91 protein-coding genes, 1 tRNA gene and 1 pseudogene (1 of these 93 only partly in view) are annotated in these 93059 nt (G+C 73.2%); 50 read left to right on the top strand and 43 right to left on the bottom strand.

The window, feature by feature from the left end; all coding sequences use genetic code 11:
- Positions 1–120: 120 nt before the first annotated feature.
- The gene (locus Pta02_RS02400; protein ID WP_239129342.1) at positions 121–660 is read right to left on the bottom strand and encodes a DUF1062 domain-containing protein; all 540 of its coding nucleotides are present in this window, start codon (positions 658–660) and stop codon (positions 121–123) included.
- Between the two features lie 416 nt (positions 661–1076).
- Here Pta02_RS02400 and Pta02_RS02395 point away from each other — a divergent pair, with 416 nt between their 5' ends.
- From Pta02_RS02395 to Pta02_RS02360, 8 genes are all read left to right on the top strand, one after another.
- Positions 1077–1550 carry a hypothetical protein gene (locus Pta02_RS02395; protein WP_203872966.1) on the top strand — a complete coding sequence of 158 codons (474 nt, stop codon included), beginning with the start codon at positions 1077–1079 and terminating at the stop codon, positions 1548–1550.
- 182 nt (positions 1551–1732) lie between these two features.
- Positions 1733–2647 (top strand): ABC transporter ATP-binding protein, encoded by a 915-nt coding sequence (locus Pta02_RS02390; RefSeq protein WP_203872965.1) that lies wholly within the window; start codon positions 1733–1735, stop codon positions 2645–2647.
- Between the two features lie 136 nt (positions 2648–2783).
- The gene (locus Pta02_RS02385) at positions 2784–3572 is read left to right on the top strand and encodes an ABC transporter permease (RefSeq protein ID WP_203872964.1); all 789 of its coding nucleotides are present in this window, start codon (positions 2784–2786) and stop codon (positions 3570–3572) included.
- 160 nt (positions 3573–3732) lie between these two features.
- Positions 3733–4704, top strand: coding sequence for a hypothetical protein (locus Pta02_RS02380; protein ID WP_203872963.1), 972 nt, complete (start codon positions 3733–3735; stop codon positions 4702–4704).
- Between the two features lie 131 nt (positions 4705–4835).
- Positions 4836–5216, top strand: a complete 381-nt coding sequence (locus Pta02_RS02375; protein ID WP_203872962.1) for an STAS domain-containing protein — start codon at positions 4836–4838, stop codon at positions 5214–5216.
- A gap of 140 nt (positions 5217–5356) precedes the next feature.
- A complete protein-coding gene (locus tag Pta02_RS02370; RefSeq protein ID WP_203872961.1) occupies positions 5357–7192 on the top strand; it encodes a serine hydrolase domain-containing protein in 1836 nt (611 codons plus the stop codon).
- Between the two features lie 18 nt (positions 7193–7210).
- Positions 7211–8347 carry a sensor histidine kinase gene (locus Pta02_RS02365; protein ID WP_239129341.1) on the top strand — a complete coding sequence of 379 codons (1137 nt, stop codon included), beginning with the start codon at positions 7211–7213 and terminating at the stop codon, positions 8345–8347.
- Positions 8344–9009, top strand: coding sequence for a response regulator (locus Pta02_RS02360; protein ID WP_203872959.1), 666 nt, complete (start codon positions 8344–8346; stop codon positions 9007–9009). The genes Pta02_RS02365 and Pta02_RS02360 overlap by 4 nt, the downstream gene beginning before the upstream one ends.
- A 46-nt stretch (positions 9010–9055) precedes the next feature.
- Here the strand turns inward: Pta02_RS02360 and Pta02_RS02355 are convergent, their stop codons facing one another.
- Both Pta02_RS02355 and Pta02_RS02350 read right to left on the bottom strand, forming a co-directional pair.
- Complete coding sequence (locus tag Pta02_RS02355; RefSeq protein WP_239129339.1) at positions 9056–9586, bottom strand: protein-tyrosine phosphatase family protein; 531 nt, start codon at positions 9584–9586, stop codon at positions 9056–9058.
- Between the two features lie 141 nt (positions 9587–9727).
- Positions 9728–10372 carry a response regulator gene (locus Pta02_RS02350; protein ID WP_203872958.1) on the bottom strand — a complete coding sequence of 215 codons (645 nt, stop codon included), beginning with the start codon at positions 10370–10372 and terminating at the stop codon, positions 9728–9730.
- 186 nt (positions 10373–10558) lie between these two features.
- Here Pta02_RS02350 and Pta02_RS02345 point away from each other — a divergent pair, with 186 nt between their 5' ends.
- The 3 genes from Pta02_RS02345 (at position 10559) to Pta02_RS02335 (ending at position 12594) form a co-directional block, all read left to right on the top strand.
- Entirely contained in the window at positions 10559–10960 is a 402-nt protein-coding gene (locus tag Pta02_RS02345) for a VOC family protein (protein ID WP_203872957.1), read from the top strand.
- Positions 10961–11026: 66 nt separating this feature from the next.
- Entirely contained in the window at positions 11027–11380 is a 354-nt protein-coding gene (locus tag Pta02_RS02340; protein ID WP_203872956.1) for a YciI family protein, read from the top strand.
- A gap of 2 nt (positions 11381–11382) precedes the next feature.
- A complete protein-coding gene (locus Pta02_RS02335) occupies positions 11383–12594 on the top strand; it encodes an RNA polymerase sigma factor (protein ID WP_203872955.1) in 1212 nt (403 codons plus the stop codon).
- A gap of 115 nt (positions 12595–12709) precedes the next feature.
- Here Pta02_RS02335 and Pta02_RS02330 read toward each other — a convergent pair whose 3' ends face one another.
- From Pta02_RS02330 to Pta02_RS02320, 3 genes are all read right to left on the bottom strand, one after another.
- Positions 12710–13906 (bottom strand): NAD(P)/FAD-dependent oxidoreductase, encoded by a 1197-nt coding sequence (locus Pta02_RS02330; protein ID WP_203872954.1) that lies wholly within the window; start codon positions 13904–13906, stop codon positions 12710–12712.
- A 106-nt stretch (positions 13907–14012) separates the two neighbouring features.
- A complete protein-coding gene (locus Pta02_RS02325; protein WP_203872953.1) occupies positions 14013–14957 on the bottom strand; it encodes an RNA polymerase sigma-70 factor in 945 nt (314 codons plus the stop codon).
- A 52-nt stretch (positions 14958–15009) separates the two neighbouring features.
- Positions 15010–15984 (bottom strand): NAD(P)-dependent alcohol dehydrogenase, encoded by a 975-nt coding sequence (locus Pta02_RS02320; RefSeq protein ID WP_203872952.1) that lies wholly within the window; start codon positions 15982–15984, stop codon positions 15010–15012.
- Positions 15985–16061: 77 nt separating this feature from the next.
- Between Pta02_RS02320 and Pta02_RS02315 the strand changes: the two genes are divergently transcribed.
- The 3 genes from Pta02_RS02315 to Pta02_RS02305 all read left to right on the top strand — a co-directional run bounded on the left by Pta02_RS02315 (position 16062) and on the right by Pta02_RS02305 (position 20151).
- Positions 16062–18434 carry a LuxR C-terminal-related transcriptional regulator gene (locus Pta02_RS02315; protein ID WP_203872951.1) on the top strand — a complete coding sequence of 791 codons (2373 nt, stop codon included), beginning with the start codon at positions 16062–16064 and terminating at the stop codon, positions 18432–18434.
- A 166-nt stretch (positions 18435–18600) separates the two neighbouring features.
- Positions 18601–19329 carry an alpha/beta hydrolase gene (locus Pta02_RS02310; RefSeq protein ID WP_203872950.1) on the top strand — a complete coding sequence of 243 codons (729 nt, stop codon included), beginning with the start codon at positions 18601–18603 and terminating at the stop codon, positions 19327–19329.
- A 111-nt stretch (positions 19330–19440) separates the two neighbouring features.
- Positions 19441–20151, top strand: a complete 711-nt coding sequence (locus Pta02_RS02305; RefSeq protein ID WP_203872949.1) for a helix-turn-helix domain-containing protein — start codon at positions 19441–19443, stop codon at positions 20149–20151.
- Here the strand turns inward: Pta02_RS02305 and Pta02_RS02300 are convergent.
- A complete protein-coding gene (locus tag Pta02_RS02300) occupies positions 20133–20711 on the bottom strand; it encodes a dihydrofolate reductase family protein (RefSeq protein ID WP_203872948.1) in 579 nt (192 codons plus the stop codon). The two genes, Pta02_RS02305 and Pta02_RS02300, sit on opposite strands and share 19 nt — an antisense overlap.
- A gap of 1319 nt (positions 20712–22030) precedes the next feature.
- Here Pta02_RS02300 and Pta02_RS02295 point away from each other — a divergent pair.
- The 3 genes from Pta02_RS02295 to Pta02_RS02285 all read left to right on the top strand — a co-directional run bounded on the left by Pta02_RS02295 (position 22031) and on the right by Pta02_RS02285 (position 25372).
- Positions 22031–23608, top strand: coding sequence for a pectate lyase family protein (locus Pta02_RS02295; protein ID WP_203872947.1), 1578 nt, complete (start codon positions 22031–22033; stop codon positions 23606–23608).
- 156 nt (positions 23609–23764) lie between these two features.
- Positions 23765–24100, top strand: a complete 336-nt coding sequence (locus Pta02_RS02290; RefSeq protein ID WP_203872946.1) for an ArsR/SmtB family transcription factor — start codon at positions 23765–23767, stop codon at positions 24098–24100.
- A 12-nt stretch (positions 24101–24112) separates the two neighbouring features.
- On the top strand, positions 24113–25372 hold the full coding sequence (locus tag Pta02_RS02285; protein WP_203872945.1) for a GNAT family N-acetyltransferase: 1260 nt from the start codon (positions 24113–24115) through the stop codon (positions 25370–25372).
- 38 nt (positions 25373–25410) lie between these two features.
- On the opposite strand, the gene Pta02_RS02280 is transcribed toward Pta02_RS02285, so the two are convergent.
- Complete coding sequence (locus tag Pta02_RS02280; RefSeq protein WP_203872944.1) at positions 25411–25926, bottom strand: ArsI/CadI family heavy metal resistance metalloenzyme; 516 nt, start codon at positions 25924–25926, stop codon at positions 25411–25413.
- Between the two features lie 197 nt (positions 25927–26123).
- Between Pta02_RS02280 and Pta02_RS02275 the strand changes: the two genes are divergently transcribed.
- The gene (locus Pta02_RS02275; RefSeq protein ID WP_203872943.1) at positions 26124–26510 is read left to right on the top strand and encodes a hypothetical protein; all 387 of its coding nucleotides are present in this window, start codon (positions 26124–26126) and stop codon (positions 26508–26510) included.
- A 97-nt stretch (positions 26511–26607) separates the two neighbouring features.
- Positions 26608–26955 (top strand): AbgT family transporter, encoded by a 348-nt coding sequence (locus Pta02_RS02270; RefSeq protein WP_203872942.1) that lies wholly within the window; start codon positions 26608–26610, stop codon positions 26953–26955.
- Between the two features lie 33 nt (positions 26956–26988).
- On the opposite strand, the gene Pta02_RS02265 is transcribed toward Pta02_RS02270, so the two are convergent.
- The 3 genes and pseudogenes from Pta02_RS02265 to Pta02_RS42245 all read right to left on the bottom strand — a co-directional run.
- Entirely contained in the window at positions 26989–27489 is a 501-nt protein-coding gene (locus tag Pta02_RS02265) for a hypothetical protein (RefSeq protein WP_203872941.1), read from the bottom strand.
- 66 nt (positions 27490–27555) lie between these two features.
- Positions 27556–28290, bottom strand: coding sequence for an alpha/beta-hydrolase family protein (locus Pta02_RS02260; RefSeq protein ID WP_275423549.1), 735 nt, complete (start codon positions 28288–28290; stop codon positions 27556–27558).
- A gap of 73 nt (positions 28291–28363) precedes the next feature.
- Positions 28364–29020: pseudogene (locus Pta02_RS42245) on the bottom strand (alpha/beta-hydrolase N-terminal domain-containing protein); the annotation flags it as partial.
- Between Pta02_RS42245 and Pta02_RS02250 the strand changes: the two are divergent.
- From Pta02_RS02250 to Pta02_RS02215, 8 genes are all read left to right on the top strand, one after another.
- The gene (locus Pta02_RS02250; RefSeq protein WP_307837438.1) at positions 29000–29650 is read left to right on the top strand and encodes an SLC13 family permease; all 651 of its coding nucleotides are present in this window, start codon (positions 29000–29002) and stop codon (positions 29648–29650) included. The pseudogene Pta02_RS42245 and the gene Pta02_RS02250 sit on opposite strands and share 21 nt — an antisense overlap.
- Positions 29651–29741: 91 nt before the next feature.
- The gene (locus Pta02_RS02245; protein ID WP_239129335.1) at positions 29742–30149 is read left to right on the top strand and encodes a four-helix bundle copper-binding protein; all 408 of its coding nucleotides are present in this window, start codon (positions 29742–29744) and stop codon (positions 30147–30149) included.
- Between the two features lie 261 nt (positions 30150–30410).
- Positions 30411–30881 (top strand): hypothetical protein, encoded by a 471-nt coding sequence (locus tag Pta02_RS02240; RefSeq protein ID WP_203872939.1) that lies wholly within the window; start codon positions 30411–30413, stop codon positions 30879–30881.
- A 65-nt stretch (positions 30882–30946) separates the two neighbouring features.
- Complete coding sequence (locus Pta02_RS02235; protein ID WP_203872938.1) at positions 30947–31657, top strand: GAF domain-containing protein; 711 nt, start codon at positions 30947–30949, stop codon at positions 31655–31657.
- A 118-nt stretch (positions 31658–31775) separates the two neighbouring features.
- A complete protein-coding gene (locus Pta02_RS02230; RefSeq protein ID WP_203872937.1) occupies positions 31776–32186 on the top strand; it encodes a TOBE domain-containing protein in 411 nt (136 codons plus the stop codon).
- A gap of 15 nt (positions 32187–32201) precedes the next feature.
- Positions 32202–32993, top strand: coding sequence for a molybdate ABC transporter substrate-binding protein (gene modA / locus Pta02_RS02225; RefSeq protein ID WP_203872936.1), 792 nt, complete (start codon positions 32202–32204; stop codon positions 32991–32993).
- A gap of 64 nt (positions 32994–33057) precedes the next feature.
- Positions 33058–33840 (top strand): ABC transporter permease, encoded by a 783-nt coding sequence (locus tag Pta02_RS02220; RefSeq protein WP_239129352.1) that lies wholly within the window; start codon positions 33058–33060, stop codon positions 33838–33840.
- Positions 33837–34901, top strand: coding sequence for an ABC transporter ATP-binding protein (locus Pta02_RS02215; protein WP_239129333.1), 1065 nt, complete (start codon positions 33837–33839; stop codon positions 34899–34901). Before Pta02_RS02220 ends, Pta02_RS02215 begins: the two co-directional genes overlap by 4 nt.
- 51 nt (positions 34902–34952) lie before the next feature.
- Here the strand turns inward: Pta02_RS02215 and Pta02_RS02210 are convergent, their stop codons facing one another.
- The 5 genes from Pta02_RS02210 to Pta02_RS02190 all read right to left on the bottom strand — a co-directional run bounded on the left by Pta02_RS02210 (position 34953) and on the right by Pta02_RS02190 (position 41624).
- Positions 34953–36518 (bottom strand): OmpA family protein, encoded by a 1566-nt coding sequence (locus tag Pta02_RS02210; RefSeq protein ID WP_203872934.1) that lies wholly within the window; start codon positions 36516–36518, stop codon positions 34953–34955.
- A 248-nt stretch (positions 36519–36766) separates the two neighbouring features.
- Positions 36767–38848: a bifunctional polysaccharide deacetylase/glycosyltransferase family 2 protein gene (locus Pta02_RS02205; RefSeq protein WP_203872933.1), complete on the bottom strand. Its 2082-nt coding sequence runs from the start codon at positions 38846–38848 to the stop codon at positions 36767–36769.
- Between the two features lie 242 nt (positions 38849–39090).
- Entirely contained in the window at positions 39091–39639 is a 549-nt protein-coding gene (locus Pta02_RS02200) for a hypothetical protein (RefSeq protein WP_203872932.1), read from the bottom strand.
- A gap of 70 nt (positions 39640–39709) precedes the next feature.
- Positions 39710–40462, bottom strand: coding sequence for an MBL fold metallo-hydrolase (locus tag Pta02_RS02195; protein ID WP_203872931.1), 753 nt, complete (start codon positions 40460–40462; stop codon positions 39710–39712).
- A gap of 157 nt (positions 40463–40619) precedes the next feature.
- Positions 40620–41624, bottom strand: coding sequence for a GlxA family transcriptional regulator (locus Pta02_RS02190; RefSeq protein WP_203872930.1), 1005 nt, complete (start codon positions 41622–41624; stop codon positions 40620–40622).
- 276 nt (positions 41625–41900) lie between these two features.
- On the opposite strand from Pta02_RS02190, the gene Pta02_RS02185 reads away from it, so the two are divergent.
- Complete coding sequence (locus tag Pta02_RS02185; RefSeq protein WP_203872929.1) at positions 41901–42617, top strand: expansin EXLX1 family cellulose-binding protein; 717 nt, start codon at positions 41901–41903, stop codon at positions 42615–42617.
- Between the two features lie 81 nt (positions 42618–42698).
- Here Pta02_RS02185 and tuf read toward each other — a convergent pair whose 3' ends face one another.
- Both tuf and Pta02_RS02175 read right to left on the bottom strand, forming a co-directional pair.
- Positions 42699–43865, bottom strand: a complete 1167-nt coding sequence (gene tuf / locus Pta02_RS02180; RefSeq protein WP_203872928.1) for an elongation factor Tu — start codon at positions 43863–43865, stop codon at positions 42699–42701.
- Between the two features lie 244 nt (positions 43866–44109).
- Positions 44110–44931, bottom strand: a complete 822-nt coding sequence (locus Pta02_RS02175; protein WP_203872927.1) for an acyl-CoA thioesterase — start codon at positions 44929–44931, stop codon at positions 44110–44112.
- 93 nt (positions 44932–45024) lie between these two features.
- Here Pta02_RS02175 and Pta02_RS02170 point away from each other — a divergent pair, with 93 nt between their 5' ends.
- Positions 45025–45651: a TetR/AcrR family transcriptional regulator gene (locus tag Pta02_RS02170; protein ID WP_203872926.1), complete on the top strand. Its 627-nt coding sequence runs from the start codon at positions 45025–45027 to the stop codon at positions 45649–45651.
- Between the two features lie 32 nt (positions 45652–45683).
- On the opposite strand, the gene Pta02_RS02165 is transcribed toward Pta02_RS02170, so the two are convergent.
- The 8 genes from Pta02_RS02165 to Pta02_RS02130 form a co-directional block, all read right to left on the bottom strand.
- The gene (locus tag Pta02_RS02165) at positions 45684–47330 is read right to left on the bottom strand and encodes an ABC transporter permease (RefSeq protein ID WP_203872925.1); all 1647 of its coding nucleotides are present in this window, start codon (positions 47328–47330) and stop codon (positions 45684–45686) included.
- Positions 47327–48232, bottom strand: coding sequence for an ABC transporter ATP-binding protein (locus Pta02_RS02160; protein WP_203872924.1), 906 nt, complete (start codon positions 48230–48232; stop codon positions 47327–47329). The genes Pta02_RS02165 and Pta02_RS02160 overlap by 4 nt, the downstream gene beginning before the upstream one ends.
- The gene (locus Pta02_RS02155) at positions 48229–48885 is read right to left on the bottom strand and encodes a TetR/AcrR family transcriptional regulator (protein ID WP_239129331.1); all 657 of its coding nucleotides are present in this window, start codon (positions 48883–48885) and stop codon (positions 48229–48231) included. The genes Pta02_RS02160 and Pta02_RS02155 overlap by 4 nt, the downstream gene beginning before the upstream one ends.
- Before the next feature lie 117 nt (positions 48886–49002).
- Positions 49003–50322, bottom strand: coding sequence for a Na+/H+ antiporter NhaA (gene nhaA, locus Pta02_RS02150; RefSeq protein WP_203872922.1), 1320 nt, complete (start codon positions 50320–50322; stop codon positions 49003–49005).
- Positions 50323–50463: 141 nt separating this feature from the next.
- Complete coding sequence (locus Pta02_RS02145) at positions 50464–51105, bottom strand: response regulator (RefSeq protein ID WP_203872974.1); 642 nt, start codon at positions 51103–51105, stop codon at positions 50464–50466.
- A gap of 1 nt (position 51106) precedes the next feature.
- Positions 51107–52282, bottom strand: coding sequence for a sensor histidine kinase (locus tag Pta02_RS02140; protein WP_203872921.1), 1176 nt, complete (start codon positions 52280–52282; stop codon positions 51107–51109).
- A 3-nt stretch (positions 52283–52285) separates the two neighbouring features.
- Positions 52286–52981: an ABC transporter permease gene (locus Pta02_RS02135; RefSeq protein WP_239129329.1), complete on the bottom strand. Its 696-nt coding sequence runs from the start codon at positions 52979–52981 to the stop codon at positions 52286–52288.
- Between the two features lie 12 nt (positions 52982–52993).
- Positions 52994–53896 (bottom strand): ABC transporter ATP-binding protein, encoded by a 903-nt coding sequence (locus tag Pta02_RS02130; RefSeq protein ID WP_203872920.1) that lies wholly within the window; start codon positions 53894–53896, stop codon positions 52994–52996.
- 193 nt (positions 53897–54089) lie between these two features.
- Here Pta02_RS02130 and Pta02_RS02125 point away from each other — a divergent pair, with 193 nt between their 5' ends.
- Positions 54090–58301 (top strand): DUF4132 domain-containing protein, encoded by a 4212-nt coding sequence (locus Pta02_RS02125; protein ID WP_203872919.1) that lies wholly within the window; start codon positions 54090–54092, stop codon positions 58299–58301.
- A gap of 96 nt (positions 58302–58397) precedes the next feature.
- Here the strand turns inward: Pta02_RS02125 and selD are convergent, their stop codons facing one another.
- The gene (gene selD, locus Pta02_RS02120) at positions 58398–59384 is read right to left on the bottom strand and encodes a selenide, water dikinase SelD (RefSeq protein WP_203872918.1); all 987 of its coding nucleotides are present in this window, start codon (positions 59382–59384) and stop codon (positions 58398–58400) included.
- A 399-nt stretch (positions 59385–59783) separates the two neighbouring features.
- Here selD and Pta02_RS02115 point away from each other — a divergent pair, with 399 nt between their 5' ends.
- The 8 genes from Pta02_RS02115 to Pta02_RS02080 all read left to right on the top strand — a co-directional run bounded on the left by Pta02_RS02115 (position 59784) and on the right by Pta02_RS02080 (position 64338).
- Complete coding sequence (locus Pta02_RS02115; RefSeq protein ID WP_203872917.1) at positions 59784–60509, top strand: hypothetical protein; 726 nt, start codon at positions 59784–59786, stop codon at positions 60507–60509.
- Between the two features lie 3 nt (positions 60510–60512).
- Positions 60513–61004 carry a peroxiredoxin family protein gene (locus Pta02_RS02110; RefSeq protein ID WP_203872916.1) on the top strand — a complete coding sequence of 164 codons (492 nt, stop codon included), beginning with the start codon at positions 60513–60515 and terminating at the stop codon, positions 61002–61004.
- A complete protein-coding gene (locus Pta02_RS02105) occupies positions 61001–61492 on the top strand; it encodes a twin-arginine translocation signal domain-containing protein (protein WP_203872915.1) in 492 nt (163 codons plus the stop codon). Before Pta02_RS02110 ends, Pta02_RS02105 begins: the two co-directional genes overlap by 4 nt.
- Before the next feature lie 3 nt (positions 61493–61495).
- On the top strand, positions 61496–61639 hold the full coding sequence (locus tag Pta02_RS02100; protein WP_203872914.1) for a hypothetical protein: 144 nt from the start codon (positions 61496–61498) through the stop codon (positions 61637–61639).
- An 18-nt stretch (positions 61640–61657) separates the two neighbouring features.
- Positions 61658–62203, top strand: a complete 546-nt coding sequence (locus tag Pta02_RS02095) for a hypothetical protein (RefSeq protein ID WP_203872913.1) — start codon at positions 61658–61660, stop codon at positions 62201–62203.
- The gene (locus Pta02_RS02090; RefSeq protein WP_203872912.1) at positions 62200–62583 is read left to right on the top strand and encodes a MauE/DoxX family redox-associated membrane protein; all 384 of its coding nucleotides are present in this window, start codon (positions 62200–62202) and stop codon (positions 62581–62583) included. Before Pta02_RS02095 ends, Pta02_RS02090 begins: the two co-directional genes overlap by 4 nt.
- A gap of 82 nt (positions 62584–62665) precedes the next feature.
- Positions 62666–63187, top strand: coding sequence for a SigE family RNA polymerase sigma factor (locus tag Pta02_RS02085; protein WP_203872911.1), 522 nt, complete (start codon positions 62666–62668; stop codon positions 63185–63187).
- A gap of 29 nt (positions 63188–63216) precedes the next feature.
- Entirely contained in the window at positions 63217–64338 is a 1122-nt protein-coding gene (locus Pta02_RS02080; protein WP_203872910.1) for a TolB-like translocation protein, read from the top strand.
- Between the two features lie 16 nt (positions 64339–64354).
- Here Pta02_RS02080 and Pta02_RS02075 read toward each other — a convergent pair.
- From Pta02_RS02075 to selA, 3 genes are all read right to left on the bottom strand, one after another.
- Positions 64355–64450: transfer RNA gene (locus Pta02_RS02075), tRNA-Sec, on the bottom strand.
- 62 nt (positions 64451–64512) lie between these two features.
- On the bottom strand, positions 64513–66300 hold the full coding sequence (locus Pta02_RS02070; protein WP_203872909.1) for a SelB domain-containing protein: 1788 nt from the start codon (positions 66298–66300) through the stop codon (positions 64513–64515).
- On the bottom strand, positions 66291–67619 hold the full coding sequence (gene selA, locus Pta02_RS02065) for an L-seryl-tRNA(Sec) selenium transferase (RefSeq protein ID WP_203872908.1): 1329 nt from the start codon (positions 67617–67619) through the stop codon (positions 66291–66293). The genes Pta02_RS02070 and selA overlap by 10 nt, the downstream gene beginning before the upstream one ends.
- A gap of 148 nt (positions 67620–67767) precedes the next feature.
- Here selA and Pta02_RS02060 point away from each other — a divergent pair, with 148 nt between their 5' ends.
- Positions 67768–68022: a hypothetical protein gene (locus tag Pta02_RS02060; RefSeq protein WP_203872907.1), complete on the top strand. Its 255-nt coding sequence runs from the start codon at positions 67768–67770 to the stop codon at positions 68020–68022.
- A gap of 6 nt (positions 68023–68028) precedes the next feature.
- Here the strand turns inward: Pta02_RS02060 and Pta02_RS02055 are convergent, their stop codons facing one another.
- Positions 68029–68673 carry a DUF2238 domain-containing protein gene (locus tag Pta02_RS02055; protein WP_203872906.1) on the bottom strand — a complete coding sequence of 215 codons (645 nt, stop codon included), beginning with the start codon at positions 68671–68673 and terminating at the stop codon, positions 68029–68031.
- 134 nt (positions 68674–68807) lie between these two features.
- On the opposite strand from Pta02_RS02055, the gene Pta02_RS02050 reads away from it, so the two are divergent.
- The 3 genes from Pta02_RS02050 (at position 68808) to Pta02_RS42160 (ending at position 70410) form a co-directional block, all read left to right on the top strand.
- The gene (locus Pta02_RS02050) at positions 68808–69200 is read left to right on the top strand and encodes a nuclear transport factor 2 family protein (RefSeq protein ID WP_203872905.1); all 393 of its coding nucleotides are present in this window, start codon (positions 68808–68810) and stop codon (positions 69198–69200) included.
- Between the two features lie 71 nt (positions 69201–69271).
- Positions 69272–70033, top strand: a complete 762-nt coding sequence (gene fabG / locus Pta02_RS02045) for a 3-oxoacyl-ACP reductase FabG (RefSeq protein ID WP_203872904.1) — start codon at positions 69272–69274, stop codon at positions 70031–70033.
- Entirely contained in the window at positions 70030–70410 is a 381-nt protein-coding gene (locus Pta02_RS42160; RefSeq protein ID WP_307837439.1) for an FAD-binding protein, read from the top strand. The genes fabG and Pta02_RS42160 overlap by 4 nt, the downstream gene beginning before the upstream one ends.
- A gap of 25 nt (positions 70411–70435) precedes the next feature.
- Here the strand turns inward: Pta02_RS42160 and Pta02_RS02035 are convergent, their stop codons facing one another.
- Entirely contained in the window at positions 70436–70993 is a 558-nt protein-coding gene (locus tag Pta02_RS02035; RefSeq protein WP_203872903.1) for a TetR/AcrR family transcriptional regulator, read from the bottom strand.
- Positions 70994–71070: 77 nt separating this feature from the next.
- On the opposite strand from Pta02_RS02035, the gene Pta02_RS02030 reads away from it, so the two are divergent.
- Positions 71071–71820 carry an SDR family NAD(P)-dependent oxidoreductase gene (locus tag Pta02_RS02030; RefSeq protein WP_203872902.1) on the top strand — a complete coding sequence of 250 codons (750 nt, stop codon included), beginning with the start codon at positions 71071–71073 and terminating at the stop codon, positions 71818–71820.
- A 99-nt stretch (positions 71821–71919) separates the two neighbouring features.
- Here the strand turns inward: Pta02_RS02030 and Pta02_RS02025 are convergent, their stop codons facing one another.
- The gene (locus tag Pta02_RS02025) at positions 71920–72816 is read right to left on the bottom strand and encodes a LysR family transcriptional regulator (protein ID WP_203872901.1); all 897 of its coding nucleotides are present in this window, start codon (positions 72814–72816) and stop codon (positions 71920–71922) included.
- Positions 72817–72935: 119 nt separating this feature from the next.
- Between Pta02_RS02025 and Pta02_RS02020 the strand changes: the two genes are divergently transcribed.
- Positions 72936–73421 (top strand): nuclear transport factor 2 family protein, encoded by a 486-nt coding sequence (locus Pta02_RS02020; protein WP_203872900.1) that lies wholly within the window; start codon positions 72936–72938, stop codon positions 73419–73421.
- Between the two features lie 48 nt (positions 73422–73469).
- Here the strand turns inward: Pta02_RS02020 and Pta02_RS02015 are convergent, their stop codons facing one another.
- Positions 73470–74225: a ZIP family metal transporter gene (locus Pta02_RS02015; RefSeq protein ID WP_203872899.1), complete on the bottom strand. Its 756-nt coding sequence runs from the start codon at positions 74223–74225 to the stop codon at positions 73470–73472.
- 119 nt (positions 74226–74344) lie between these two features.
- Positions 74345–75325 (bottom strand): aldo/keto reductase, encoded by a 981-nt coding sequence (locus Pta02_RS02010; RefSeq protein ID WP_203872898.1) that lies wholly within the window; start codon positions 75323–75325, stop codon positions 74345–74347.
- 62 nt (positions 75326–75387) lie between these two features.
- Here Pta02_RS02010 and Pta02_RS02005 point away from each other — a divergent pair, with 62 nt between their 5' ends.
- Positions 75388–76266, top strand: a complete 879-nt coding sequence (locus Pta02_RS02005) for a LysR family transcriptional regulator (RefSeq protein WP_275423546.1) — start codon at positions 75388–75390, stop codon at positions 76264–76266.
- Positions 76267–76366: 100 nt separating this feature from the next.
- Here the strand turns inward: Pta02_RS02005 and Pta02_RS02000 are convergent, their stop codons facing one another.
- The gene (locus Pta02_RS02000; protein ID WP_203872896.1) at positions 76367–77494 is read right to left on the bottom strand and encodes an AI-2E family transporter; all 1128 of its coding nucleotides are present in this window, start codon (positions 77492–77494) and stop codon (positions 76367–76369) included.
- 472 nt (positions 77495–77966) lie between these two features.
- Between Pta02_RS02000 and Pta02_RS01995 the strand changes: the two genes are divergently transcribed.
- Complete coding sequence (locus tag Pta02_RS01995) at positions 77967–80585, top strand: winged helix-turn-helix domain-containing protein (protein ID WP_239129347.1); 2619 nt, start codon at positions 77967–77969, stop codon at positions 80583–80585.
- 107 nt (positions 80586–80692) lie between these two features.
- On the opposite strand, the gene Pta02_RS01990 is transcribed toward Pta02_RS01995, so the two are convergent.
- On the bottom strand, positions 80693–80941 hold the full coding sequence (locus Pta02_RS01990; RefSeq protein ID WP_203872894.1) for a DUF8691 family protein: 249 nt from the start codon (positions 80939–80941) through the stop codon (positions 80693–80695).
- A gap of 204 nt (positions 80942–81145) precedes the next feature.
- Between Pta02_RS01990 and Pta02_RS01985 the strand changes: the two genes are divergently transcribed.
- From Pta02_RS01985 to Pta02_RS01975, 3 genes are all read left to right on the top strand, one after another.
- Entirely contained in the window at positions 81146–83440 is a 2295-nt protein-coding gene (locus Pta02_RS01985) for a winged helix-turn-helix domain-containing protein (RefSeq protein WP_203872893.1), read from the top strand.
- Between the two features lie 136 nt (positions 83441–83576).
- Complete coding sequence (locus Pta02_RS01980) at positions 83577–85187, top strand: hypothetical protein (protein ID WP_203872892.1); 1611 nt, start codon at positions 83577–83579, stop codon at positions 85185–85187.
- 97 nt (positions 85188–85284) lie between these two features.
- Positions 85285–85836, top strand: a complete 552-nt coding sequence (locus Pta02_RS01975) for a hypothetical protein (RefSeq protein WP_203872891.1) — start codon at positions 85285–85287, stop codon at positions 85834–85836.
- A gap of 267 nt (positions 85837–86103) precedes the next feature.
- Here the strand turns inward: Pta02_RS01975 and Pta02_RS01970 are convergent, their stop codons facing one another.
- The 3 genes from Pta02_RS01970 to Pta02_RS01960 all read right to left on the bottom strand — a co-directional run bounded on the left by Pta02_RS01970 (position 86104) and on the right by Pta02_RS01960 (position 87783).
- Positions 86104–86550 (bottom strand): DUF7144 family membrane protein, encoded by a 447-nt coding sequence (locus Pta02_RS01970; RefSeq protein WP_203872890.1) that lies wholly within the window; start codon positions 86548–86550, stop codon positions 86104–86106.
- A 102-nt stretch (positions 86551–86652) separates the two neighbouring features.
- On the bottom strand, positions 86653–87081 hold the full coding sequence (locus Pta02_RS01965) for a DUF7144 family membrane protein (protein ID WP_203872889.1): 429 nt from the start codon (positions 87079–87081) through the stop codon (positions 86653–86655).
- 198 nt (positions 87082–87279) lie between these two features.
- Positions 87280–87783 (bottom strand): DUF1269 domain-containing protein, encoded by a 504-nt coding sequence (locus Pta02_RS01960; RefSeq protein ID WP_203872888.1) that lies wholly within the window; start codon positions 87781–87783, stop codon positions 87280–87282.
- A gap of 412 nt (positions 87784–88195) precedes the next feature.
- On the opposite strand from Pta02_RS01960, the gene Pta02_RS01955 reads away from it, so the two are divergent.
- Positions 88196–89074: a YhjD/YihY/BrkB family envelope integrity protein gene (locus Pta02_RS01955; protein WP_203872887.1), complete on the top strand. Its 879-nt coding sequence runs from the start codon at positions 88196–88198 to the stop codon at positions 89072–89074.
- Here the strand turns inward: Pta02_RS01955 and Pta02_RS01950 are convergent.
- The 3 genes in view from Pta02_RS01950 to Pta02_RS01940 are tightly spaced (at most 50 nt apart) and all read right to left on the bottom strand, a layout consistent with a single transcriptional unit that may run on beyond the window.
- Positions 89067–89666 carry a DUF6069 family protein gene (locus tag Pta02_RS01950; protein WP_203872886.1) on the bottom strand — a complete coding sequence of 200 codons (600 nt, stop codon included), beginning with the start codon at positions 89664–89666 and terminating at the stop codon, positions 89067–89069. The two genes, Pta02_RS01955 and Pta02_RS01950, sit on opposite strands and share 8 nt — an antisense overlap.
- Before the next feature lie 50 nt (positions 89667–89716).
- Complete coding sequence (locus tag Pta02_RS01945) at positions 89717–91237, bottom strand: alpha-amylase family protein (protein ID WP_203872885.1); 1521 nt, start codon at positions 91235–91237, stop codon at positions 89717–89719.
- Positions 91234–93059: the 3' portion of an MGH1-like glycoside hydrolase domain-containing protein gene (locus Pta02_RS01940; protein WP_203872884.1), read on the bottom strand. The gene runs 964 nt beyond the window's last position; 1826 of the gene's 2790 nt are visible here — the last part of the coding sequence; its start codon lies beyond the right edge, outside the window; the stop codon is at positions 91234–91236. Before Pta02_RS01940 ends, Pta02_RS01945 begins: the two co-directional genes overlap by 4 nt.

Genomic DNA, 93059 nt, shown 5'->3' with positions numbered 1-93059 from the left:
GGAGGCAACGCTACGAGCCGCCGGGCGCCGGATCGATCCTGCCGGCAGGCTTGCCGGGGTAGGGCTGGCCCTACCCTCCCCGGTGCCCGAGCCGGAGCCGGGCTCGGGCACCGGGCGGGGTCAGTTCCCGGCCATCACGGTGAAGGCGAAGCCGGTGCTCGTCGGGCGGCTCAGCGGGATGTCGCACTTGATCCGGCGCAGCACCTCGTTCCTGCTGAGGCCGAGCCCCTGCGCGATGAGCCGGTCCGGGCGCACCGGCACCGGATCGGCGAAGACGACCTCCACCCGGACCGGCCACGCCTCGTCGAGCCGTGCCGGCGGGGTGTCCAGCCGCCAGGCTCCCGTCCAGTCCAGGGTGAAGCGGTTGCGCCGGGCGAGCAGCGGATCCAGCAGCCTGGAGGCCACCAGCTCCGGATCGTTGACGTGGTAGCCGTCGAGCTCGGCCGGATCGAAGGAGCCGACCGGTGCTCGCTCGTGCACGGTGAGCTTGCTCGTCCGATCGCAGGACACGCAGCGCACCAGCAGCCACACGTCCAGCAGCTTGCCGTTGGCGTTGACGCGGAACCTGCCCTCGCCGGCGGTGGCCGACTCCGACCGGCAGTCCACGCACCGCGACGACAGCAGGGGCAGCCCGGTCCGGCGGACGACCCAGGGCAGCACAGTATGAGGTTGTGAAGACATGATCTCTCTAGACCTGACACGAGGCCGATTGCGCGCGGCCTCAAACGCCGTGTGACCGGGCGCACGCGGGCAGCCCGGCGGAGCCGGCGGGAGGGCCGGCCTGGAGGTGGGCGGAAGAAGGTGTCAGATCTGAAGAGCAGGCGGGGTCACGCGGTTCTGTCCTCTGTCCTCACTGCGACGGGGCCGCAGGCAACCTACAAAAGCGCGCGGGGAGGGCTCAACCGGTTTTCCGGCGGTGGCCCCTCCGGCCCGGCGGCCACCCGGCCCCGGGCGGCGCAACCCAGAAAGGCATGGACGGAGCGTGCATTTGGTCACTGAGCCGTCCGCGCCGCCTGCCGCACCCTGGGGTGCCGGCGTTCCGGCATGGAGCGCGGGTCGACAGAGGGAGAAACGGCATGCGATCTCACAAGCTCCTCGCACTCGCGCTGACGGCGGGCCTGGCCGTCCCGGCGGTCGTGTCCACGGCCTCGCCCGCCGGCGCGGCGACCGCGGCCACCACGTGCCGGGTGGAGGTGAACTACGTCGACGCCTACGACACGGAGGAGAACAACGGCGACGAGGTCAAGATCAACCTCGCCGGGTACATGTACCCCAGCGGCAGCCAGTACGTCGCCATGAACAACGGTGACACCGCCTACTCCGGCAACTTCGGCAACCCGACCACCACCATCGGCGTCACCGCGTCGGCGAAGTTCAGCCTGCGCGAGGTCACTCCGCCCGTCATCGGCCAGGGCGACGAGCTCGGCTCGGTCACCGCGCAGGGCTCCACCTGCGCCATACTCTCCACCGGGCAGATCGCCTACGTCTCCAAGCACATCTTCGGCAACGGCTACTGGTACTACCTGAGCCTGGTGATGACCGGCCTGTAGCCCTCGGGCACGAAGATCCCTCGTTCACTCCTGCGGGGTGGCAATCCACCGATCGGCTGATCCTGCGTCCCCACCGTTCGGCAGTCAGGTCCCGTCCGCCGGTCGGTGCCGGGAAAAGCCCCGGTCCAGCAGGCTTGAGGCACGCCAGAACGCCGAAGGGCCTGCCTGAAGGGACCACGGACATGCCAGCAGTGATCGAGGTACGCAACCTCCACAAGCGTTACGCCGACAAGGTCGCGGTCGAGGATGTCTCTCTCACCGTGCAGGAGGGCGAGATCTTCGGGATCCTCGGCCCGAACGGCGCCGGCAAGACGACGAGTGTGGAGTGCATCGCGGGTCTGCGCACACCGGACCGGGGCGAGATCAAGGTGTGCGGGCTGAACCCCCTCCGGGATCGCGCCGAGCTGACCCGGCGGCTCGGCGTCCAGCTGCAGGCCGGTCAGCTGCCCGACCGGCTGCAGGTGGCCGAGGCGCTGGAGCTGTACGCCTCCTTCTACCCCGAGCCGGCTGACTGGCGGGCGCTGATGCACGGTCTGGGACTGGCGGACAAGGCCAGGACGGCCTACGCCAAGCTGTCGGGCGGGCAGAAGCAGCGGCTGTCGATCGCGCTGGCCCTGGTCGGCAACCCGAAGGTGGCGATCCTGGACGAGCTCACCACCGGCCTGGACCCCCAGGCCCGGCGCGAGACCTGGGAGCTGATCGAGAACGTGCGCGCCGGCGGGGTGACGATCGTGCTGGTCACCCACTTCATGGAGGAGGCCGAGCGGCTGTGCGACCGGCTGGCGCTGATCGACGGCGGCCGCGTGGTCGCGGTGGACACCCCGGCCGGCCTGACCGAGCGGGCCCGCATCGAGCAGCGCATCCAGTTCCGCCCGTCCCGGCCGCTGGCCGACCACCTGCTCACCGGCCTGCCCGAGGTCTCCGGCCTGACCCGCCGGGGCGAGCTGGTCATCGTCAGCGGCAACGACAACGCGCTCAACGCGGTGACCGCCGTACTGGCCCGCAACCGGATCGTCGCCGAGCGGCTGCGGGTGGAGCAGGCGAGCCTGGAGGAGGCGTTCGTCCAGCTGACCGGCGGCCGCCTCGACTCCCGCTAGGCACCCGGTCCCGCAGCCCGGCCCCCGCCGAAAGTCCCCGCAGAGACCCCGCAGAGACCCCGCAGAGACCCCGCAGAGACCCCGCAGAGACCCCGCCAGAGACCCCGCGAAGAGACCGCAGAGAAAGGCCACCCCCGTGTCAGTCCTGAACACCGCCGCCCCCGCCGCCGCCCCCGCCGCATCCGGTTCCGCGACCTGGCGGCTGATCAAGGCCGAGAGCAGGCTGAGCATCCGGGACAAGGTCGGTCCTCTGTGGGGGGTCGGCTGCCCGCTGATCGTGTTGATCATCCTGGGTGTCGTGCCCGCCCTGCGCGAACCCGTGGAGGCCGCCGGCGGCCTGACGTACTTCGACCTGTACGTGCCCGTCCTGATCCTGTTCAACCTGGCCATCCTGGCGATGACCGCCCTGCCGACCACGCTGGCGGGCTATCGGGAGAACGGGGTGCTGCGGCGCATGCAGACCACTCCGATCGGCCCGGCCCGCGTGCTGAGCGCCCAGCTGGCGGCCAACTTCGCCATCGCGCTGGTGGCGACGGTCCTGTTCCTGGCCGTGGCCGGGCTCGGTTTCGGTGTCGACCTGCCGCGGCACCCCGTCGGCTTCATCCTGTCCTGGCTGCTGGCGAGCGCAGCGCTGCTGGCCGTCGGCCTGCTGATCACCGCGCTGTCCCCCGGGCGCGGCGCGGCCACGGCGATCGGCACGGTGCTGTTCTTCCCGATGATGTTCTTCGCCGGACTCTGGGTGCCGGTCGCCCAGATGCCCGAGATGCTGCAGACCATCAGCCACTACACCCCGCTCGGCGCCGGCATGCAGGCCTTCCAGGAGGCCTACCTGGGCCACTTCCCCTCCGCCGCTCCCCTGCTGACGCTGGCCGCCTACGCGGCCGGGTGCACGATCATCGCGATCCGCTGGTTCCGCTGGGAGTAGGGTCCTCCGGAAGCCGTCGGCGAGCAGACCGCCGATCTCGAATCACGAAGACGATGTCGCCACAGCCGGCAGGTGCGGGTCCCGGACCCGCACCTGCCGGCTTTCCGGTCCGCTTACCCGTCGCGAGGCCGGGCATACCATCAGCAGTGGTGTTGTCTCCGTGCCGGAAGTCTTGATGATGTTGGACGAGCAGGAGGCCCGGGCGGTCGCGACGTTGCTGGAAGCGATGGCCGGCCGACTGGAGGACGATCCGCTGGCCGCCGATGCCCGGCAGATGGTCGCGGTGATGCGCGAGCGCCTTGAACGGGCCCGCCACGGCGGCCGGGCGGGCTCACCGCGGGAGAGCACCCCGGCTCATGCGGAGGCGGCCTTCACCCGGGACGACGCCGCCGCGCAGCGCGATCTGGCAGCCCACCGGCGCGACGAGGCGGCGGCCCGCCGCGACGAGGCCGCCGTGACACGCCACCAGGAGCAGCAGCGGGCCCGGGACGCGACCGACGCCGCCGACCGCGCCTTCCACGATGTGCTGTGGGCGGCCGAACAGCGCGACCGGGCGGCCGAACAGGCTGACTGCTCCGCCGACGCCAGCACCGACGCCGACGCCGACGCCGACGCCGACGCCGACCCGCAGACGCGGACGCGGAGCCGGCAGAGGCAGGCCGTCGACCACGAGCACAACCAGCGGGACCGCGCCGCGCTGCGCGACGCCTGGACACAGGTGCGCGATGACCGGGCGGCGGCCCGGACGGACGTGGCCGCGGCCCGGCAGGATCGGTTGCAGGCGCAACGCGACCGTCAGGCGAGCGCGCACGATCGGACCGCCGCCCAGGCCGACCGGCAGGCGGCCCAGGCGGAGCGCGAACAGGCCATCGTCGAAAGCCAGCAGCGCTGGCCGCCATGGCTCGATGAGACCGAGCGGGACGACCTCACCACAGGCGCCCGGACCGGCCGGCCCGCCGCGGCGGTGCACGACACGCGGCAACAGGCCGAAGAGGCCGGCCAGGAAGCCGGACAGGCCGGCTGCGACGCCGTGACGACCCACCGCCGGGCCGAGCAGATAGCCCGGCGCCTGTCAGAGCTCCAAGCCCGCCGGGAGGGTACGGCCGGCGGCGACGGGCAGGCCACCTCGTGACCGCCCGGCGGACGACGGTCCGGGACCCCGTCCCCCGGCCCGGCTCACGGAACCTGTCATCCCGGCGTTAGAGAGCCGTGCATCGCGGGTAACTGGAAGGTTTGGCCCAGTCGAAACGTTGGGGGGCAGACATGCTCTTCGCCCCCGGGGATGCCCGGCTCACCCTCATCGCGGCTCTCCGCCACGACAGCGATGCGATCATCATCGAGCTGGGAGGGGAACTCGACGTCGACTCGGCGCCCACCTTGCGCGAGCACCTCGGCCGGGTCTGGGAGCTGTCCGGCGTGCCCGCCCTCGTCCTCGACCTCACCGACCTGGTCTTCTGCGACACGGCCGGGCTCGGCGAACTCGTCAGGGCCTTCAAACGCAGCCAGGCCCGGGGGGTCCGCCTGGTCCTCACCGGTGTCGCCGGCCCCATGAGGCGGGTCCTGGAGCTCACCGGCCTGCGCGAGGTCTTCGAGATCCGCCCCACCACGGCCGACGCGATGAGCGGTCTTTTGAGGCCCTTCTGACCTGCGGGTTCCGGGTCCGGGGAGTCCCGCGCGCCCTGACGCCGCGGCACACGGGCCCGCCTCACTCCCCCGCGCGGGGGACATCGGAATGGGCGGCGTCGGCGATGTGCCGGAAGGGGGGTCCGCAGGAATCTTGACGCATGTTCCTGAAGCTCATCACCGCCCTGGTCCTCGCAGCCACTCCGGCGCAGGCCGCCCCGCCGTCGGACCTTCCGGGAGTCGGCGCCCTCGTCGACGAGCACGTCTCCTCGGTCATGGCCGAGGAGAAGATCCCCGGTGTGACCGTCACGGTGGTGGCCGGCGGCCGTCAGGTGGTCGACAAGGGGTACGGCTGGGCCGACGTGGCGCGCCGTCTCCCGGTGGATCCCGGGCGCACGCGTTTCCTGATCGGGTCCGAGACCAAGCTGTTCACGGCCCAGGCGGCCCTGCAACTGGTCCACGCGGGCAAGCTGGACCTGGACGCCGACGTCAACGCCTACCTGACCACTTTCAAGATCCGTGACACCTATCCGGGCCGCCCGGTCACCCTGCGGCACCTGCTCACGCACACGGCCGGATTCGACGAGGACCACGTCCTGGGCAGCGGCTCGGACGTCCGGCCGCTGGGCGAGGCGCTGGCCGCCACCCAGCCCGCCCGGCTGCGCCCGCCCGGCACCGGCGTCTCCTACAACAACTACGGCGTCGCCCTGGCCGGATACCTGGTGGAGACGGTCTCGGGGATGCCGTTCGAGAAGTATGTCGAGCGGCACGTGTTCGCCCCCCTCGGCATGAAGGACTCGGTGATCGCCTGCGGCGGGCTGGGAGACACCAGGGCCTACCTGGCGGACGGCTCGACGACCACGGCCGACTGCGCGGACTTCTCCGCCTCCGGCGCGGGGCCCGCCTCGACCTCCTCGGACATGGCCGCCTACCTGCGGGCCCAGCTGGAGCTGGACCCCCGGCTCGGGGCCGGGGTGGCGGCCGAGATGCAGCGGCAGCAGTACACCGAGGACCCCCGGCTGCCCGGGATGGGCTTCATGTGGGAGGAGTCGCCGTACAAGGGGCACCGCCTGCTCTTCAAGGCCGGTGACATGCCCGGCATGCACACCTACATGTTCCTGCTGCCGGAGCAGGGCATCGGCATCCACGTCATGTCCAACGGCGACGGCGCCGGACGGCACGGGCTGGACGGGTTCGAGCTGGCCCACAAGATCATCGACCGCTATCTCCCGGACGCGCGCCCGCCGGCCGTCGAGGCCCTGCCCGGCGCCTCCGCGGAGCAGTACGAGGGCTCGTACCAGAGCAGCCGGACCAGCAGCGGCAGCATCCTGAAGGTGCAGGCGCTCACGGACTCGCCGATCCACGTCACCGCGACCGCCGACGGCGCCATCCTCACCACCGGACTCAAGGGACGCCAAGTGCGCTGGACCCAGTTCGCGCCCGGCGTCTTCCAGGAGGAGGGCGGCTGGGACCGGATCGCCTTCCCCGAGCCGGGACAGCTGGCGATCAGCCGCAGCACGGTCGTCTTCGACCGGATCGGCCCGCTGGACCACCCCTCCCTGCACCTGGCCCTGCTGGGCCTCGCACTCCCCGCCTCCCTGGCCGCCCTGCTGGGATTCCCCCTGGCGGCGGTGGTCCGGGCAGCTCGCCGGCGGTCGTCCGCGACCCCCGCCGGGCCCCGCCTCCCGCGCCTGCTCGCCTGGTTCGCCGGTGCCGTCGTGGTCGTCTTCACCGCCGGTTTCGGCAGCCTGCTCGCCGACGAGGGCCGGGCGCTGCCGCTGGTCCTGCAAGGGGCTCCCGTGCTGATCGCGCTGCTGGTGCTGGCGTCGCTGACGGTGCCGCTGGCCGCCGCCCTGCTGACCTGTACGGCGATGGCCTGGCGCAAGCGCTGGTGGAGGAGGCCGGGCAGGATCGCCTACACGCTGGTCGCCCTCGGTGTGACCGCGTTCGCCATCGTGGCGGTCACCTACAACCTCGCCGGCCTCTCGTACACCTGAGCTATGATCCACTCACTTATGCGCTCTTCTGTCCGTGTCGTCCGCCGGATCCCGCCACTCGCCGCGGACATCGCCATCACCCTGGCCGTCCTCGCCGCCCACTCGGCTCCCTTCCTGCTGACGACCCGGGCGGCCGACCCGGTGACGGGCTACACGATCGAGCAGTACCTTCCCGTGCTCGGCCAGGCGCTGCCGCTGCTCTGGCGGCGGCGCGCACCGCTGGCGGTCCTGGTCGCGGTGACGGCCGCGACCGGCGCGTACCTGCTCAACGATCCCGACACCGCGCCGCAGCCCGTCCCCTACGCGCTGCTGATCGCGTTCTACACGGTGGCCGTGCACGGCTCGCGGCGCGAGCGGACCTGGGGGATGGCCCTCCTCGCCGTCGGCGCCGCCGTCCAGCTCGCCGGGCTGGTCCTGCGCACGCCGAGTGCGGACACGACGGTGCGCGGGCTGGTGATGTACGTCGCGGCCTGGGCGATGGGACGGGCGACGGCCAACCGGCAGGCCCACGCCCGCCAGCTCGAACGCGAGAAGGAGATGGAGGCGCGCCGGGCCGTCGAGCGGGAGCGGGCGGCGATCTCCCGGGACATGCACGACATCCTCGGCCACGCGATCAGCCTGATGATCGTGCAGGCGGAGGCCGGGCCGCTGGCCGTACGGCCTGCTCCGGACCGCGCCGAAGCGGCCTTCGACGCCATCGCCGCGGCCGGGCGCGACGCGATGGACCAGCTGCGCCGCCTGCTGGGCCTGCTGGGGGAGGACTCGGCCGGGGCCACCCCGACGGTGGCCCGCATCGGGGAACTGGTCGAGAACGTGGACCGCGCCGGGCAGCCCGCCGCCCTGACCGTCAGCGGAACGCCGCGCCCGCTGCCGCCGGACGTGGAGGCCGCCGCCTACCGGGTGGTCCAGGAGGCGCTCACCAACGTGGTCAAGCACGCCCGCGCGAGCAAGGTCTCGGTCGAGCTCGGCTGGCGGGCGGACGCGCTCGTGATCGATGTGACGGATGACGGCCGCGGCCACACCGGCGGGATGGGGCACGGGCTGGTCGGCATCCGCGAGCGCGCGGCGGCCTGCGGCGGCTCGGTGTCCTTCGGCCACGGGCCGGACCGGCGCGGCTTCGCCGTCTCGGTGCGCCTGCCGGGAGCCGCCGCGTGACCATCCGCGTCGTGGTCGCCGACGATCAGGAGCTCGTGCGCAGCGGCTTCGCCCTGATCCTCGACACGCAACCGGACATCACGGTCGTCGCGGAGGCCGGCGACGGCGCCCAGGCCGTGGAGGCGGCCCGCCTGCACGCGCCCGACGTGGTCCTGCTCGACATCCACATGCCCGTCATGGACGGCATCGAGGCCGCCGGGAGGATCTGCGCCGAGACCGCCGCCAGGATCATCATCCTGACCACGTTCAACAACGACGAGTACGTCTACGCGGCCCTGCACGCGGGGGCCAGCGGCTTCCTGCTGAAAGACGTGCGACGGGACGACCTCGTCCACGCCGTCCGCGTCGTCGTGGCCGGGGAGTCGCTGCTCGCCCCCACCGTGACCCGCAAGCTCATCGACGACATCCTCCGGCGCGACACCCGCCCGCCGGTCGCGGTACCGGGCATGGACGCCCTGACCGGCCGCGAGCGGGAGACCCTGGCCCTCCTCGGCCGCGGCCTGTCCAACCCCGAGATCGCCGAGGCCATGGTGGTCAGCGAGCACACGGTGAAGACCCACGTCAGCAACGTGCTGTCCAAGCTCGGCCTGCGCGACCGGATCCAGGCGGTCATCTGCGCCTACGAGTCCGGCCTCGTCCAGCCGGGCCACTGGCGCCGCTGACACCCGCGACCGGCCCGCCGGCCGGGACGGGCATCGGCGGTACGGCTCAGCGCGACGCCCCGGGACCGGCATCCCGTTCACGCGGATCCGGCGGGGGGAAGCGCAGCACCCAGCGGCGTTGCCACGGGGTCTCGACGGCCCGGGGGTGGTGGTGCTCGCGCGTCCAGGCGACGGCGTCCGCCGGGTCGAGGCCGGCCAGGACGGCGAGGCAGGCGATGACCGTGCCGGTACGGCCGACGCCGCCCCCGCAGGCGACCTCCACCGCGGCACCCGCCCGCGCCCGCCCGTGCAGGGCCCGGATCCGCCGTACGGCCAGTTCGCGGTCACCGGGCAGGAGGAAGTCGGGCCACCGGATCCACTCGTGCGGCCACGGCAGCCCGCCCTCGTGGCGCTCGCGGAGCCGGTCGGAGCCGAGGTAGAGACCGAAGGCGGGCTCCGGCCCCTCCGGCAGCCGACGGCGCAGGCCGCGGCCCCGGACCCAGGAGCCGTCCGGCAGCCGGAGGGCTCCCACGAGCGGCGGCCCGCTCACCGGCCCGCCGGCCGGGCCGTGTGCCGTGCCGTCCACGGGGTCTTCCATCGGGGTTCTCCTTGTCTCTCTCGCCGCGGTCTCTCTCGCCGCGGTCTCTCTCGCCGCGGTCTCTCTCGCCGCGGTCTCTCTCGCCGCAGTCTCTCCCGCCGCAGTCTCTCCCGCCGAGGCCGGGGCGCCCGCCGTACGGCCTCAGGAACCGAGGTAACGCAGGACCGCCAGGACCCGGCGGCTGTAGCCTGCGGTGTGGGACAGCGAGAGCTTGTCGAACAGCGCGTTGACGTGCTTTTCCACCGCGCTCTGCGACACGTGCAGCGTCTGGGCGATCGAGGCGTTGGTCAGGCCCTGCGCCATCAGCTCCAGCACCTGGCGCTCCCGGCCGGTCAGCCGGGCCAGGGGGTCGGCGTGGCTGGTGCGGGCCAGGAGCTGGCGTACCACCTCCGGGTCGAAGGCCGTGCCCCCGGCGCCCACCCGCTCCAGCGCGTCCAGGAAGTCGCCGACCTGCGCCACCCGGTCCTTGAGCAGATAGCCGACGCCGTCGATGTCCCCGCTCATCAGCTCGGTGGCGTACTTCTTCTCCACGTACTGCGACAGCACCAGCACCTTCACCTGCGGCAGGCGGCGCCTGATCTCCAGAGCGGCGCGCAGTCCCTCGTCGGTGTGCGTGGGCGGCATCCGCACGTCCACGACGACCGCGTCGGGTTCCCGTTCCGCCACCGCCTCGACCAGCGCCCGGCCGTCGCCGACGGCGGCGAGCACCTCGTGGCCCTCCTCCTCCAGCAGCCGCACGAGGCCTTCGCGGAGCAGAGTGGAGTCCTCGGCCAGGATCACGCGCACGGCGGCCCCGCCGTGATCGTGGCGGGCCCGCCCGCTCCGTCGTCGTATGTGCGCACGACGATCATTGTGTCGTGTCCGCGGAGAACCGCGTGCGGAGGTGTCCAGAACGGCGGGGGGCGTTCGTCTTCTATATGAGGCCCTTCCCATGTGAGGGCTCCGTGGAGCAGGCGATACGGGAGGAGCACCATGAGCGAGCGGGATCAGGCGTATGTCACGGGGATCCGGACGGTGGGGGTGCCGGTCACCGACCAGGATCGGGCGGTCGGGTTCTACGTCGGCGTGCTCGGTCTGGAGAAGCGGCTGGACATGCCCGTGGAACAGCTCGGCGGGCGGTGGATCGAGGTGGCGCCGCCCGGGGCGGCGGTGTCGATCGCGCTGGTCCCGGCCCGTGAGGGCGTGCCCGCCGGGGTCGAGACGGGGATCCGGCTGACGACCGGCGACGCCGACGCGTTCCACGCCGCGCTGCGCGCCCGCGGCGCCGACGCCGACGACGTACTGCGCTGGGACGGTGTCCCGGCCATGTTCGCCCTCCGCGACCCCGACGGCAACGGCCTGGAGGTCGTCGAGGCGGGGAGCGCCGGTGACTAGGTTGGAGGTCCGGTCCACGCTGACCGCCGCACTGTCCGCACGGACCGCGCCGTCGAGGAGGGCCTGATGCCGCTGTACATCGCACTCACCTACACCACCGAGGTCGACTGGACCCGGCCGGAGTACGCCGAGGGCCTGCGGGAGTACACCGCATTCGAACAGGCGCACGCGGCGGTGCTGAGGGGCGGCCACGCGCTCTACCCCACGGCGACCGCGACGACCCTGCGCGTCCCCGGCGGCGGGGGCGGGGACCCGATCGTCAGCGACGGGCCGTACGCCGAGACGAAGGAGGCGCTGACGGGCTACTACCTGATGGAGTGCGCGGACCTCGACGAGGCGCTGGCCGTCGCCGCGGAGATCCCCGCGGTCCGGTACGGCACGATCGAGGTACGGCCCGTCCACCCCTCGCTCGACACCTGAGGATGGACTCCCGCAGCGCGGTGGAACGGCTGGCACGCGAGGAGGGGGCTCGCGTGCTGGCCACGCTGATCCGGGTGACCGGCGACATCGATCTGGCCCAGGACGTCGTCCAGGACGCCGTGGTGCGGGCGCTGGAACGCTGGCCCCGCGACGGCGTGCCCGACAGCCCGCGCGCGTGGATCACGGTGACGGCGCGGCGGCGGGCGATCGATCTCCTGCGCAGGGAGGCCGGGCGCGCGGGGAAGGAGGCCGAGGCGGTGTCGCTGCTCGACCCGCAGGACGAACCCGCCGAGACGATCCGCGACGACCTGCTGCGGCTGATGTTCACCTGCTGCCACCCGGCCCTGTCGGCCGATGCCCAGGTCGCGCTCGCCCTGCGGACCCTCGGCGGGCTGTCCACCGCGGAGGTCGCCCGCGCCCTGCTGGTACCGGAGCCGACCATGGCCAAGCGGCTCACCCGCGCCAAGCAGAAGATCACGCACGCCCGCATCCCGTTCCGCGTGCCGCCGGCGCAGGAGCTTCCCGGACGGCTGGCGGGCGTGGCCGCCACGATCTATCTGATCTTCAACGAGGGCTACGCCGCCGGGGCGGGCGCGGACCTGCTCAGGGCCGAGCTTTCGGCGCAGGCCGTACGGCTGGCCAGGCAGCTCGCCGGGCTGATGCCCGGCGAGCCGACCCCGCTCGGCCTGCTCGCGCTCCTGCTGCTGCACGAGGCCCGGCGTCCCGCCCGCCTGGACGACCGGGGGCACCCCGTGCTGCTCGCCGACCAGGACCGGTCGCGGTGGGACGCCGCGCGGATCAGGGAGGGCGTCGAACTGGTCGGCGCCGCGCTGCGGCACGCCCCCGGACGGCCCGACGCCTACGCCGTGCAGGCCGCCATCGCCGCCTGTCACGCGCTGGCCCCCTCCTACGCCGACACCGACTGGAACGCCGTCGTCTCCTGGTACGACGTGCTGCTCACGGTGCACGACACCCCGGTCGTACGGCTCAACCGCGCCGCCGCCGTGGCCGAACGGGACGGCCCGGCCGCGGCGCTCGCCCTGGTCGACCGGCTCGGCGGGCTGGACGGCTATCCGTGGTGGCACGCCGCCCGGGCCGAGCTGCTGCACCGCCTGGGCCGTACGGAACCGGCGCGATCCGCCTGCCTGCGGGCGGTGGAGACCGGCCTGAGCGAGCCGCTGGCCGAACGGCTGCGCCGCCGCCTGCACGCTTGAGGAACCCACCCCGCGCCCCGGCGGGTCTGCGCGGACGCCCGGGGCCCCGGTCCATCGAGACTCCTGGTCCGCCGAGGCTCTCTGGCTCACCGGGGCTCTCTGGCTCACCGGGGCTCTACGCCGTCGCCTTGGCGGCCGGACCCACCGCGGCCTGCTCCCGCGTGAGGTGGCGGCGCCGGACCGGCAGCCCGAGCGTCGGGTTGGCGGCACCCCAGGCGGCGACCTTGCAGACCAGTTCCTTGTAGACGGCGGCGGGCCGTCCGGTCAGGGCCGCCCGCACGGCGCGGTCGTCGGCGGTGACGTACTGGATCAAACCCTCCTTGCGGCCCAGCGAGATGCACTGGTTGAAGTAGCGCAGCGGAACGTACGGGAGCTTCCCGCCTGTCAGGCGCGCCGCGATCGCGCCGGCGGCCTGCCACGCGGTCAGGACTCCCGAGGCGCACGACATCCGCAGCGGCTTGTCCCCGGGGCCCGTCACCATGGCCGCGTCGCCGACGGCGTACACGTCCGGGTGCGAGACCGAGCGCATGGTCCCGTCGACCACGATCTGCCCGGTTCCGGTGACCTCCAGGCCGCTCGCCTCCGCGATCGGGTGGACCGCGAAGCCGGTGGTCCACACGGTGACCGCGGCCGGGACGACCCCGCCGTCGGCGGTGGCGACGCGGTCGGTTCCGACGCCGGTGACGGCGGTGTGCTCGTGCACGGTGATCCCGAGCCTGCCGAGGACCTTCCGCAGGTGCTCGCGTCCCCTGGGCGAGAGCCAGTCGCCGAGGCCGTCGCGGGCGGCGAGGGCGACGTCCAGGTCGGGGCGGGCCTCGGCGATCTCGGTCGCGGCCTCCAGGCCGGTGAGGCCGCCGCCGACGACGACCACACTCTGCCCGGCGCCGAGACGGGCCAGGCGCTCGCGCAACCGGAGTGCCCCGGGCCGGCTCGCGATCTCATAGGCGTGCTCGGCCGTCCCGGGGACGCCCTGGGTGTTCCAGCCGCTGCCGAGGGCGTAGACGAGCGTGTCGTAGGCGATCTCTCCGGTGCCGTCCGCGCCGGCGACGGCGACCGTCCTGCGGTCGGCGTCGACGCCGGTGACCTTCGCGATCCTCAGTTCGACGCCGGTTCCCGCGAACATCTCGCGCAGCGGCCGGGGCCGGAGATCCTGGCCGGTCGCCAGCTGGTGCATGCGGACGCGTTCGACGAAGTCGGGCTCGGCGTTGACGAGGGTGACGGCCGCGTCCTCGCGGCGGAGCCGCCTGGCGAGGCGGCCGGCGGCGATGGCTCCGGTGTATCCGGCTCCGAGGACGACGATGCGGTGCTGCATTTCCCTGCTCCTGTCCCAGTCGGGTGTCCTGCGTGGATTCACCCCTTGAACCAGACGGCCCGCCGTTGCCTGACAGGAATCCGATGTGAAGCACCTCACATCGGGATCAGAACGCCTCGAACAGCGGCTCCCCGTGGTCGACGGCCGCCCAGTGCGCACTCGCGCGTTCGAGCTTGTCGGGGTTGACCTGGTTGAGAACGGCGGCGATGCCCTCGGCGGTGACCTCCAGGCACATGACGCCGACGACCCGGCCGTCCACGACGGCCACCACGGCGGGGTCGCCGTTGGCGGTCCAGGCGTAGACCTCGACCGTGCCGCCGGCTATGGCGCGTTTGGCCTCGCCGGGTTTGAACAGGCCCCGCAGGAGCCTCGCGACCGCGACCGCGCCCTCGAACGCCTTGGCGCGGGCCGGGACCTTCCCGCCGCCGTCGCCGATCGAGACGGCGTCCTCGGTGAGCAGGCGCACGAGCGGCTCGATCCGGCCGTCGGTGGCGGCGGCCAGGAACTCCTCGACGATCCGCCGGGCGGCGGCCTCGTCGATCTCGGTGCGGGCCCTGCCGTCCGCGAGGTGCTTCCTGGCGCGGTGGAGGATCTGCTGGCTGGCGGCCTCGGTGATGTCGAGGATCTCGGCGACCTCCCGGTGCGGATAGTCGAAGGCCTCCCGCAGCACGTACACCGCCCGCTCGCCGGGAGACAGGCGCTCCATGAGCGTGAGGACCGCGTACGAGACCGATTCGCGCTGCTCGGCGGTCTCGGCCGGGCCGAGCATCGGGTCCCCGGCCAGCAGCGGCTCGGGAAGCCACTGGCCCACATAGGTCTCGCGGCGCGCCCGCGCGGAGGTGAGCTGGTTCAGGCACAGGTTGGTGAGGACCTTCGTCAGCCAGGCCTCGGGGACCTCGACGCGGCCGACGTCGGCGGCCTGCCAGCGCAGGAACGTCTCCTGCACGGCGTCCTCGGCCTCCCCGGCGGAGCCGAGAAGACGGTAGGCGACGGCCTCCAGGCGCGGCCTGGAGGCTTCGAACCGGTCGACGTCGTCCGCGGTCAGGGGCATGCCCCGATCCTAGATCGCGGAACGCGGACCGGTCGCTGCCGTCGCGAGGCGTTCACACGGTGACCACGACCTTGCCCCTCGCGTGTCCCCGTTCCAGATAGCGGACGGCCTCGGCGGTCTCCTCCAGCGGGTAGGTCCGGTCGATGACGGGGGTGACCTTCCCCGACTCGATGAGCCCGCTCACGACGGCGAGGTCGTCGGCGCTGGTGCGGGACAGGAAGAACCCCATCCGGGGCATCACCATGACCTTGACCATCCCGAGCACCGGCCCGATCCACCGCCCCTTCGACGGCGCGCACTCCACGAAGACGCCCTTGGGCGCGAGCACCCGCCGGTTCGCCAGGACGCCGCGGTTGGCGACCAGGTCGAACACCACGTCGTACCGCTTCCCGGCCCGCGTGTAGTCCTCCTTGGTGTAGTCGACGACGTGGTCGGCGCCGATCGAGCGGACCAGCTCCACATTGCCGGTGCCGCACACCCCGGTCACCTCGGCCCCCATCGCCTTGGCGATCTGCACCGCGAACGTCCCCACGCCCCCGGCGGCCCCGTTGACCAGCACCCGGTGCCCGCTCCGGATCCGGCCCCTGTCGCGCAGCCCCTGGAGTGCGGTGAGCGCCGCCACCGGGACGGCCGCGGCCTGCTCGAACGTCAGCCCGGCCGGCATCGTGCGCAGCATGCCGTCCTGCCGCAGCCGGGCGTACTCCGCCAGGCCCGTCGTGCCCGGCACGAGGTCCAGGCCGCAGCCGCCGTACACCTCGTCCCCCGGCCGGAAGGCGGTGACGCCGGAGCCCACCGACTCGACGACGCCCGCCAGGTCGGCGCCCAGCGCCGTGTGCCTGGGGCGGGTCAGGCCCATGTCCAGGCGGGCGAAGTACGGCGCGCCGCGCATGTTGTGCCAGTCCAGCGGGTTGACGGAAGCGGCGCGTACGCGGATCAGCACGTCGTCGGCCCCGACGGCGGGCATGTCCGCGTCCTCCAGTCGCAGTACCTCGGGCGGGCCGTAGGCGTAGTAGCGGATGGCTTTCACGGTTCCCAGGGTGCGGAAGCCGTCGGGCCCACGAAATCACGTGAATTCGTGATTGGGCGAGTAGTGTCCGAGTCACGATGGCCAGACCCCCGCGCCGCCCGGGCAACCTGCCCGCCGAGGCCACCAGTTTCATCGGCCGCCGTCGTGAGCTCGCCGCGGTCAGAAGGAGGCTCGCCGAGGCCCGCCTGGTCAGTCTCGTCGGGCCCGGCGGGGTCGGCAAGACGCGTCTGGCGCTGCGGGCGGCGGGTGATCTCGGACGCGCTTTCCCCGGGGGCGTGTGGCTGGTGGAACTGGCCGAGGTACGGGATCCCACGCTGGTCGGCGATGCCGTCATGGCGGCCCTGGACCTGCGGGCCCAGGCCACGGCCGAGCCGTCGGCGGTGCTGGCGGCGTACCTGCGGGACAAGAGGCTGCTGCTGGTGGTCGACAACTGCGAGCACCTGCTCGCGGCGACGGCCCGGCTGGTCGCGGAGGTGATGCGGGCGGCGCCGGGCGTACGGGTGATCGCGACCAGCCGGGAGCCGCTGTCGGCGCCCGGCGAGCACGTGGTACCCGTACCGCCGCTCGATGTGCCCGCACCGCACGGTGTACCTCCGCCGCACGGTGTACCTCCGCCGCACGGTGTGCCCGCACCGCTCGATGTGCCCGCACCGCACGCCCGCCCGCCGCTGGCGAGGCTGCGGCAGAACGAGGCGGTCATGCTGTTCACGGAGCGGGCCGCGGCGGCGTCGGGCGCGTTCGAGCTGACCGCGGCGAACCAGGCGGCGGTGGCCGGTCTGTGCCGCCGTCTCGACGGCCTGCCGCTGGCGATCGAGCTGGCGGCCGTACGGACGCGGGTGCTGTCCGCCGAGCAGATCCTTGACCGCCTCGACGACCGGTTCGGGCTGCTCACCGGCGGTGTGCGGGCGCTCCCGCGCCACCAGACGCTGCGCACCACCATCGACTGGAGCCACGACCTGCTGGATCCGGCGGAGCAGGTGCTGCTGCGGCGGCTGTGCGTCTTCGCCGGCTGGTTCACGCTGGAGGACGTCGAGGCGGTCTGCGCGCAGGAGGGCCTGCCCGCCCTGGACCCGCTGGCGTCGCTGGTCGGCAAGTCGCTGGTGATGAAGGAGGACGCCGGGGGCCTGGCCTGCTATCGCCTGCACGAGACGATGCGCGAGTACGCCGCGCTCAGGCTGCGCGAGGCCGGCGAGGAGGAGGCCGTCGGCCGTCGGTTCGCCGGCCACTACATCACGCGCTGCCTGCGGGCGGCGCCGCAGGCCCGGCGGCGACTGGCCGAGTGGCTCGACTGGATGGACCTGGAGATCGACAACGTACGCGCGGTGCTGCGGGGATGCGTGAGCGGCGCGGACGCGGCGCGCGGCATGAACCTGGTCTACGCCATCGGCTACTACTGGATCACCCGCGCGCTCAACGAGGGGGTCCGGTGGACCGAGGAGTTGCTCGCCTGCGAGGGCGCCGGGCCGGCCGAGCGGGCCAGGGCCGCCTTCACTCGCGGTTTCCTGGCGGTGCTGCAGTCGGACGCGGCGAGCGCCGGCCCCGCGCTGGAGGAGGCGGTGGCCGGAGCCGGAGAGGCGGGGCTGCCGTCCGTGCTGGCGCAGTCGCTGTCGCTGGCGTCGATGGCGGCGAGCATGTCGGGGGACCGCGCGGAGGCCGGGCGGCTGGGTGAGCGGGCCCGTGCCGCCGTGGAGGGGCTGGACGACGACGCGGCCGTGCTCATGTTCCTGCAGTCGCGCGCGCTGAACGGCCTCTTCGAGGGCGACCTCGGCACGGTCGCGGAGGCGGCGGCCGAGGGTGTGCGCCTCAGCCGGGAGATCGGTGACCTCTACAGCCTGGACATGATGCTGCTCAACCTGGGCTCCGCCAGGTTGATCGCGGGCGCGCCCGACGAGGCGGGACCGCTGCTGGCGGAGGCGCTGCGGGTCGCGTACCGGATCGACGACCGGGTGGGGCAGTACGTGCTGCTCGACGCGCTGGGCTGCGTCGCGGCCGGTTCCGGGCGGGCGCGGCAGGCGGCGCTGCTGATGGGGGCGGCCGAGACCGTGCGCGCGGAGGCCGGGGCGAGCGTCCTGCCCTTCCTCCCGCCGCTGCTGGCCCGGGCGGGGGAGGCGGCCGGGGCGGAACTGGGAGCGGCGGCTTTCGAGGAGGAGTACGCGGCCGGGAGGCGGCTGAGCAGGGACGCCGCGATCGGGCTGGCACTCGGCGGACCCGCACCGCCCGCCGAGGCGCAGCAGGGAACACCGCGCGAGAGACCGGACGAGACGCCGCTCGGCAGGCGGCAGGCGGAGGTGGCGCGGCTGATCGCCGAGGGGCTCAGCAACAGGCAGATCGGCGAGCGGCTGTTCATCTCGGAGCACACGGTGGACAGCCACGTGCGGGTGATCATGAACAAGCTGGGGTTCAACTCCCGGGCGCAGATCGCCGCCTGGACGGCCTCCCCCGACCCGTAGCCGCACGTCGCGGTGAGACTCCGCGTGGACGGTGATCCCGTAGCCCGCGGCCGATCGTGTCGCACGTCCGGAAGAGGCTGGAGCGATCGCCGAATCATGGCGCCGTACGCTCTTTCGTACGGCCGTGCGGGGGCATGGAGGGAGTGCCCCGGGAACAGACGACGCGGTGGAGGTGATCGCAGTGCCGGTGCCGGAAAGGGCCCTGCCGCACCCCGGGCCGGACGAGGGGGCGCGACACGGCCGGCTCACCGCCCGCCCCGCCGCCAATCCCGTGACCGTCGAACCCGGCACACACCGGCTGGACGGGCGGGTCCTGCTGTACGTGCCCCCGATCCCGCAGGACGGGCCGTCCCGGCTGGCCGTGGTGCTCCACGGCGCGGGCGGCACCGCCGAACAGGCCCTGGGCTGGCTGTCCCCGCACGCCGACGCCGCCGGATCGCTGCTGCTGGCGCCGCAGTCCGTCGCGCCCACCTGGGACGTGATCACGGGCGGGTACGGCCCCGACGTGGCCCGGCTCGACGCCGCACTGGAGGAGGTCTTCACGCGTACGGCGGTCGCCGCCGGCCACGTGGCCGTGGCCGGGTTCTCCGACGGAGGCTCCTACGCGCTCTCGCTGGGAGTGGCCAACGGCGACCTGTTCCGCGCCGTGCTGGCCTTCTCCCCGGGATTCATGGCGGCGATGGTGCACCACGGCCACCCGCGGTTCTTCGTCTCCCACGGCACCGGGGACCGCGTGCTGCCGATCGACCGGTGCAGCCGTCGCCTCGTCCCCGCGCTGCGGGAGAGCGGATATCCGGTGACCTACCAGGAGTTCGAAGGCGGCCACGAGGTGCCGCCGCAGGTGGTGAGCACGGCGGTGCGCTGGTGGACGGAGCCTGCGGCCATCGACGCCTGAGCCTCGTCCTGCGGCCCATCGAACAGGACCGCTCACAGAACAGGACCGCTCACAGAACAGGACCGCCGCCCAGGGCGGAAAACGCTCCCGGAGGGGGCGTATCCTGCGCCCGTGGGACTGCGGTTCGAGACGCGCCGGTCCGACTCGCCGTGGGTCGACACCGTGTGGACATGCACCAGCCGGCGGGTCACCGAGATGACGTCCGTCGCAGGGGTGCGGTGGGGCCTGGTGTTCTGGGAGCAGGCAGGCCGGGCGTACGCCGGCGTCACCGGCCCCGGGACCCGGACCGGCACGGTGCCGGTGCCGGAGGGCGCGACCTTCACCGGCATCGAGTTCGCCGTGGGCACCTCGTTGCGGGCCGTGCCCACGCCGGCGCTGGTCGACGGCGGCATCGAGCTCCCCGACACCACGCGCCGGACGTTCCGGCTGGAGGGCGCGCGCTGGGAGACGCCCGGCCCCGACGACGCCGAGGCCCTGGTGGGCAGTCTCGTCCGGGCCGGGATCGTGGTGCGCGACCCGCTCGTCGCCGAGGTGCTGCGGGGTGACCGCCCGGCCGTGTCGGGGCGTACCGTCGAACGCCGGTTCCGCGCCGCGACCGGACTGACGCGGGGCGTGGTCCGGCAGATCGAGCGGGCCCGCACGGCGGCGGAGCTGCTGGCCGCCGGCGACCCGGCCGCCGACGTCGTCGCCAAGCTCGGCTACTGCGACGAGCCGCACCTGGCCCGGGCACTGCGCTCCTACGTCGGACGCACCGCCGGGCAGCTGCGCCAGGGCACCGGCGGCGCGATCGCCCTCGACCTGGATCAGCGCCCGACGTCGTAGACCAGCTTCAGGATCCCGTTCGAGTAGCTCTCCGACTCCCGCAGCGTCAGCATGTGCTTGTCCCGGTCGGCCCTGCCGAACAGGCTCTTCCCGGCACCGAGCAGCACGGGGAAGACGAGCAGGTTGTACCGGTCGATCAGGCCCGCGTCCGACAGCCGCCGGGCCAGCTCCGCGCTCCCGTGGATGAAGATCGCCCCGCCCTCTCCCTCCTTGAGCGCGGCGACGTCCTCGGTCGAGCGCAGGATCGTCGTCGGCCCCCACCCGCCGACGAGGGCGTCCTCAGGCAGCGTGGCCGACACCACGTACTTGGGCAGCTCCTTGTAGTCGGCGTGGTCCTCCGAACCCGGCCAGACCGACGCGAACGCCTCGTAGCTGCGGCGGCCGAACATCAGCGCCGTCGTGTCGGCGAGCTCCTCGCCCTTCAGCGACCAGGCTTCCGGGACGAAATCGAGGTCCTTGAACACCCACCCGCCACTGCGGTGCTCCTCCCCCGGCCCGCCGCCGGGCGAGTCCACGACGCCGTCGAGTGACATGAAACCGGTGTAGACCAGGTCACGCATTGTGCTGTCTCCTCATGTTCGGGCGGACTGCCGGGTCCACGCTAGACCGTGCTCCCGGCGGCCGTCTTGGACGAAAACGACAGCGGCCCCGCATCCCGCCGCGACCTGCCCGCCGCCCAGGATGGGAAACGCCCCTCCTCAAGCCCTCGACACCTCTGATCGTTGAATTCCGAGAGCTTTCGGAGAAGCCTCCGGAGCCCACCGCTTGAATTCCATCCCCATATGAACAAACACGTTTTCCGTACGACCTTCCCATTCAAAACCGGCGGCACCGAAAATGGCGGCGCCACCCCCGGAAATCCCTCCGGCGGAAGCGGCGAATATTGCGGACACCAGGCCCGGCGGAGGCTCCGGACCGGCCTGTCACGCAAGGAGATCCTCGCCTGCCACGGCGAGGCCGCCATCGCCGGAGCCGACACAGAAAACGACGGCAGAGGTCGCCCTGCGCCTCGCAGAAGACACCGGAGAGGGTGGAGCCGTCACCGCGGAATCCGGCGATATCAGCGACAGCGACCGGGACCGGCGCTGCGCACGGATACCCGTGCGATCGCGTAACGGGGCGGATGTCCTCCAATTCGCATCGATCGGTCACCGACCCCCGATCCGGCCTTCCGACGGCATTATGATCACCCGCCGGGATCGAGTGATCACTGCGGGCGAGATCGGCACGGCCCGCACCACCCGGTCGGCGACGTCCGCCGACCGGGCGGACCGGTTCCGGACGAGAGGCTCGACGCCGTGAGCCTCCGGGCCGATCGGGCGATCGGGGTCCCGGACCGCGCCCTCGCGGCCCGGCGTCCATCGACATGATCATTCAAGCGGTGCCCGGGGGCACCGGCACGCCGTTTGACCTGGGCGGATGAATTTTCCGTATCCGCACTCTTGCCAATACGACAAGTACGAGCCTATTCTCCCGGAAGGGAAAGCGCTTTCCTAATTTACCAGGTTCGTTCCGGTGGAGGCGACATCGCGGCACCCACAGCGACTCCGCGCATGAGCCCTTACTCGGCCACTACGAGGGCTTGACCCATGATGTCGACACCCCACGGAACGAAGGGTGTGCGCCATGACAACGACGTATCGCGCCATCCATCGCGGTTTCAACGGCGACGGCTTCTTCTGACAGGCGGCCCTTCACGCCGCCGGCACCGATGCCCCCGAAAAGCCCGGGCCGTAGCAGAACCGCCGACCCGGTCCCATCGAGAAGAGCACCCCCATCCGGGCCGATCAGCGGCAGGCCGGCGGTCCCCACGACCTGCCGGAACGATCACGGCGCGGAGCAGCAGCACCCGGCATCCGACGAAAAAGGGAAGGCGAGAATGAGACGACCAGTCGCACCGCGGCTTTACGCGGCACTGGCCACGGCGACCATCGCGGCGGCGACCGGTGTGGTCCTGTCGAGCCCCGCGGCCTCGGCCGCGGCCGGCGGCGCCACCGGCTACGCGACCCAGAACGGCGGGACCACCGGCGGTGCGGGCGGGCAGACGGTACGGGCCACCACGGGTACCGCGATCCACGCGGCCCTGTGCAACCGGGCCAGCGCCAGCACCCCGATCACCATCCAGGTCGAGGGAACCATCAACCACGGCAACACCGCCAAGGTGTCGGGCGACAGCTGCAACACCGCCGCCGGAGTGATCGAGCTCAAGGGGATCAGCAACGTCACGATCGTCGGCGTCGGCGGCGGAGCCGTCTTCGACCAGGTGGGCATCCACATCCGCGACTCCAGCAACATCATCATCCAGAACGTGACGGTCAAGAACGTCAAGAAGTCGGGCTCGCCCACCTCCAACGGCGGTGACGCCATCGGCATGGAGAGCACGGTCCGCAACGTCTGGGTCGACCACACCACCCTGGAGGCGTCGGGCGGGGAGTCGGAGGGCTTCGACGGCCTCTTCGACATGAAGGGCAACACCCAGTACGTGACGCTGTCCTACAGCATCCTGCGCAACTCCGGCCGGGGCGGCCTCGTGGGCTCCAGCGAGAGCGACCTCTCCAACGGCTTCATCACCTACCACCACAACCTGTACGAGAACATCGACTCCCGTACACCCCTGCTGCGCGGCGGCATCGCGCACATCTACAACAACCACTACGTGAGCCTCAACGAGTCCGGCATCAACTCCCGCGCCGGGGCCCGCGCCAAGGTGGACAACAACTACTTCAAGAACTCCAAGGACGTCCTGGGCACCTTCTACACCGACGCGGCCGGTTACTGGCAGGTCAGCGGCAACATCTTCGACAACGTGACCTGGTCCAGCCCCGGCACCGACAACAAGCCCGCCGGGCCCAACCCGACGTCCAACACCACCGTCAGCATCCCCTACTCCTACAGCCTCGACGCGGCCGGCTGCGTGCCGGGCGTCGTGAGCCAGACGGCGGGCGCCGACAAGGGCCTGAAGGTGTCGGACGGCAGCTGCTCGCCGCAGACGCCGACCGCCACGCCGACCGCCACCCCCACCACCACTCCCACGTCGACGCCGACCGCGACGCCGACCGTCACCCCCACCTCCACGCCGACCCAGCCCAGCGGGACCAACCTCAGCATCGGGGCCGGCTCCGACGGCTCCAGCAAGGCCGGTGGGACGAGCTACGGCAACGTGCGGGACGGGAACCTGAGCACCTACTGGTCGCCGTCCGGCTCGACCGGTTCCATCTCGATCAAGTGGGACTCCGCCACCGCGGTGTCCAAGATCAACATCCGGGAGGCCTCGGGCTCCACGGGCGCCATCAGGACCTGGAGGGTCCTCAACGGTGACACCGGCGCCGTCCTGGCCTCCGGCAGCGGAGCGGGCGTCATCACCTTCGCCCGGACCTCACTGCGCAAGATCACCTTCGAGATCACCGGCTCGACCGGCACGCCGAAGGTCGCCGAGTACGAGACCTACGCCGGTTAACGGCACGGTCCCGCCGGACACCGGCACCGTGACCGCCATCCACTGCTGATCACCCGGACCGGGGGCCGTCGGAGCCGACGGCCCCCGGTTCCGCTGTGCCGGCGGCAGGAAGACGGCGTTGCCGGCTCGAACTCGATCGATTATCGTCGATTAACGATGAATGAGAACATGGATCCGCTGGACCGCGCCTCCGCCGAGGAGTACGCGAGCTGGTTCAGGGCGCTGGCCGACGCCACGCGCATCCAGATCGTCTCGCTGCTGGCGCGGCGCCGTACACCCATGACCGTCAGGCAGATCGTGCAGGCCTCCGGGGTCGGCCAGTCCACGGTCTCCCACCACTTGAAGATCCTGGCCGAGGTCCGGTTCGTCCTGGTGGAGCGGCGCGGCACCGCGAGCCTGTACCGGATCAACGAGGCGTGCGTGCGCTGCTTCCCCACCGCCGCCGACGTGGTGATGGGCAACCCGGTCCCGGCCGCCCCCGCCTGCGAGTGAAAGGAGCCGGCGATGGCCCACGAGGAGATCGTCGAGCGCTACTCCGGCCTGGCCCGCGCGGCCCTGGCCGGGGAGGACGTCGTGGACTGCGGAGCCGAGGCGTTCGCCCGAGGGTGTTTCGGCGCGGCCGGCTACGACGACACCTCCGGTCTGCCCGAGGGGGCGCTGCGGGCCAGCCTGGGCTGCGGCAATCCGGTCGCGATCGCCGAGCTGCGCACCGGGGAGACCGTGCTGGACCTGGGGTCGGGCGGCGGCCTCGACGTACTGCTGTCGGCCCGCCGGGTCGGCCCCACCGGCCGCGTCTACGGCCTGGACGCCGGCACCGAGATGCTGGAGCTGGCCCGGCGCAACGCCGAGCGGGCCGGTGCGGCCGACGTCGAGTTCCTGCACGGGGTGATCGAGGCGATCCCGCTGCCGGACCGCAGCGTCGACGTGGTCGTCTCCAACTGCGTGGTCAACCTCTCCGACGACAAGGCGGCCGTGCTGGCCGAGGCGTTCCGGGTGCTGCGGCCCGGCGGACGCCTGGGGATCAGCGACATGGTGACCGACGACGTGGTGACCGACGACGCGGTCGCCGATGACGGCGTCGACGCGGTACGGCGGGCCGCGGCCGAGGCCCGGGTGGGCTGCGCCGCCGGGGCCCTGGCCACAGGCGACTATCGCCGGCTGCTCGCGGCGGCCGGGTTCACCGGCGTGGACATCACCCTGACCGCCGATCACGGCGACGGCGTGCACTCGGCCGTCGTGCGCGCGGCCAAGCCCGCGATCGGGCCCGGCCTGGAGATCCGCCCGATGCGTGAGGCCGACGCCGCCCAGGTGCTGGCGATCTACCAGGCCGGGCTGGACACCGGTCAGGCCGGCTTCGAGACCACCGCCCCGTCCTGGGAGGACTTCACCTCCGGCAAGCTGGAGCACCTGCGCTATGCGGCCGCCGACGTCGTCACCGGTGAGGTCGCCGGCTGGATCACGGCCTCACCGGTCTCCTCAAGGTGCGTGTACGCCGGGGTGGTCGAGCACAGCGTCTACGTCCACCCGGACCACCACTCGCGCGGCGTCGGCCGCGCCCTGCTGGCGGCCTTCATCGCCGCCTCCGAGGACGCCGGGATCTGGACGATCCAGTCGGGCGTCTTCCCGGAGAACATCGCCAGCCTGCGCCTGCACGAGGCGCTCGGCTTCCGGGCGGTGGGCGTGCGCGAGCGCGTCGGCCGCCACCACGGGACCTGGCGGGATGTGGTGCTGCTGGAGCGGCGCAGCCCGGTCACAGGCCGGTGACCGGGCGGGCCCGTAGCGCGCGCAGGTGACCTCCGGGATCAACCGGCGCAGTCGCATCCGGCGGCGGCCTTGGCCTCGGCCGCGCTCCGGGCCGGATCGACGGCCTGCTCGGCGGGGGTGCAGCAGGCGACGGTGCCGCAGCAGGCGTCGCCGCCGGCGGTGATCGCGGCGCTCTTGCCGAGGGTGTCGGCGTCGGCCTTGACCACGTAGACCTCCCAGGGCTCGGCGCCGGGGCCGTGGACCCAGACCTTGTCCTGCACGGCGTAGCAGCAGGAGGTGTCGTTCTCCTCGAAGGTGGCCAGGCCGGCCTGCTTCAGGCGCTCGATCGCGGCGTCGACCTCCTCGGTGGAGGCGACCTCGACGCCGAGGTGGTCCAGGCGGGTGTCCTGGCCGGTCTCGCCTTCGATGAGCACCAGTTTGAGCGGCGGTTCGGCGATGGCGAAGTTGGCGTAGCCCTCGCGGCGCTCGGCCGGGGCGGCGCCGAAGAGCTTGGAGTAGAAGGCGATCGAGCCCTCCAGGTCGGCGACGCGCAGGGCGAGCTGGACACGGGACATGACGGCTCCTCAGTGCCGATTTGATGTCTGTCTATATAACGAGGCTGCCACCTTGAATAGATAATTGTCAATATAGAGATATGTCGAAGCAGCCCGTCGGGACTCCCGACGATCGATTCACCCGCGACAAGGGAGGCGGACCCGGTCCGGGCTTCGGTGTACTCCCGGGTGATCTCACGACACGGACGATGGAGGGTGTGCTGCTGGCTCGCTACGAGTTCACGGTGCTGCGGGCGAAGCCGGAGCGCAGCCCGGTCACCGGCCTCACACTCATGGCACCGGCCGGTCGCCGGGCGGACGCCGAGGCGGGCGCCCGGCGGGGGCTGACCCATGTCCGGGCCACGATGCTGGCGCGGGACCTGGCCAGCTCGCCGCCGTCGATGCTGACCGCCGCCGTACTCGCCGAGACCGCGCAGCGTCTGGCGGCCGAGTGCGGGCCGGACGTGGAGGTGTTCGAGGAGACCGCGCTGCGGGAGATGGGCTGCGGCGGGCTGCTGGGGGTCAACGCCGGCAGCGTCGGCCCGCCGCGGATGATCCGGATCCGCTACCGGCCGGACGGCGCCCCGGCCGACGCCGCGCGGTGAGACGGGCACCAACCCCCAGTACCGGATCGTCACCGAGACCACGGAGATCAGGAGCCTGCTGAGCGCCGACGGGATCCGGTTCATCTTCACCTCGCCGGTGTCGAACTTCAACGACCTCGGCGTGGTCACGGTGTGTCCGGGCTCGCCTACGGCAAGGGCGCCGGTGTTCGTGCCGCTGTTCCTGCGCCCGGACGTGGCCCCGCAGACCGTGCTCGCCGCCTGCCGGCTGGGCGACTCGCCGGTCAACGCGGTCACTCCGCTGATGGTGTATCTGCCGTTCATCGTCCTGCTGGCCCAGCGCTACCGGCGGGACGCCGGGATGGGCACGGTCGTGTCGCTGATGATCCCGTACACGCTGGTGGTGGCGGTGTCCTGGCTGCTGTTCTTCGTGGCGTGGTACCTGCTCGGCATTCCGCTCGGCCCCAACTCGCCCATCAAGGCCTGACCGCGTCCTCGCCCGCCAGGGCCTGACCGCGTCTCAGCGGTTGTCGCGCCGGGCCTGCCGCCGGGACCCGGTCGCCCGGGTCGAGGCGTGGCGTTTGGGGATGCCGGCGTGGTCGGGCTGCCGGTCCAGCCGCTGCGGCTCCAGCCGATCGGACGCCGGACGGTCGGGCGGCCCCGGCGGGACCCGGTCGCCCGTCCGCCGCGCCGCGGCCAGCCGCTCGGCCTGCAGCGCCGCGGCGCTGGCCCGGGCCGCGGAGGCCAGCTGCTCGCTCACCCGGGCCAGCGCGTCCTCGAACACCTCCGCCTTCGCCCGCGTGCGGCTGTTGCGCGCGTACGCCTTGCCACGGCCGCCGGCCTGCTCGACCTGCGCGGCGGCCTGACGGCGATAGACCTTCACGTGCTTGGTACGGGCCCGCCGGATCCGGAGATGCAGATCGAGCAGGGCGTCCTCGTCCAGCTCGGCCAGGCGCTCGGGCGCGGTCTCCCGTACGAGCAGGAGTTCCACCTCGGTCAGCGAGTTGAGCAGTGCGTCCATCTCAGCGTCCCTTTCTGTGGACCGTACGCCGGCTCCGGCTCCTGGTATCTCCCGCCTGTCTGGGGCTCACGGCTGCCGGGCGATCAGCTCGGTGAGGGCGGCCGTGCGCTCTGCGCTCCACCCGTCCGGCGGGGCGATCTGCGCCCACGCCGCGACCGGCGCGGCGCCGTAGTTGTGCCCGTGCCCGGCCGGCGCGCCCCCCGCGACCGCCATGTCCGCGGTGACCTGCCAGAAGGTGACGAACGGGTACCACCTCATCGCCGGCAGCACGTCGCCGCCCCGCGGCTCGTCGAGCCAGTCCGGCCTGCGCACCGCGAGCCGCGGCGACCACCAGGTGATCGGGTCGGAGGCGTGCTGCAGGTACACCACCCGGGGCCGGCCCCAGGCGGCCGGCGGGTTCGCGAGGTCGGCGGCCGGGTCCGCCGCGAACCGGATCGTCTCGCCCCCCTCGTAGCCGGGCAGCACCTCCCGGGTGCCGGGGTCCCGGTCCGCGGTGAACTCGCGCCACAGCGTGTTGCTGGACGGCGGGCCGACCAGCAGCATCCCGTCGACCCGGTTGCGCATGTCGCCGCTGCCGCTGAACGCGGTCTCCGCGCCGAACGAGCCCAGGCTCTCGCCGAACACCAGCAGCAGCGGGCGCTGATCGATCGGCAGCCGGGACCACACCCGGTACACCGCGTCGAAGAGCTCCCGGCCCGCCTCGCGCGCCCGCTCCGCGTCGACGAGGAACGATATCCAGCTCGGCAGGTAGGAGTACTGCATCGAGGCCAGCGCCGTGTCGCCGTTGTACAGGTACTCCAGCGGGTCGGCCCCGTTGGTTGCCCAGCGACGCCCACGACACCGGTGACCCCGGGCCGCCGGAGCGGTCCGGGCTGTCCGGCGCCGCCACGCCGGGCGAGGTCTCCCCGTTGACCGCGGCGAACGTGCGGTCGGCGGCGTTGAACAGCCCCTGCAGCACCACTCCGTTGCCCACCCCGATGACCAGGGCGACCACCACGATGACACCCAGCGCCCGCGCCGCCGGGGCCGCCATCCCCCGGCCGAGCAGACGGGACAGCGCCCGCGTGGCACGGCGCAGCAGCCGGGCCGCGCCCACCAGCGCCGCGAACAACAGTGCGGCCAGCAGTACGACCAGCACGTAGCCGCCGCGCGGTGGAGGGGCCAGCCCCATCAGCCGGTGGATGTCGTGTTGCCAGCCCGAGCCCAGCCAGCAGAAGACCACGATCAGCACCACGGCGGTCGCGGAGAGGACCCGCCGTGCGGTTCCGCCCGGTGCGGGCAGGGTCCGGCGGCCGGAGACCCATCGGGCCAGCCAGTTGATGAGCACGCCCAGGCCGTAGCCGGTCGCGGCCAGCAGCCCGCTGATCACCCCCTGGAACGCCCAGCCCCGCGGCAGCAGCGACGGAGTGACCGACGCGCAGAAGAACAGCGTCGCCCCCACCAGCCCGGACAAGGTGTAACGCCGGCGGCCGAGGAACCGCCGGACCCGTTGTGACCGGCCGCCCGGCGCGTGCTCGGGTTCGGTCACCATGGTCGCGTACTCCGGGGACTTCATGATCAACACGGCCTCGCTTCCGGGACCGGGCCCCGGCGAACAGGGCGGCCACCGTCGAGCCTCGTCCGGCACCCGTGTGACCGGCCTCATCCGCCGCGGGTGAACGCGGGCGAACCGGCGTACTCACCCCGTACGGGCGATGACCATCGCCGTCATCGCCGCGACGGTGGATCCCGTACGGACGGGGTTCACGGACGGCCGTACCTGCTCATGATCGCGCTGTTCGTGCTCACCTGCGCACTCGGGCAGATCATCAGCAACACGGCGACCGTGCTCATCGTCGTGCCGATCGCGGTCAGCGCGGCCCTGGAGATCGGGCTCTCCGTCGAGCCGATCGTCATGCTCATCGCGGCGGCCGGCGCCGCGTCGTTCCCCACGCCGATCGCCACCCCCGCCGACCTGATGGTGATGACCCCGGGCGGATACCGCTTCGGTGACCACTGGAGGCTCGGCCTGCCGCTCATGGTGCTGTGGCTGGCCGTCGTGGTCGGAGCCGACCTCGGGTGGCTGGAAGGCCTGATCACCCGCCGGGTGCCGCTGGAGCGCTTCACCGAGGCGCTGACCGCCCGGCCCGACGACATCAAGGTCGTCCTCACCCTGACCTGAGTCCCGCGCCGGCCCGGGTCTCGCACTGAATCAGAATTAGGGCTATCACGGAGGGTACGGCCACAGCCGGACATCCATCGAAGGAGGGAAGATGACCACCACGACGATGCCGATGCTGGAGACGTACCCGGCCGAGATCAACCTCGACCGCACCAAGCTCGCCGCCACCATCGACGCGCTGATCGCATGCAGCGAGGCCTGTACGGCGTGCGCCGACGCCTGCCTGAGCGAGGGCATGGTCGCCGAGCTGACCAAGTGCATCCGCACCAACATGGACTGCGCCGACATCTGCGCCACCACCGCCCGGGTGCTGTCGCGGCACACCGGCTACGACGCCAACATCAGCCGCACCCTGCTGGAGGCCTGCGCCATGGCCTGCAAGGCCTGCGGCGACGAGTGCGGCTCCCACGCCGGCATGCACGAGCACTGCCGCATCTGCGCGGAGGCCTGCCGTACCTGCGAACGGGCCTGCCGCGACCTGCTCGCCACGATGGGCTGATCACGGTCACCGGTCGCGCACCGGCCCGGTCCGCGGAGCCGGAGCGACCGCTTCGGCCGCCCCGCCCGATGAGGGAGCCACGGCGACCGTCACCGTGGTCTCCCCGTCGGGCTCCCGGGAGGAACGGCAGATCTCCCCGGACAGACTGCCCCGGACGGACTGTGCCGATCGGATGCACGGCCCGGTGAACGGACGGCTTTGCCGGTCGCAAGTCGGGGCATAACGGCAGCGGCGATGTTTCTCCCAGCGGGAGGTCCACAGATGCTGGACGAGCACGAGGCGCGGGCGGTCACGACACTGCTGGAGGCGCTGGCCGACCGGCTGGAGGACGACCCGCTCGGCACCGACGCCCGGAGGATGGCCACCGTGTTGCGCAGGCGCCTCGACGACGCCGCCGTCGCTCCCGGCCAGGCAGATCACCGGGCGGCGCAGGGCGACCGTGAACAGGGCGACCGCGAGCGGATCGTCGAAGGTGAACAGCGGCGACCACCGCAGGGACCGCCATGGCCGGACGGCGGCCTCGCCCGCAGCGAGAGCGACCGGGCCCGCCGGCTCATGGCGGACCTGCGCGACGCACGGGGCCGGACCGAGGACGTCGTCGGGCGGTCCGAACAGGCCCGCCAGAACGCGGTGGAAGCCCAGCGCCGGGCCGAGCAGCTGACCCGGCGCGTTCTGGAGCTCCAGGTTCGCCGACAGGACGAGGCCGACGGCAACGGGCGGCATATGCGATGACCGACCGGCCGCACAGCGGGCCGTCTCCTCGACACCTCCGGGACGGCCCGGCAGGACCCGACGGGGTGGACCCGGACATCGACGACCGCAGGAAAAAGTCCGAGCACCTGATCGCCCAAAGCCGGGCCGCGGTGCGGCGCGCCGAGCAACTGCAGGCCGACACCGAAGTGATCGGGCGGCGGCTGCAGGCCAGGCAGGCCGAGGCGTACGAGCGGCTGCGGGACCTCGACGGCGGGGACGCCGGTGCGCTGCGACGCTTCCTGCTGCCCTACGTCGAGTGCGCCGACCCCGGCAGCGTCCTCCTGTCCGGGCTGGAGGCCGCGCTCGAACTCACCGGCGCCGACATGGGCAACGTGCAACTGCTCAACGGCACCTCCGACGGGCTGCGGATCGCCGCCCACCACGGCTTCGACCAGCCTTTCCTGGACTTCTTCGCCCTCGTCGCCGACGACCGCTCGGTGTGCGGGCAGGCCATGGTCACGCGGGCGCCGGTGGCGGTGCGCGACGTCGATCGCGACCTGCTGCCGGCCCGGACCCCGGCCGCGCTGGCGCTGCGGGAGGCCGGGGTGCGCGCGGTGCAGTGCATGCCCCTGCTCGACCGGCACGGCGAACTGCGGGGCATGCTGTCGGTCCACTACCGCACCGTGCACGAGCTGACCGCGGCCGAACGCCGTCTGCTCCAGACACTCGGCCACCGCCTCAGCCGCCTGCTCCAGACGTCCCCCTCCGGGCTTCACCACCCATCGCGCACGGCGAAGCCGGCGGGTTCTCCGTAACGACGCGCCCCGCCGGCACCGATCTCGCGGATGCGAGTGCAGATCCCTCCTATCTGTTGCTGATGCACCGTCATTCCGGTGTTCAGGCTGGAATGTGCGGAGTGTATGGTGATGCCCTGTGACGACGTTTCGGATCAGTGAGGCCGCCGCGCTGCTGGGGGTCAGCTCCGACACCGTGCGCCGCTGGGTGGACGCCGGGCGGCTGAGCGCGCAGCGCGACGAGCACGGCCACCGGCGCGTCGACGGCGCCGATCTGGCCGCCTTCGCCCGCGACCGGATAGGGACCGAGGGGGGCGGCGGCTACTCCTCGGCGCGCAACCGCTTCCGCGGGATCGTGACCGAGGTGGTCCGGGACGCGGTGATGGCCCAGGTGGAGATCGCCGCCGGGCCGTTCCGGGTGGTGTCGCTGATGAGCCGCCAGGCCGCCGACGAGCTCGGCCTGGAACCGGGCGTGGTGGCCCTGGCCGTGGTCAAGTCCACCAACGTCGTCGTGGAGATCCCCGACCGTGAACACGTGGCCGGCAGCTGAGAAGGAGCACCGTTGGTGTCCAGAGATCTTTCCCGGTGGACCGCGGCTCTCGCGCTCACGCTGGCCGCGGTGTCCGGGTGCGGTTCCGGCGGGAACGCCGCCACCTCCACGCCGGCCCCGGCGGCCGGCGGGAACGCCCGGGAGCTGACGGTGTTCGCCGCCGCCTCGCTGACCGGTGCCTTCACCGAGCTCGGCGAGGCCTTCGAGGCCGCCCACCCGGGCGTGAGCGTGAAGTTCAACTTCGGCTCCAGCGCCACGCTGGCCCAGCAGATCATCCAGGGCGCCCCGGCCGACGTGTTCGCCGCGGCCAGCCCGGCCACCATGAAGACCGTCACCGACGCCTCCCTGGCCGCCGCCCCGACGGTTTTCGCGCGCAACAGGCTGCGGATCGCGGTGCCGGCCGACAACCCCGCAGGCGTCGACGAGCTTGAGGACCTGGCCGATCCCGAGGTCAAGGTCGCGCTGTGCGCCGCCCAGGTGCCCTGCGGGGCGGCGGCCGTCAAGGCCCTGGAGGCGGCCGGGCTCAAGGTCACCCCGGTGACGCTGGAGCAGGACGTCAAGGCCACCCTCACCAAGGTCGAGCTGGGTGAGGTCGACGCCGCCCTGGTGTACGCCACCGACGTGCTGGCCTCCGGCGGCGAGGTCAAGGGCATCGACTTCCCCGAGGCCGACAAGGCGATCAACGACTATCCCGTCGCCGCCCTGGCCAAGGCGCCCGCCGGGCCGCAGGCGCAGCGGTTCGTCGACCTGATCCTGTCGCAACAGGGCAAGGACGTGCTGACCGAGGCCGGATTCCAGACTCCCTGACGTGACGACCGCCACCCCGCCCGTCTCCGCTCCCGGCCGCACCTCCGGCCGGGAGCGGGGCGGCGTGCCCGGCCGCCTGCCCTGGCCGCTGGTGATACCGGCCCTGATCGGGCTCGCCTTCCTGGTGCTGCCGCTGGCCGGGCTGCTCGTGCGCGCCCCCTGGTCCACGTTGCCGCAGCGACTGGCCGAGCCGCAGGTCCTGCAGGCACTGCGGCTGTCGCTGGTCACCGCCACCGTCGCCACCGCCGTGTGCCTGCTGCTGGGGGTGCCGCTGGCGTGGCTGCTGGCCCGCACCGCCTTCCCCGGCCGCCGCCTGATCCGCGCCCTGGTCACCGTGCCGCTGGTGCTGCCCCCGGTGGTCGGCGGGGTGGCGCTGCTGCTGGTCCTCGGGCGGCGCGGCCTGATCGGCTCCTGGCTGGAGGCCGCCTTCGGCCTCTCACTGCCGTTCACCACCGCCGGGGTCGTCGTCGCCGAGGCGTTCGTGGCGATGCCGTTCCTGGTGATCAGCGTCGAGGGCGCGCTGCGCGCCGCCGACGCGCGCTTCGAGGAGGCCGCCGCCACGCTGGGCGCCTCCCGCTGGACCGTCTTCCGCCGGGTCACCCTGCCGATGATCGCCCCCGGCGTCGCCGCCGGGGCCGTGTTGTGCTGGGCCCGTGCGCTGGGCGAGTTCGGCGCCACCATCACCTTCGCCGGCAACTTCCCCGGCACCACCCAGACGATGCCGCTGGCCGTCTATCTGGCGCTGGAGACCGAGCCGGAGGCGGCCGTCGTGCTCAGCCTCGTGCTGCTGAGCGTCTCGGTGGTCATCCTGGCCGGACTGCGCGAGCGGTGGGTGAGCCGGATTTGAACCGCCCCGTCCAGGACCGCCCGCCGCACGGCGGCCTGCACGCCCGCCTGGTCGTCGAGCGGCCCGCCTTCCGCCTGGACGTCGAGCTGGAGGTGGCGGCCGGAGAGGTGGTCGCGCTGCTCGGGCCCAACGGGGCGGGCAAGACCACCGTGCTGCGCGCCCTGGCCGGGCTCACCGGCCTGACCGGCGGGAGCATCACCCTGGACGGCCGGCCCCTGCACACCCTGCCGACCGAGCATCGCCGGATCGGCATGGTCTTCCAGGACTATCTGCTCTTCCCCCACCTGTCGGCGCTGGACAACGTCGCCTTCGGCCCGCGCTCCGACGGCGCCTCCAAGGCCGAGGCCCGCCGTACGGCCGGGGAACTGCTGGAGCGGGTCGGCCTGGCGGAGTACGCCGCCGTCAGACCCGGGCGGCTGTCGGGCGGGCAGGCCCAGCGGGTGGCCCTGGCCCGGGCGCTGGCCGTACGGCCCCGCCTGCTGCTGCTGGACGAGCCGCTGGCCGCCCTCGACGCCCACACCCGCCTGGAGATCCGCGCGCAGCTCCGCCGCCACCTGGCCGACTTCGACGGTGCCACGGTCCTGGTCACCCACGACCCGCTGGAGGCCATGGTGCTGGCCGACCGGCTGATCGTCGTCGAGCACGGCTCCGTCGTCCAGCAGGGCACCTCCGCCGAGGTCGCCCGCCGCCCGCGCACCGACTACGTCGCCCGCCTCGTCGGGCTCAACCTGCACCGCGGCCACGGCGACGGAGCCCACGTCAAGGTCGGCGAGCTGCTGCTCAGCGCGTCCGACCACGTCGAGGGCCCGGCGTTCGTGGCCTTCGCCCCCGCCGCCGTGGCCCTGTACCGCTCCCGCCCGGACGGCAGCCCGCGCAACCTGTGGCGGGCCCGCATCGACGGCATCGAACGGCACGGCGACAACGTCCGCGTCCACCTGGACGGCCCGATCACCGCCTCCGCCGACGTCACCCCCGCCGCCGTCGCCGATCTCGACCTGAGCCCCGGGCAGGAGATCTGGGCGGCGGTCAAGGCCACCGAGACCCACGCCTATCCGGCGTGAGCACGCCGGGCACCGGCGGGCCGGACGTCCGGCCCGCCGGGCGGGTGGGGGTCAGAAGGTGATGTGGACGACGGCGCGGCGGTTCAGCTGGCGGCCGTGGGCGGTGGCGTTGGAGGCGACGGGCCGGTTCTCCCCCCGGGAGACCGAGCGGGTGTCCCAGCCGGTGCCGCGGGACAGGAACCGGCAGGCCGCCCGGGCGCGGGCCTTGCCGAGTCTCTTGTTGTAGGAGGCCGCGCCGGTGGAGTCGGTGTGCCCGACGCAGCGCAGTTCGTCGACCTCGGGCAGGCGATCCCGGAGCCGGGCCAGGTAGCGCCTGCCCTCGGGACGCAGCTTGGCCGAGTCCACATCGAACAGGATCTTGCCGTTGGCGGTGACGGTGTGCGGGCGCACCAGGCGGGTGGTGGCGACGTCGGCCAGCGCGGCGGTGGCGCCGACCGGCCAGATGGCCGCCTCCACCCGGGCCTTGACCCCGGCGGCGCGGGCGCTCAGCCGCCGTCCGGCGGCGTTGAGCTTCACCGGCACCCGCACACTGGCCGCGGCGGCGGTCCCGGTGAAGGTCTGCGAACCCTGTCCGATCACCACCCGGCGTCCGCCCGAGCGCGTGCTCAAGGTGACGTCACAGCGTCGGATCGTGCCCGACGACAGGGTGCAGCCGACCGGGACCCGGTTGCCGTGGGCCGTGGTGGTCACGGCCGGCGCCACCGTCACCGACGGCCGGGTACCGGTCGCGGCCATCGGGGAGAAGTCCCAGTCCAGGGACAGCGACACGCTCTGCGGGTCCGCCAGGCCGGGGTGGTTCCATTGCACGCCGATGCCGTTGTCGATCTCGGAGGGGGTCACCGTGTCGGGCAGGGCGGTGAGGCCGGGGTCGTTCCAGGAGGAGGCCGCGATTCCGGCCGCCCCCTCGTAGTAGTGCGTCCAGGCAGTGCGCTCCACCAGTGTCAGCGCGCTCCCGGCCCGGCCGATGCCGCTCAGCCGCCGCGCCCCGGGTGCACCGCTCAGCGCGCCGCGGCCGACGGTGCTGCCGTCCAGGGCCAGGTCGGCGGCGGCGATGACGCTGAAAGCGCCGAAGGTGGGCGCCTGGGCGGCCGCGGCGCTCCGGTTGGCCAGGCGCACCAGGAAGGTGTCGACCGTCCAGGTGGTGCGGTAGTCAATGCGGCCCCGGACGTGCTCGACGACCTGGGTGAGCCGGTAGGGGCCGAAACCGATGACCCAGCTGCTGGTCACCCGCCAGGGGTCGGCCGCGCTCCCGGTCCCGCTCAGCGTCGGGGGAGTGAGCTGGGTGTAGCCACCGGCCGTGGGAGAGTACAGGGTGCCCGCGCCCATGCGGAAGGAGACCTGCGAGGTGCCGGCGCCGAAGGCTCCGCAGCAGAACGCCCCGGTCTCCTCACCGGCCAGGCGGACGGTGATCGCTCCGGGGGCACCGGCGCCGCGCACCCCGATCTTCAGCTTCGAGCCGTCGATGACCACCCCGTCGGGGATCACGTCGGGCGGGGCCTGGGCCGGCGCGGCCGCCTGGGCCGGCGCGGCGGCCAGGGTCAGGCCCGCCACCAGCGAGCACATCGCCACGAGCGGGCGCAGAAGGCTGCGGCGTGATGGGTGAGCGCGCGTGCGCATGGTCCTCCCCGATGGGATCGGCCGCCTCCTGTGCGTGGGCGGCCTGCCGGTTGATCACGTGCCGCCGCGACGGCCGGTGCGGCCGGTCGGCACGGCGTGGCCGGTCGGCACGGCGTGGCCGGGGCGGGCGGCATCTCATTGGATCAATCACCGCGACCGGGGACGGGCATGCTGTTCCGCTGCCATAACGGACCTTGGCCATCGCCAGTCCCGGCGTTGGCCAAGGTCCGTCCCCGCCCGCGACGCGATCAGGCGGCGAAGACGCCCTCCCGGCGGATCGTCTGCCAGGGCAGGCGCGCCCCGAGCACGGCGGTCGCCACCGACTGGATGACCACCAGGTACATGAGCTGCCGGTAGAACAGCTGCTGCAGGGGCAGCACCCACAGCACCGAGGCCGGTTCGCGGTCCAGCCGCAGCGCGTACCAGCCGCCGAACGCCTGGAGCAGCCCGATGCCCGCCCAGACGGCGAGCGCCGGCAGCGGGTCGCCCGTCACCGCGCCGTAGACGGCCATGACGTCCACGACCGGCGCGAGCAGCGGCAGCGCCACGTGGAACAGGACCAGATAGCCCAGGCACCGGCGGCCGAACGGTCCCGGCTCCACGACCGCGCGACGGTGCTTCCACATCGACTGCAACGTGCCGTAGCACCACCGGTAGCGCTGACGCCACATCTGCCCGAGCGAGGCCGGCGCCTCGGTCCAGGCGATCGCGTCCTCGGCGTAGACCACCCGCCAGCCGCCCCGGCACAGGGCCATGGTCAGGTCGGTGTCCTCGGCCAGGGTGTCACCGCTCAGCCCTCCGGCCGCCCGCAGCGCCGAGCGCCGGAAGGCGCCGATCGCCCCCGGCACGGTCGGCATGCACGCCAGCAGGTCGAAGGCGCGGCGGTCGAGGTTGAAGCCGATGACGTACTCGATGTGCTGCCAGCGCCCGATCATGCCGCCCCGGTTGCCCACCTTGGTGTTGCCGCTGACCGCGCCCACGGCCGGGTCGGCCAGCGGCCGGACGAGGTTGCCGATGGTGGCGGGCTCGAAGACCGTGTCGCCGTCCACCATGACGATGATCTCGTACGAGGCGTGCGCGACACCGGTGTTCAGCGCCGCGGCCTTGCCGCCGTTGGGCCGCCGGATCATCCGCACCCCCGGCAGGCCGAGCGCGGAGACGACGGCCGCGGTGCCGTCGTCGGAGCCGTCGTCGACGACGATGACCTCCAGCGCGCCGGGATAGCCGGTGGCCACCAGCGAGCGCACGGTGGCCTCGATCCCGGCCTCCTCGTTGTAGGCGGGGACGATCACGGTGACGCCGGGCGGCACGGCGTGCGCCGGGCCCTGCCGGATCTCTCTCGCGCGGCCCCGCACACGGCGGGTGTGCACCCGGGCCAGGACGAGGAAGCCCACCAGACGCAGCAGGGTGAGCGCCGCGGCGACGGCCATGATCCACGACATCGCCGCGGCGAAGACGGCGGCCGAGCGCTGCAGGAGGATCAGCCCGGAGCCGACGAAACGGTCGGTGTGCCCGGCCGGAGTATGGGCCCCGGGCACGCCGAGCGCCGAGGTGAGCGTCGTCACCCGGTACCCGCGCCCGGCCAGCCGGGTGAGCAGCAGGTCCACCTCCTCGACCGTCCGCCCGGGGTCGTCTCCGGAACCGCGCATCATGACCACCGCGCTCCTGCGCGAGGAGGCCAGACGGGCGATCCGCCCGCTTCCCAGCTCGGCCGGGTCTGTGGCGTCCAGGTCGCCGAGCGCGAGGAGATAGCCCTGCGCGCTCACCGAGCGCAGCACCTCCAGCTCGGCGCCGGTGAGGGCGGGCGGGGCGGAGGAGTACGGCGGGCGCGCCAGGCGGGTGTGCACGCCCGCGGCGCCGGCCAGCGCCTTCTGGGTCAGCGACAGCTCCAGCCGGAGCCGCCAGGCGGACGCGGCGGCGAGGTCGGCGTGCACGTAGGTGTGGTTGCCGATCTCGTGCCCCTCGGCGACGATCCGCCGGGCCAGCTCGGGATGCTCGGCGATCCTGGCGCCGACGGCGAAGAAGGTCGCCTTGGCGCCGTGCTCGGCCAGGGCGTCGAGGATCCGCGGCGTCCACCGGGGGTCCGGGCCGTCCTCGAAGGTGAGCGCCACCGTACGGGCCGGGAGCCGGGCGCCGGTCCACGCGCGGCCGGCCGGGCCGAGCACGGGTCCGCCGCGCCGTACCCGCTCGAGTCCGGCGGCGGCTCCGTCCGACAACGGTTCGGCGGCGGGCCGGCCCGGCGGCGGCTGGGCGGCGAGCGCCCCGCCCGTCCCGCCCGTCACGTCGGCGACGTAGGCGTTGAGCAGCAGTGCCCCCGCAGTCAGGACCATGACGGCCGCGACCAGCAGCCAGTGCCCGCGCGGATCGACCTGCGACCGGCGCCGCCGCCGGACCGCGGACCTCCTCCCGGCGCCACCCCCGCGCCCCGCCGTACGACCTGACCCGGACGACGGGCCGTCACCGTCCCCACGCCCCGCCGCACGGCCAGGCCCGGGCGGCGGGACGGCGGCACGCCTCACCGTGCCGTCCGGACCCGGTGGCACCGTCCGTGCCCGCCGCCTTTCGCGCCGGGTCACCCTCCTGTCCCGACGTCCGTGCCGATGTCCTGGGCGTCCTGGCCGGGCATGGTCCCCTCCGGGGACCCGGCGAGTTCGGGGGCGGGCCCGTCCGTGCCGGTCTGCCCCTCCTCCCCCGGCTCCGGGGAGGGAGACTCCGGCTCCCCGGCCGGGGAGGTCCGTCCGGGCGACGGAGACGGCCGGTCGGAGCGCTCCCGCGAGGCCGTCGCCCCGGGCCGGGGGAAGGCCGGGGCCTGCGGGGTCCGGGAGACCGCCCGCGCCGGGCGTTCCCCGGTGGGCGTCTGCGCGGCGTCGGGGCGGGGGGTGCGCTGGGCCGTCCGCGTGGGCCCGCCCGGAGCGGGGTGGACGGCGGGCCGCGTGGAGGCACCCTCGGGCCAGTCGGCCTCCGGGAGCGGAGTCGGTGCGAACAACCCGGCCACCATGGTCACCACCAGGGCGAACCCCAGCGTGCCGACGACGCCTCCCGCCACTCTCAGAAGCCGCCTGCGCCGGCCGGTCCCGTCGACGAACACGGCGGCGCCGGTGGGCGGATACCTATCGTTCACGGGCGCCGAGCGTAGTGACGCGGGGTGACAATCCTCCTCGGAGGGTCCTGTCCCGGACGAGAGGGACGGCTCAGTCGAGGATCTCGGTGACGCCGGGGGTGAGCCAGTGGAGGCGCCCGGCGAGGCCCGCGGCGGCGAAGGACGCGGTGACCTGGTCGCGGTCCTCGGTGAAGTGCTCCCAGGAGGTGTAGTGGATCGGGCAGACCCTGCGGGCCCCCAGCGAGCGGGTGAGCGCCGCGCCCTGCGCGCCGTCCATGCAGATCAGCTCGCCGCCGCCGAAGTTCTGGATGCGCGGGGCCCCCAGGTGCAGCAGCGCGGTGCCGACGGTGAACCGGCGGCCGATCTCGTCGAGTTCGTCGAAGTAGACGGTGTCGCCGGAGATGTAGAGGGCTTCGTCGTTCCCGGGCTCTTCGACGACGAAGCCGGTGACGTCCCCGAAGGGGCCGTGCACGCCGGGGGTGCCGGTGACCCGCAGGGTCGTGCCGCCGACGGTCAGCTCGCGGGTGGCCCACGGCTCCAGGCCGACGGCGCCGCCGCCGAGGCGCCCGGCGCCGCTGACGGTGGTCAGCACCGGACGCCCGTCGAGCAGCGTGCGGCCGACGGTGTCCAGGTTGTCGTAGTGCTCGTCGTGGCTCAGCAGGACGGCGTCGACCGGCGGCAGGTCCCCGGCCTCGATCGCCGGGCCCTCGGTGCTGCGCAGGACGACGGGACCGTAGTCGAACTCGGCCGGAGCCGGGTCGAAGACGGGGTCGGTGAGCAGGCGCAGCCCGCCGATCTCCAGCAGGACGGTCGCGGTGCCGATGTGCGTGACGGTGACCTTCATGTCGCTCTCTTTCGCTTTCGTTCTTTTCGGGGCGCGCGTACCGTGCCGGGACGCGCGGGATCGACCGGCGCCGCGGACGCGGCCCGGTTGCGGGACGGGTGGGGTACGGCCGGGCACGCCGGTACGACCGGCGTGCGCCTGAGCGTGCGCCCGGGGATCAGCCGGGGACGGTGGTGCGGAACCTGCTGCGGTACTCGCCGGGCGTGGTGCCCAGCCGGTCGCGGAAGACCCGGTGCAGGGTCTCCACCGAACGGAACCCGCACGCCCTGGCGATGTCGGACGGCAGGCGGCCGGTGCGCTCCAGCAGCCGGCGCGCGGCCTCCAGCCGCATGCTCTCGACGAACGCGCCCGGCGTGCTGCCGGTCTCGGCGTGGAAGACCCGGGCGAAGGTCCGCTCGCTCATCGCCGTCCGGGCCGCCAGCGCGGGCACCGACAGGTCGGCGTCCAGGTGCTCGCCGATCCACAGCCGCAGGTCGCGGATGTCGTCGCGGCCGCCGGGGTGCTGCGCCAGCGGCACGCTGAACTGGCTCTGCCCGCCGGGCCGCTGCAGGTACATGACCATCGCGCGGGCGACGTCGAGGGCGACCTGGTCACCGTGGTCCTCGGCGACCAGCGCCAGGGCCAGGTCCATCGAGGAGGTGATGCCGGCGCTGGTCCACATCCGGCCCGAGCGGACGAAGATGGGATCGGACTCGACCCGGACCTCGGGATGGTCGGCGGCGAGCCGTCCGACGGTCGCCCAGTGCGTGGTGGCGCGGTGCCCGTCCAGCAGCCCGGCGGCCGCGGTGATGTGCGCGCCCGCGCACACCGACGCCACCCGGCCGGCTCCGGGGCCCACCTCGCGCAGCCAGGTCACCACGCCCGGGTCGACCTGCGGGACCGGCCCTCCCGGGCCGATCAGCATCCGCCCCGGCACCAGCAGCGTGTCGATCGCCCGGCGCTGCTCGGCGAACACCTCCTCCACGCAGAGCCGTACCCCCGAGAAGGTCGGCACCGGGCCGCGCCGCTCACCGGCCAGCCGCACCTCGTAACCGGCGCGCCGCCCGCCCAGGAACTGGCCGGCCATCGCGAAGACCTCGGCCGGGCCGGTCACGTCCAGCGTGTCGACTCCGGGGAACATCGCGATCACGACGACGTGGGGAGGGGTGGGGCAGGCGCTCATGTCTCAACTATCGGGCGGGAGCCGGCTGTCGGCAATGACAGGTTATTGCAAGATCCTGCCATGATCACCGACGTCGGTGCGGCCAGGTCCCGGGATCCCGCAACGACGAGCGCGCGAACGCCTTCGCGCAGTGCATGTACAGCTCCCGGACCTCGACGAGCACCGCCGGCCGCGGCCGTCTGCCCCGGACCGCACGTCCTGACATCTGGTGCGCTGTCCGGCTGAGGTAGATCAGCTCCGCTACTGTCGCATCCATCCCCCATGAGAGGACCCCCGATGCGACGCCTGCCCGCCGTTCTCGCAGCCGTGCTCGCCGCGAGCTCGCTCCTGCCCGCCCAGGCCCTGGCCCGGTCCGCCCGGGACGGACAGGACACCGCGGCGGTGAAGGCGGCCGGAGCCGGAGCGGTCAAGGGGAAGGCGACCTTCTACCGGCTGCGGTCCGGGAGCGGCAACTGCTCCTATCCCTCGAACCCGGCCGACGACCTCTACGTCGCGCTCTCCCCCCGCGAGTACGCCGCCGCGGGCGCCTGCGGCGGCTATCTGAACGTCACCGGGCCCAGGGGCGGCGTCCGGGTCAAGGTCGTCGACCGGTGCCCGGAGTGCCCGGCGGGACACATCGACCTGAGCCGTACGGCCTTCGCCCGCATCGCGGATCCCGGCAAGGGCACGGCGGGGGTCACCTACCGCCCGGTCCGCGACCCGCGGGTCGGCAGGCCGCTCTCCTTCCGCGTCAAGGAGGGGTCGTCGCGGTGGTGGCTGGCCCTGCTGGTCGCCGACCACGGCAACCCGCTCGCCTCGGTCGAGGTGAGGGCCGCCGGCGGCGCGTGGCGCAGGCTGGCCAGGGCCGACTACAACTACTGGATCGCCGAGTCCGGCATGGGCCGGGGCCCGTTCACCGTGCGGGTCACCGACATCCGCGGCCACCGGGCCACGGCCACGCGCGTCCGCCTGGCCGCCGGCGTCGTCCAGCGCACCACCGTGAAGATGTACTGACACCGCCAGGCCTGCCGCCGGGGACACCGGACGGCCGCGCGGGACGGGTGGGTCCGTCCCGCGCGGCCCGGCGGCGGGCGGTCAGCCGGCCACGGTGAGGACCGTGCCCGCGCCGACCGTGAGCCCGCCCTCGCGGATCGCGAAGCCGAGGCCCGGCTCGACCGCCACCGCCCTGCCCAGCTCCACCGAGACCTCCACGGTCTCGCCGGGCTGCGCGGGCGAGGGCAGGGTCAGCTCACCCGGCACGTCGGTGGTGCGCAGGTAGAACTGCGGCCGGTACCCGGAGGCGATCGGCCGCCGCCGTCCGCCCTCCCCGGCCGTGAGGAGGTACAGCCGGGCGGTGAACGACCGGTGGGCGCGCCGGCTCAGCGGGGCCGCCAGCACCATGCCGCGCCGTACCTGCTCCCGCTTGACCCCGCGCAGCAGGACGGCGGCGTTGTCGCCCGCCTCGCCCCGCTCCATCGTCTTGCCGAACGTCTCCACCCCGGTGACCACCGCGGTGAAGCCGTCGCCGAAGCCGACGACCTCCACCGTGTCGCCCACGCGCACGGCGCCCCGCTCGATCGCGCCGGTGACGACCGTGCCCCGGCCGGTCACCGTGAGCACGTTCTCCACCGGCATCAGGAAGGGCGCGTCCACGTACCTGACCGGCACGGGGATGTGCTCGTCGACGGTCCGGAGCAGCGCCTCGATCGACGCCGTCCACACCGGGTCGCCCTCCAGCGCCCGGAGCCCGGACACCCGCACCATCGGCACGTCGCGGTAGCCGTGCTCGGCCAGCAGGTCCGCCAGCTCCAGCTCGACCAGGTCGGTCAGCTCCGGGTCGGCGCCGTCGGCCTTGTTGACCGCGACGACCAGGTGCTCGACGCCCACCCTCCGGGCGAGCAGCACGTGCTCCCTGGTCTGCGGCATGATGCCGTCCTGCGCGGACACGACGAGGATCGCGCCGTCGAGCTGCGCCGCTCCCGTGATCATGTTCTTCACGTAGTCGGCGTGGCCGGGCATGTCCACGTGCGCGTAGTGGCGGGTGGCGGTCTCGTACTCGACGTGCGAGATGTTGATCGTGATGCCCCGCAGGTGCTCCTCCGGGGTGCGGTCGATCCGCTCGAACGGCGTGTAGGCGGCCTGGCCCCGCTCGGCGAGCACCTTGGTGATCGCGGCGGTCAGCGTGGTCTTGCCGTGGTCGACGTGGCCCATCGTGCCGATGTTGAGGTGCGGCTTGTTGCGCACATAGGCCTGCTTGGCCATGGGTTCTCTTCCTTGGTCTGCCTGGATCCGTCGTGACCCGTCTCGGGCCGACAACCTCTCCCCGCCGGGTCACATCGGGACGTACGGGAAGAGGTCAGCGCTCCAGGCCGTCGCGGACACGCTCGGACACACCCGCGGCGGCGGGTGTCACGAGGCGAGCGTGCCGGAACATGGTGACCATGGTGGCCCGCTCAGCACCGGCGGGCAACGGATTATTCCCGGCCCCGCGCCGGGCCGGGACCGGTCAGTCCTTGAAGTAGACCAGCTGGTGGCTGGAGGCCAGCAGGGTGCCGTCGCGGCCCCACAGGCGGGCGGTCTGGTCGAAGTAGCCGCGCGAGAAGCGGCCGGTGCGCGCGGTGCCCAGGACGTGGTCCCCGCCGTGGGCCGCGATCTCCCCGGCGTCGGCGTGGAAGTACACGGTCAGGGAGACGGTGCCGGCCGCCACGTACCGGCCGCGCCGCAGGAACACGCGGGGGTAGAACACGTCGCACATCGAGGCCAGGGCCGGGAAGTCCAGCGGGCGGGCCGGGGCGTCGCGCACCCACAGGGTCGTGGTCGAGTCGGGGTGCTCGCCGGCGTCCTGGCCGGGCACGGCGCCCTCGACGAAGCGCATCTCGTAGTTGCGGGCCCAGGCGATGAAGTCCGGGAACTCCTGCACGGGGACGGCGTCCGGCGGCGGCACCGGCGGCATGCCGGCCTCGGTGTCCGACCACGTGTCGCGGTGGACGCCGAACACCGCGGTGGCGGTGGTCTTGACGTCGCCGTCCTGCGACAGCTCCAGCGTCCAGTGCTGGTTGGTGCGGTTGCTGCGCACCACCCGCGCGGTGATGTCGAAGTCGCCGTCGGCGACGGGGGCGGCGTAGTTGACGGTCAGGGAGAGCGGATCGCCGAGCCGGTCGGGGTGCTGCTGGACGGCCTGTACGAGGGTGGCGGCGGTGATGCCGCCGAAGGGGCCGACCATGTTCGCGTACTCCGGCCTGGTCCGCGTCGTCGTACGGCCGTCGACCGCGGGGGGCAGGGCGATGGCCGCGTCGAACGGGTGCGGCGGAGCGTCGGTCTCGATCACGCTGTCTCCTCGGGGGCAGGACGGGGATTTCCAGTGCATACCGGATTTATGTATGACAACATACATAGAAGCCGAGGTACCGGGAGCAGCGGGATGACCAGACGACAGGATCCGGCCGGTCCCCGGGCGGCGATGATCCGCAGTGCGATCAAGCTGATCCGTCAGCGCGGCATCGCCGCGGTCTCGTTCGCCGACGTGCTGGCCGACAGCGGCGCGCCGCGCGGCTCGATCTACCATCACTTCCCGGACGGCAAGGCCCAGCTCGTCGAGGAGGCCACCCGCAGCGCCGCCGAGCACCTGAGCGCCGGGGTGACCCGGATCCTCGACGCCTCGGACACGCCCGGCGCCCTGCGCGCGCTGGCCGACCTGTGGCGCCGCGGCCTGGAGGCTGGCGACTACGCCGTCGGCTGCCCGATCGTCGCGGCGGCCCTGGGCACCGAACGCTCCGCCCGCGACGTCGCCGGGGCGACGTTCGAGGCCTGGTGCGACCTGATCGCCGGCAAGCTCGTCGCGGACGGGGCCGACCGGGTGCGGGCGCGGTCCGTGGCGGTGCTCGTCGTGGGCGGGCTGGAGGGCGCGCTCGTCCTCGCCCAGGCCCGGCGCAGCTCGGCCCCCCTCGACGCGGTGGTGGACGAGCTGAGCGCGCTGTGCCGGTCGGTGATCGACGTCGTGCCCCGGCAGCGCGGAGGTGAGATCACCGCCCCGCCGCCCACCGGATGATCACCGGCTCCCCGGCCTCGCGGCCCTCCCGGTCACGGCGACAGATCCCTGCGGCGGAACGACGCCAGCCCGGCCACCGCCAGCGCCGTCGCCACCGCCGCCAGGGCCACGAGCGGCCCGGCGGTCATCTCGGCCGCCGGGAGCGCGGGCACGTGGCTGAACGGCGACAGGTCCCGCACCGCCCGGGGCAGCCCGAAGACGTCCCCGAGCAGCCCGAAGGCGATGCTCACCACGAGCCCGGCCCACGCCAGCGGGACCGCCAGCCTCGGCAGGACGCCGTAGACCAGCACGACGAAACCGGCCAGGGCCAGCGCGGCGGGCAGCTGCGCCAGGCCTGCGCCGACCAGCGGGCCCACCCCGGTGTCTCCGCCGGCCGCGGCGTCCGTCAGGCCCATGCCCGCTCCCGCCGCCACCAGCAGCGCCGCCGCGCCGCCCGCCGTACAGACCAGGTGGGCGAGCACCCACCGGACCCGGCCCACCGCGGTGGCCAGCACCGCCTCGGCGTGCCCGCCGGCCTCCTCCGAACGCAGCCGCAGCAGCGCCTGGACGACGAAGCCGGCGGCCAGCACGCCGAAGACGTTCATCATCGCCGCGTACAGCGTGTCCACGAGGGTGGCGCCGCCTCCCCCGGCGAGCTGGTCCAGGAGGTCGGCGACCCCCGTGTTCCCGATGGCCGCCTCGTCGACGGCCGGGCCGAGCGTGCCGATCCCCGCGCCGGCCAGCCCGCAGCCGATCACCCAGCCGAGGGTCGCCCCCCGGTTCAGCCGCCAGGCCAGCCCGAGCGGGCTGAGCAGCGCGCGCGAGCCGGACGCCGGTCCCGGCCGGTCGGGGATCAGGCCCGCGCCGAAGTCCCGGCGGTCGACCAGGGCGAAGGCGGCGGCCGTGCACGCGGCCAGCAGCGCCACCGGCAGGGCGAGCACCCACCAGGCCTCCTCGCCGAACGGGCGCACGTGCGTGCCCCAGCCGATGGGCGAGGACCACGACGGCCACGCGCCGGTCACCCGGATGCCGTCCGCGGCCCGCTCGCCGAGGGCGTCGCCGACACCGCGGACCAGGAAGTCCACGCCGACCGCGGTCGCGGCGGCCGCGTTGGCGGCGCGGGAGCTCTGGAACAGCTGGGCGGCGACCGCGGCCACCCCGGCGAACGCCAGCCCGGTGGCGGCGCACGCGGCGCCGAACGCGAGCGATCCGTCGAGCGGCATGCCCGCGCCCAGCAGCGCGGCGGTCAGCGCGGCCCCGAGCAGCACGTCGGCGCCCGCGACCACGACGAGGGCGGCGGTGAGCCCGGCGTGCCGGCCCACGGACCCCGCGCCGATCATCTCGGCCCGGCCCGTCTCCTCGTTCTGCCGGGTGTGCCGGACCATCGCGAAGGTGCTCATGAGCGCGGCCAGAACCAGCAGGGACAGGAGGTTGCGGAAGTTGACCAGGGCGCCTAGATCGGTGCCGACCGGCGTGCCGCGCATCACCAGGACGGCGGGGTTGCCTCCGACCCCCCGCAGCGCGGCGACCCGCCCCGCCTCGTCGGGGAACTCGCCGGCCACGGCCGCGGCCCCGGCCGCCGCCAGCACGACCGCGCCGGCGATCCAGACCGGCAGCCGGACGCGGTCACGCCGCAGGGCCAGCCGGACCAGCCGCCCGGTGCCCGCGTACGCGCTCATCGGACCGCTCGCGTCGCTCATCGGGACGCCTCCTCCATGACCGCGTCACCGTAGTGGCGCATGAACAGCTCCTCCAGCGTCGGCGGACGGCTGGTCAGCGAGCGGACCTCGAAGCCCGCCAGGTGGCGCAGGACCTCGGGCAGCCGCTCGGAGTCCACGTCGAACCGGGCCCGCGTGCCCTCCTCCAGCAGGTCGTGGACGCCGGGCAGGCCGGCCAGCCCGGTGATCGGCCCGGCCGCCTCCACGGTGACCGAGGTCCTGGTCAGGTGCCGGAGCCGGGCCAGGGTGCCGGACTCGACGGTCACCCCGTCGCGGATGATGCTGACCCGGGAACAGAGCGCCTCCACCTCGGAGAAGATGTGGCTGGACAGCAGCACGGTCGCGCCGCGGGCGCTCACCTCGCGGACGGTCTCCTGGAAGGCCGCCTCCATCAGCGGGTCCAGGCCGGAGGTGGGCTCGTCCAGGATGAACAGCTCCACGTCGGAGGCGAACGCGGCCACCAGCGCCACCTTCTGCCTGTTGCCCTTGGAGTAGGTACGGCAGCGCTTGGCCGGATCGAGCCGGAACCGCTCCAGCAGCTCCGCACGGCGGGCCCCGTCCAGCCCCCCGCGCAGGTCGCCGAGCAGGTCGACGGCCTCGCCGCCGGTCAGGTTGGGCCACAGGCTCACATCGCCCGGCACGTAGGCCAGCCTGCGGTGCAGCCGTACGGCCTCGCTCCACGGGTCGCCGCCCAGCAGCCGCACCCGCCCGGCATCGGCTCGCAGCAGGCCCAGCAGGACCCGGATCGTGGTCGTCTTCCCGGCGCCGTTCGGCCCCAGGAAACCGTGCACCTCACCGGTGCCGACCGTGAGGTCCAGACCGTCCAGCGCGCGGGTGGCGCCGAACGTCTTGACCAGACCGGACACCGCTATGGCATCGGTCATGGTGACCCTCCTTGAGGGGGTGTGGACTCGGCCTCGTCGAGGGCCGCCAGGATCCGCTCCGCGTCCTCGCGGCCGAGTACGGGATGTGAGTAGATGTCGATCAGCGCGCGGGCGAGCAGGCGGTCGCCTTCCGGGCTGAACACGTCGACGCCCATCGCCCGGGAGATGTGCTCGTGCAGGATCCCGACGGACAGGGCCATCGCCGTGCCGACGGCCGCGCGGGCCCTGGCCTCGACCCGGGGCGGATCGGGACGGTCCTTGTCGGCCTCGGCCAGCCACTCCTCGCTCAGCCGGGCGAGCTCGTCGAACAGGGCGGCCGCCGAACCCTCGGCCAGGGTTCGCGCCATGTAGCGCTGGTAGGACCTCAACGCGCCCCGGGCGGTGATCACGGAGCCCAGGGCGCCGGAGGCCATGCCCGCCCTGGTCTGGTCGTTGACCCGGCGGATCATGGTGAACAGGTATTCGTCGCACGCCTCGCGCAGGCCCTGCTTGGACCCGAAGTGATGACGCACGAGACCGAGCGAGACCCCGGCGGTCTCGGCGATCCCGCGCAGGGTCGCCCCCTCGTATCCGCGCTCCCCGAAGTGCAGGATGGCCGCGTCCCTGATGCGCGCCCGAGCGGTGAGGTCCTCCGGATCCACTGGCGTCGTCACCGTCACATCCCTGTTCGTCCGTACAGCTTACTGTTCAAGCGTACACCTGACTGTACGCTTGAACAGTCCCTTGGGCGGGGAAGCCGGAACCCGGCCCTGCGAGGATCCGGCTACGGGCTATCCGGCCTCGCCGGATCGGTCCCTCTCATAGACGTCCGGTACGCCGTCGTGGTCGAGGTCGGCGGTCTCGATCTCGTGGATGCGGCGGTAGGCGCGGTCGCGCAGGCGCAGGATCACCGTCGCCAGCAGCGCCGCGATCACCGAACCGGACAGCACCGCCACCTTGACGTACTCGTCGCGGCCGGCGCCGAAGGCCAGCTCGCCGATCAGCAGGGAGACGGTGAACCCGATCCCCGCCAGCACCGACAGCCCGACCAGGTCGATCCAGGCCAGGTCCTCGTCCAGGTCGGCGTGGGTGAAGCGGGCCGTCAGCCAGGTCGCGGCCAGGATCCCGACCGGCTTGCCCACGACCAGACCCACCACCACCCCCACGACGATCGGGTCGCCGAAGGCGCCGGCCAGGCCGTCGAGACCGCCCAGGGACACCCCGGCCGACAGGAACGCGAACACCGGCACGGCCACCCCGGCCGACAGCGGGCGGAAGCGGTGCTCGAAGTGCTCGGCCAGGCCGGGCCCGGCCTCCGGGCCGCCGGCCTTCTCGCTGCGCAGCACCGGGACGGCGAAGCCCATCAGCACGCCGGCGACGGTGGCGTGCACGCCCGAGGCGTGCACCAGCGCCCAGACCGCGACGGCCAGCGGCAGCAGCAGCCACCACGACCGCACCCGGCGCTGGACCAGGACCGTGAAGGCCGCCAGCGGCACCAGCGCCGCCAGCAGCGGGAGCGGCGCCAGATGGTCGGTGTAGAACAGCGCGATGATGACGATGGCCACCAGGTCGTCGACCACGGCCAGGGTGAGCAGGAAGGTGCGCAGCGCCGTCGGCAGGAAGCGGCCGACCACCGCCAGCACCGCCAGGGCGAAGGCGATGTCGGTGGCGGTGGGGATCGCCCAGCCCTTGCCCGCGCCCTGCGCGCCCCGGGTGATGAGCAGGTACAGCAGGGCCGGGACGATCACCCCGCCGAGCGCGGCCGCGATCGGGACCGCGGCCCGCCGTACGTCGCGCAGGTCACCGGCGACGAACTCCCGCTTGAGCTCCAGCCCGGCCACGAAGAAGAAGATCGCCAGCAGCCCGTCCGCGGCCCAGGTGGCCAGGGAGAGGTTCAGGTGCAGCGCCTCGGGCCCGAAGCGGACGGCGCGCAGCGCCTCGTAGGCGCCGGCCCACGGGGAGTTGGCCCAGATCATCGCCGCCACCGCACCGGCCAGCAGCAGGGCTCCGCCGACGGTCTCCTTGCGCAGGATGTCGGCGATGCGGCGGGCCTCGGCCCACGAGCCCCGGCCCAGCAGGGCGGGCGGGCGCGGCGGAGTGGGAGTGGTCATGGGCGCTCCGGGTCTCCAAGGGCGGATCGGACGTCCCTTACCGGGTTTCCCGGCAGGAATCAGACACCGCCGACCAGACTTCCCGGCACACCACTATTCACCTTATCTGACACTCCCGCACACGTGACGACCCGGTGCTGGTCAGCCGTTGTCCACGGTGAGCAGGCCGCGGCGGAAGGCGACGGCGACGGCGGCCGCGCGGTCGTTGACGCCGAGCTTGGCGTAGATGTGCAGCACGTGGCTCTTGACCGTGGCCTCGCTGATGAACAGGCGGACGGCGACCTCGCGGTTGGTGGCGCCGTCGGCGATGAGGTGGAGGATCTCCAGCTCCCGGGCGCTCAGCGGGTCGGCGGGGGTGCGGACCTGCCCGAGCAGGCGGGTGGCGACCGACGGGGAGAGCACGGCCTCGCCGCGCGCCGCCGTACGGACGGCACGGACGAGTTCGTCGCGGCCGGTGTCCTTCAGCAGGTATCCGGTGGCCCCGGCCTCGATGGCGGGCAGGACGTCCCGGTCGGTGTCGTAGGTGGTCAGCACCAGCACGCGGGCCGCGACGCCCAGCCGGGCGAGTTCCTTGATGGCCGCGACGCCGTCCGTCCCGGGCATGCGCAGGTCCATGAGGATCACATCCGGGTTCAGCGTCCGCGCCAGCTCGACGGCCCGTGCGCCGTCGGAGGCCTCGCCGAGGACCTCGAAGTCCGCATCGCCGGTGAACATGCCGCGGATGCCGTCGCGGACGATGGGGTGGTCGTCGGCGATCAGCAACCGGATCGGGGTGCCGTACATCTCAGCCACGGGCCACCGCCGGGACGCTCGCGGAGATCGCGGTGCCCGTGCCCGGCTCGGACTCGATCTCCAGGGTGCCCGCCAGCCGGCTCACCCGCCTGCGCATCGCGGTCAAGCCGAACCCCCCGGCCTCGCGGACGCGCTCCGGGTCGAACCCGGCGCCGTCGTCGCGGACGTCCAGGGTGACCACGTCCTCCATGTACGACAGGGTCAGTCCGACCCGGGAGGCGCCGGCGTGCTTGGCGGCGTTGGCCAGGGCCTCCTGCGCCGTGCGCAGCAACGTCTCCTCGACCTCCGGATGCATGGGACGGACCGTACCAGTGACGGTGAAATCCGCACGCACCCCGTTGAGCTCCCCCCACCGGGCCACGACGTCCTGCAGCGCCTCGGGCAGCGGCGCCGCCTCCAACTGGCCGGGGCCCACCGCGTGCACCGAGCGCCGGGCCTCGGCGAGGCTCTCCCGCGCCAGCCCTATCGCGTTGTCCACGTGGCGCCGCCAGTCCTCGGCCTGCTTGGCCGCCTGGAGCTGGGTGACGATGCCGGTCAGGCCCTGGGCGAGGGTGTCGTGGATCTCCGCCGCCATCCGCTGCCGCTCGTCCGTCACGCCCGCCTCGCGGGCCTGGACCAGCAGCTGGGCCTGGAGTCCGGCGTTCTCCCGCATGGTCTCTTCGAGCCGCGCCACCATGCGCCGGCGCTCGTCGCTCCGCTCGGCGGTGACCTCGCCGACGAAGCTGAACAGGCTCACTCCCGCGACGATGGCGGCGGTGAAGAACAGGTAGGTGAAGATCGCGGACGGGGTGGGTTCGGGCAGGCCCCCGCTGTAGGCCACGACGCTGATCGCCGCCGTGGCGCCCACCCCGGCCAGCCGCCACTTCCCCTTCAGGTACTGCCAGGAGTGGAGGAAGCCGGTGAAGCCGAAGAAGCTCGCGAACCACACTCCCTGCGTGCAGAGTGCGCCGATCAGGACCACCAGCCCGGTCACGTAGACCGTGCCGCCGGCCGCGCCCCGCGGCACCAGCCGCATCCAGGCGGCCGCGAGGGCGGTGAGGCCGAGCGTGATCCAGAGGTCCGCGCCGGTCAGCAGGGAGAGCACCGTGGAGATCACCAGCAGGACGTACGGCGCGGCCGCCATCTGGCGCTCCAGCAGCCGTTCCCATCGGTCGAGCCGGCCGGTCATCCGTCACTCCCAGCGGAAGAACGTGGCCGCCGCGATGCTGACGACCAGAGCGTAGGCGGCCAGCACCCCCAGCAGCAGGGGGCTGGGGGCACCGCCCGCCCAGACCTCCCGCATGCTCTGCCCGAAAGCGCCCAGAGGGGTGTACTCCCCGATGCGGGCCACCATAGCGGGCATCTGATCCTTGGGCTGCATGAGCCCGGCGAGGTAGGCCATCGGGAAGTACAGCAGGACCCCGATCCCGTTGGCGGCCCGGCCGTTGGGCGCCAGCGCCGCGATGAGCAGGCCGATCGCGAACATGCTCGCCGTACCGAGGAGGAAGACCAGCACGGCGCTCGGCACTCCGGTGGGCAGGGTGGCGCCGAGGACGGTGCCCGCGACGGCCAGCAGCAGCCCGCAGGCGGTCACCGCGAGGACGAGCTGCAGGATCAGTTGCACCACCAGCAGGTTCCCCGGCCGTACCGGCGTGGCGGACAGCCTGCGCAGGATGCCCCGCTCGCGGTAGGCGGCCAGGGTGGTGGGCAGCAGGTACAGGCCCACCATCCCCACGGCGATGGCCAGCGCCATCGGCAGCAGCACGGTGTCGCCCGGCTCGATCGAGCTTCCGAACACCACCAGGATGAACAGCGGGATGAGCAGTGAGAACAGCGCCCCGGGCTCCCGGGTCAGCAGCTTGGCCTCGACGACGGCGAGCTTCATCATGATCAGATTCCTTTACTCGAAGGACCGGCCGGTCAGGGCGGCGAAGGCGTCGTCCAGGGTGCGCTTGTCGATGCGGAGGTCACCGACCAGGACGTGGTGGCGGGCCAGGTGCGCGGTGACCGCCGTGGCGAAGTCGCCCCGGCCGGTGACGACCACCCGGTTCCCCTCCCGGGCCACCTCGACCACCTCGGGCAGGTCCTCCAGGCCGTCCATGCCGCCCGTGTCCCCGGCCATCAGCGTGAACCGCATCCGGTGCTCGCCGCCGACCAGCCCGGCCGGGGTGTCGACCGCCACGACCCTGCCGCGGTTGAAGACGGCCACGCGGTCGCACAGCTCCTCCACCTCGTCCATGAAGTGGCTGACCAGCACCACCGTCACGCCGCTCGCCCGGACCCGCTTGACCAGTTCCCAGGTGGTACGGCGGGCCTGCGGGTCCAGGCCCGTGGTCAGCTCGTCCAGGAAGGCCACCTTCGGGTTGCCGACCAGCGCCAGCGCGATGAACAGCCGCTGCTGCTGGCCGCCGGACAGCTTGCCGAAGCGGGCGTCGCGCTTGTCGGCCAGCCCCCACTCCTCCAGCAGCTCCCGCCAGTCGCGCGGGTTGTCATAGAAGGAGGCGTACAGGTCCAGGGCCTCCCACACCTTGATGGCCTCCGGCAGCCGGGTCTGCTGGAGCTGCACCCCGATCAGCTCGCGCACCTTGCGCGCGTCCTTGACCGGGTCGAGCCCGAGGACCCTGATCGACCCGCCGTCGGGCCGGCGCAGGCCCTCCACGCACTCCACCGTGGTGGTCTTGCCGGTGCCGTTGGGCCCGAGGATGCCGAAGATCTCGCCCTCCTCCACGGAGAACGACACCCCGTCCAGGACGTTCAGGTCCGCGTAGCTCTTGCGGAGGTCTGTGACTTCGATGACTGCCATGGCTCAAGCTTCTTCTGCCTGCGCCCGGGGCGAATCGACCTGCCGGCCATACTCGGCCGCGGATAGTGATGACCGGAGAATCCACCGAACGGTTGATGGCGCCGGGGACTTCCGGCGTTCTGCGCCCCTTGTCGGGACTTTCTGTTAGCTTGCGTGGCCTATCGCCGCCAGGTCTCCGGATAAGTCAGGACATATGCCTTCGATCCTCAATGACGACCTCGTCGTCACCATGATCCGTCCCGCGTCCGACGATCACGTCATCCGCATGTCGGTGCACGGTGACACGGTGGCCGCCGTGGGCGGGCAGTACGCTCCGCGGTTCCTGCTGTCGGACGACGGCCTCGCGTTCCGGGCGGGCAGGGGCCCGTTCGCGATGCCGGGTGGGTCCCTGTCCGGGGTCATGCTGCGGGAGGACGACCTGTGGGTGTGCGGCCACCGGGGCTTCCTCGGCCGGTCCACCGATCGGGGACGGACCTGGCAGCGCGTCGACGCCGGGACGGCGGTCCACCTGTGGGCGCTGGCCGAGGACGACGCGGGCAACGTGTGGGTCTCCGGGGACGACGGGTACCTCGCCGTCTCGACGGACGGGCTGACCTTCCGTCCGGTGGACGCCGCCTGCACGGGAAAGGTCACCGGCAGCCCGCTGGGAATCCTCGTCCCCGGCGACGGCCGCCTCTCCGTCTGCGCGGTGGAATCATCGGCCCGCGGCCGGGCGTCGCACCGGATCAGGCGGCTGGAGGTCGCCCCGGGAGCCGAGTTCAACCACGCGACGGTCACACCGGCCGGGACGTTGCTGGTGATCGGCGAGGGCGGGGCGGTCTACCGCTCGGCCGACGGCGGTGCGCGGTTCGAGCGGGTGCGCGTCCCCACCGAGCTGATGCTCACCGCCGTGGACTGCTTCTCCGACGGGCGGGTCGTCGTGGTCGGCGCGCAGGGGCTGATCCTGGTCTCGCGCGACGACGGCCGCAGCTTCACCCGGCTCGACCAGTACGTCTCCGCCGACACCTTCTGGCACTGCGCGCGGTACGGCGAGGCGATGCTGGTCTGCGGTTCCGAGGGGTTCGTCCTGCGGCTGGCCGCCCCGGGCACCGCGAAGCCCGCGAGCACCGCCCCGCCGCCGGAGGTGCGCGACGGGGTGTACGTGACCCCGCAACTGCGCGCGATGCTGTACCCGCGCCGCGGCGGCATCGCGACCGCGGTCCGGCCGGTGCCGGCCGTCGAGGAGGCGTGGGCGGCGCTGCGGCGCGCACTGTGGGCGGCCGACCTGGCCTGGATGGAACACCGGGGCAAGAGGTCCGGCATCTGGGAGCTGGCCGCCTCCCACGACGCGGACCGCCGCCGTCTGGGAGAACGCATCCTCGACCCCGGGCCCCGCACCGGCACGCTCGCCCAGGACGCCGCCCTCGTCTCACTCACGCTCCAGCAGTACAGCACGTTCGTCGCGTTCTACAGAGAGCGGATCCACGAGCGCCTGGCCGACTTCCTGGTGGCCTCTGCCGGGCTGGCCGAGGCGGCCCGGCGGTGCCTCGTCGGGCTGGACGACGAGCTGCCCTATGTCGACGTCGGACCGTTCGGCCGGCTCCGCGAGCTGCTGGCGACGGCCGGCGACGCCGCCTACGCCGAGGCCCGCACGGTGATCCTGCAGACCTGCGAGTCGGAGGCGGAGCACGCCTCCGGCCACGATCGCCGGCGGGCCGATCTCCGATGGGCCACCACGTTCATGCTTCCGCTCGGTCCGCAGTCCGGCGAGGAGGAGCGGCGGGCGCACGACCGGGCGCTGAAGTACGTCGGAGACTTCGGCAACTCCCCGGTGCACGCGTGCGGCCTCGCCGCGGGGGACCTGGCCACCCTGGAGCGCTACCGCAAGGCGGGCGGGAAGGTCGGGCACGAGTTCTTCGCGCCCTTCCCGCGCGTCTACCTCGCCTCGCTGCTGGAGGCGGCGGGCAGCGGGGCGGCGCCCGTCCTGGCCCGCATGAAGCCCGCCGATCCCTTCGACGACGACCCCTTCTACAACGGGGTGTGGTGCCGGCTGCTCGCGCACCTCGACCACGACGACGCCCTGGAGGCGCTGTACCGGCAGCGCGAGGCCGGCGGGAGGAGCCTCACCTGGGGTACGGCCGGGCTGGTGCTCGCGGCCCGCATCGACCGGGACCGGGTGCTGCGCCTGGCGGAGCGCAAGCGCGACGCCCGGCTGGCGGCCCTCGTCGAGCGGGAGTGCGCACTGTCTCCGGAACCGCCCGCGGCGCCGTACGACCAGGAGGATCCGGCCGTCGACCTCGTCACGGAACCGGCCGGGTACACGCCGCCGCCCGCCAGGCATCCGCGCATCCTGCGGGCGGACGCGGTGTGTCACCCGATCGGGCCGGAGGCCGTCTGGCGGGAGGAGGAAGCCGAACACGCGCAGAGCCAGGGCGTCCACGAGGAAGCCGTCACCTGGGACGGCGTGCCCTTGACGCGATGCGACGAAGAGCAGCTCGACGCCTTCGTCGCGCACCGCGAGAAGTGGGCGATCCCGACCACCGTCCCGGACCTCGTGCTGGCGCCGCGGCGGCTGCACGACCGGCTGATGGCGCTCGGTTTCGGCGACGACGACCGCTGGAGCCTCCGGGCCCTGCCCCTGGTGCTCCACCGGCACGGCGTGTCCCACCTGCCGGTGCTGCTCGCCGCGCTGGAGCACCCGCAGTCGCCGGAGACCGCTCTGGAGGCGGCGCAGCCGTTCGGGGACGTGTCGATCGTCCCGGCGGTGTCGCGCGCCTTCGCCGGCAGGAAGCACAAGGTGCTCGCCCGTTCGTGGATCCTGCGCCATCCCCGGCACGCGGCGGCCGGGGCGCTGGCGCTCCGGGCCGGCGGTCAGGAGGGCGGCGAGGCGTCGCGGGTCCTGAGGTACCTCGACGCGCAGGGACACCGCCCGGTGATCCTGGAGTTCGCCGGGGCGATGGGCGTCGCGGAGGAGATCGTCCGGCTGCTGGAGGAGGACCCGCTGGCCGCCCCGAAGGCGAAGCGGCCGGTCCTGCCGGCCTTCGCCGCGGCGCGGGGCCTCCCGCCGCTCGTGGCGGCCGACGGGAGCGCCGTGCCGTCCGGCGAGGTGACGGAGCTGCTGGTCCGGCTCGCCTTCTCCAACGCGGACGAGGTGCACCCCGGCGTCCTGGCCGCGCGGGCCCGCTACACGCCCGCCTCCCGGGCGGCGCTGGTGTGGGCGCTGTTGCAGGCGTGGCTGGCGGACGGCGCCCCGCCCAAGGCCGCCTGGTGCATGCAGGCGGTCGGGTTCCTGGGAGACGACGAATGCGCGCGCAAGCTGACCGCCCTGGCCCGCAGGTGGCCGGGCGAAGGCGCCGGCGCGCGGGCCCAGGCGGCCCTGGACGCGTTGCGCAACATCGGCACCGACGCCGCCCTGGTCCACCTCGACCTGCTCGCCGAGAAGTCGCGGTTCCCGGCGTTCAAGGCCGCGGCGAAGGAACGCATCCACGCCGTCGCGTACGCGCGGGGCCTGAGCGCCGACGAGCTCGCCGACCGGCTGGTCCCCTCCCTGGGCCTCGACGAGGACGGCGCGGACGTCCTCGACACCGGATCGCGGTCCTTCCGGGTGGTCTTCGACCACACCCTCATGCCGGTCCTGCGCGAGGAGACCGGTGCCGTGCTGGCGGAGCTGCCCCGGCCGGGCCGTACGGACGACAAGGCGCTCGCGAAGGCGGCGAAGGCGAAGCTGACGGCGCTGCGCAAGGACGCCCGCTCCTCGGCGTCGCTGCATCTCGCGCGGATGGAGCGGGCCATGTGCGCCGGCCGGCGGATCCCGGCCGGCGTCTTCACCGACCGCTTCGCCCGGCACCCGTGGATGACCCACCTCGCCCGCCGCCTGGTGTGGGGCGCCTTCGACGGCGGGGAACTGCGGGCGACCTTCCGCGTCGCGGAGGACTCGACCCTGGCCGACGCCGGCGACGAGCTGTTCACACTGCCGGAGCGGTCGTCGGTGGGGATCCTGCACCCGCTGGAGTTCCCCGGGGGCGCGCTGCCGGCGTGGTCGGAGATCTTCGCCGACTACGAGATCCTGCAGCCCTTCCCGCAGCTCGGGCGGGCGACGTACACCCCGGACGAGGAAGAGCGCGGCGGCGACCCGATCGCGCGCCTGCACGGCCGGAAGGTCCCGTACCCGGCACTGCGCGGCCTGGAGTCCCGGGGCTGGGTCCGCTGGTACGACGCGTCCGTGCAGATGGCCAAGCCGATCGGACCGCGCGTGCGGGCGGTGCTGTACACCGATCCGGGATGGCACGCCTCCGACACCGTCGACTCGGTCGAGCCGCAGACCGTCCGGGGGATCGGTCTGCGGGGCGCCGGCACGTTCGGGGAGCTGTCCCCGGTGGCCTTCTCCGAGCTGGTCTACGACCTGCACACCCTCCCCGGCGAGTGAACCGGGCCGGGACGCGCGACGGGCGGTGGACTCCCCGCGGCGCGGGGCCGGGAACCCCCGGGGGCGCGGGGCCGGATCCGCCGCGACCGGCGCCGCTCAGCGCAGGAGGAGCACCTTCTCCCCCCGCGGGACGAGTTCCCCGATCACCGGCGCGCCCGGGATCTCCCCGGCGAGCAGCAACCCGCCGGAGGTCTGCGCGTCGGCGAGCAGCAGGCGGGTCTCCTCATCCGCCCGGCCGAAGTCCGTGTGCGGCGCGACCCAGTCGAGGTTGCGCCGCGTTCCCCCCGGCACGTACCCGTCGCGCACGGCCTCCCGGGCTCCGGCGAGGTACGGCACCGCCGCCGTGTCGATCACCGCCGACACCCCGGACGCCCGCGCCAGCTTGTACAGGTGGCCGAGCAGCCCGAACCCGGTGACGTCGGTGGCGCACCGCACGCCCGCCGCCACGGCGGCCCGGCTCGTCTCGGCGTTCAGCCGGGCCATCACCTCGACGGCCTCCTTGAACACCTCTCCCGTCGCCTTGTGCCGGTTGTTGAGCACCCCCAGGCCGAGCGGCTCGGTCAGCGTCAGCGGCAGGCCGGCCTCCCCCCGGTCGTTGCGCAGCAGCCGGTTCGGGTCGGCGATCCCGGTCACCGCCATGCCGTACTTGGGCTCGCCGTCGTCGACGGTGTGCCCGCCCGCCAGGTGGCATCCGGCCTCGGCCGCGATCGCCGCGCCGCCGCTCAGCACCTGCCGGGCGATCTCGTAGGGCAGGACGTCCCGCGGCCAGCAGAGCAGGTTGACCCCGATCAGCGGCCGCCCGCCCATCGCGTACACGTCGGACAGCGCGTTGGCCGCCGCGATCCGCCCCCAGTCGTAGGGGTCGTCCACCACGGGCGTGAAGAAGTCGGCGGTGGCCACCACGGCCGTGCCGCCCTCGATCCGGACCACGGCCGCGTCGTCGCCCGTCTCCAGGCCCACCAGGAGCTCGCCCTCGCCCCGCTCCGGCAGCGGGGCGCCCAGCCCCGTGAGCACCTCCTCCAGCTCGCCGGGCGGGATCTTGCAGGCGCAACCGCCCCCCTGGGCGTACTGCGTAAGCCGCATCGTCGTCCCCCTTTTCCCGAGTGCGCGGGAATGGCATTCTTCGCCATCGGAACGACATGATCAAGTGCTGTGACCGGCCGATCGCATTAAGCGACGGCCGCCTGCCCCGGTCATATCCGTCCCGATTTCACGGAATCCGCTTTCCCTCATTCGGAAGTTGCGATTTCCCGATTCCCCTCTTGCGTGTGCGCGCTCCCACGATCAACCATGGGGAGGATCTTCGAGGGGGCGCGAACAGGGGCGGGGGTCGACGGGGAGTCTTTTGAGCATGCCATTCTGTGCTGCTCGGCATGTCCGGCGTTCATCTCTGCGTCGCTTCTCTCACCATCATTTCCCGCCGTGAGACGAAAGGCGACCGGAATGGTACAAACATCAACCGTCCGCGCGATAGACAATTCTTTGGTCGCACTCGATCTGGACGGAGTGTCCGCCGAGGAACTGCATTCCTGGACCGGGCACATCCGCTATACCCCGCGATACGGCGCCCGGGGCAACACCGCCGACGTCTGGGCCCTGGAGCTGGCGCCCAAGAGCTCGCTGGGCGCCGGGATCAACTCGATCCGCGGCACGGAGCGGGAGCGCTTCGCCTACAACGGCGGCGAGGTCGTCATCTACGACTGCGGCGACATCCCCGACGCCAGGTGGGCCACCTGGATGGGACCGTGGAACATGGCGCACGGCATGTTCTACGCGCCGCAGTGGGAGGCCGACGACGTCCTGCAGGTCCTCTCCCGGGTCCAGTGGACCGACACGCCCGAGGGGCTGACCGCCTCCCCCGGGCGGCGCTTCAACCTCCAGCTGATGCAGTACTTCCTGCCCGTGGCGGGGGTGGGCACCCTGCAGGTCGAGCCGAAGAGCATGACCTCAACCCCGGTGCCGGGCTGGCGGGGGCTGTCCACCCAGGCCGGAGAGATCTGGCGGATGAGCAGCTCCGAGGGCCCGAAGTACGAATCGCTGATGCTGGCCACCGAGAGCGCGGTGGTCACGCTCGACCCGTGGGCCGTCCCGCGCAAGGGTCGGCAGGGCCAGGCGCCGCAGGCCCGATCGGCCCAGGAGGAGGGCGACGCATTGGGAGTCGCGGCCGACTTCCTGTCCCGGGTCAAGAGCGCCCGCTGGGGAGCGTGAGGGGTGGAGCCGACCACCGCCGCGCTCGTCATCCTCTTCGTGCTGGTGGCCCTGCTCGCGGCCGCCGGGGCCGGGCTGTTGCGCCGGGTCAAGGAGCTGGAGCTGGCCACCTACAACGGCGTGGGGGTGCAGCTGCCGCAGGAGAGCCTGTCCATCCGGCGCCCGGGCGCCACCACCCTCGTGGCCAAGATCAATCGCCGCTGTCCCGTCTGCGACGACGTCGTGGAGAACATCGCCAGGCTGGCCCCGCAGCTGCCCGGCGACGTGGGCTTCACCGTCGTCTCCGACGACCCCGCCTTCGACAAGGCGTTGCCGGAGAACGTCCGGGTCATCACCGACGCGAAGGTCTGGAACTCGATCAACGTGCCCTACACGCCCGCCCTGCTGGTCGTCGACGAGCACGGCGTGATCGTCTTCACCACTCCCGCGGGTTCGGGGGAGGCCGTGGCCGCCCTCGTCGAACGCGCCGCCGCCAGGAAGGAAAGCTCTCTGTGACAGACATCCTCAGCCGCATACCCAGCGCCGACACGATGCCGGAGAACGCCGAGCCCAGCCGGGTCGCGCCGAGGGAGCCCGGCCGCCTGAGCCGCCGCAGGCTCCTGGGCACCGTCGCCGGCGTCACCGTCGCCGCCGGTCTGGGGGCCCTGGACCTGCTGCCGTGGTCCAAGCCGAAGGCCGCCGCCGCCCTGACCCAGTGGGGGATGGGAGACTGCCGCGGCTTCTTCGACTCCAGCACCGTCTGCGTGCCCGGCAACTCCCTGTTCAGCGGGAACTGCTCGGGCAGCTGGCACAAGGACCAGGGCGGCTCGGGCACCTGCTACAACTTCCGCTATCGCCCGAAGCCCACCGCCTGCGACGGCAGGAACGCCTGGCGCTGGACCGGCCGCACCGCCCGGCGCAAGTGCTCGGACGGGCACTACGAGTACCACGACTGCGGCGGCGGCAACATCTCCCGCTGGTCCATCTGCCGGACCGCGATCTGATCGATGACCGCAGCGACTCGCCTGCTCGTCCCGGGGCTGACGGCCGTCGTCGTGGCCGAGATCGCCGCCCTGTGGCACGGCCCGGGCGGCTTCGTCTGGCTCACCGCCGCGCTGGTGGCCGGGTTCTCCCTGTCCGGCTCGGTTTGAAGCCTCAACAGCGCCTGGGTGCTGTCCTCGTCGGTCCGGCGAGGTTCTGACGCGGCCGGTTTCATCGCCGGCCTGTTCCTCGGAGCGCTGCCGACCGCGCTCGCTTTCATGATCGTCGGTTCGGTGCTCCGTGCCCCGCTGCCCGAGTCCGCCCGCCAGATCCTGGCCGGGCTGACGGCGGCGGTGTTCGTCCTGCGGGAGTTCGGCGTGCTGAAGTTCCCGCTCCTGCAGAACGCCCGGCTGGTGCCGCAGTTCGTGGCGCTGACCCCCTTCTGGGGATCGGTGCAGTTCGGCATGGAGATGGGCACCGGTATGCGCACCTACTCGCCCACCGGTCTTCCGCACATCACGGCGCTCTGCCTGCTCCTGCTCGGCTCGTGGTCCGACGCGCTCATGGCGGGCGCCGGGTTCGCGCTGGGCCGGGCGCTGATGCTCCTGACCTTCCTGCTCGCCCGGGACAAGATGGCGGCGGACAAGGCCTTCGACTTCGCTCTCCCGGAGATCAAGCCCCTGTTCGTCCTCGCGTTCGTCCCCCTGCTGTTCGTCCTGGTGGTCCTGCGGTGATCGCGCTCCTCGCCCGGTACGGCCTGGCCGTCCTGCTCGCCCTCGCCGTGGCGGGCAAGGCACGGCGCTTCACCGCGTTCCGCCTCTCCCTGGGCCGCTACGGGCTGTACGGCCCGGCGGCCCGGGCGGGCGCCTCCACAGTCGTCGCCGTGGAGGCGCTCGCCGCGGCCCTGGCCGTCTCCCCGGCGCCCGCCGTACTGGCAGGAGCGGCGGGGACAGTCCTCGGCACGGTGTTCACCGGCCTGCAGGCCTTCCTGCTGGCCACCGGGGACCGGGCGCCCTGCCTGTGCTTCGGCACCGAGGCCCCCGTCTCGGCCGCCTCCTTCGCGCAGGCGGCCGCGGTGCTGGCGGCCGGGCTGCTCCTGCTCGTCTCGGGGTGAAGTTTCCGTCCCGGGACCCCAACCTTCCGCCCGCCCGCGTCGGTTTACCCGGGTGAGAACATCCACGAGGTGAGGGGCGCCGGTGACAGATCCTGACGGGTTCCACGAGTTCGTGGCCGCTCGCGGCCCCGCGCTGTCGCGGACCGCCTTCCTGCTCACCGGCGACCACCACACCGCCGCCGACCTGCTGCAGGAGGCGCTGACCAGGACGGTCGGGCACTGGCGCAGGGTCTCGGCCGGAGGCAACCCCGAGGCGTACGTCCGCACCGTCATGCTCAACCAGCTGCGGAGCTGGCGCAGGCCGCGCCGCCTGAGGTTCCTCACCGCGGCGGAGGTGCCCGAGCCCGCCGCGGCCGGCGGCCCGGGTGACAGCTCGGGTGACAGCGACCGCAGGGTCATGCTCGCCCGCGCGCTGGCCGTGCTGTCACCTCGGCAGAGGGCGGTGCTCTATCTGCGCTTCTACGAGGATCTCCCGCAGGAGCAGATCGCCGCGCGGCTGAACTGCTCGCCCGGCACGGTCAAGCGGCACCTTCACGATGCTCTCGCCCGGCTGCGCAAGGTCTCACCGGAACTGCTCGGGACGGCCGGGGAGACGCAGCCGTGAACGCCGGACCACAGGAGGGGAGCCGTTCCATGCAGGACAGGGAATCCGAGGTGCTTCGCGCCGCGTACGGCGAGCTGGAGCGGGAGGCGCGCGACTACGCCGACCCGGTGCGGGCCGTCGCCGCGGCCCGGCGCCGCAGGGCCGGGCGCACGGCGGCGGGCGGCGTCCTGGCCGCGGCGGCGGTGGCGGGCGTCGTGGGGCTGGCGGGCTACGGGCCGTGGGCCTCGCGCGAGACCGGGCCGGTCACCGGCGCGACGGCCTCCGCCACAGCCTCCGCGACGGCCGGGCCCACGGCCGGGCCGGCCGCCGTCAGTCCGCCGGCGAGCGCGCCCCCGCTCCCCGCCGAGGGCACCGGCGCCGCCGGGCTGCTGGTCTACACGGGTTGCGTGAACGGCTGCCCCACCTACCTGCTGACCGCCGACGGCCGCCAGTACCTGCTGGGTGAGAAGACCGCCCCGCCGCCGGGCAACCTGACCCTCTCGCCCGACGGCCGCTGGCTCGGCCTGCCGGCCGGGACCGGCTACCGGCTGCACGACCTGGTCGGCGGCGCCGTCCACACGGTCGACGCGCCGCCTGACGGCGCGCCGGGCGCCGTCTACAGCCCGTGGACGTGGTCGGCCGACGGGCGGCGGCTCGTGCTCGGCCACCATGCCGGTGGTGAGGTGGGGGCCTACGTCGAGGTGGACCTGGACGACGGCGGCCGGACCACCGCGCTCACCCCGGCCCGGGGCTTCGAGCCGGTCGGCATGCTCGCCTCCGGTGAGCCGCTGCTGTTCGAGGAGAGCCGGTACGGCGAGCGGGCCACCCGCGTCACGCTGACCGTCGGCGAGTCGGGGCGGCGGATCACGCTGGACGGCGGCTCGACCCCGCTGGTCTCCGCGGACGGCGGCCCGGTGATCTGGACGCGGGGGGACCGGATCTACGCCGCGGCGCCGGATTCCACGGCGGTCGTGGTGTTCGGCGCCGACGGCGGGGAGCTGGCCCGGCTGCGGCTGAAGCCGGGCCAGACGCCGCTCGCGCCCGCCGGGGACGGCCTCGCCGTACTGACCGGGTCCCGGCTGGAGCTGTGGACGGCCTCGGGAGCCCGGAGGCCGCTGTACGACCTGCCGCAGGAGGCGCTGACCGTGCTGCCCGGCCAGGCCCGGCACTGAGATCACGGGAAGGAGGTGGCGGAGGCGGACGGGAATCGAACCCGCCGCGCCGAGATGCTCGGCGCCACCGGTTTTGAAGACCGGGAGGGCCACCAGGCACCTGCACGCCTCCGCCGATCACCATAGTGCCGCGGGGGCTCCGGCCGGGACCCGGGTGCGTTCAGGCCCGGCGGGTCACTCGCGCCCGGCCCCGCCGATCACCTCCCGCAGGGAGTCGGTGGCCCGGCGGGTGCGGCCCAGCCGGTCGAGATGTTCCAGCAGGGGGATCGTCACCCGGCGGGTGGAGTTCAGCGCCTGCCTGGCCTGCGCCGCGGTGAACGGCTGCGGCAGCGCCGCGAGGATCTCCACCGCCCGATCGGCGCAACCGGGTGCCAGGACGACGCCCGGCGCGATCCGCACCAGCCGGCCGGCGGTCTCGGCCGCCGCCAGGTCCGGGGGCCGCAGTCCGAGCTCTGCCAGGCGCTCGGCCGTCGGCGCCGCGAACGGCTCCCGCTCCAGCTCTCCGGTGAGCGCCTCCAGCGCGCGGGCGACCCCCGGGGGCGGTTCGGGCGCCGCCGCGCTCAGCCGTCCCCGTACCCGGGACAGCCCCGTACCGGCGGCCAGCAGGTCCACCAGGGAACGCTCCGGCAGATCCAGCGCCCGCCGGGCGGCCTCCGCCGGCAGCCCGGGGTCGTGCGGACGCTCCGCGGCCCGTGCCGTCACGACCCGCACGAGCCGGTCCCGCAGGGCGTCCCAGTGCCCGGGGTCGGCCAGCCAGTCCCCCGCCGCCGTCGCGGACTCCGGTGGTTCGGCGCCCATCGCGACGAGTTCGGCGCGCCGTACCAGACCGCGCCGCCGCAGTTCCGCCGCCCCGTCCGGCACACCGTCCATGCTCCGCAGTTCGTCCGCCCGGGCCGCGGCCGCGCCCCGCCGCCGCAGCTCGGGCGGGCGGACGTCGAGCACGGTGACGCCCCACACCCGGCGGCTGCCGGGGTCGCGCAGCAGCGCGCGGTCGCCGATGCGCAGGGGCAGCGCCCGCGCCAGGGTGATCCTGACGGTGTCGTCGCCCAGACGCCTGACCCGGGCCGGTACGGCCGCCGCCCCCAGGTGCCAGACCGCCTGCCGCGGGGGGAGATCCGGCGCGGCCCCGCGGTGCCGGGCCTCCTGCCGCCACGTCCCGCCGGGGGGACGCAACCGCACGTCCACCACCGTGGAGGACAGCCAGCGGTCCGGGGCGACCAGCGCCGTCCCGCGCCGGATCCCGGAGGCGGCCGCGCCGCGGAGGTTGACCGCGACCCGCGCCGGGCCCGAGACCGCCTCGCGCGGAGCCCGCAGGCTGTGCAGCCCCCGGACCCGGACCGGCTCGCCGTCGGCCAGGAGGGTGTCGCCGACCCGGATGGCCCCCTCCCCCAGGGTCGCGGTGGCCACGGTCCCCCTGCCCTCGGCGGTGAACACCCGGTCGGCCCAGATCCGCGTGCCGGCCCCGGGGTCGGGCTCCGGCATCGCCGCGGCCAGCTCGGCCAGCGCGGCGCGCAGCCGCGGCAGCCCCTCGCCGCCGACCGCGCTGACCGCCGTCGCCGGCACGCCTTCGAGGCCGGTGCCGGCCAGCCTCTCCCGTGCCTCGGCCAGCGCGCGGTCCGGGCCGGCCAGGTCGCAGCGGGTGACGACGAGCAGGCCGTGACGGATGCCGAGGGCGTCGACGATGTCGAGGTGTTCCTGTGTCTGCACGCGCCAGCCCTCGTCGGCCGCGACGACGAGCATCACCGCCGGGACCGGGCCCACGCCGGCGAGCATGTTGGTGATGAACCGCTCGTGGCCCGGCACGTCGACGAAGGCCGTGTCACCGGTCCACACGAACCCGAGGTCGATGGTCAGTCCCCTGCGGCGCTCCTCCTCCCACCGGTCGGGCTCCATCCCGGTCAGCGCCCGCAGCAGCGTGGACTTGCCGTGGTCCACGTGCCCCGCGGTGGCGATCACCCGCATGCGGCGACCACCGCGGCGAACAGCTCGTCGTCGCCCGGCTCGGCCACGGTTCTCAGGTCCAGCAGGCACCGGCCGTGCTCGACCCGGCCGAGCACGGCCGGGTCGCCCTCGCGCAGCGGCCCCGCCAGCGCCGCGTCGAGTGCGACGGCCGCACTGGCCAGCGTGACCCCGGGGGCGCTCCCGCCGCCGGCCGTGGCCTCGCTGTCCACGGCGTGCGCGGGGATTCCGGCGTCCGTGAGCCGGGCCGCCAGCGCCCGCGCCCGCCGCCGCAGGCGTACGGGATCGGCGTGCAGGGCGTCGGTGACGGGATGGCCCCCTGTAGCGGAGGTGGCGGTGGAGGCCGCGAGGGCGGCGAGCGTGGCCTCCAGCGCGGCGAGGGTGAGCTTGTCCACCCGCAGCGCCCGGGCCAGCGGGTGCCGGCGCAGCCGTTCGACCAGGTCCGCCCGCCCCAGGATCAGGCCGCACTGCGGGCCGCCGAGGAGCTTGTCCCCGCTCGCGGTCACCAGGTCGGCGCCCTCCTTCAGCCAGGTCGCCGCGTCGGGTTCGCCCGGCAGCAGGGGTTCCGGGCGCAGCAGGCCGGAACCGGCGTCGGCCACCAGCGGCAGGCCCGCCTCCCGGCAGACGCCGGCGAGCTCCGCGATGCCGGGCGTGCCGGTGAAGCCCTCGATCCGGTAGTTGGACGGGTGCACCTTCAGCACGAAACCGGTGTCCGGGCCGATGGCCGCGGCGTAGTCGTCCACGCTCGTGCGGTTGGTCGTGCCCACCTCGCGCAGCCGCGCGCCGGTTGAGACCAGGAGGTCGGGCAGGCGGAAGCCGTCGCCTATCTCGACCATCTCCCCCCGGCTGATGACGATCTCCCTGCCCCCGGCGAACGCGGTGGCGGCCAGGACCAGCGCCGCGGCGTTGTTGTTGACCAGGTGGACGCCCCCGGCCGCGGGCACCGCGGCCGCCAGCGCCGCCAGCGCCGTACGCCCGCGCCGCCCTCTGCGGCCGGTGGCCAGGTCGAGTTCGACGTCGGTGGCGCCCGCGGCGACCGCCAGCGCCTCGACCGCCGCGGCGGGCAGCGGAGCCCGGCCCAGGTTCGTGTGCAGCAGGACCCCGGTGGCGTTGACGACCCTGCGCGGGCCCGCCCAGGACAGTGCGGCCAGGGCCGTCGCCGGCACGTCCCCGGGGGCGATCACCCCCTCGCGGGCCAGCCGCTGCGCCTCGTTGACGGCCGCCTTCACCCGCGCACGCCCGAGTTTCGTGAGCGGCGCGGTGAAATCCGGATCCGCCAGGACCGCGTCCGTGCGCGGGATGAGCCGCCGTATGTCGGTCATGTGATCAATTATCGGAGTTTTCCCACCGGATCGCGGATCTCGGCCGCCCCGGGGAGGGCCGGAAAAAATCTCGGGGGCCGCTGTAACAAACCCCGCCCGCGGCCCCTCTTATCTGACGAACCGACACGATGAGAAAGGCACCACCCAGATGAGCGACTTCGCCTTCACCACCACCGACTACGTCGACTACGACGGCGACGGCGGCACCGACGCCCAGCTCATCGACACCGACGGCGACCACGTGGCCGACGAGGAGCGCTACGACACCGACGGCGACGGCGTCACCGACGTGGTCTACCTCGACCACAACGGCGACGGCTACGCCGACGAGGTCCGCGTCGACCTCAACGGCGACGGCGTCTCCGACTACACCGAGTACGCCGGCCCCTTCCCCACCGCCTGACCGTGATCAGGCCGAGCCGGTGGGAGCGGGCGCCCGGAGGCGGGCGAGCTGGCGATCGTGCAGGCGGCTGAACACCAGCAGTGAGGTGATCGCGCCGATGAGGGCGCAGGCCATGTCCCACTGGGTGTCCCACTGGTCGCCCTGCACGGCCAGGAAGGCGTCGGCGGCCTCTCCCGCGGCCAGCGCCGACCACCACTCCAGCATCTCGAAGAACGCGCTGAAGGCCAGGCACACGCAGACCGTCAGCGGCGCCAGCCAGGCGCTGCCGCGCAGCGGCGAGGTCCGCACCAGCACCTCGCGCATCAGGATGGCGGGCACGAAGCCCTGGAACAGATGGCCGATGCGGTCATAGGGGTTGCGCGACAGCTCCAGCACGTCCTGCAGCCAGTGGCCCAGAGGGACCCGGGCGTAGGTGTGGTGCCCGCCGACGATCAGCACCAGCGCGTGCAGGGCCAGCAGGCAGCACGTCAGCGAGGTCAGCGGGAAGCGCCGCCAGAGCACCGCCAGCAGCGGCAGCCCGGCGAGCACCCAGAAGACCTCGAGCACCCAGGTGAACCGGTCGTACGGCCGCAGCCCCGAGACCACCAAGGCGAGGAGCACCAGCACGGCCAGCACCACGGGCAGCCGCCGTACGGCAGACGCACGGGTCATCGCTCAACCTCCCGGACGTCGGATGACGGTACGGTACGGCACCGCGAGCCGATCATCACGCACCACCGCCTGCGGCGGGGGGACGGCTGGCTAGAATCCTGATTCCAGAACCTGGATCCGCTTTGGAGGCCGGTATGCCGGACGTCATCGACAGGTTCTACACCGCCGCCCGGCAGGGTGACGGTGCCGGGATCCTGGCCCTGCTCCACCCGGAGTTCGAGGCGCGCACCGCGCCCGGCCTGCCGTGCGGCGCCGGCGGCGTGTTCCACGGGCCGCGTGAGGCGCTCACCCGCGTCTGGGGCGCGATCTTCGCCGAGTACGACACGGCCCCGTACGCCGAGAGCAGGCACGAGACCACCGACGGCACGACCGTCGTCACCGGGACATACCGCGGCACGGCGCGGGCCAGCGGACGCGCCTACGAGGCCGAGTTCGTCCACCTGTGGCGGGTCACCGACGGCCGGATCTCCTGGCTGCACCAGTACACCGACACGGCGCGCTGGCACGAGGCCCTGACCGGCCGGTGAGCCGAGCCGGTCCCGGCCGGCCCTCCTGCGTGCGATCGTTGCTTCGTCCCCCCGGCACACCAGGAGGTTCCATGACCCAGCAGGACTCCCGTACCGCCGTCGTCACCGGCGCGGCGCGGGGCATCGGCGCCGCGACCGCCAGGCGGCTGGCCCGCGACGGCTTCGCCGTGGCCGTCCTCGACCTGGACGCCGACGCCTGCGCGCCGGTCGTCGAGGAGATCGTCTCCGCGGGCGGGCGGGCGCTGGCCGTCGGCGCGGACGTCTCCGACGAGCGGTCCGTGACCGAGGCGGTGGCGCGCGTGACCGGCGAGCTCGGCGCGCCGGCCGTACTGGTCAACAACGCCGGCATCATCCGCGACAACCTGCTGTTCAAGATGAGCACCGACGACTGGGACGCGGTCATGGGGGTGCACCTGCGCGGGGCGTTCCTGATGAGCCGGGCCGTCCAGAAGTTCATGACCGAGGCCCGCTGGGGCCGGATCGTCAACCTGTCCAGCACCTCGGCGCTGGGCAACCGCGGCCAGGCCAACTACGCCGCCGCCAAGGCGGGCCTGCAGGGCTTCACCAAGACCCTCGCCCTGGAACTGGGCAAGTTCGGCGTCACCGTCAACGCCATCGCCCCCGGCTTCATCGAGACCGAGATGACCGCCGCCACCGCCGAGCGCCTGGGCGTGCCGTTCGAGGACTTCAAGAAGGCCGCCGCCGGCCAGATCCCGGTGCAGCGGACCGGCCGTCCCGAGGACGTCGCACACACCGTGTCGTTCTTCGTCAGCGAGGGCGCCGGGTTCGTCTCCGGCCAGGTCATCTACGTGGCCGGAGGCCCGCGCGCCTGACCGCGGCCCCGCATCGCCCCCTCCCGCGCCCGGTCACGACGGGCCGGGCGCGACGGGCCGGGCGCGAAAGGAGCACGTGCGCGCGGGCGCACGTCCTCGCCGTCGCCCGCGAGCTGGGATACCCGGGTCCGGACGCGGCGGCGCGTTCGCTGCGGACGCGGTGCACCGGGCCGTCATCGACGGCGCCGTCGCGGACGCCCCCCGACGACGAGCACGCCCGCGTGCTGCGCGAGGACGGCACCGCCGTCCCCGGCCTGTACGCCGCGGGCAACACCACCGCCTCGGTCATGGGCCGCACCTATCCGGGCCCCGGCTCGACCGTCGGCCCCGCCGTCGTCTTCGGTTATCGCGCCGCGCGACACGCCGCGGCCCGGTGACCCCGCACGGCCCGGGAGAGCGCGATCAGGCCTCGATCCCGTGGCGGAGCAGCTTCCACATCCGATCGGTGGTCTCGGTGCGCTCGGACGCCGGAAGGTTGGACAGCAGGACGGCCACCATGCCGACGGCCAGGACCAGGTCCTCGGCCGTGATGTCCGCGCGGACGCGGCCGGTGCGCCGGGCCTCGGGAAGCACGCTCTCCAGCACCCGCGCGACCCGGTCGCGCACCTCGACGATGCGGGGGTCGGGGCGCGGTGGCACGCTGACCATGGTGATGAACGCGGTCGAGGCGACGGTCTGCTCGGTGATCAGGTTCAGCACGTCGTCGAGCGTGGTGCCGGGCCGGGCGGCCAGCGCCTCCAGGTCGGCGACGCTGTCCTCGAACACCGCCAGCGCGAGGCTGACCCGGTCGGGGAAGTGCCGGTAGAGGCTGCCCTGCCCCACCCCGGCCGCCCGCGCGACCTCGGTGAGCGGGGCGTTGTATCCGACGGTGGCGAAGGCCTCACGGGCCGCCGTGATCAGCGCCGCCCGGTTCTCCGCCGCGGCACGCGGTCCTCTGTTGGGTCGACGCACGGCAGTCACGGCGGCTATGTTAACAACCGGACGGTATCGTCCGGTTGCCCGGCGGGCGGCAGCGCCCCGACCGAAAGGACCACTTCGTGACCTCCTTCGACACCAAGGTCTGCCTCGTCACCGGCGCGGGCTCGGGCATCGGCCGGGCGATGGCCCTGGCCTTCGCCAAGGCCGGCGCCCGCGTCGTGGCCTGCGACATCGACGCCGGGAGCGCCGGGCGCACCGCCGCCGAGATCGGGGACGCGGCCGTCGCCGCCGCCGCGGACATCGCCGACGAGGCGTCGGTGGCCGCGCTGGTGGAGACCGCGATCGAGTCCTTCGGCCGCGTCGACGTGCTGTGCAACAACGCCGGGATCATGGACACCATGGCGCTGCCCGCCGGCATCACCGTCGAGCAGTGGGAGCGGGTGCTGCGCGTCAACCTGACCGGGACCTTCCTGGTCACCCACGCGGTGCTGCCGCACATGCTGAGCCAGGGCGGCGGCGCGATCGTCAACACCGCCTCCGAGGCCGGCATCCGCGGCGGCGCGGCCGGGGCCGCCTACACCGCCTCCAAGCACGGCGTGGTCGGCCTGACCAAGAGCGTGGCCTGGGCGTACGCCAAGGACGGCATCCGCTGCAACGCCATCCTGCCCGGCCCGACCATCACCAACATCGCCGACGGCGCCGCCTTCGACCCGGCCGGCGCCGCCCGGCTGGGCCCGGTGCTCGCCCTCGGCGAGCGCCTGGCCCAGCCCGAGCAGATGGCCGAGGCCGCCCTCTTCCTCGCCTCCGACGCCGCCTCCTTCGTCAACGGCGCCATCATGCCGGTGGACGGCGGCTGGTCGGCGGCCTGACGACCGGCCGGGCGCCTGACCGGGCACACCGACCGGGCACACCGACCGGGCGCACCGGCACCGGGCCACCGGTCCGCCCGGCCGTACCGCCGCACGGGCTCAGGGGTGGTCGTGGACCAGGTCGTAGGCGGCCTGGGCGAAGGCCCGCACCCGGGCGGTGGCCGCGTCCGCCCGCCACAGCAGTCCCCACTCCAGGGGCGGGGCGTCGTCGAAGGGGACGTAGACGACATCGGGGCGGGCGTAGTAGCGCCTGGCCTGGGCGCCCACCGGGAAGACGCCCTGTCCGGCGCCGACGAGCGTGAGGATCTCCTGGAAGGTCTCGCCCGCGGGACCGGCCGCGACCGGCCGTCCCGACGGGGTCCGCGGCGGGGTGTACGCGGCGCGGAAGGCTTCGGGCAGCGTGTCCGGCAGCCGGAGCACCGTGACGCCCGCCAGGTCGTCGAGCGAGACCGACGCCCGGCGGGCGAAGGGATGCCCCGGCGGTACGGCCAGCATGCGCGCCTCCCGCACCAGCACCGGCCCGCTGACGATGCCCGGTGCGGGCATCGGGACGTGGGCCAGGACGAGATCCACCTCGCCGTCCCGCAGCCACGGCACGACCTGCCCGAGCTGCGCCTCCCGGATCCGGACCGCGCAGCCGGGCCACCGGTCCCGCATCAGCCCGCTCGCGCCGGCCAGCAGCTGGCCCGCCGCCGCGCCGATGAAGGCGGCCTCCAGCGTGCCGGTGATCCCCCGGCCGGCGTCGACGGCCCGTTCGAACGCGACGCCGATCCGGGTCCAGGCGGGCCGTACCTCCTCATACAGCTGACGCCCCACCGCCGACAGCTCCACCCGGCGGCTGGTGCGGTCGAACAGCGGGACGCCGACGCGCCGCTCCAGCTTGGCGATCGTCTGGCTGATCCGGGAGGTGGACACGTGCAGCCGCTCGGCGGTCCGGCCGAAGTGCAGCTCCTCGGCCAGGGTCAGGAACGCCTCCAGCTCGTGCCTGTCGAACATGCCACCTCCATCGTTGAGCGAGGCTTCACGATCCTTGCACGGACGCCCGTTGATCACGGACGCGGCCGGGACGAGGGTGGAGGGACTCGAAGACCCATCTGACATGCGCGGGAGTCATCATGCACAGGATCGACGTCGAGACCGTCGCCCGGGAGCTCAGGGACCGTACGGAGATCGTCGACGCGCTGTACCGTTTCGGGCTCGGCCAGGACCTCGGGGACCGGCACCTGTTCGCCTCGGCCTTCGCCGCCGACGCCGAGCTGGACTTCCGTCCCGCCGCCGCCAGGTGGGGGTCCGAACCGCCGGTGATGACGGGGCGGGAGACGATCGTCTCCACCATCCTGGACCTGTTCGCCGGACGGGTCGCCACCACCCACCAGGTCACCAACCCGCGCGTCGTGATCGAGGGCGACACCGCCCGGCTCACCGCGCTGGTCGAGGCGCAGCACCTGCTGACCGCCGACCACGGCACGCACGCCCTGCTGAAGAACCTCTACGACGCCGGTCTCGTCCGCGACGGCGACCACTGGGTCATCCGCCGCCTGCGCATCGAGAACGTCTGGTTCACCGGCGACCCCACCGCGATCTTCAACTCTCCCGGCTGAGCGGCCGGTCCCCGGGGCGCCCCGCTGCCGGCGCGGCCGGACGGCCGCCTACCCGCTGAGACGATCGACGGCGAAGGCCAGCAGGAACCCGACGGAGGTGATGAGCCCGGTGAAGGCGTGGGTGCGCTCGAACGCCTCGGGGATCATCGTGTCGGCGATCATGGCGAGGACGGCGCCGGCGGCGACGGCGGTGATGACCGCGACGGTGACCGGCGAGGCGTCCCGGAGGGCGACGTAGCCGACGACGGCCGCCAGCGCGCTCGCCAGCGCGATCCCGCCCCAGACGCCGAAGACGTACCGGGCCCCGCGCCCGGCCCGTTTCATGCCCGCGGCGCTGGACAGCCCCTCCGGGAGGTTGGAGATGAAGACGGCGGCCAGGAACGCGACGCCGACGCCCTCGCCGTTCAGCAGCGACAGGCCCAGCACCACCGACTCGGGAACCCCGTCGAGCAGGGCGCCGACGGCGATGGCCAGGCCGCTCCCTCCGACGCCGCTCTCGCTCGCCTGCTGGTCGCCGGAGCGCTTGCGGTGCCGGGCGCCGTGGCGGGCGAGCACGATGTCGGCCGCGACGTACGTCCCGGCCCCGGCCAGGAAGCCGATCGCCGTCGGGCCCAGCCCTCCCGTGCGCTCGGCCTCGTCGACCAGGTCGAACGCCAGCGCCGAGATCAGCACTCCGGCGCCGAAGGCCATGATCCCGGCGACCACGCGGGCCGGCACGTTCACCAGCCAGGCGATCCCGGCTCCGAGGACCAGGGCCCCACCGGCGACGAGGCCCCACAGTCCCGCCTGCAGCCACTGAGGCACAGCGGTCTCCCCACTTTCACGGCACTGCCGTCACGGCCGCCGTGTCAGCGCCCGCCGTCGCCCCCTTCCTTCCCCTCCCGCCGCGTCCCTCACAGCGGCACCCCTCACAGCGGCACCCCTCACAACAACGTCCCGCCGGAGACCTCGAATCCGGTGAGGGCGCGGTCGATCCGGGCGAGGGTGTCGCCGTGCAGGGCGAAGCCGGCCGCCGCCGCGTTCTCCCGGATGTGGGCGGGGGTGCGGCTGCCGGGGATCGCCACGACGTGCTCGTCCTGGTGGAGCAGCCAGGCCAGCGCGAGCTGGGCCGGGGTGATCCCCAGGTCGACCGCCAGATCCCGGATCGGGGCGTAGCGGTCGTTGTTGGCCGAGAGGTTCCCGGCGGAGAAGCGCGGCGCGTTGTGCCGGAAGTCGCCCTCCCCCAGGGACCGCACGGACCCGGTGAGGAACCCGTTGCCCAGCGGGCTCCAGGCGACGACGCCCACGCCCAGCTCGCGGGCCGCGGCCAGCAGCCCGGCGTCGACCGGCCGCCACATCGACCACTCGTTCTGCACCGCCGTGATCGGGTGCACCGCGTGCGCCCGGCGCAGTTGCTCCGCGGTCACGTTGGACAGCCCGAGATGCCTGACCAGGCCGTCGTCCACCAGTGCGGCCATCGCCCCGACGGTCTCCTCGATCGGCACGCCGGGGTCCGGATAGTGCGCGTAGTACAGGTCGATCGCGTCGATCCCCAGGTTGGCCAGGCTCCGCTCCGCGTAGCGGCGCACCAGCCGCGCCTCGCCGTTCACCCTGAGCTCGCCGAAGGAGTAGCCGACGGGGAAGGACCTGGCGCCCTCCCCCTCCGGTACGGCCAGGCCGAACTTCGTCGCGACGACCACCTCCTCCCGCCGCCCCTTGACCGCCCGGCCGACCAGGCGCTCGTTGTGCCCGTCCGCGCCGTAGGCGTCGCTGGTGTCCACGTGGACGGCGCCCGCGTCGAGCGCCGCATTGATCGCCCGTTCGGCGCGGTCGTCGTCGATGTCGCCGTACATGCCCGGCGAGAGCACCATGGCGCCGAATCCGATCGCAGGGACCTTCAAGTTCCCGAGTTCGCGTGTCCTCATGTCCTCGATCATGTGACCCGTACGGCCTTGCCGTCCAAGACCCCTTGCGATAACCAATGGTTATGGATGTGCACCTGCGCGAGCTGCGGTACTTCGTCGCCGTGGCCGAGGAGCTCAACGTCACGCGCGCCGCCCGGCGGCTGTTCGTCTCGCAGCCCGCGCTCTCCAAGCAGCTCGGGGCGCTGGAGCGGCAGCTCGGCTTCCCGCTCTTCACCCGGGTGCACGGCGGGATGGTGCTCACCGATCAGGGGCGGGCGCTGCTGCCCTCCGCCCGCGAGCTGCTGGAGCGGTGGAGCGCCGGGATCGAGGCCGCGCGGGCGGCCGCGCCCAGCGGGACCCTGGTCGTCGGCATGCAGACCGCCGTCGGCAGGGGGATCCAGCAGGACGCCCTGCGGAGGTTCCGGGCGGCCATGCCGGGATGGGAGATCTCCCTGAGGCTGGTCGGCTGGACCGACCCGAGCGGGGGTCTGGCCGACGGCACCTCCGACGTGGCCTTCGTCTGGCTGCCCGCGGCGCCCGGCCTGCGGGCCCGGGTGCTGTCCGTCGAGCGCAGGCTCGTCGCCCTGCCCGAGTCCCACCCGCTGGCAGGCAGTCGGGAGCTGTCCTTCGGCGAGCTGCGGGACGAGCCGTTCATCGCGTTGCCGGTGGAGGCCGGGCCGCTGCGGGACTTCTGGCTGGCGCGGGAGGCCAGGGACGACGATCCGGTGATCGGGGCCACGACCGGCACCGCGGACGAGACCTTCGAGGCGATCACCAGCGGCCTCGGCGTGGCGCTGATCGCCGAGGGCAACGCCTCCCTCTACACGCGGCCGGGTGTGGTGTACCGGCCGGTGCGCGGGCTGGCGCCGGCCGAGCTGGCCATCGCCTGGCGGCGGGACGACCGCCGCCCCCAGGTCCGGGCCTTCCTGGACGCCCTCCCCGCGGCCGGCGCCCTGCCGTGACCGGCCTCCGCCGTAGCCGGTGGTTGCGGACACGGGTCCCGGACGCCCGAGGTCACCACGTCCGAGGCCGCCACGCCTGAGATCGTCATGTCCGAGGTCGTTACGTCTGAGGAGTCCCGGTTCCCACGCCGTCGCCCGCGCCGGACCCCGGTGCGGCCTCCCGCACCGCGCCGGGGTCCGCCGCGGCCTCCCGCCCCCGCCGGAGCAGGCGGAACAGGTCGATCGCCATGGCCGTCACCGGCACGGCCAGGATCACCCCGGCCAGCCCCGCGACGATGCCCGCCGCCACGGTGACGAGCAGGACGATCAGCGGGTGGATCTCCAGGGCCGAGCCGAACACGAACGGCGCGATCATGTTCTGCAGGCTGCCGTTCGCCAGGATCACGATGAGCAGCATCCACAGCGCGGTGCCGGTGCCGCCCGAGCCGAGGGCGATGAGCACGGCGAAGGCGCCGGAGATGAACGCGCCGAGATAGGGGATGTAGGCCCCCATGAAGGTCGCCAGGGCGATCGCCCCGACGACCGGGAGCTGCAGGATCAGCCCGCCGGCGGCCACCAGCACGGTGTTCACCAGGGCGATGAGGGTGACGCCCAGGAGATAGCGGCGGACGAGCACGGCCGAACGGCCCGCCGCCTCGTGGCCGAGGGCGGAGGGCAGCGGGAGCGTCCGCACCACCGCGGACTCCATGATCTCGGCGTCCTTGAGCAGGAAGAACATGATGTAGAGGCCGAGGACGACGCCGAGGACGACCTCCATCACGGCGGCCGCGCCGCCGGCCAGGCCGGAGACCAGCCCGGTCACCACCGCGGGCGCCGTCTTGACGACGGCCTCCTTGACGGAGGTCACCTGATCCTGGTCGAGCCCCAGACCGGCGGCGACCTCCCGCAGATGGGCGACGGCCCGCTCGAGCACGGTGCCGATCTCGCCGGCCTGGCCGTACAGGCTGACGGCCAGGACCACGACGCACAGCAGGACCAGCCCGATGAAGGCCAGGCAGCACAGGACCGCCACGATCGACCGCGGGATCCGCCCGGCCGCGATCCGGTCGACGAGGGGGAGGAAGACGACGGCGAGGGCGGCGGCCACGAGGAGCGGCATGAGCAGCGACCGCAGCACGAACATCAGGAACAGGACGATCGCGCAGGCCGTCACCAGCCCGGTGAACTGCCAGCCGGCCGTCCCCAGCGCACGCATCCGCGCCGGCGCCCCCGGCCGCGAGGCGATCACGCGGCCTTCCCCGATGCCGTCCCCGTGGTCGCCGGTCTCATCGAAACTCCCGGATGGTGCGCCGCGGGATCGACGATCCGGTCCCTCCCTGCTCCGAGGATCCTCTCGCCGGGCCCTCGTGCGTATCACCCCGCGCGGGTGACCGGGCGCGCCGCCCCGCTCCGGGGGTGACCGGGTGTGCCGCCCCGGCTCCCGCCGGTGACCCCGCCCGCCGCCGCGAGGGGCCCCGGCCCGGCCGCGAGGCGTCCCAGGTGCTCCCGGGACAGCACCTATCCATTGATACGGCGCTGTCCGTTGTCCCGTCGCCACCGGCCTCTCATCCGCCCCCGTCCTCGTGACCTTGGACGGAGCTCACACCTTCCGGGTGAGGGAGGGATCTCACCCGGGTGAAATCGCCCGCGGGTGATGTCGCATCACCCGCGCGGAACGGAATGTCGAGGCGAGGGCGCTTGGGCGAGGATAGGGGTCGGTGATGGTTCCGAGGACGCTATCAGACCGGCGGGACGCGATGGTGGTCAACTCCAAGGTCGTCGTTCCGGAGCAACCGCCGTGGACGGTCTGCCGGACCCGGATCGTGGAACGCCTGCGCCGGGGGGCGGGAGGCTCGCTCACCGTCGTCACCGGTCCGCCGGGGGCGGGCAAGACCTCGGCCGTGGTCTCCTGGGCCACCGCCGACAGGAGTCCCGGGCCGATCGCCTGGGTCACGCTGGACCCGGAGGACGTGCAGCCCGAGACCTTCTGGCCGCTGGTGGCCATGGCTCTCTACCACGCGGGGATCAACGTCTCCTGGGAGGCGATGGACTGGGGCAGGGCCCCCGGCGAGCTGGCCCTGGACGTCTCCGCCCACGGCAGGCCCGTCATCCTCGTACTCGACAACCTGCACATGTCCCACAACTCGGAGGTGAGCAGGGGTCTGACCTCCCTGCTGGAGAGCGCGCGTCCGTGGCTGCGGCTGGTGGTGACCGCGCGGCGGGACCCGGCCCTGCCGCTGCACCGCTACCGCCTGGCCGGGCAGCTCACCGAGGTGCGGGTGGGACACCTGGCCTTCGCGGAGCGGGAGGCCGAGCCGCTGCTGGCCCAGCACGGGGTCCGGCTCGCACCGGCGCCTCTGCGGGCACTGGTACGGCGCACCGAGGGCTGGGCGGCGGGCCTGCGCCTGGCCGCGATATCGCTGGAGGGCCACCCGGACCCGGACGGCTTCGTCGCCCAGTTCGCCGGCGACGACAAATCCGTCGTCGCCTACCTGATCGAGGAGGTGCTCGACGCCCGTCCCGATGACCAGCGGCGCCTGCTGCTCGTCACGAGCGTCCCCGACCGGGTCAACTCGGAGCTGGCGGCCGAGCTCGGCGGGGTGGACGTGGGGAGGTCGTTCGCCGAGGTGGTGCAGGACAATCCGTTCGCCACCCAGCTCGACCACGGCTGGTACCGGTACCACCCGATGTTCGCCGAGGCGCTGCGCCTGATCCTGCGGCACGAGGCGCCCGGCGACGTCGCATCGCTGAACCTGCGCGCCGCGGCCTGGTTCGCACGCAAGGGCCTCCTCCTGGACGCCGTACGGCACGCCGTACGGGCCGACGACTGGGCTTACGCCTCCCGGCTCGTCATCGGCCGGACGGCGGTGGGCCGGCTGCTCGGGCTGCGGCCCGACCGCCTGCTCGTGGACGCCCTGCGCGGGATGCCGGACCACGTGACGCGGACGGAGGCCGAGCCGGGCCTCGTCGCGGCCGCCGTCGCCCGCGCGGGCGGCGACGACGCCTCCTGCGCCCGCGCTCTGCGCACCGCGACCGAGCTGATCGCGCGGTTGCCCGCCGCGCGGGCCCTGCCCGCCCGCCTGGCCGCCGGCATGATCCGGCTGACCGACCCGGGCCCGGACGACGCGGAACGGGTCCGGGCCGTCACCGAGGTCGAGAACCTCCTGCGGCGGCTCCCGGCCCGATCGCTCGACGACCATCCCGAGGTCCGCGCCCTGGTCCTGGCCTCCCGCGGCCGGATAGAGCTGGGGGAGGGGCGTACGGCCGAGGCCGCCGACGCGTTCGGCTCGGCCCTGACGTTCGCGCTGGAGACCGACGGGGAGTTCCTGCGCCGGCACTGCCTGGGGCATCTGGCGCTCACCGAGTGCCTGCGCAGCAGGTTCGTCCGCGCCACCGAGCTGGCCGCGCGGGCGGAGCAGCTCCCGGAGGTGTGCCCCGCGCCCGCCCGCCGCCGCGTCGCCGCCGCGCACCTCGCCTCCGCCGCGGTGGCCCTGCAGCACGTCGAGCTGCCGCGGGCCAGGCATGAGCTGGCCAGGGCGCGGGTGGCCCTGGAGGAGTTCCCCGACGCCGTGATGTCAGGGATGAGCGCCCTGATCACCGCGGAGGTGGACCTGGTGGAGGGCCTCCCCCGGCGGGCGCTGGAGACCGTGCGCGGCACCGTCGGCGGGCCGGCGTGGCTGGAGCGCCGGCTGACGCTCGCCGAGGCCGACGCCCACACGCTGATGGGAGAGCCCGCCGCGGCGCGCGAGGCCGCCGAGCGCGTCGGGGAGCCGGGCGACCCGCTGTCCGCGGTGGTCCTCGCACGCGCCTGGATCGGCGCCGGGGACATGGTGACGGCCGCGAAGATCGTGCACGAGGCGCTGGCCGAACCCGGGGCGATCCCCGCCGACGTGCGCGTGGACGCCTGGCTGCTGGACGCCTACCTCTCCTACCGGTTCACCGACCCCTCCCGGGGCCGCCGCTCCCTCGACCGCGCCCTGCGCCTGGGCGACCGCGACCAGCTGCTGCTGCCGTTCGTGCGGTCGAGGGCCTGGCTGCAGCCCCTGTTCCGGCACGACCCCGACCTCGTCCGGCCGTACCTGCGCCTCCTGGAGCTCCTGCGCTTCCAGCCCGGTACGGTCCCGGCCTCCGCCGAGTCCGCGGTCTACGGGCAGTTGAGCGCGCGCGAGCTGGACGTCCTGCGGCACCTGTCGAAGATGATGACCACCGAGGAGATCGCCTCCCAGATGTACGTGTCGGTCAACACCGTCAAGACACACCTGAAGAGCATCTACCGCAAGCTCGCCGTCACCAGGCGCGGAGAGGCGGTGCGCCGGGCAAAACACCTCTCCCTGGTATGAGACCTGGCCTGAGATCCGAGCCGGGGTCCGAGCCGGGATCCCGGCCGCGGGGCCCGGCCGGTAGCGGCCCCCGCGGGAGGCGGGATGCCGCTACCGGCCGGGCCCCCTCAAGGGCGCTCCCCTGAGAGGGGCAGCCGGCGGATCTCGACGAGTTCCAGGCCCAGTGTCTGAATACGCTCCAAGAGCGCGTAGAGGGCGGCCTGATCGAGGTCGTCTCCCCGCACGACGGTCTCCACCGGGTTCAGGGTCACCTTCAGACCTTCGAAGAGGGACTGGAACGACTCCCCGACCCGGCCTCGGATTCTGATCTCGTAGCCGCGCGAGACAGCCGCACCGGAATCAGGCTCGCTGTTCACGCTCGCTCTCCCTTCCCCTGCCGCGGAACCCCGTGGGAGGTTCACCTTCGAGTCAGCCGGGTGAAACCCGTCGCCGCATCCTTCGCAGGGGGTGATAGAGCCCACGGACATGCTCCGGCCGGTACGGAGCCGGGGATGCGTGTTTGACTGCCTTGTCCCCGCGGAGAAGACTTCTTTGCACTGACGCCGCTACGGAGAACCGAAATGCGCAGGTGGTTCCGCGAGACAGATCGAAAGAAGCAGGACCTGCACGAGCCCGGCCATCTCTCACCCTCATCACTCGCCTCGTTCGTCGACATACGCACCAACGCTCCCCCGCCCCGTCCCGAGTGGATCCACCGTTCTGATCTGATCCGGACGCTGAACGGCGCCCGGAGCGCCCGGCTGGTCCTCGTCTCGGCGCCGGCCGGATTCGGCAAGTCGGCGCTCGTCACCGAATGGCGTGCCTCGGCCGGGCAGGACCGGCCGTTCGCCTGGGTCACCCTCGACCGGAGCGCGAACGCGGCCGACGCGCTGTGGCGGGCCGTCGAGACCGCGATACGTGAGGCGATCCCGGAGCTGGACGGCGACTGGCCGGAGATCGCGCCGCAGGACCAGGCGCTCGACGCCGACGAGCTGCCGCTGCTCCGCCTCCTCGGCGTGCTGACCGCCCACCGCCGGCCGTGCGTCCTCGTGCTGGACGACTTCCACACCCTGGACGACCCCCTGCGCCGCCGGCAGGTCGAGACGTTCACCGACCATCTGCCGGCCGGCGTCCAGCTCGTCATCGTCACCCGCGCCGAGCCCGCGCTCCCGCTCGCCCGTTATCGCGCCGCCGACGACATCCTGGAACTGCGCACGGACGACCTGCGCTTCACGAAGGAGGAGGCCGCCCGGCTCGTCCACCGGCTCGCCGGCGTCCGGCTCCACGACTCCGTCCTCGACCACCTGCTCGACGGCACCGAGGGCTGGCCCGCCGCCCTGCACATGGCGGCGCTGTCACTGCGGACCGCGGCCGACCCCGCCGCGTTCGTCGCCGACTTCACCGGCACCTACCGCACCGTCACCGACTATCTGGAGGAGGAGGTGGTCGGGTCGCTCAGCGCCGAGCTGCACCGGTTCCTGCTGTGCGTCTCCGTCCTCGACCGGTTCACCGCGGCGTTGTGCGACGCCGTGGCCGGCACCTCCGACGCCGCCGGGCTGCTCCAGGAGCTGGAGCGGGCGAACGCGTTCCTCGTCCCCCTCGACGGCCATCGCTACGAGTACCGCCTGCACCGCCTGTTCCGGCAGGCCCTCCTGGGCGAGCTGGCCCGCACCGAACCCGACCTCGTCCCGGCACTGCACCGGCGCGCGAGCGAGTGGTACGGCGGGCGGAACCAGACCCACGACGCGATCGAGCACGCGCTGGCGGGCGAGGACGAGGAGCGGGCGCTGCGGCTGTTCCAGGCGCACTGGGCCGAGTACGTCAACGCCGGGCACCTGGCGATCGTCCAGGGGTGGATGCGGTCGATCGGCGCGGCACGGACCGGCGGCGATCCCGTGACGGCCGTCTGCGCGGCCTGGGTCTCCGCCCTGTCCGGCGACCGCCTGGCGGCCCGGCACTGGCTGCACGTCGCCGAGAGCCTCCCGCACCGGGGACCGCTCCCCGACGGCTCGCCCTCGGTGCGCTTCTCGGTCTGCCTGGTCCGCGCGGTGTTCGGATTCGACGGCGTGCCGGACATGCTCGGCGCGGCCCGGGAGGCCGTGGCCCTCGAACCCGACCCGACGGCGCAGTGGCACTCGGCCGCCCGCACAGCGCTCGGCTACGGCCTCTACCTGAGCGGGGACGGAGAGGCCGCGCTGCGCCCCCTGGAGCAGGCGGCGCAGAACACGGCGGCCTGGCCGATCTTCCGGATCCTCGCCCTGGCCGTCCTGTCGCTCACGCTGGGCGGCCTCGGCCGCTTCGCGGAGGCCGAGGAACCGGCCAGGGTGGCCTACGACCTCACCGAGGCCTGGCAACTAACCGAGTCGCCCACGGTGTCACCGGCCTCCGACGCCCTCGGTGCCGTGCTCGCCCGCGAGGGGCGGCCCCTGGAGGCCAGGAGGCTGCTGGAGCACGCCCTCGACGTCCGCAGGAGAGTCGTCGGCCTCACGCCCTGGCCGACTCTGAGCCTGCTGATCAGGCTCGCCCGGGTCGCCTCCGGCTCCGGTGACCGGGCGGCCGCGCGCGGGTTCGTCGACCAGGCGGAGCACCTCCTGGCGGCCGAGCCGGACAGCGGCGAGCACCTGCGCGCCGAGGTCTCCCGGATCCGCCGCATGACCGACGCCGCGCGGCCCGCCGTCCCGCTGGGACCGCTGACCCCGCGCGAGCTGGCCGTGCTGCGGCTGCTGCAGGGAGACCTGTCCGTGCGCGAGATCGGGCAGGAGCTCTTCCTCTCGGCCAACACCGTCAAGACCCATACCCGTTCGATCTACCGCAAGCTCGGCGTCACCTCCCGCCATGACGCCGTCCACCACGCCCACCGGCTGGGACTGCTGTAGGGGCCCGCCGGGGCCTCCGCGGAAGACGCGCCCGGAGCGGGGACTGTCACCCGGAAGGTGTGAAGACTCCCGGCCGCCCCGCGGCCAGCATCCTGTCCGAGCAGGACCGCTGCGCCGACTGGTCCGGGAGGCCGCCATGCCCGGGGACGAACAGCACACCCGCCCCACCGAGCCGACGGAGACCGGCCCGCCGCGGACGGCCGGGCCCGACTCCCCCGTCCCGCCCGGGACGGTCGCGGCCGCCCCGCCTCCTCCGTCCGGCACATCCGGGACGGCCCAGGCCGATCCGCCTCCCTCCTCCGGCACGCCCGGCGCCTCCGGGGCAGGCGCGCCTCCCCCGGTCCAGCCGCCCGGGACGGCGGAGGCGGAACTGGAGCGCCTGCGCGCCGAGGTGGCCGAGCTGCGGGGTCAGCTCGTCGTCCGTAGAGAACGGCGCCGGCGGGGCTTCGCCGTACGGCGCACCGTCGCCGCGATCCTGGCCGCCCTGGCCGGGCTCGGCCTGGTGGCCTCCCTCATCGGGCTCTGGGGCGGGCGCACGGTGCTCAACACCGATCGCTGGGTGGCGACGGTGGGGACCCTCCCTGAGCATCCCGAGGTCACCAACGCGGTGGCGACCTATCTCACCGACGAGGTCTTCAGCGCCCTGAACGTGGAGCAGCGGCTGGCCGAGGTGCTGCCGCCCCGGGCGACCTTCCTCGCCGGGCCGGTGACCGGCGCCGTGCACGGCTACACCAGGGACCTCGTCGCCAAGTTCATGGCGTCCGAGCAGTTCCGGGCCCTGTGGGTCACCGCGAACCGGTTCGCGCACGCGCGGATCGTCGCGATCGCCGAGGGCACCAGTCCGTCGGTCTCCGTCGAGGGCAGCACGGTCACGCTCAACCTGCTGCCCGTCGTGAACAACCTCCTGGTCACCATCGAGAACCAGCTGCCCACCATCTTCGGCAAGGAGATCGACCTGCCGACGCTCAGCTCCGGTGAGATCCCGCCCGGACTGCACCAGCGCATCGAGACCGCGCTCGGCGTGTCGCTGCCCGCCGACTTCGCCCAGATCACGCTCTACGACCGGCCCATGCTCGGCCAGATCCAGCAGACCGTCGTGACGGTCAAGCGCTTCCTCGTGCTCCTGGTCGCCGGGACCCTGCTCGCGCTCGTCCTCGCGCTGTGGATCTCGCCCCACCGCCGGCGCACGCTGCTGCAGCTGGGGATGTGGACGGCGATCTCCGCGGTCGTCCTGTCCAGCGCGCTGCGGGCCGTACGGGACCAGCTGCTCGGGCTCGTCCCCGAGGGGATGTACCGCCAGGCTGTGTCCGTGGCGGTGTACGACATCTTCTCCGACCTGCGGGTGTGGGGGCTGTGGGCGCTGTGGACGGGTGTCGCGGTCGCGGTCCTGTGCTATCTCGTCGGTCCGGGGCGCTTCCCGGTCGCGCTTCGCCGCTACGTGGCGGCCGGGGCCCGCGCCGTGGCGGGGAAGGCCCGCTCGGTCGGCACCGACGTCCGGCTCAGGACGTGGATCGCGCGCCACCTGGACGTGCTGCGGGTCGGCGGGGTCATCGTGGCCGCCGTCGTCGCGCTGCTGTTCTCCTCGTGGACGGCGCTGCTCGTGATCGCCGTCGTCCTGGTGGGCTACGAGGTGCTCGTCACCCTGCTCGCCCGCGGCGTCGAGGTGCCGCCGCCGGACGCGGAACCGCCCGCGGACGCCGCCCCGCCGGTGACGACCGGCCGGCCTCAGGTCATCCCCGGCGGGTGATGGCCGCCCCCCTCCCGCGTGGCACGGTGCCGGTAAGGACGGCACGGCAGCGAGAAGGGCCTGCCGACGCGAGCGACACGCAGAGGAGAGGGCGGACATGGCCATCGGACCTGTGCAGCTCGTCGTGCTGGGGTTCAACCATCCCGAGTTCCACGGCGAGATCATCGGCGAACTGGAGCGGTTGCGGCAGAGCGACACGGTACGGGTGATCGACGCGCTCGCCGTCTACAAGGACAAGGCGGGTGACATCGAGGTCGAGCACCTGAGCAACATCACCACCGACGAGGCGATCGAGCTGGGCAGCGCGATCGGCGCTCTGATCGGTATCGGCATCGAGGGCGACAAGGAGGGCGCCGTGGCCGGCGCGGTCGCCGGCGCCGAGAAGGTCGCGCAGGAGGGCCTGCACGTGTTCACCGGGGAGGATGCCTGGGACGTGATCGAGGACATCCCGAACGACTCCGCGGCCGCGCTCATCCTGCTGGAGCACCACTGGGCGGTGCCGCTGCGGGACGCGGTGTTCCGCGCGGGCGGCTTCCGCATCAGCGACGCCTTCATCAGCCCGCTCGACCTCGTCGCGCTCGGCATGTACACGGCCGAGGAGGCCAGGCAGCTCCACGAGATGGAGACGGCCGCCGCCGCCAAGAAGTGACCGCAGGACTCACAGAGGGAGGTACAGCGATGTTCGGAGCCCGGAGAGTCGCCCGACGCACGTCCCGCCGCACCGCGCGCCGCGTGGCCCGGCGACGCCGCTGAGAACCGTTCCCGCCCGCGGAGGCCGCTCCGCGGGCGGGCACACATACGAACCCGACCGAGCGGTCCCAATGGGCCGGAACCGCTCGGTCGGGTTCTTCTTCGCACTCTCTCGCTTTCCGGGGACTTCCGGGGACTTCCGGGGACTTCCGGGGACGCTGTCAGCTCAGTAGGACATGCCCTGCTCGACCGCGCGCTTGTTGTAGACGCACAGCGCCCAGATCACGAAGACGTCCATGGTGATCATGATCAGCGACCAGACCGGGTAGTACGGCAGGAACAGGAACTGGGTGACGGCGTTCAGCACCGCGAAGCCGATGCCGACGATCCGGGCCCAGAGCTGCCCGCTGAAGATGAAGAATCCGGCGACCACGGCGAGGGCGCCGAGGACCAGGTGGATCCAGCCCCAGACCGTCGCGTCGATCTGGTAGACGTAGTTCGGCGCGACGACGTAGAACTTGTCCTCCAGGATGGCCGCGAGCCCCTGGAAGGCCTGGAAGATTCCGATCATGACCATCATGATCCCGGCGAACAACGCGAAGCCGATGGCCCATTCGCTGACCGGCTTGTCCTCCACCGGCTCCTCGTGTCTCGCGGATACCTGCTCTGACATGGCACCTCCCATTGGGTACGGCAGGCCGCATATGCGGCAAGGGTCACCCGGAGCGAGCGAGCGCAACTCACCCGCGACGGATGAGATTTCCCGCGGATGCGGTCAGGACCTCATCCCCGCGTCCCGAGCCTCCTGCTTGCCGTACACGCAGAGCGCCCAGATCACGAACACGTCGATCACGATGATCAGGATCGACCACACCGGGTAGTAGGGGATGAAGAAGAAGTTGGCGATCGCGCTCAGCGCGGCCGCGCCGATCCCGACGACCCGCGCCCACATCTGGGCCGACAGCACGCCCCAGCCGGCCACGGCCAGCACGATGCCCAGGACCAGGTGGATCCAGCCCCAGACCGTCACGTCGACCTGGTAGACGTAGTTCGGCGCGACGACGTAGAACTCGTTCTCCAGGATGGCCGCGAGCCCCTCGATGGCCTGGAAGATCCCCACCATCATCATCATGACGGCGGCGAACAACGCGAATCCCATGACCCAGCCGCTGACCGGCTTGTCGGTATAAGACCTGTTTGCCATGGTGACACCTCCCTCAAGTCGCCGTCCCACCATCGCCCCGGCGCCCGCCCCCGGGGATCACCCATCGGGGGTGACATCCGGGAGACCGCGGAAAAGCCGCAGGTCGCCCGGGGAAACCGGGCGACCTGCGGACTGCCGTCGATCGGCCGCTCCTCGGCGGAGCGACCGGTGATCGGCCGCTCCTCGACGGGGCGACCGTCACACCTCCTCTGCCGCCTCCTCGCCGTGCAGGGCCTCCTGCAGCCGCCGCTCGGCGTCCTTGGACAGGGAGGACTTCAGCACGGTGCCGCCGTACTTGCTGAGCGCGGCCACGGCCTTGTCCGGGGTGACCTTCTCCACCACCAGGAACAGCGCCGAGGTGCCCGGCTGGAGCATGTCGCGCACCTGCTGCTGGAAGGCCTTGTCGATGCCCGACTTCTCCAGCTTGCCCATCAGCGCGCCCAGGCCGCCGCCCAGCGCCATGCCCAGGAACGGGACGAAGAACAACATGCCGAACAGCAGTCCCCAGAACATGCCCCAGGTCGCGCCGCCGGCCACCGCGTTGTGGTGGGTGCTGACGTGGAACTTGCCCTGCTGGTCACGCGTGATGACCGCGACCGCGTCGGGCTGGATGATGAGCTCGGCGGTCAGGTGCTGGACCTCGCGCTCCGCGTCGGCGGCGGTCGACTCGTCGGGATAGCCGATCGCTATCAGATCTGCCATGGTTCGCCCTCTCCCTCGTTCGTTGCCTCGCCCCAAGGAGATCGGTCCGCCGGGCCCGCCTCATCACCCTCGCCGGGTGAAGTGTCTGATTCCGGATTTGGGAAACTCATCACGCGCCCCCGGGCCGGCACCTTCCCCTGCGGGAACGGAGAACGGCACCGGCGCCATGGCAGGGGCCACGGAAAGGCGGGCACCATGGAACTGTTCCTCGAAGTGATCGCCGGCGCCGCCGTGATCTGGTGGCTGTGCCGTTGCGCCGTCCGTTCCCGGAGGGACCGTCGCGCCGGACCCCCCGTTTCCGGTTCCCACGACGCCGGTGTGTGGGTGAACCCGGGCAGGTGGGCCCAGATCGTGGCGGAGCTGGACCCGGAGGGCCGGGAGCAACGTCCCCGCCGGCCCGAATGACGTGGCCGTGCGCGAGCGGCTGCTGAGCCTGGCGCGCTGGAGCGGGCTCGCACTGACCCTGAGATGCCTCCAGCGGTTCCGTCACATCGACGGGCGCAACCGCAGCCTGGTCATCGCCGGGCAGACGTTCACCACCATCATCCCCCTGCTGATCCTCACGGCCAGCGTCACCGGCTCCGGCGGGAGCCACGCGGTCGGCGACGAACTGGTGACCCGCTTCCACCTCACCGGTGACAGCGCGGAGGCCATGCGCACGCTGTTCGCCCGCCCGCCGGTCGCCGCCCAGACCATGTCCGTGATCGGCCTCATCGTGCTGCTGGCGTCGCTGCTGAGCCTGACCCGGTCGCTCCAGCGGGTCTACGAGGAGGCGTGGGGCCTGCCGCCGCACGGCATCCCCGGCACGTTCAACGGCCTGGCCGGCGTGTCGCTGCTGGTGGCGCAGCTCATCGTCCTCACGTTGCTGACGTCGGCGCTGCACAGCGCGCCCGGGGGCTCGTTCATCGCCGCCTTCATCAGGATCCTGGCGGCGATACCGCTGTGGGGGGTGCTGCAGTACCTGCTCCTCAGCCGCCGGATACCGATCCGCAGGCTCGTCCCCGGCGCGATCGTGGCCGCCTGCGGGCAGCTGGTCGTGACGATGGCCTCGGCGTACTGGATGCCGCGGGTCATCGAGAACGACGCCGGGCGGTACGGCCTGATCGGTGTGACGTTCGCACTCATCTCCTGGCTGATCATCATCGGCCTGGGGATCGTCGCCGCCGCGGTGGTCGGCGCGGAGCTCGCGCCGGAGGACCCCGCCGCCGGAGTGCCGGCGGGTCCCGGGGCCCCCGAAGCGTCCGGCGCCTCCGGGGCTCCCGGGACCTCCGAGGCCCCCCGGGTCACTTAGCCGATCGGATCGCCGTGTAGCCGACCTTGGGAAGCATCGTCAGGATGACGAGTCCGACGCAGAGATTGGCCAGGCCGGTCGCGATCTGGGTCGACAGCGGCGCCTCCGCGGTGAAGGGCAGGATGGCGAAGGCGGCCGTGATCAACCCGATGATCGTGGAGAAGTACGCCAGCGGCCGCGGAGTGAGCGAGACCAGGATCTGCAGGATCAACGTGGCGATGAGCGCGCCCGTGCCCGCGGAGATCACGTAGAGCGCCGTCCCGGACGCGCCGGTCAGCCCCCTGCTCCGCGGGGCCAGCAACTCGACGTTGAGGATCCCCTCCGCGACGAGAACGCCGAGCCACGCCACCAGGCCGGCGACCACGGCCGTGGCCAGGCCTCCGCCCCAGAGCCTGCCCGTGTCGACGGCGGGCGGTTCCCCGGAGGACGGCGCGGGCGCGCGGGACGGGAGCGGCTGCTGATAGCTCCCGCCCTGCTGGTAGTCACCGCCCCCGCCCTGCTGATACTCCCCGCCCGGCGGGTGGTTCCCGCCCTGCTGGTAGTTCCCCCGGGGCTCGTAGCCGCCGGGGGGGTCGTACATCGATCCGGACATCGTCAGGACTCCTCACACGGTCGCGGTCACCGGTTGCCCGTCCGGAGCGGTCACGGCTGCGCGGCCGGGGCCGCCTCGGGACGTGCGGTCGCGGCCGGTTCGACCGCGAAGACGTTGCCGGCCCAGCCGTCGAGCGCGACGTACAGGCCGGGATCCCGCATCTCGATCCCGTCGCGTTCGTAGGTCGTACCGGTCAGCAGGTCGCGCAGGACCCAGCGCCGGTCGGGCAGTTCGGGCCAGGCCAGCGGCAGGCGGGCCTGCGCGGCCCGGTCCTGCAGGTTGACCACGACCAGGTGCCGCCCCTGCGGGCGGTACCAGCTCCAGGCCGCCATCCCCTCGCAGGACCGGTTGTCCGGCCAGCCGGTGCACTCGACCGGCTGCCAGTCGCCCTCGCGCATGCCGCTCGCGCCCACGGCCGCCAGCAGCCGCTCGTGGAAGGCCCGCAGCTCCGGCACGGGGGTCTCGTCCGGCCGCCGGGACAGGAAGACGGGCACCCTGACCCTGCGCCCCTCGAACTGGCCCTCGTGCCACAGGGTGGCCCCCGGCAGAGTGGCGATCATCATCGCGGCGGCCCGCTCCTTGGCCGGGTCGAACACGGCGGCGGCCCGGGGCTCGTCGTGGTTCTCCAGGAAGCGCACCAGCCCCCGCTGGTAGGCCAGGTCGGCGCGCAGGTGACCGCGCACGGACCCGGGACTCTCGTGCAGCAGCCGGTCGTACAGCCGCTTGTCGTAGCAGAAGTCGAAGCCCTGCTGCTGCAGGGCCCACTCCAGGTCCCAGTAGGCCTCGGCCACGAACAGCATCGACGGGTGGCGCTCCTTGACCCGGCCGATGACGAACGGCCAGAACTCCTCCGCCGGGGGCATGCCCGCCCGCTCACCCCAGGTCTTGGCGAACACCTCGGTGGTCAGCAGCATGGCCATGTCGCAGCGCACGCCGTCGCACTGCTCTCCGATCCGGGTCAGCGTCTCGGCGGTGGCGGCGCGCAGGCCGGGCGCGAAGGCGTTGAGCTGTGCCACGTCCGGCCAGGGCGGGAAGAACGGGTCCCGCCCGCGCGCGACGACCACGCCCTCCCGGGCGAGGAAGGCCGCCGGGTCCCGCTCCAGGTCGGCGGCGTCACCCCGGACGAAGTACTCGGGGTGGGCGCTCAGCCAGGGATGGTCGGGGGCCACGTGGTTGGGCACGTAGTCCAGCATCAGGCGCAGGCCCCGGCGGGCCAGCGCGTCCCTCGCCGCGGCCAGCCCCGCCGTCCCGCCCAGCCGGGGGTCGGCGGTGTAGTCGCGCACGCAGTACGGCGAGCCGGCGATGTCGCGGTCGGTGACGTCGGGCAGGGCGGCCCGGAAGGAGTCGCGCAACCCGGGCTGGGTCAGGGCGAGGTCGCGGCCGACCGAGCTGCGCTGCCACACGCCCATCAGCCAGACCGTGTCGACGCCCGGCAGAGCCAGCGCGTCCCACTCCTTCCCGGGCACGTCCTGCAGACCTATCGACCGGCCGTTGCGGTGCTCCAGCTCGCCCAGCCACACCCACGTGTTGACCTCGTAGATCACCGGCGCCGGCCGCCGTCCGCCCGTCATCGCTCCGTCTCCCTGCCCCGGCCCTTGGCGCGACCGGCGGTCCGGCCCCCGGTGCCGCCCTCCGCCGGACTCTCCGCCGGGCTCGCGGACTGCTCGGCGGCGCGTTCGGCGGCCCGCTCCGCGGTGCGTTCGGCGATGCGGTCCATCTCCCGGAAGTCGGCGGCGGAGAGGTTCTTGAACAGGGCCGTGAAGACCGCGACGGTCGCGGTCCACCCGGTCTGGTGGGCGGCGCCGAGCCCGGCGCCGTTGTCGCCGTGGAAGTACTCGTGGAACTCGATCAGGTCGCGCCAGTGCGGGCTCTCCTGGAAGATCCGCTGCCCGCCGTACACGGGTCGCCGGCCGTCCGCGCCGCGCAGGAAGATGCGGGTCAGCCGGTCGGAGATCTCCTCGGCCACCTGGTACAGGGTCATCCGGGTGCCCGACCCGGTCGGGCACTCGACGGTGAAGTCGTCGCCGTAGAACGCGTACAGGTTCAGCAGCGCCCGGATGATCAGCGCGTTCATCGGGAACCAGATCGGTCCCCGCCAGTTGGAGTTGCCGCCGAACATCCCGGTGTCGGACTCGGCCGGCAGGTACCGCACCTGGTAGGTGCGCCCGTTGACCGAGAACTCGTAGGGATGGTCGGCGTGGTGGCGCGAGACCGCGCGGATGCCGTACGGGCTCAGGAACTCCGACTCGTCGAGCATGAGCGACAGCACGCGGGTGAGCTTGCCCTGGTCCAGCAGGGACAGCAGCCGGCGCCCGCCGACCCCCCGCCTGTCCGCCGCGGATATGCCCTCGGCCAGCCAGGTGTGCCGCTGCGCGAAGTCGGTGATCTTGGTGACCAGGCGGGCGTTCTCCCCCTCGATGCGCGGCGGGAAGACGGTGGAGGCGCACAGCGGCAGCAGCCCCACCAGCGAGCGCACGTTCAGCCGCGTGGCCGTGCCGTCGGGCTTGCGCAGGACGTCGTAGAAGAAACCGTCCGCGTCGTCCCACATCTCGTCCTTGACGTCGCCGACGCGGTCGATCGAGGCGGAGATCCACAGGAAGTGCGCGATGAACTTGACCGCGAGGTCCTCGTAGATCGGGTTGCGCCCGGACAGCTCGATGGCCAGCTGCAGCATGTTCTGGGCGTAGAAGGCCATCCAGGCGGTGCCGTCGGCCTGGTCCAGCGACCCGCCGGTCGGCAGCGGGGCGCTGCGGTCGAACACGCCGATGTTGTCCAGGCCGAGGAAGCCGCCCTGGAAGACGTTGCGGCCGTCGGGGTCCTTGCGGTTGACCCACCAGGAGAAGTTCAGCAGCAGCTTCTGGAACACCCGCTCCAGGAAGTCCTGGTCGGCCTGGCCCCGCAGCTGGGCCTCCAGCAGGTAGATGAAGTGCGCCGCCCAGGCGTGCACCGGCGGGTTGACGTCGCTGAAGTTCCACTCGTAGGCCGGCATCTGCCCGTTGGGGTGCAGGTAGCGGTCACCGAGCAGCAGCTCGATCTGGTGCTTGGCCAGGTCGATGTCGACGACGGCCAGCGCGACCGCGTGGAAGGCCAGGTCCCAGGCGGCGAACCAGGGGTACTCCCACTTGTCCGGCATCACGATGATGTCGTGGGCGTCCATGCCGAACCAGCCGTGGTTGCGCATGTCGGAGACCGACCACGGATCCAGGCCGTGATCGCTGAGCCAGTTGTCCAGCTCGAAGCAGTAGAACTGCTTGCTCCACAGCAGCCCGGCCAGCGCCTGGCGCAGCACCAGCGCCTCGTCCGGAGTCGTGCCGGGCGGGGTCAGGGCGGCGTAGAAGGCGTCGGCCTCGGCCAGCCGCTCGCCCATCACCTGGTCGAAGCCGATTCCCAGCG

This window comes from Paraplanobispora takensis (assembly GCF_016863195.1).
Taxonomy (GTDB): domain Bacteria; phylum Actinomycetota; class Actinomycetes; order Streptosporangiales; family Streptosporangiaceae; genus Planobispora; species Planobispora takensis.
The sequence above is the reverse complement of the archived record's forward strand: the minus strand, read 5'-3'. Positions and strand labels throughout refer to the sequence as shown.

Coding starts and splice junctions, on each gene's coding strand:
- Pta02_RS02315 (WP_203872951.1), top strand. CDS start 16,062: ATGGCCAGACCCCCGCGCCGCCCGGGCAACCTGCCCGCCGAGGCCACC.
- Pta02_RS01985 (WP_203872893.1), top strand. CDS start 81,146: ATGCGCAGGTGGTTCCGCGAGACAGATCGAAAGAAGCAGGACCTGCAC.
- Pta02_RS02210 (WP_203872934.1), bottom strand. CDS start 36,518: ATGCGCACGCGCGCTCACCCATCACGCCGCAGCCTTCTGCGCCCGCTC.
- Pta02_RS02135 (WP_239129329.1), bottom strand. CDS start 52,981: ATGATGAAGCTCGCCGTCGTCGAGGCCAAGCTGCTGACCCGGGAGCCC.
- Pta02_RS02205 (WP_203872933.1), bottom strand. CDS start 38,848: ATGGTCCTGACTGCGGGGGCACTGCTGCTCAACGCCTACGTCGCCGAC.
- Pta02_RS02145 (WP_203872974.1), bottom strand. CDS start 51,105: ATGTACGGCACCCCGATCCGGTTGCTGATCGCCGACGACCACCCCATC.
- Pta02_RS02300 (WP_203872948.1), bottom strand. CDS start 20,711: ATGCGTGACCTGGTCTACACCGGTTTCATGTCACTCGACGGCGTCGTG.
- fabG (WP_203872904.1), top strand. CDS start 69,272: ATGACCCAGCAGGACTCCCGTACCGCCGTCGTCACCGGCGCGGCGCGG.
- Pta02_RS01950 (WP_203872886.1), bottom strand. CDS start 89,666: ATGTCCGGATCGATGTACGACCCCCCCGGCGGCTACGAGCCCCGGGGG.
- Pta02_RS02375 (WP_203872962.1), top strand. CDS start 4,836: ATGCTCTTCGCCCCCGGGGATGCCCGGCTCACCCTCATCGCGGCTCTC.
- Pta02_RS02195 (WP_203872931.1), bottom strand. CDS start 40,462: ATGAAGGTCACCGTCACGCACATCGGCACCGCGACCGTCCTGCTGGAG.
- Pta02_RS02330 (WP_203872954.1), bottom strand. CDS start 13,906: ATGCAGCACCGCATCGTCGTCCTCGGAGCCGGATACACCGGAGCCATC.
- Pta02_RS02055 (WP_203872906.1), bottom strand. CDS start 68,673: ATGACCCGTGCGTCTGCCGTACGGCGGCTGCCCGTGGTGCTGGCCGTG.
- Pta02_RS02365 (WP_239129341.1), top strand. CDS start 7,211: ATGCGCTCTTCTGTCCGTGTCGTCCGCCGGATCCCGCCACTCGCCGCG.
- Pta02_RS02325 (WP_203872953.1), bottom strand. CDS start 14,957: ATGCCCCTGACCGCGGACGACGTCGACCGGTTCGAAGCCTCCAGGCCG.
- Pta02_RS02060 (WP_203872907.1), top strand. CDS start 67,768: ATGAGCGACTTCGCCTTCACCACCACCGACTACGTCGACTACGACGGC.
- Pta02_RS01980 (WP_203872892.1), top strand. CDS start 83,577: ATGCCCGGGGACGAACAGCACACCCGCCCCACCGAGCCGACGGAGACC.
- Pta02_RS02245 (WP_239129335.1), top strand. CDS start 29,742: ATGACCACCACGACGATGCCGATGCTGGAGACGTACCCGGCCGAGATC.
- selA (WP_203872908.1), bottom strand. CDS start 67,619: ATGACCGACATACGGCGGCTCATCCCGCGCACGGACGCGGTCCTGGCG.
- Pta02_RS02070 (WP_203872909.1), bottom strand. CDS start 66,300: ATGCGGGTGATCGCCACCGCGGGGCACGTGGACCACGGCAAGTCCACG.
- Pta02_RS01945 (WP_203872885.1), bottom strand. CDS start 91,237: ATGACGGGCGGACGGCGGCCGGCGCCGGTGATCTACGAGGTCAACACG.
- Pta02_RS02025 (WP_203872901.1), bottom strand. CDS start 72,816: ATGTTCGACAGGCACGAGCTGGAGGCGTTCCTGACCCTGGCCGAGGAG.
- Pta02_RS02130 (WP_203872920.1), bottom strand. CDS start 53,896: ATGGCAGTCATCGAAGTCACAGACCTCCGCAAGAGCTACGCGGACCTG.
- Pta02_RS02125 (WP_203872919.1), top strand. CDS start 54,090: ATGCCTTCGATCCTCAATGACGACCTCGTCGTCACCATGATCCGTCCC.
- Pta02_RS02395 (WP_203872966.1), top strand. CDS start 1,077: ATGCGATCTCACAAGCTCCTCGCACTCGCGCTGACGGCGGGCCTGGCC.
- Pta02_RS02080 (WP_203872910.1), top strand. CDS start 63,217: ATGCAGGACAGGGAATCCGAGGTGCTTCGCGCCGCGTACGGCGAGCTG.
- Pta02_RS02170 (WP_203872926.1), top strand. CDS start 45,025: ATGACCAGACGACAGGATCCGGCCGGTCCCCGGGCGGCGATGATCCGC.
- Pta02_RS01965 (WP_203872889.1), bottom strand. CDS start 87,081: ATGGCAAACAGGTCTTATACCGACAAGCCGGTCAGCGGCTGGGTCATG.
- Pta02_RS02020 (WP_203872900.1), top strand. CDS start 72,936: ATGCACAGGATCGACGTCGAGACCGTCGCCCGGGAGCTCAGGGACCGT.
- Pta02_RS02265 (WP_203872941.1), bottom strand. CDS start 27,489: ATGGACGCACTGCTCAACTCGCTGACCGAGGTGGAACTCCTGCTCGTA.
- Pta02_RS02340 (WP_203872956.1), top strand. CDS start 11,027: ATGCCGCTGTACATCGCACTCACCTACACCACCGAGGTCGACTGGACC.
- Pta02_RS02295 (WP_203872947.1), top strand. CDS start 22,031: ATGAGACGACCAGTCGCACCGCGGCTTTACGCGGCACTGGCCACGGCG.
- Pta02_RS02190 (WP_203872930.1), bottom strand. CDS start 41,624: ATGAGCGCCTGCCCCACCCCTCCCCACGTCGTCGTGATCGCGATGTTC.
- selD (WP_203872918.1), bottom strand. CDS start 59,384: ATGCGGCTTACGCAGTACGCCCAGGGGGGCGGTTGCGCCTGCAAGATC.
- Pta02_RS02390 (WP_203872965.1), top strand. CDS start 1,733: ATGCCAGCAGTGATCGAGGTACGCAACCTCCACAAGCGTTACGCCGAC.
- Pta02_RS02005 (WP_275423546.1), top strand. CDS start 75,388: ATGGATGTGCACCTGCGCGAGCTGCGGTACTTCGTCGCCGTGGCCGAG.
- Pta02_RS02165 (WP_203872925.1), bottom strand. CDS start 47,330: ATGAGCGACGCGAGCGGTCCGATGAGCGCGTACGCGGGCACCGGGCGG.
- Pta02_RS02100 (WP_203872914.1), top strand. CDS start 61,496: ATGACCGCAGCGACTCGCCTGCTCGTCCCGGGGCTGACGGCCGTCGTC.
- Pta02_RS02160 (WP_203872924.1), bottom strand. CDS start 48,232: ATGACCGATGCCATAGCGGTGTCCGGTCTGGTCAAGACGTTCGGCGCC.
- Pta02_RS01970 (WP_203872890.1), bottom strand. CDS start 86,550: ATGTCAGAGCAGGTATCCGCGAGACACGAGGAGCCGGTGGAGGACAAG.
- Pta02_RS02355 (WP_239129339.1), bottom strand. CDS start 9,586: ATGGAAGACCCCGTGGACGGCACGGCACACGGCCCGGCCGGCGGGCCG.
- Pta02_RS01995 (WP_239129347.1), top strand. CDS start 77,967: ATGGTTCCGAGGACGCTATCAGACCGGCGGGACGCGATGGTGGTCAAC.
- Pta02_RS02140 (WP_203872921.1), bottom strand. CDS start 52,282: ATGACCGGCCGGCTCGACCGATGGGAACGGCTGCTGGAGCGCCAGATG.
- nhaA (WP_203872922.1), bottom strand. CDS start 50,322: ATGACCACTCCCACTCCGCCGCGCCCGCCCGCCCTGCTGGGCCGGGGC.
- Pta02_RS02010 (WP_203872898.1), bottom strand. CDS start 75,325: ATGAGGACACGCGAACTCGGGAACTTGAAGGTCCCTGCGATCGGATTC.
- Pta02_RS02240 (WP_203872939.1), top strand. CDS start 30,411: ATGCTGGACGAGCACGAGGCGCGGGCGGTCACGACACTGCTGGAGGCG.
- Pta02_RS02335 (WP_203872955.1), top strand. CDS start 11,383: ATGGACTCCCGCAGCGCGGTGGAACGGCTGGCACGCGAGGAGGGGGCT.
- Pta02_RS01975 (WP_203872891.1), top strand. CDS start 85,285: ATGGCCATCGGACCTGTGCAGCTCGTCGTGCTGGGGTTCAACCATCCC.
- Pta02_RS02370 (WP_203872961.1), top strand. CDS start 5,357: ATGTTCCTGAAGCTCATCACCGCCCTGGTCCTCGCAGCCACTCCGGCG.
- Pta02_RS01960 (WP_203872888.1), bottom strand. CDS start 87,783: ATGGCAGATCTGATAGCGATCGGCTATCCCGACGAGTCGACCGCCGCC.
- Pta02_RS02285 (WP_203872945.1), top strand. CDS start 24,113: ATGGCCCACGAGGAGATCGTCGAGCGCTACTCCGGCCTGGCCCGCGCG.
- Pta02_RS02185 (WP_203872929.1), top strand. CDS start 41,901: ATGCGACGCCTGCCCGCCGTTCTCGCAGCCGTGCTCGCCGCGAGCTCG.
- Pta02_RS02050 (WP_203872905.1), top strand. CDS start 68,808: ATGCCGGACGTCATCGACAGGTTCTACACCGCCGCCCGGCAGGGTGAC.
- Pta02_RS02280 (WP_203872944.1), bottom strand. CDS start 25,926: ATGTCCCGTGTCCAGCTCGCCCTGCGCGTCGCCGACCTGGAGGGCTCG.
- Pta02_RS02345 (WP_203872957.1), top strand. CDS start 10,559: ATGAGCGAGCGGGATCAGGCGTATGTCACGGGGATCCGGACGGTGGGG.
- tuf (WP_203872928.1), bottom strand. CDS start 43,865: ATGGCCAAGCAGGCCTATGTGCGCAACAAGCCGCACCTCAACATCGGC.
- Pta02_RS02290 (WP_203872946.1), top strand. CDS start 23,765: ATGAATGAGAACATGGATCCGCTGGACCGCGCCTCCGCCGAGGAGTAC.